The sequence below is a fragment of the Streptomyces eurythermus genome (assembly GCF_014649115.1).
In the GTDB taxonomy this organism is placed as follows: Bacteria; Actinomycetota; Actinomycetes; order Streptomycetales; family Streptomycetaceae; genus Streptomyces; species Streptomyces eurythermus.
Genome location: NZ_BMSK01000002.1, coordinates 361,905 through 477,247, shown reverse-complemented (window position 1 = coordinate 477,247; position 115,343 = coordinate 361,905). Strand labels below are relative to the sequence as shown.

Genomic DNA, 115,343 nt, shown 5'->3' with positions numbered 1-115,343 from the left:
CCCGATCACCGACACCCTGTACGTGATCGACTTCGAACGGTCGGAAGAAGGCCCCGCGGTACGGGACTTCGTCCGGCTCTCCGACGCCTGGCTCGGGCGCCCCGATCTCCAGGAAGCCGTGATGGACGGCTACGGCCGCGCCTTCACAGCAAAAGAAGAGGCCCGGCTCACGGTCCTGTCCGTCCTGGACGCCGTCTCCGGCATCTCCTACGGCACTTCCCACAACGATCCCGAGCTGGTGGAACGCGGCCGGCGGGCCCTGGCCCGGCTCCGCGCCGCCGGCACACCTGACCACCTCCGCAGATGAGGAGCAGCACGTTGACGTACATCGCCCGCGAACAGCGGGAAGAGCACTACAGCGACCGCAGAGGATTCCGGCAGGTCGGGGAGCGCGAGCGAGCGCTGCTCGCCGAGCACACTCCGGCTCCCGACGAGGGCGGCCGGGCGCTCGAGGTGGGATGCGGCACGGGCGAACTGACCGTCTACCTCGCTTCGCTGGGCTACCGGGTGGACGCCGTCGACTTCGCCGGCAGCGCGCTCGCCCGGGCCCGCGAGGAGCACGCCGGCGTCGAGGGTGTGCGGTGGCTGCGGCTGGACATCGAGCGCGACGACCCGGCCCCGCTGCACGACGCGCTGTATGACCTGGTCGTCATGCGGCTGGTGTACCCGTTCGTGAGGGACCGCAGTCGAGTTCTTCACGGGCTGGGTGAGCGGCTGCGGGAGGGTGGTGCTCTGGTCGTCATCACGCCGGTGGCGGCGAACACGCCCGCGCAGCGGCGCGGGATCGCTCTGGACGAGGACGAGATCGCCCTGCTCGGCGCCGGGTGGGAGATGGTGGAGCGGCTGGACGCGGACGGTCTGGCCTTCCTGGTCCTGCGCGGTCCCTGCCACACCGGCACCCGGGTCGTGGAGAAGGGGCCGACTACCGGTCACGCCCTGACCGGCGCCCTCGCCGTCGTGACCGACGACGCCGGGCGGGTCCTGCTCGGTCGGTCCCGGCGCGGCATGCTGGAGCTGCCCGGCGGGAAACCCAGCGGCCCGGAGGACTTCGCCGTCGCCGCGGTGCGCGAACTCGCCGAGGAGACGGGCCTGAACGCCGACCCGGCGGACGCGTACGTGGTGACGATGCTGGTAGACGACAGTCACGGCGTTCCCCGGCTCACGGCAGTCGTGCGGATCACCGCCTGGTCGGGGACGCTGTCCAACCCCGAGCCCGACAAGTTCGCCCGCTGGGAGTTCGTCGACCTGTACGCTCTGGCCTGCGCCGGCGCCGTGTTCGCCCCGGCCGCCCAGGCATTGGATGCCGTGTGGCCCGGTGTGATCCCTGGCCTGCCGCCCGTGGTCTCCTACCCCCTGGCCGTCGAGCAGCCGCCCGTGCCGGGTGAAGCGGCCGAGGCGGTCCGGCTGCGTCAGGCGATGGCGCAGATGGTGATCGACGGCGGCTGGGCACCGTCCGAGGCGGTCCGGAACGCGCTGCGGAGCGTGCCCCGCCACCGCTTCGCCCCGGAAGCAGCCCTGGCGACCGCGTACGACGGAGGCGACCGGGCCGTCATCACCCGGCGCGACGAGACCGGAGCGACGCTCAGCTCGGTGTCCGCGGCCTGGCTCCAGGCCGACATGCTCGAAAGCCTGTGCCTGAGGCCGGGCGCGATCGTGTTCGAGGCGGGCTCCGGCGGCTACAACGCCGAGCTGATCGCTCACGTCGCCGGGCCCGACGGGCGGGTGGTGACCGTCGACATCGACCCGTGGGTCGTACGCCGTACCCGCCGGTTCCTCACGGAGGCCGGCAGCGGACGCGTTATTGCCGTCGAGGCCGACGCGGCCTTCGGCGCTCCCGCCCATCTCGTTCCCCGCGGCGGCTTCGACGCCGACGTGATCACCTACAACTGCTGGGACATCTCCCCTGCCTGGCGTGAGCAGTTGGCCGAGGGCGGACGTCTCGTCCTGCCGCTCGAAATCGGAGGCTACACCCGGGCGATCACGTTCGAGCGGCGCGGCGAGGTGCTGCACACCCGCCGCTTCACCCACTGCGGCTTCGTCCGCGACCAGGGGCGGCAGGCCCGCGCCGTCCCGGTCGTCCCCCTTCTCGACGGCGGACTGACGCTCCACTTCCACGACAGCGCCCCCGCCGACACCAAGGGGCTGGAAGAGGCACTGCGCGGGCCTCGGCATGAGGTTGCCACCGGCATCACCATGGGGTCCGGTGTCTACTTCGGTTCCCTGCAACTGTACGCGGCCACCACTCTGCCGGGCTTCTGCCGCCTGCACGCCCACCAGGACGGCGGTGTCACCGCCATCGCGAAGGACCATGACGCGCCCGCGATCATCGGCGGGACCTCGCTCGCCTACCTGACCTACGTCCAGACCCGGCACGGCGAGCGTCCGGAGGACAAGGAGTGGGAGTGGGTCGTGCACGCCTTCGGCGAGCAGGGCCCGCGCCTTGCCGATCAGCTCGCGGCCACGGTACGGGCCTGGGACCGCCACATCCGCGCCGACGACAACGACCGGCACGCCGACCCCGTCCTGACCGTCTACCCGGCCGGCACGCCCGACCATCTGCTACCCGCCGGGGACCTCCTGGACAAGGAGCGTTCCCGGCTGGTGTTCCGGTGGCCGGGCCGGAACGGACGCCTTCCGGCCCCTGCGCGGCCTACCGACACGGTCGCCACGGCCACGGGAGAAGCATGATCGTCTGGTTGAACAGAGCGTTCGGCGGTGGTAAGACGACCCTCGCCGCCGGGCTGTGCCGCGCGCTGCCCGGCGTGGGCGCAGCGCGGCCGTTCGCGCCTACCGCCGCCCGACGCGCCCACGGCTGCCAGCAGGCCGCTGCCGACTGGATGCACGCCGCCGGCCACGTCGTAGACACCAGCGCCCTCACCTCCGAGCAGGCCCTCGAAGCGGTGCTCACGCATCTGCATCTCACGGCCGTCGTGCGGCCCCGACCACCGGAGGCACCACAGGCATGACCGTCACCGTCCAGGCCCTCTCGGACATCGTCCACGGCAGTCAGCGCCCCTCCACAATTTGTCCGGACCGAGCGCGCGGAGCTCGGTCGTGAGCACGACGGCCGGTCCTGCGGCCGATTCCCCGTCCACGGCTGTGTTCGTGCCGCCGCACGCCCGCGACGACCAAGTGCGGATGCGTCACGCCCACGCGGCCGCGGCCCGCATGCTCAAGGTGACACCGACCGGCCCGGACGTGTGGGGCTGGCAGGGCCGTACCCTGGGCCGCCGGGCCGGCCAGTGGTGGCTCCGCCTGGTCTGCGCGCCGCAGGACAGACTCAACCGCCGCCTGTGGGAGGGAACGGTCACGGCCCACCACGCACTGCCCCCGACCGTCCCACGGCCGCGGCTCCACAACGTACTCGAATGGTCCGCACACGGGCACGCCTACCGCGCGGAGCTGTCCGAGTACGTGCCGCTGCCCGCCCTCCAGAGCGGCGGACCGGTCCTCACCACGGACCCCGATCTGCCGTCCGTGTGGTGGGCCGGCCTCTGCCTGGCTCTGGAGGCGACATCGAGCGTCCGGACCGACCGGCAGGCCGTACGGCAGCAGTGGATCGACAGGAATCTCACCCGGTTCCTGGGTATCCCCGCTTTCCAGATCGAGTCCTGGACCACCGGGCATGGTGACCTGCACTGGGCGAACCTCATCGGGGCGCCGCTGGTCATCCTTGACTGGGAGGGATGGGGCCTGCTTCCCGTCGGGTTCGACGTCGGGCTCCTGTACGCCTACAGCCTCACCCGACCGGTCACAGCCGCCCGGGTCCGCCAGGAGTTCGCCCACGTCCTGGGCACGCCCGCCGGCCGGGCCGGGGAACTCGTCGCGCTCGCCCAGCTCCTCCAAGTCGCCGCCCGCGGCGGCCACCCGGACCTCGCTCCCCACCTCGCCCGCCACGCCGAGCACCTCACCGGCACCCCCGTCCCCGTACCGTGACCACCCCCCATGGAGATCACCATGCTGCCCAGCCTGCTTGCCGTCTTCGCTCACCCGGACGACGAGTGTCTCCTCGCCGGCGGTGTCCTCGCTCAGCATCATGCGGCCGGGGCCCGCACGGCGGTCGTCACCGCCACCTGGGCCTTGGACAGCCGCCGGGTTCCCGAACTTGCCGAGGCCCTTGCCGTATTGGGTGCCGGCAGCCCACGCCTGCTCGGCTACAACGACGCCCGCAACCCGGAGGCGGCGCCCGGCCGGCCTCGGCTTGTCGACGCTCCCCTCGACGAAGTCGTCGGCCGACTCGTCGCCCACATCCGGGACTTCCGCCCCGACATCGTCGTCGGTCACGATGCTCTCGGGCAATTGACCGGTCGCCCTGACCACCTGATACCCCGCCTCCTCGCACCAGCCTCACCGCCACACCAACAGGCCCCGGCGATCGGAGCAAGATGATGACGACTTCCGCACCCGACGAACGTCCCCGCGTGGCGATGACTGACGAGGCGTACGGGGCGCTGCGTGTCTCGGCCGCTCTGTGGGTCGGCGCGTCCGTGCTGATCACCAACCAGCGCGGGCAGGTGCTGCTCCAGCGTGTCGGCTACCGGCCCACCCGCCTGCTGCCCGGTGGCGCCGTCGAGGGCGAGTCCCCCGCGCGGGGCGCTGCCCGCGAGCTGGAGGAAGAGCTCGGCGTCAGGGCGAGCGTCACCCGCGCGCTGGCCGTCGACTGGGTCTCCCCCGCCGGCCGCACCATGCCCCCCATCATGAATTTTCCCGGCGAGCTGCTGCATGTCTTCGACGGCGGTGTGTGGGACGAGGATCGGATCGCGTCGATCCGGTGCGCGCCGGGCGAGATCGAGGCCGTCGAGTTCGCCGAACCCGCCGACCTGCCCACTCTGATGGCACCGGATGACGCCCGGCGTGCCCTTTCCGCTCTGCGGGCCCGGACCAACGGCACCGGCGCCGTCCTGCTGGAGGACGGCCGGCCTCTCGTGCCCACCCTTCTCGACCGGGTGAACGCCTTCACCCGGCATCGCGCCGCCCACCACTGGCCCTGGCAGAAGGGACCCGCCCCCGCCGGGATGCCCGTTCGGCAGTGCTGGGGCTGGCTCTTCGCACCCGACGGCCGCGTATTGACGCTTCTGGACCCTGCGAACGGTGCCGCCTGCCTGCCCGGCGGCACCCCCGAGCCCCAGGATCAAGGAGACCCGGCGGCCACCCTCACCCGCGAGGCCGCAGAAGAAGCCGCCGTCCGGATCAGCGTTCCTGTCCTCCTCGGCTACCTGCCGGACAAGCATCACAGCAGCGGCCCGTGTGTCCGCGTCCGCATGGCCGCCAGGCTGACCGACGTCGGGCCTTCCCGGCCGGACCCGGCCACCGGCCAGACCTACGTCCGGGCGCTGGCCACCCCGGAGCAGGTCATCGAGTTGTTCGACTGGGGGCTCCCGGCGGCCGACCAGCTCGCCGCCGCCCATCAGGCCCGAGCGCGGCTCGGGATCCCCCGTGCCGCGCGGCAGCCCCTCACCGAACTGCCAGAACTGCCGGACGCCACCGACCTCACCACCTTGTAGCCCGCCCGGCCCCTATGGAAGCGAGGACTCGCATGAGCAACACATCACCCACCCTGGGCACGCCATCCGTGGCCGCTCAACCCCTGCCGGCCACAAGAGCCGCATCGGATGCTCCAGCACCGGTCCGAACGGGACACTGCCAGTGCGGCCGGATCTCCTACCAGGTCACCGGCGTCCCAGATGATCCGCATTTGTGTTCGTGTGTCCATGAGACGAGGATTTCCGGCGGGCCCGCGGTGCTGTGGGTGGGCTTCCCCCTGGACTCCTTGATCTGGACCGGCCCCGGGGGTGAGCCGAAGTGGTACGCGACCTATCCGACCCTCCGACGAGGCTTCTGCCCGAACTGCGGAACACACCTCGTGTCCGTGGCCGATGGATCCAGCATGGTCATGGTGACCGGGTTCAGCCTCACCGACCAGAGCGGCATCGAGCCCCTCGGTCACTCCCACCGCGAGAACGCCGCACCCTGGATGCACATCACCCTCGCGCCCGGTCCGATCATCCTGATGTCCGACCCGCGCGTGGCGGCCATCCCCGTCGCCGACTGCGGCGAGCCGCTCATCGACGTCCGGGGAACTCTGCTGGTCGACGACCGCAGAGCCGACACGACCGGCTCGTACGCCCATCTGCGCCGCGGCGTCCTCGACCGGCTCGTCCACGCCCAGTCGCTCCTGCCCAACGGGCTGCGCCTGCTTCACGTCGAGGGCTACCGCCCGCCCGACCTGCAGCGGCGCTACTTCGAGGAGTACGCGAACGAGCTCCGCGCGGCCAACCCGGCCTGGTCCGACGACCAGGTCCACGAGGCCGCCAGCCGGTACGTTTCCCCGCCGGAGATCGCCCCGCACAGCGCCGGTGCCGCCGTCGACCTCACCCTCGTGGACGCCGACGGCACCGAGCTCGACATGGGCACGCGCGTGAACGCCAGCCCCGAAGAGAGCGACGGCGCCTGCTACACGGACGCCGACTCGATCAGCCACCAGGCCCGCACGAACCGATCCCTGCTGGTCTCCGCCCTGTCCGTCGCCGGGTTGATCAACTACCGCACGGAGTGGTGGCATTGGAGCTACGGCGACCGGTACTGGGCCCTGATGACCAACCAGCCGGCGGCCCTGTACGGACCCCGCCCCCTTCGCTGACCGGAGTTGCGACCGGGCCTGGCCGATCGCGACGGCGGCCTTGCGAGGCGTGCCTGCGAGCTGTCTGCCGGTCACCGCCCCGCTGGTGCGGGGCGGTGACCGGCCGGTGGCCGGGCCCGGCTGCGCCGGATGAACGTGATGCCGGCCGTAGTCGTCCAGGCGCGTATGGGTTATGGCTTGCAGGTACGGGGCGGCGCGTTTCGCCTTCAATAGGGGCATGGCAGTGGGCGTCTGTCAGGTCGGCTTCGGGCTGTTCCCGCTCAGGAACTCGCGGGCGCCGCGGAGCCGGGTGCGCAGCTTCGGCTGGGTGGTGTGGCTGTCGAGTCGTACGTCGAGGCCGCCGGGCAGACCCGTATCGCAGCGGCGTGCGGAGGGCAGCCGGGCGGGGTCGAGCCCGTCGCGGCGGGCGATGAGCTCGCCCAGCTCGTAGCGGCTGAGCGCGTCCGGTCCAGCGAGGTGGAACACGCCGACGGCGTCGGACCGGGTGATCTCCCACAGAGCGGCAGCCAGGTCTGTCACGTGGACGGGGCAACGGATGTCGTCGGTGAACAAGGCGCCCTGCCGGGTACCGTCGGCCAGCGCGTGCACCAGCCGCTCGTGCTCGGACCGGCCGTTGCCGATGATCAGGGAAGTACGGGCGACAGCCGCCGTGTCGGGGCACAGGAGGCGTACGGCGGTCTGGGCGGCTGCCTTCGCGGCCCCGTAGGGGGTGAGGGGGTCCGGAAGGCACGACTCGTCGTAGCGGTCTTGGCCCGTGCCGGAGAAGACGGCGTCGCTGGAGACGTGCACCAGGCGGATGCCGCGGTCGGCCGCAGCTCGGGCGAGGCGGATCCCGCCTTCGGCGGTGACTGCCCAGTCCGCTCCGCCGCTCGTCGCGTTGATCACCACGGCCGGAGCCACCGTGTCGAGGGCTTCCTCCAGGCGGGCGGGGTCGCGAAGGTCGAGGTGATGCCAGGTCGCCCCGTCGTGGTCGCCGGGGCGGGAATGGAACGTGGCGGCCGGGTGCAGGCCCGCGGACACCGCTTGGCGTACCAGCTCGGCGCCCAGGAAGCCATCCTGCGCCACGCCGGGGCCCAGGTCTCCACCAGGGACGGCTGCTTCACGGTGTCTCCGCCGAGCGCTCTTCGCCCGGTCGTCCATCTCGGGCTCGGCCGCCGCGTCCGTACGACGGCCGTGCTGGCCGCGGCGGTGCTGGCCCGCACCGGGGAAGTGTCCCGCCCCTATCCCGGCGGCGACGCGTTCTGCCCCCGCCTGATCGACCGGCACCTCGCGGCGATGCAGGCCGCCGGCGCCTACGTCATCGCAACCGACACCGGTATCCGCGCGCGGTGCGGGGCCCGCGGGGTGAAGGCGTTCACCGTGGATGTGAACACACCCTACGGGCCGAGCCTCGGGGCAACAGTGACAGCGATGCTGCTGGCCGCCCGCGCGCACGGCACCAGCCTGATCACCCACCCGTCGACCGAGCCGGAAGCACCGAAACCGCCCGCTTCCTGGCCACCCGGGGCGTCCTCGTCCACTTCGACCAGGAGGGCCTGCACGTGCGCGGCAGCGACTGGATCGCCGGCGGCACGTTCGCGGTGGCCGGGGACCGGATCGAGGCTGCCACCATGGTCATGGCCGCCGCCGCGACCGGCGGCAGCATCCACCTCGACAACATCACCACCAGCGACATCCCCGACGGTCTCACCCGCATCCTCGCTGCGGCCGGCATCACCTTGGCCGACGACCCGAGCGGTGGTGTCCGGACACCTCCACGGGCCGCTGCGGGCCGTCGAGGCGGCAACCGGCCCGCACCAGGGCCTGCCGACCGACACCGCGCCGCAACTGGCCGCGATGCTCACCCTCGCCGACGGCACCTCGGTGATCGGCGAACGCATCTACCCCCGCCGCGACACCCACGTTCAGGGCCTGCGCGCCTTCGGCGCCCACATCACCGCCAACGGCCCGACCCTCCACGTCCGCGGCCCGCCTGCGCGGCGCCACGGTGGAGGCCGCGGACATCCGTGCGGTGACCGCGCTGCTGATCGCCGCACTCGCCGCCCACGGCACCTCTACGATCCGGGGGATGTTCCATCTCCGGCGCGGCTACGCACGCCTGCTGCCCCATCTGGCCACGCTGGGAGCCGAGATCACCAGCACCCCGGGAGGCCCTTGATGCCCGGTCCCGTCCACCGCCGATGACACCACCCGCCCCCAGGACACCCTCGAGCAGGTCGTCGCCGACGGCGCCGCCCCGGGTGGCGTCATCGCCTACGGCACCACCGACGACAGCCCCCGGTTCCTCAGCGCCGGCGCAGTCGCTCTCGAGTGCGGCAACACCGCACCCGACCGGCACACGATGTACGACATCGCCTCGCTGACCAAGGTCGTGGCCACCTGGCCCCTGATCGGCCAGGCCCTGGGCGCCGGGCTGCTCGACCTCGACGCACCGATCCGCGACTTCCTGCCGCCGGTGAACAGCGAGACCCCCAGTGGCGAGGCGAGCGTGCGCCAGCTGATCGCCCACACCTCCGGCCTCCGCACCTCCACCCGCCTCGACCACTACCGCGGCTCCGACCCGCCGCTGCACGAACTCCTGTGCCGCGAAGCGCTGGAAGACACCCCCGGCCGGCACCGGTACATCAACCGCGGCTACATCCTATGTAGTGCGCGCCCCGGCCGAGCAGGTAGCTGGCGTGCTCGCGCTGGGTGTGCATTGCGTCGCTGGTCACGACTACGCCCGCCATATCGGCGAGGCTTTCCAGCAGAGGCTGGAAGCAGGTGATCTCGTTGGTCTTCTCGCCAAGTCGAGTTGGGCCAGGACCAAACCGGAGAGGTGGTCGCAGGCGGCGAGCAGATGGATCTTGCGGCCCGTGGCCCTGGCCGCTCCGCGCAGGGTTTTGCCGTCGACCGCCACTGCGTGCAGCTGACCGTCGGCCCCAGCGCGCCGGTCGGCCGGCCAGCGGCCCACCGCCCGGTCCAACGCGTCGCCGTCGACGCGGGCCAGCAGCCGCCGCACCGTCGCCTCCGCTGGCACGCACCGCTTTGGGGACAGCGGATCGGGCCGTACGCCAAGGCGCTCCAGGACGAACGGCGGGGCGTCGGTGATCCACTCACCCACCGCCAGCAGGGAGGTCGCTCCGGCCAGAACCGCGCACGCGGTCAGCGCAAGAACCGCGACCAGAGCGTGCCGTACGCCGCGCGGATCGCGAGGGTCTGGCACCTCGGCCAGTCGCTCCAGCAGGCCCGGGATCTCCTCAGGCACGGCCCCGGGATGCTCGCGGAGGTGGTCAAAGGCAGGCGGAATCGGCGATGACGCGTCGGCAGGCACGGTTCATTCGCCCGCGGTGTCCTCGGTCTCCCAGCGCAGCAGGTCGCCTGGCTGGCATTCGAGCACCTCGCAGAGGGCGGCGAGCGTGGTGAAGCGCACCGCCTTGGCGCGGCCGTTCTTGAGTACCGCCAGGTTGGCGGGCGTGATCCCTACGCGGTCCGCGAGATCGCCCACGGACATCTTCCGCCTGGCCAGCATCACGTCGATGGCGACGACGATCGGCATCAGATCACCTCGTCCAACTCGGCCTGCATCTGCGCCGCTTCGACGTCGCGCGCGACGGCCTGGGCGAGCAGCATCCGCAGCACAAGCACGATGAGCGCGACCCCCAGGATGGCCACGCCTACCCCGCCCATGATGAGGGTGACGCCCGGGTCGTCCCGCTGGCCGGGCGCATTGAGTGCCGTGACCGCGAACCACACGAGGGCAGCCGCGACGATCGCGCCGATCACGATATCCACGTATCGGAAGGCAGCGTGGGAGAACACGGTTCCGCGTCGCACCATCGACACCAGCCGCCATACGCAGACCACGGCGACCTGGACCGAGACCATGCCCAGGATCGTGATCACGCGCAGCGGGGTCAGCGGAAGCGACCCGTCCTCCGGATCACTCCCGGTGGCCAACGCCCACACCATCCCGGCTTGTACGAACACGGTGCCGGCGAGCATCACCACGAGCACGGCGCGCAGCGCACTCACTGCCAGCTTTCCCATGGCCCATCCTTCCATCGTTTTGCGATGGAAATCTATCGAGTTTCGATAGGTGAAGCAAGGGCTGGGAGGGAGGTGGGCGGCGGTCTCGCACCATGGCGGGGTACCGCCGCCCCCTCCCATGGCCTGGCGTGCACGCGAAAGTTCTTGCCCTTGTCGAAGTTGGCCTCGCTCAGCCACAAATCGGACGCCCTTCGACTACGCCGAAGCCTTGGACACCGGGCGCGTACAGTTCCAGCCAGATCTACAACCGGTCGCCGGTCTGGAAGGTCAAGGTCTGCTAGTGCATGGACTGGCAGGCTGTGCACCCTCACGGTAGGCAGGGCGGAACAGCCCATGCGGTGCTCAGTCGGCGCGCTGGTTCTGGGGATGCGGGACACGGCGCCGGGCCGCAGAATGGCAAGAGGGGTGGGAATTGGACAGTGCGCCTTGCGCGCTCGGCAACGGGGATCACAGACCGGCGAGGTGACTCGCTTATGGGCGGGATGGTACAGCAGGCAAGCGATCCCGGAAAATGGCTCTCGCCGCATTGGACGTCCGCCCCACTTCCGAACGGGAATCCCTCCCTGCAGTGGATGGTGACCCTGACGGGGGTCGTGGGGTTCGATACGCAGATCGAGGCGACCCAGGACCACGACTTCGATCGGGACACGTGGATTCTCGTTCCGGACCTCAAGGACGCCCTCGCTGTCGGGCCCACGCCCTTCAGCGGTGCCAAGAAATCAGGTGACCCGCCGGGCGCGCCGCCCTACGGCGGGCACATGACGTACGGTCAGGACCCTGCGGAGAAGCTGTTCCGCGCCCAGCAGTGGCCGGCGAGCGGGAACGTCTGCACCGTCGAGTACAAGAACTCCGCCCTCATGGGGTCGGGGTCGACCTGTGCGAAGTGAATTTCACGAACAGTCGCATATGGACATCGCTGTCGAATTTCGCGACGCAATCGGTTTTCCAGGGAATCACGATGAACACCGCGATCGCCGGAAAGGGCAGACTGATCCTCAGGCTTGGCTATCAGGTCACTTTGCTGGGGACCGTCGAATCAGCGGTGGTCGACACCATCAGTACGTAACGCCCCGACTCCTGCCCGGCCGGTCACGTCAGCACCGTCGCGGAGGAGGCCCCACGCCCGTCGGCGCGTTCATCCGGTGCCCGCGGTGCGGTACCTGTGGCAGGGCTGTGGCACGGGGAGGAGGGGCGACCGCCTCGGACGAGGAGGACGCCATGGCCGAGAAGCGTCTGGTCGTGTGCTGCGACGGGACGTGGGACAAGGCGGACCAGCGGTGCCCGACCAACGTCTCCAAGGTGGCGCTGGCTATCCGGCCCCGGGACTCGGCGGGCGGGGAGCAGCGGGTCTACTACCACGCCGGGGTCGGCACCCACTGGTGGGACAAGTGGCGCGGTGGGGCGTTCGGGGCGGGGCTGTCGCGGAACGTGATCGACGCATACCGGTTCCTCGTGGACGCCTACGAGCCGGGGGACGAGCTGTATCTGTTCGGGTTCAGCCGGGGTGCGTTCACCGCGCGGAGCGTGGCGGGGCTGATCCGCAACTGCGGGGTGCTGCGACGGGAGAACGCCGGCCGGCTCAAGGCGGCGTGGGACCTGTACCACGACCGCGTGGAGAAGCCCGACGGGGTCGCGTCCACGCTGTTCCGGCGGGCATACGCGCACGAGCCACGGATCAGGTTCATCGGGGTGTGGGACACGGTGGGATCCCTCGGTGTCCCCTGGCTGGGCGAGCGCCGGGGCCCGGTGCAGCGCCTGCTCAACAGGCCCTCCGGGTTCCACGACGTCAGGCTCAGCAGCCGCGTCGACGGCGCCTTCCAGGCGCTGGCCATCGACGAAGAACGCCCGCCCTACGAACCGACGCTGTGGGAGCAGCAGCCCTGGGCCGGTAAGCAGGAGCTGAGGCAGGTGTGGTTCAGCGGCTCGCACGGCGACGTCGGCGGCGGCTTCCCGAGCACGGCACTTTCCGACCTGGCCCTGCTGTGGATGGTCCGCGAGGCCCGACGGTACGGGCTGGAGTTCGACACCTCCGTGCTGGACGGCGCCGGTCCGCAGCAGACGGCCCCGGCCGAGAGCGCGGTCTTCCGGGTGTGCCCCGACCCCCTGGGTCACCTGGACAGGACGCGGACCCTCGCATACCTCCTGCTGCCGGCGTACCACCGGCCCATCGGCCACCGTGCCGGGCGCGGAGCCGAAGCCGTGGCGGATTCCGCGGTGTTCCGCTACTACATGAAGCGCGACTATGACCCTCGTGAGCTCGCCGGGTACCTCGCCGGTCCGAGGAAGGTGCACATCGAGCTGGTGCCGTGGAAGGCACCCGGAGACGGTCCGTAGGCCGGTGGCGGCGAGCGAGGCCCGCGTTCCGTTCGCGCACCGGTGGCGGTGGCCGTCCGGCCGGACAGCGGAGTTCCCCGGCTCCTGTCCAGCGGGTCCTGCGGCGAGTGACGGGCCGCGTCTACGTCCGTCCCGAGCACCGCAGGCGCGGACTGGCCCGGCGGCTCGTGCGGGAGGTGCTCGCCTTCGCCGCCTCGGACGGCGGCTACCGTGCCGTGTACCTGCACACCGATCCGGCGTCCCGGGCGCGGAGGCGTGCTGGCGGTCGCTGGGCACCGTCGTCCTCGACGGGAGACGGGCAGCGGATCGTGCACTCCGAGGTCCCGATGACCGTCCCGGCCGGGTCGGTGAGCCGGTGAACCGTCCCTCGGTACGAGGGCGGCGGCTGCTCGCGCCGCTCCTCGCCGTCCCGTTCCTGGCCAGCTGCTTCGCCGAGCGGCAGGACAGCGGCGACGCCGGTGCCGCCACCGGATCCCGGCTCCGCGTCGCCCTCGCCTTCCCGCCCGCCCGCCCGCCGAGAATTTCTACCCGCCGCCGTCGGCGACCTGCTCCACCCACGCCTTCGGCAGCAGGGGCGGGGTGCACCAGGCCACCATCCGGTCGTACGGGGCCTTGTCCCGTGAAGTCGGCCATGCCGTCGGCGATGTGGCAGTGGATGTTGTCGAGGCCGCGCTCTTGGTGGATGAGCTTCGCCCAGCGCACGAGGTAGGCGTCGCTGTCGAGGCTGGTCATGTGGCCGGTGAGGCCGATGAGCTCGGCGAGGAGGGCACTGGAGTAGCCGGATCCGGAGCTGAACTCGGCGACGTTCGTGCCGCGCTGGATGTCGAGGGTGGTGAGCTCGCGGTGGATGACCGCCGGGTTGGAGCGGTGCGGGGTGGCGCCGCGGCCGGCCAACATGCGGACACAGGACGGCGAAAACGACGACACGGTGTCGGCGGGACAGCACGACGGGAACATCGGGCCCGGCAGCGAGCCTGGCGCGACAGCGCGGTCCAACGCCGGGAGGGCGGGAAGCGGGCACCGTCACGGTGACCACTGGAAGGTTCTCCGGCCTGTCGGCGCCCGCCGGCGCGACCGCTCAGGAACAACCCGTCCGTGCCCCTCGCACGTCGCCCGCCCCTCCCCTGCCGCAAACCCACCGTGCGGCGAGGTCACGGACTCACCGCCCGCCGCGGCCTTGCGGACCGACAGTTGGCCGGAGTCGAAGCGGCGCCGGGCCGGCAGGGTCGGCTCGTGGCATCAGCACTGGTGCCTGCGGTGGCCCGAGTGCACCTGCTCCACCTGTTCCGGCAGCGCCGTCTGGCCATCGTTCTGGCTCGGTCGCTGACCGATGCAACGTGGGTCTGCCCGGATGGGAGCGAGGCGTGACCGGGCAGGGCTTCGGGCTGGAGGACCTGCCCGAGGGTGAGCAGGCCGGCTTCGGCTGCGCCTGCCCGGCCGGGCGAGCCGTGCGCGGCCTACGATCCGGCGACCACGACCTTGACCGAGCGGCACCGGGCGAAGGTCGCTGAGCTGACTGAAGACTCTCGGCGCGGCGGAGCTGCGGCAGTTGGGGGGCGGGGGTGAGAGAGCGGGCCTTCGAGCGGATGACCGTGGCCCACCACCGGCAGGGGCTTGCTGGATTGATCGATGGCCGCCGTGTCAGGGGGGCGCGGTCGCTGGTTGGTGGGCCCGGAGGTGTGGGAGCGATCCGGGCGGTGCACGAGCGGTGTCTGCGCCGGTCGCGCCTCGCGGGAGCGGTTGGTCCACCAGTACGTGCGGGAGGTGTTCCCGAACCGGGAGGTGCGGGTGTCGCACCGGACGACGTTGGCGCGGGTGTGGCGGGAGTGGTTCGGGCCGGGCGGGGCCCGGCAGCGGTAGGTGCGCTCGGCCGCCGGGGCAGGTGGTGGTGCTGGATTCGATGTTGTTGCCGGTGAAGGTCCTTGACGACGTCTTCGGCACTCCGGTCACCGTACACCTGACGATCGTGTTGGACGGTACACGCACTCGATCATTGCATTCCGGCTGACGCCGGTCGCGGAGTCGTCAATCGACGTGGCGATGCTGTCGAGGGGCGTACTCCCGCCGCTGCCGATGCGTCCGGGCTGGGGCGAGTCCATGGCCTGGCCCTACCTCGGTGTGCCGGCCGCGCTGGTCGCGGACCTGGCCGGTGGCCGGGCTGCCGTTCTTCGCCCCGGAGGCGCTCACCGTCGGCCACGGGGCGGCGCCCGTGGTGGCGAGTCGGTCGAGGACTTCGCTGGTGGTGGCGCTGGTGCGTGGTGCGTCGCCGTGGGTGAGGCAGGCGATCTCGGCGATCTCCGCATGTGGCACTGGCGTGCCGGTGTGCTCGGCGGTGCAGCACACGGTGCGTACGAGGGTTTCGGTGGGTTTGCCGTCGGCCGGGGCCTGCACGATCAGCAGGGGTATGACGGTGGAGGCGTTCGGGGTGACGCCGAGTTCCTCGCGGCTCTCGCGGACCAGGGCCTGCTCGGTGGTCTCGTCGGGTTCGGGTTTGCCGCCGGGCAGGTAGAACCGGCCGCGGCCGTGGGTGCGGGTGGCCAGGAGCCGGCCGCGTCCAGGTGGGTCCAGGCCACCTTCTCGATCACACCGGTCACGTCGGTCGTGGACGGTCAGGCGGTGGGGGCGCCGGCGACGCGGCGTTCGCCGCCGTTGCGCTCCTGCCAGAAGCGGTAGACCTCGACGGCGGCGTCACGCGCCTCGTAGCGCATGGGCAGCCGGCGCTCGTCCCAGTTCTTCGCGAACTCACCGTAGAAGGAGTTGAGCTCGAAGTACTTGCGGTCGTCGACGTAGTGGGGCTCGTAGGCGTCGCGGGTGGTGAGGAAGACGACCTCGTCCGGCGAGCAGTAGTACAGCGAGCCCAGGCACATCGGGCACGGGTGGGCCAGCACATAGATGGTGGTGCCGGTCAGGTGCTCGGTGCCCAGCTTCACGCATGCCTCGCGGATGGCGAGGATCTCCGCGTGCGCGGTGGGGTCGTTGGTCTGGGCGACCTTGTTGGCGCTCTCGGCGAGGATCTCGCCGTCCTTGACGATGACGGTCGCGAACGGTCGGCCGCCCTCGGCGACGTTCTGCCGGGCGATGTCGATGGTGCGCTGTACGAAGTCCATGAACGGGCCTTTCCGGTGTGCGGGGAGGGTGGCAGGGTTGGGGCGGGCGGGGCCGTGCGGCCCCGCCCGTGCCGGATCAGAAGGGCTTGGTCGGCAGGTACTTGCCGTCCAGGGTGATGACCGCGCGCTCGCCACCCTCGGGGTCGGCGACCTTCTTCACGTCCAGCTTGAAGTTGATCGCGGAGATGATGCCGTCGCCGAACTGCTCGTGGACGAGTGCCTTCAGGGTGGTGCCGTAGACCTGGAGCATCTCGTAGAAGCGGTAGATCGTCGGGTCGGTGGGGATGCCACCGGGGATCGAGCCGCGGGTCGGGATGGTCTGCAGCAGCATCACCGCGTCCTCGTCCAGGCCGAGCAGCTCGGCGACGGCCTTGGCGGACGCCTCCGGCAGGGCGTGCTGGCCGAGGAGGGCGGCGGTGGTGAAGGCGACCGACAGGCCGGAGGCGTCGGCGATCTGCTCCCAGGTGAGGTTCTTGCGGATCTTGGCCTCGACGGCGGCGTTGGCCAAGGCCTCGCGGGCGGTGGGGTCGAACTGGGCGTGCACCATGAGATGAGCTCCTTCTACGGTGGTGCCGGTGCTCAAGGGGAAGGGGTGAGACCGGCAGGTTCTTGGGTGAGGTGGTCCGCGGCGTATCGCGCCTGCGGGCCGGATCTTCATCGACGCCTCGGGGCAGGGCCCGCGACGGATCGGGCCGGGTCTCGCTCAGGCGGCGAGGGCGGCACCCGTGCCGGTGAGGTCGAGTGCTTCGACGCGCCCGGTGGGGATGTCGAAGACCCAGCCGTGCAACGTCACCTTCTTCTCCGCCAGCGCCCGGGCGACGGAGGGGTGAGTGGTCAGGTTCGTCAGCTGCGCGTACACGTTCTGGCGGACCAGGGCGCCGACCTTCTCGGGGCCTGCCGCCATGCCGGCGGTGCGGGCCACGGCGGCGTCCGCGTGCCGCAGCCACTCCGCGACCGTCGGCGCGCCGGTGAGGTCTTGGTCTTCGGCCAGGGCGGTCATGGCGCCGCAGGCGGAGTGACCGCAGATCACGATGTCGCTCACGCCGAGCACGCTGACGGCGTACTCGATGCTGGCCGTCACCCCGTTGGCGCCGGGGGTGTAGGCGGGGACGAGGTTGCCGGCGGTTCGGATGACGAAGAGCTCACCCGGCTCGCCCTGGGTGATCAGCTCCGGTACGACACGGGCGTCCGAGCAGCCGATGAACAGCGTGTGCGGCGTGTGGTTCGCGGCGAGGTGGGTGAAAAGGCCGGCCTTCGCCGGGAAGACCTCGCGCTGGAACCGCGCGACGCCCTCGGTGAGGTCCTGCATGGGTCACTCCCTTCGGTAGCCATCTGACCCCTGGGGGCCGACGAGATCCACCATGCACGACCTGCATCTATAGTGTCCAAGAGCTACTAGCCATGACTCCTATTGCCCTCATCTATAGCGTGGTCATCGCCGCCCTGGAACTGCGTCATCTGCGCTATCTGCTCGCCGTCGCCGAACACGGGAACTTCACCCGCGCCGCCGAAGAGCCGCACATCTCCCAGCCCACTCTCTCCCAACAGATCACACATGTGGAGCGCACCCTGGGCGTGCGGCTTCCCGACCGCACCGGCCGCGCCGTACGGCCTACCGACGCCGGCACCGCCTACGCCGAGTACGCCCGCCGAGCCCTGCGCGACCTCGCCGTCGCCGAACGCGCCGTCCACGACGTACAGGACCTCTCCCGCGGCCATCTCCGCCTCGCGGCCACCCCGACCTTCACCGCCTACCTCATCGGCCCGGTCATCTCCGAACTCCACGCCTGCCACCCGGGCATCACCCTGACCCTCACCGAAGCGACCCAGGACCGCATCGAAGCCGACCTGGCCGGCGACGAGGTCGACCTCGGCATCGCCTTCATCGCCGCCCGCCAGCCGGGTATCGCCGCCACTCCGCTGTTCACCGACTCCATCCAGCCCCTCAGCGAAATCGTCCAGCGCACATCCCTGGCCACCTCATCCACGACCACGTCACAGCCCGCGCCTACACCCCCGCCTGACCATCACGGCACCACGACGCCAACCCCGCCTGCATCAGATGCAAGCGGGACCGGCGGCTGCTTCAGGCTGTGGCTGTCAGCGGCGGTAGAGGCATGGTCGCTCGGCGGCGAAGTGCGGGCCCTCGCGAGGGAGGGAGTGGCTGGGGGTGGCCCGGGTTGCGCGGGGCTCGGGCTGGGCAGCCGGATGTACCGGCGGTCCGAGTGCTCGCCTCAGGCGAGGCCGACTCCGGCGACCATGTCCACTACAGGGGCCTCAACTTCTCCGCCCTCGCGCGACTCGCCGAATGGTGTCGCCCGACCGAGACCGGCGACACCCAGGAGACGGCGATCGACGGCCACCCGAGGATCATCTCCACCCTCGCCGCGGTGTGACACAGCCGGACCTCAACTCCCGCGGGACCGGAACCGACATCTGCTGCCGGAAGGCGCCGCCGGCGCCATCGCGTCCGTGAGCCACGAGGTGACACGACACTTCACGGGAACCCCGGACAGAGAAGCCGGCAACTGATCAAGCAGGCACGCGGGCTGCTCCGAGCCTCTGAGCCGAACCGCTGCCGGCCGGTCGACGACGTGGTTGCGGGCCCTGAGGCCATGTCCCCTGACCCAGTGCCAGCTGGCCGGCCGCGTGCAGGATCCGCATCCGGTCTGGGAGTGCCACACCTTTGGTATACCGTTTCTGCCGGTCCGCACCTGCTTCGATGTTGGTTGACTGAAGGGGAAATGCATATAAATCACGCCGGACTGAAGCGGCAATAACACTGACCACTGTTGTGTCGGTGAGTTTTGGTATACAAAACGAGGGCTGATTGCTCCTCCCCCGGCCACCGGAGATGTCATGTGTCTCGAGCCCGCCCCTCCCCCTCCGAGCCGGCTCACGCGGCGCGGGGTGCTCGCCGGCGCCGCCGCTCTCGCGGGAACCACGGCGGCCCTCTCCACGGCGGGACCTGCCGCAGCACGCCCGACCGACCAGGCGCACCAGGCGCACCAGGCGGCACCGTACGGCGACCTGTTGATCGAGGGCGGCACGCTGCTCGACCCGGTCACGGGCGAGGTGACCGAGGACGCGGTCGTCGTGATCCGCTCGGGCAAGGTGGACCGGGCGGGCCCGCGCCGGAGCGGAGCCGTCCCCGCGGGCCTGCCCCGCCTGGACGCCGGGGGACAGTGGGTGCTGCCCGGGCTGGTCGATGCGCACATCCACCTCGCTACCGTCGGCGAGGCGCGGGAGGCGGTGATCAAGGGAGCCACCAGCGCACGGAGCGGGTCCACGACCTTCTATCAGGACATCGCGGTCCGGGAACTCGCCCGCCGGCTGCCCGTCCAGGCGCCCCGGCTGAGAGCCGCCGGTGTGTTCGTCACGCCCGACATGGGTGACTCGGTGCTCGCCGATCCCGACCTGGCACCTCTCGCCGCTCTCAAGGATGGAGTGCGTTCCGCCGAGGCTCTCAGGCGTGTGGTCGACGTGAACGTGGCCCGGGGCGCCGATGTGATCAAGACGCGTGTGAACGAGCGCGCCGGCCTGCCCGACCAGGACCCGCTGTCCCAGGTGTACTCCTACGAGCAGCTGGCCGAGGTCGTGACGGCGGCCCGGCGCGGCGGCAAGGGCGTGCTCTGCCACAGCTACAGCGAACAGGGCTGCCACGACGCGGTCCGCGCCGGTATCCGGTCACTCGAACACGGTGTCTTCGTCGGTGAGCGCACGCTGCACGAGATGCAGAGCAGGGGAACGTACTTCACGCCCACCCTGGCCGCCATCGCGGGGCTTGCCGAGTCGTCCGACCCGGTGCTGGCCGAGCGGGGCCGCACCTATCTGCCCGTCCTCAAGGACGCCGTCCGGGCCGCTCACGAGGTGGGTGTGCCCCTGGTCGCGGGCACGGATTCGTCCGGCGGCGAGGTGACCCCCATCGGACACGAGGTCGAACTCATGCACGCCGCCGGGCTGTCACCGCTGGACGCCATCCGCACGGCCACCACCAACGCGGCGCGGCTGCTCGGACTCTCCGGCACCGTCGGCCGGCTGGCACCGGGGTGTGCGGGTGACGTCCTCGTCGTCGGCGCCGATCCGCTGAGCGATGTCTCGGCGCTGTCCCGGCCCGTGCGCGTCGTACGGGCCGGCCGGATCTGCTGAACGTCCTTGCCGCACGCGGGTGCCCGAGAGGGCCCTTACGTCTCTCACTTCCCCGAAGGAGTACCCCCATGACAGCCGTGTCCTCATCGCCGTCCCGGCGCGCCGTACTCGCCACCGCCGCCGCCGGCGCGGTGCTGTCCGCGGGTGCGGCGCCGGCCGCGGCCGACGCGCGGAAGCGTCCCCGCAAGGCGGTGGTCTTCCGGAACGTGCGGCCCTTCGGGGCCCGCGTGCCCGTGGACCTCACCGTCGTCGACGGCCGGATCAGCGACCGACCCGCCCCCGGGAACGTGGACGTGATCGACGGTGGCGGCCGCATCGCCTTGCCGTCCCTGGTCGACGCGCACATCCATCCCGACAAGACGTCGTGGGGCGGCTCCTGGGTGTCGCGGAAATCCGCGAACACCATCGCGGACTACGTCGCGCAGGACGTCGAGCTGTTCAACAGCCAGAGCCGGAGCGTGGGAGAGCGGGCGTACGGGCTCATGGCGCACGCCGTGACGCGGGGCACCCGCGCGATGCGGGCCCACGCCGACGTGGCTCCCGCCTACGGACTGGCCGGCGTGGAAGGCATCGCCGAGGCGCGCGCACGGCTCGAGCACGCGCTGGACGTACAGATCGTCGCCTTCCCGCAGCACGGTGTCATCCGTACCCCCGGAACCGCCGCCCTGCTCGAAGAGGCCGCTCGGAGCGGCGCCGTGGACCTCATCGGCGGTATCGACCCGATCAGTTTCGACCGAGCCCTGAAAGAACAGCTCGACCTCGTCTTCGGGTTGGCGGACCGTTACGGCGTCGGCGTCGACATCCATCTCCACGACACCGACGACAAGGGCGTGACGGTGCTGCGCGAAATCATCGACCGCACCCGGACCCTGTCCCTGCGGGGCAAGGTCACCGTCAGCCACGTCTTCTGCCTGCCCAGACTGCCCGACGCGGAACTCGGCACACTCGCCGAGCAATTGGGCGACCTCGACATCTCCCTGACCACGGTGGCGCCGAGCCGGGACCTCGTTCTGCCCATCGCCCGGCTGCGCGAGCACGGTGTCAGGGTGGGACTGGGCTCGGACGGAGTGCGCGATGCCTGGAGCCCCTTCGGCAACGCGGACATGATGCATCGCGCGCACATCCTCGGCTGGGTGACGGACATGCGTCTCGACGAGGAACTGTCCTCCTGCTACGAGACCGCCAGCCACGGGGGATCCGACGTCATGGGCCTGCCCCGGGCCGGCCTCACGCCCGGCAGCCCGGCCGACTTCGTCCTTGTGCGGGGCGAGTGCGTGCCGCAGGTCGTGGTCGACATGCCGCAGCGGGACATGGTGGTGCACGGCGGGACCGTCGTGGCCCGCAACGGTCAACTCGTCTGAGGGGGGGCGTACCGCCAGGGCGAGGGGGTGCCGTCAGGTTCGTGTGAGGAGTGCCGTCCGACCGTGTCCGACCGGGCCGGGCGGCGCCTTCGCATGCCTCGAACCGGACCGCTTCCAAGCTGGTGAAAGCCTGGTGAACGGGTCTGTCGGGTCCCTTGACTCCACCGATCGGCGAAACCTACTTTCTGCGAACCGGAAATGAGCTTCCGCCCTGGGGAACTTCCTGTTCCCCGACCACCGATCCCAGGAGCCCTCATGACTGCCCTGGACGACCAGTCGCCCGTGGAGACCCGCGCCGCCCTCAGCCCCGGCCTCTACACCTACGACCTCGCCCCGACGAAGCGCGAAGGGCGCCGCTGGGGCGCCTACAACGTCTTCACCCTCTGGGCCAACGACGTGCACAGCCTCGGCAACTATGCCTTCGCCATCGGACTCTTCGCCCTCGGCCTGAGCGTCTGGGGCATCCTGGCGGCCTTCGCCGTCGCCTCCGTCCTGCTCTTCCTCCTGCTGACCCTGTCCGGGTTCATGGGACACAAGACGGGCGTCCCCTTCCCGGTCATGAGCCGCATCGCGTTCGGCGTCAACGGCGCCAAGATCCCGGCCGGCGTCCGCGGCGCCGTGGCCATCGCGTGGTTCGGCATCCAGACCTACCTCGCCGCCGTGGTCCTGAGCACCCTCCTGGTGGCCATGTTCCCGGAGTTGAGCAGTCTGGACACCAACTCCGTGCTCGGCCAGTCGACGCTCGGCTGGATCACCTTCCTCACGCTGTGGGCCTTGCAGGTGCTCATCGTCAGCTACGGCATGCAGATGATCCGCCGTTACATGGCGTTCGCCGCGCCCACGACGCTCATCACCATGTGCGCCCTGGCCCTGTGGATGTTCGTCCGCGCCGACGGCTCGATCTCCTTGTCCGTCGGCGCACCGCTCACCGGCGGCGCGATGTGGCTGCAGATCCTGCAGGCCGCCGCCCTGTGGGTGGTGATCTACGGGACCTTCGTCCTGAACTTCTGCGACTTCACGCGGTCCGCCCGGAGCCGCACCTCCATCGTCCGCGGAAACGTCGTCGGCATCCCGGTGAACATGCTCTTCTTCGCCGGCATCGTGGCTGTCCTCAGCGGCGCCCAGTTCAAGCTGGACGGCCGCGTCATCACCAGCCCCACGGACATCGTCAGGACGATCCCGAACATGTTCCTGCTGGTGACGGCGTCCCTCGCGCTCATCGCCCTGACGGTGGCGGTGAACCTGCTGGCCAACTTCGTCGCACCCGTCTACGCGCTCGTCAACCTCTTCCCGCGTCGGCTGGACTTCCGGCGGGCCGCCCTCGTCAGCGCCGTCCTGGGCCTGGTGATCACGCCCTGGAACCTCTACAACAACCCGGTCGTGGTCAACTACTTCCTGGGCGGGCTCGGTGCCCTGCTCGGCCCGCTGTTCGGTGTGATCATGGCGGACTACTGGCTGCTGCGCAGGGCCCGCGTGAACGTGCCCGACCTGTACACCGAGGAGGTACAGGGCGAGTACCACTACCGCCACGGCTACAACCCGCGCGCCGTCGTCGCTTTCCTTCCCAGCGCCGCGACCGCCGTCGTCGTCGCCTTGGTGCCGGCGTTCCAGGACGTAGCCGGATTCTCCTGGTTCGTCGGAGCCGTCCTCGCCGCCGGGCTCTACACGGTCATCGCCGACCGCGCCGCCCCGACTCGTGACGTCGACGGCGAAGCCATCGCTGTCGACGCCGAATAGACCGGACACCAGACGGAAAGGGCACCCATGCGCATCCTCGTCGTCAACGTCAACACCACGCAGTCCATCACCGACTCCATCGGCGAACAGGCGGCCCGCGTGGCCTCCGCGGAGACCGAGATCGTCCCACTGACCCCCTCGTTCGGCGCGGAGTCCGTGGAGGGCAACTATGAGAGCTACCTGGCGGCGATCGCCGTGATGGAAGCCGTCCGCGCCCACCCCGAGCCCTTCGACGCGGTCATCCAGGCCGGATACGGCGAACACGGCCGCGAAGGACTGCAGGAACTGCTCGACGTCCCCGTCGTCGACATCACCGAGGCCGCCGCGAGCACGGCCCAGTTCCTCGGCCGGCGCTACTCCGTCGTCACGACCCTCGACCGCACCGTCCCCCTGATCGAGGAACGCCTCCACATCGCCGGGCTGAGCGCCCGCTGTGCCTCCGTGCGCGCGAGCGGACTGCCCGTGCTCGACCTGGAGCGCGACGACGAGACCACCGTCGACGCCATCGCCGAACAGGCCCTCCGCGCCGTCCGGGAGGACGGAGCCGAGGTGATCTGCCTCGGCTGCGGCGGCATGGCCGGCCTGGCGGAGGCCGTCGTCGAGCGCACCCGGGTGCCTGTCGTCGACGGGGTGACCGCAGCCGTGACGATCGCCGAGTCGCTGGTCCGCCTCGGCCTGTCCACATCGAAGGTGCGCACCTACGCGCCGCCGCGGCCCAAGCGGATCGTCAACTGGCCGCCGCCGGCGGGCTGACAGGCCGGGAGCCGTCCCCGGCCGGGGCGCCTCCCCGCCCGGGCGCCCCGTCGCCGCGTGTGCCGCCGAGGACACCGTTCGCTAAGGTCGCTGTGCCGCGGATCCCGTGGCACACGGTGCACCGCGTGGGACCCCCGGTGCACCGCGGGGTGCCTAGGAGAGAAGAAGGACGGGGATGACTGAGCAGGGCGACTTCGCACCCGAGTCGGAGCGGGTGACGCGGCAGTTGCGTGACGAGATCCTCGACGGGGTACGACGGCCCGGCAGCCGGCTGGTCGAACGGGAACTGGCCGAGGCGCTGGGCGTCAGCCGCCTCCCCGTACGGGAAGCCTTGAAGGCGCTCGTGGCCGAGGGCCTGGTGACGCCGCGGCCGCGGACTTGGGCGGTCGTGCGGGAGTTCACCCCGAGTGACGTGGCCGACCTCGACGAGGTGCGGTCGGCTCTGGAGAGCTTGTCGTTCCGGCTGGCCGCGCAGCGGCACACGCGCGCCGGTCTGGAGAAGTTGCGGGCCGACGTGGACGCGGAACTCGAAGCCGCTCGCGCCGGTGACGCGGTGCGCGCGCGGCGCGCGGCGGCGGACTTCCACCAGACGGTCACCTCACTGGCCGGCAACGAATTGCTGACCGAACTCGAACGTGTCCTGCGCAGCAGGTTGCGCTGGCTCCTCGGGCAGCACGACGACCTGCTCACCGTCGCGCGGGAACACGAGGCGCTCTATGACGCCATCGCGGAACGCGACGTGCCCCGGGTCGAGGCCCTGGTGGCGCAGCACCTGGCCAGCAGCCGCAAGGCGGCGATGGACCACTGGAAGCAGAACAGGACCTGATCGACCCCACCGCTTCCATCGCCCGCAGATCCCAGAGGGTCCGCCCGCACCGAAGTACTCCCCAACCGGTCTCAGCCACCAGGCCCTTCAGGCAGTCGTTGGCGCGGGCCACAGCCGTCCTCGCAGAGCCGGGTGCCGCAACCGCGGCCCCGTTCCAGCGACGGGTGGATCTGCGTCAGCAGGCCGTGCAGCCGGTTATTGCGAGCATGTTCATGCTCACCTCGCGGTGAGCCATCGCCTCGGCAAGAGCGCGGCCGGCCGCCTGCGCGGCCCTGGCCCCGAGATGGGGTTGCGTTTTCGCGTACGGCCGTGTGCTCTCAACGACATACTCATTGGGACGTTTGGAGCGTCGGCTTCCTGCTGGCATACGGCGCAGTGTGGCCGACTCACGAGAGATCGGTTCGCTCGTACGACCGGCGCCACTCCGATGAGCTTCCTCGCACCGGGCGGCCGGCGTCGGGGTCCTGGAGCCGCGTGTCGCGTGTCAGGTGATGTCTCAGCAGGCGTCCGAGCCGGCGCTCCACCGTGGTGTGGATGAGCTGGGACAGCCCCAGCATGCAGAGGACGGACACCGCCATCGCGGGCAGCGGCCCCAGCCCCGGAACGGCCCGCATCAGGCCTTTGGCCATGGGGATTCCGATGCTCTGGTGAACGAGGTAGAAGGGGTAGGTGAGTGCCCCCGCGGTGACCAGCCCGCGGCGGCGCAGCCTCGTCAGCGGTCCTCCGGCACCGGCCAGCGCCAACAGTCCGAGGCACGACGTGAGAACGGTCGCGCACACGGCCCAGGAGGGCCGGCTCTCGCCGGGCGGTACGGTGGCGTGGTCGGCCACCCGCAGTTCGAGCACGGTCAGTTGGTAGCACCAGGCGAGACCCAGCAACAGCCACAGCAGGAGGCTCTGTCCGAACCTGTGCATGAGGTACAGGACGATGCCGATGACGAAGAGGCCGGTGTATCGGGTCAGTACGAATTCGTCGAGGAAGGGCGACCGGAGTTCGCGGGCGATGACACCGGCCAGGAGCCAGGCTCCGCAGAAGGCCGTCATCCGCCGGTACGACAGCCCGAACACGAGCAGCACGCCCATCAGCAGGTAGAAACGGGCCTCCACCCACAGTGTCCAGGCGACTCCGTCGACCAGTTCCAGTCCCAGCGGGCCCGGAGCCATCGTCAGGTTGCCGAGGACGGTCCGGGGGTCGATGCGGGTGGCGGCCGGCCAGTTGGCCATTCGTGAGACGAGGACGAGCGCGACGACGAGGAGTACGGCGCACCAGTAGGCCGGGAAGAGCCGTGCGACGCGCGAGACGGTGAACTGTGCGGGAGTCCGCCCCCAGCAGCTCATGCAGATGACGAAGCCGCTGATGGCGAAGAAGAATTCGACGCCGAGCCAGCCGTAGCGGCTGATCTCGTGCAGGACCGGTGCGAGGTCCCGGAGTTGGGTCCTTCCCCAGAAGTGCGGGGTGGGTGTCCCGAGGAAGTGGTACGCGGCCACCATGAGCGCTGCCACCAGGCGGAGTCCGTCTATGGCGGCCAGGCGCGCCGGCCCGTGCCTCGGTCCGGGCGATGGTCTGTCGGACCGCATGTCGCGACCTGGGCCGGTTCAGACGGTGGGCAGGGGCGAGCGGCTGACGCGTATCTTCGACTGGCCGTGCGGGCGCTTCTCCCAGTCCTCCATGAACCGTGCGTGCAGTCCGTGCCGCCGCGCCAGGTCCAGGAGGGTCTCGGTGCGGTAGTAGAAGTCCTCGCGCAGCACCTGATGTTCGGGGCCCTCGGTGCGGTCGAAGGTGAAGTCGAAGAACCCGGTGTCGGTGAGCACGCGCCCGACGTGTGCCAGGCACTGGTCGATGACCTCCAGCGGCGAGTGGGAGAAGACGCTGTGCGCGTGGACGACGTCGAAGTGGTCGTCGGGCAGGAAGTCCAGGGTGAGGTCGCCGGTGATGGTCAGGTGCGGCAGCTTGTCCTGGAGGCGGCGCTCGACGAGGGTCTTCTTTGCGGCCATCAGGATGTCGGGCGAGATGTCGATGCCGTAGTAGTTGCCCGTGTCGAGGTGGCTGATGAAGCGCCAGCCGCCGCGCAGGTTGCCGCAGCCGATGTCGAGCATGCGGTGTTCGGGACGCAGCCCGTGTTCCATGAGGTAGTCGAACTGCATCTGCCCGAGCGCCAGCCAGCGGTCGTGGGTCTGGCTGCCGACCGCGGCTTCCGGGTTGCGGCGGGTGTCCGAGGCCATCACGGCGCGGTAGTAGCCGACGTGGTCGGGGTGCTTCAGGCGCAGCCACGCGTCCCGGCCGGCTCGGCGCAGGTAGGGGATGACGCGGCCGGGATGGCGCAGGGCGTAACCGCTCTTGTGGGTGAGGGTGGCGCGGTTGTTGCGCAGCTTCTTCGGCGACTTGGCGTCGGCGGGCATGGCTAAGCGACCTCCGTGCGAAAGGGATTGTCCGTGAAGGAAAGGAAGGAGGGGAGGGAGGGGAACGGGGTGAAGGTGATGTGTGCCGGTGCGGTCGCCGCGGTCAGACGCGACGGCGCAGGAGCAGCACGGTGACGACCGTGAGCAGTACGGCGAGGGAGCCGAGGACGGCGGTGTCGGTCCACTGGAAGGTCCAGTAGTCACCGGCCGGGTTGGCTTCGTAGAAGCGGGCGACGTACCCGTGCGCCGCCATGCACTGCTTGAGTTCGGCGCCCGAGGGGAAGGGGCAGGTCAGTACGTCGTCGTGGCGGCCGGTGGCGGTGATCAGGCCGTAGTGGCCGGTCGACCACTTCTCGCCCATCGGTGGTTTCGGGGTGATTCCGGCGCTGACGTAGGTGTGCGGGGGGACGAGCAGCCGGGCCCGGTGCGTCCACTCCAGCAGGAGCGTCACCGCGCCGGTCACCAGCAGGGTGAGGACCATCGCCGCCAGCACCCGGCGGGCCAGCAGGCCCAGCAGGGTGCCGGCCGCCAGGCCGAACAGGGCGGCCGCCACCACGCGGGGGCCCGAGCCGCTCAGGGCCGTGTTGTCGTACCAGAACAGGCCGTAGCTGCGGTCGGCGGCCGGTCGCCACCACCAGGCGAACACGCCCGCGAGCAGGCCGGAGAAGGCGATCGTGGTCATCGCGGCCAGGGCGAACCGGGAGGCGAACCACTGGCCGCGGCTCACGCCCTGGGAGAGGATCATGCGGTGGGTGCCCAGTTCCCGGTCGCGGCCCAGGAGCGGGGCGCCCCAGAAGACGCCGATGAGGACGGGCAGGGCGATGTTCAGCGCCCCGAGGTACTTCAGGGGCTCGACGTCCAGCAGCAGGGGCAGCCCGGTGTCGGACCGTGTGCAGTACAGCGGCCCGGGTTCGCAGTGGTCGAACAGCCCGCTGTGGAGGGCCTCGAGCATGCCCGAGCGGTAGTACGCGGCGACGGCGGCGGCGACGACCAGGGCGGCCGCGCCGATACCGGCCGGCACGCGCTGCTGGCGCCAGGCGAGCCAGAGGGATCCCTTCACGCCGCCGTCTCCGTCCGCTCGGCGGGGGCAGGGTGCCCCGGCTCGCCGGCCTGGAGGTAGCCGAGCAGGATGTCCTGGAGTCCGGGCCGTTGCACATGCCAGTCGCCGCGTAGTGGTCCCCGTTGCCGTATCAGGGCGGTCAGCTGTCTGCCGCCGGTGCGGCTGCGCACCACGGTGTGCGCTCCGGCCAGGATGTCGGCCTGGCCGGCGGGTCCGGTCAGCACCGCGTGGCTCGCGCGCAGTTCCTCGACGTCCTCGCTCAGCTCGACGCGGCCGTCCCGCAGTACGAGTACCCAGTCGCAGGTCTCCTCCAGTTCGGGCAGGACGTGCGAGGACAGCATGATGCTCATGCCGCGCTCTATGACCTCGGTCATCAGCTGCGCCATGATCTCGCCTCGCGCCACGGGGTCCAAGTCGGCCAACGGCTCGTCAAGGAGCAGGAGTTCGGGTCGTTTGCCCAGTGCCAGGGCGAGCGCGACGCGAGTGCGCCGCCCCGGGGACAGCTCGCCGACGCGAGCGTGGAGCGGGATATCGCCCTCCCGAACGATCCGCTCCGCAGACGGCCGGTCCCAGGTGGAGTTCAGCTTCTCGCCCAGCAGCAGGGTGTCCGCCACGGTGGACCGCGGGTAGAGCGGCTTGTCCTGGGTGAGCAGGGCGACGCGGGCGCGGGCCTGTGCCGTGCCGGGTACGGCGCCCAGCACGCGCAGCTGCCCGGAGGTGGGCCGGAGCAGTCCGCCGGCCAGGTGCAGCAGTGTGCTCTTGCCGGCGCCGTTGCGTCCGACGAGCGCGGTGATGCGGCCGCCGGGCACGGTGAACTCACAGTCCCGCAAGGCCCAGTTGCCCCGCCTTCGGTACCGGAACGCCAGTCCTGTGGCGCACAGCGCGGTCGACGCGTCAGGCCCGGTCATGCGTCCTCCTTCTTCCCTTCCCGGTCACCCGGGGTTGTGCTGTCGTGCTCGGTGTCGTAGGCGTCCAGGGCGGCTGTGACGAGGGCGAGGACATCGGCCCGCTCCAGCCCCGCGGCTCGCGCGCGGGCCACCCAGTCGGTGGCTTCCCGGCGCAGCGGGGAGTCGTTCTCCGCGCCGGGCCGGGCGAGTGAGCGCGTCACGAAGGTTCCGAGACCACGGCGGAGTGCGACCAGACCGGCCCGCTCCATGTCGCGGTAGGCCCGCAGCACGGTGTTGGGGTTGATCCCGGTCGCCGCCACCACCTCCTTGGCCGTGGGCAGCTTGTCCCCGACCCGCAAGGTGCCCATCCGGAGCGCCCGTTCGGTCTGCTCGAGGATCTGCACGTAGGCCGGTACGCCGCTGCCACGGTCGATCCGGTAGTCGATCACGTCGTGTTCCTCGGCTCCACCATGCTTGTATTAATGAATTAGTGGAAGCATGGTGGATGCCTGGCGGGGATGTCAAACGCGGACGGGACGGGGATGGCGCTCGCGCGACGTACATGCCGGCACGAGCCTTGCCGGGCGCGTTTCCGCGCCCCTACGAACGGTGCGGCCTGTCGAAGACCGGGTGGTCTTGGCCTCCACCACCAGGCGGACCGGGCAGGTGAGGGCGTGGCGTGGTTCTGGCTGCCCAGTCAGGTCAGCCGCATGTCCTCCTCGTACCGCAGGTCATGCTTCGGGCGTGCTGCAGGGTGCCGTCACCGCTGCGGAAGGAGACATAGACGCGGCCGTCGGCACCCAGCGCGGCGGCCGGGTTTCCCACTGACGGCGACGCCCTGGCCGCGCTGACGCACGGAGGGAGCGGCGAGCGGCCGCCGGCCGGTGTGGTCGCCGGGTTCGGCGAGAGCCGGCTGCTGAAGACGGTGCCGGCCGTCACCGGGATCGACGGCCTGGAGGGCGCCGAGCTGGAGCGGGCGCTGGTGGAGTACGGCAGAGCCTCACCCCGCATCTGCTCGGTGTGGCATCGGGTCTGATGTCCGGGTGGGCTGCGAGCACGGGCGAGGACGTCCGGGCGACCGGGGACCTTGCCCGCCCCGTCCTGCGGGCACTGCTGTCGTTCACGGGACGCGACGACCCGGAGGGGGTGCGGGCCCTGCTCGCGCACCTGCGCGCTGACGCCCTCGCCCATTCCTGAACCTCCCGGCCGGCCGTGCCCTGGTCTTGGGCCACGACGGACCCGGAGGGCATCCGCCCGGCATCGTCACCACAGCCAGGCGGCTGAGCGGGCCTCGCTGACCACGATCGTGCGGCGGACGTGCGGGGTGGGAGCGGCGGGCAGGCGCTGCCGCTCGATCCGGGACAGGGTCAGGGCGGCCCCCCTTCAACACGAACAGCCACCACCGCCCCCGGCCGCCACTAGGGTCTGTTGCGAAAGTAGATCAAGATCTCCGGTGATCACTGGTCGTGGGGCGAGATGATCCGGCACGCGACGCATGAAACACCGATCTTCGCCCCGAGCACATGCCTTCAGCCTGCCGCGTGATCAGCAGTCGCCAGCGCCTGCCCTGCCGGGTCAGGCGCTGGCGACTGGCTGGGTCCCACTGGCGAACCTGTAGGTCCGCAGGCGGGGAGCCCCTCCTGGTTATGCCACCTGCCGACTCATTAGCAGTCGAGGACGAAGTCGTCGTAGGACCGCTTCACGTCGATCGCATAGTCCGGACCGAGGTAGGGGTTGACCTGGTAGTAGGACACGTCAAGGTGGCGGATCCCGCAGTTGACGATACCGATGGGGCCGATGGGCAGCTCCGCGTGGCGGGACGTCTGGGTCCAGGATCCGTATTCACTTACTGACGGGCCGCCCGTGGAGTCGTTGGCGCCCATGTTGACGGTGGCGCTTACCTTGGCGGGGTATCCCTCGGTGGCGTTGTACCAGGCACCGCTCGACCAGTAGGTGTTCCTGTCGGTCTCGATGTACATGGCGGACCGCCCTTCGTTGTCGGCCACCTGTACGCAGACACGGAAGTCGGTGAAGTTGTAGCCGCCCTGGCCGTAGACCGATTCCCAGCCAGTGCAGTATGTGCCGGGTTGGGGGTGGCCGTTGGGGTCGGCGGACGCAGTGCCGGAGGGCGCGAGAACGGACAACGCCAGGGCGACGGCTGCGGCGGATGCCCGCGTCATGTGCCTGATCATCTTCATCATCATTCTTTCGTGGGCTGGTGCCGCAGCAGTACGCAGCGGCGCAAGATCAAACGACGAAAGGCTCCGCCAGGCACTGCTCCTCGATGCGGCTTCACTCCTGCGGTGGCCGATCGTCACGCAGCCCTCCCCCCAGGGGGACCCACCGGGCCGTCCCGATCCTGAACGGCGCCTCCGGCCGGCGTCTCCAGGGCTTGTTGCGAAGGGGCCGGTCATAGCCATTCGTTGATGGCTGCGACCAGTACGGTCGCGTGATACCGGACGGCAAGTTTGTCGTACCTCGTGGCAACGGCCCGGTGGCGCTTGAGACGGTTGATCCCGCACTCGACCGCGTGCCGCTGCTTATAGTCGGCCTTGTCGAACTTCGGCGGCCGACCGCCACGCGATCCGCGCCCCAGCCGGTTGCGGACCCGGTCCGCCGGCACCGGAATCGTGGCCTTGATCCCGCGTCTACGCAGGTAAGAGCGGTTTCGGCGGGAGTCGTACGCCTTGTCGGCCCGAACTCGGTCCGGGCGCTTGCGCGGCCTGCCGAGCCCGATCCGGGGCACCCGGATCGCTTCCAGGACCGGCTCGAACTGCGGCGAATCACCCCACTGCCCGGCTGTGATCAGCACCGACAAGGGTTTCTGCCCCTGCTCGACCGCCAAGTGGATTTTACTGGTCAGTCCGCCCCGGGAGCGTCCGAGGCCGTGGTCGGGCGGCTCGACGAAGATCCCGCCGGGCGGTTCCTTCTGGAGATCCCCCTTTTCGCCGCCCCGCCGGCGTGCTGATGGGCCCGGCAGACGGTGGAGTCGACGTTCACGTCCCAGGTGATCAGGCCCTTCGCGTCCGCCTGCGCCTGGAGCTGCGTGAGGATCCTGGCCCAGGTCCCGTCCCGCTGCCAGCGCCGGAACAGGTCATAGACCCGGTCCCACGGCCCATAACGCTCGGGCACATCGCGCCAGGGAGCACCGGTCCGAGTCCGCCACCGTATGCCGTCTATCAGCTGGCGCCGCGTCCACACCTGCGGCCGGCCCGGCTTGATGCCCCGCGGCAGCAGCGACTCAAGCTGGGCCCACTGGCCGTTCGTCAGATCCCCACGTCCCACAGGACGTGATCATCAACGAGCAAGATCCATTTTCGCAACAGGCCCTAGGGGCTTCGTGCTTCCCGGAGGAGTTCGCCGTGCCCACGTACGAAGCCCTGCCCCGCTTCACCACCGACCTGAATCGCTTCACCCCCGAACAGCGCCGCGCCTACCGCCAGGCCGTCAACGCGTTCGTCGACGACCTGAGCGCCGGCCACACGTTCCGCCCGGGGTTACGGATCAAGGGTGTGCGCCGCATGCCCGGGGTCTACGAGCTGACCTGGAGCGGTGGCGGGCGGGCCACCTGGTGCTACGGACCGGAGAAGGTGCACGGCGTACAGCACATCGTCTGGCGGCGCATCGGAGGCCACGACATCCTCACCCAGCCCTGAGCAAGGCGCTGCGAGGCGCTGGTCCCCGATGCCGTGGACCGCGTCGCCGGGCTCAAGCGCTGCGCGGCCGACGGCCCGCCGTCTTCTCCGCCCCGGTCTGGTTGGCCGGCTGCTTCTTCCCGGCCGTCTTCTTCTTCGGCTGCGGCAGCTCGTGCACGTCGGCCGGACCGGCTGCCGCACCGGCGTCGCTGCGAGATGCCTTCGCCTTGGACACCGACTCCTGCAGGTGGCCATCAGATCCAGCACCTGGGCGGGCTGCTCCGGCTCGGGGGCCACAGGAAGCGGCTTCTCCTCCCGCTTCGCCTCGATGATCTGCGCTATCGCCTCGGTGTAGCGGTCGGTGAACTTTGGGCCCTCCAGCCGGTCGACGGTCATGGTGTCCATGAGGGCGAGCGCGACGGCGATCTCGTCCGCGGCTCAAGGCTGCGGGCCCGCGCGGTGAGGGCCAGTCACACGGCGGGCCCCCACAAGACGTAGATCAAGACGTAGGTGACGGCGTTGTTGACGCTGTCCCAGGATGCTGACGACGAGCAGCAGGACGGTCGGGTCGCCGCGGCGGTTGACCCTGACGCAAGGGCAGGCTCTCAGCATGGTCGGCATGACCACCCAAGCCGCCGCGGCCGGGGGCCGCCGGAGCGCGCCAAGGGACGAGCACCGGCGTTCCGCGCCAGGGCGGGGTGCGGACGGAGGAAGGCGAGAGGACGATGCGGCACTTCACGATCCACCACGACGGCGTCAGGATTCCGGTGTCCCGCGGTGGCCGGGGACGACCGCTGGTCCTGTGTCCCGGGCTGAACTCGACGGTGGCCGACCTGCGCGGGCTGACCCGGCTCCTTCGGCGCGACCACGACGTGGTGATCTTCGACCTCAGGGGCCATGGCCTCGCCTCGGCAGCCGACCGGTACTCTTTCGACGCGTTTCTGGGCGATCTCGTCGCCGTACTGGCGAAGCTCGACCTGCCCACGCCACCGGTGCTGGTGGGCTACTCGCTGGGCGCGGACCTGGCGGTGCACTACGCCGCCGAGTTTCCTGACGCCGTCGCCAAGCTCGTGCTCATCGACGGGGCGAATCCGCTGCCCGAACACTTCATCACCGAGGCCGACTTGCCGGAGCTCCGCGCGATGGCGGACGCCCTGGCGACGCGGCACGAGGCCGGGCCGGCCAGGGGCAGCGCGCATCAGGTGTCGCTCACCGCGCAGCACATCCTCGACCTGAACCTGGAAATCGATGTGGTGCGCTCCGCGCTCCTCGACCGGTACCGGAAGATCGACCATCCCGTCCGCCTGATCATGTCGGCCTCCATCGCCGGAGACAGCACCGAAGGACGTGCGCCGCGGCACAACCGGCTCTGGCGTGCCGGCATCGAGCGACTCCTCCGCGAGCGGCCGCACGTCTCGGCGTACTGGCTCGACGCCGACCACAGGCTGGTCTTCACCCACGCCCGTCGGATCGCGGAGATCATCCGGACCACACACCGCCCGGCCGTCGAGCCCGTTTCTGCGACGCTTCCGGGAGAATGATCCGATGCTGACCATCGGCGAGCTGGCGTCGTACGCCGGAGTGACGGTGCGCACGGTCAGGCACTATCACGCCAAGGGACTGCTGCCGGAGCCGGAGCGGGACCACTCCGGCTATCGCAGGTACGACGGTGGTGCCGTGGTCGAGCTGATAAGGATCCGGACTCTCGCCGAGGCCGGGGTCCCGCTGGCTCGCGTGCGGGAGCTGCTGCACGCCGACGGGGAGGAATTCGCCGCGGCGGTCGCGGACATCGACAAGCGGCTGCGGGCGGAGATCAGGGAGCGCCAGCGGCACCGGGAGCGGATCGCCCGCCTTTCCTCCGGGGACAGCCTGGCGCTGCCCCCGGAGGTCGTCGAGTATCTCGACCAGCTGCGGGCGCTCGGCGTCGACGAACGGATCGTCCAGGTCGAACGCGACGGCTGGATCCCGCTGGTCGCGCACTCACCCGAGCAAGTCCCGGAGTGGACGGCACGCAAGCGACGACAGATCGCCGACCCGCAGCTCATCGGGTTCTACCGCACCCTGGACCAGGCACTCGACCACGGCGACGACGACCCACGGCTGGTCGAACTGGCCGACGAACTGGCCGCCTACCTCACGCGAACAGCCGATGAGCAGGGAGAGGACTACGTCGATGACACCGACATCGAGCCGACCCTCGTCAAGCTGATGGACACCCTGGCGTTCGACACGGTGCCGCCGGCCCGTCGGCTGATCGAGTTACTCGAAGAGCGGGGCTGGGTCGGCTGGACCAGACTGGAGCGTGTGAACCCCACAGCGGGTGCGGCCGGAACTCGGCAGGAAGCCGCGGTGCGGCGTTCCCGGCGCGAGCGGTGACGGCGGGCGGATCCTGGCGGGCGAACGGGCAGCGGCAGCGCATGGACATCGGTGAGGACCAGATTCCGGCGCCCGCGCACCGACAGCTTCCTCGTCCTCGCCGGCCACCCCGCACAGGACCGACCGCCCCACCGGACGGGTCCATGACGACCCGGCCGGGCATGCCTTGGGCCTGCCCGGCGGTCGGGCGTACTCGTCTGAGTGCCGGGAGCCGCCGGGGGCGTCGGCGGGGAAGCGCCGCAGGACGGTGCGCTGCGGCTGGCCGGGCATCTGGAGCGGCCTCCAGGCGGTCAGGTGAGCCGGGCCGGGGTGTCTCGATGGAACAGGCCCTCGCTTGCCGCACCAGCGTCTGGAACCGGGTCTGAGCTTGTGCTTTGACTACCGTCGGCTGCTGCTCCGACTAGCTTCACAAGGGGCGCCAGGAACTGTGGCAGGTCGTTCTCGGAGTTGAGCACCGCGTCGTCCTGCCAGGTGTGCTCGGTTCCGGAGTCGATGAAGAGCAGCGAAGCGGCACCCGACTCCCAGAGGAACACCGTCCCCATGCGCTCGTCTGATTCCAGTGTGAGACTCACTGCTGTGGCCTTCGGCCGCCCTAGGGACGGGGTTCCTGGGACGGGCCGCTTCACCGCAGAGCTGATCCCACGAGAGCGCAGCTCCTGTTCATGTGCGGCATGCCAGTCCTTGAGCCACTGAGCGATTTCTGACATTGCGCCCCCTGTGGGCCTCGAACGGCCGTCGAACTTGATCGTATGCCCGGCAATCACCGGACACAGGAACGGCCTTCGTCTGATCATGTGCTCCGACCAAGGTGCACGTGACCGGGACGAAGGCCGTGAGGGTGAGTCTGCTGCCTGATGTTGTCCGAAGGGAGGGGTTCGCGGAAGCGTCACGCTTCCAGGGCGAGTCCTACGAGTGTCTGACCGCTCGGCGCGATGCGCTGTTCGAGTTGGGGGACGCGGTGCTGTGTGCGGATGGTGCGGTGAAGTCACCGGTGGACTTGACTCTGTTACCCGAGCATCGTCGTGGGCACGGAGCGATGTACGGCGGCCTGAACCACGGTCGGATCGACACCACCCGGCTGCGGACGGTGCTAAGGATTGTCGTTTGGATCACCGGGCGGACCAGAGGAAGATGCCAGCGATGTGGAGTCCGGCCAGGCCGCTCGACGGTGTTGCGCTGCTTGTAGGCCTGGCGATCGAAGGCCGGCGGTCTACCGCTCTGACGCCGCGTCGGAGCCGGTGCCCCCGCTGGTCCACCAGGATGGGGATCACCGCGCGGATGCCGCGCTTGCGCAGGTGGGCGCGGATCGCGCGAGACGAGTAGGCCTTGTCCGCAAGGACTACGTCCGGCCTGGTGCGCGGCCGGCCACGCCGACGGGGAACGCGCGGGAGCGAGCCATGACGTCCGTGCAGGCGGGCGCGTCACCGGCCTGTCCCGTGGTGAGGACGAAGACCAGGGGTCGGCAGCGGACGTCGGCTGCGAGGTGGATCTTCGTGGTCAGTCCGCCGCGGGAGCGGCCGCTGGCGTGGTCGGCCGGTTCGCCGGCCGACCACGCCCCTTTTTGCGGGCCCCGGCCGCGTGCTGGTGAGCCCGCACGATCGTGGAGTCCACCGACACGGCCCAGGCCAGGTCCTCTTCGGCGTCGGCCTGAGCCATCAGCGCGGTGAACACCCGCTCCCAAGTGCCGTCGACGGCGGTGCGGGCCTTCGCCCCGCAGGAGATGGAACGCATCGTCGGCAAGGCCGCCGGCTGACGACCCGCGCCGCGCGCCCCGCCCCACCGGCCCTCCAGGCGGCCCGTGCACGGGCGGGGCCGTCCGGCGCACTCGGTGGGGGCCCGGCCCGGGCGAAAGGCCGGCACAGCGGCTTCGGGCCGGCCCGGCCCCGCTTCGGCGGAAGCGATCGCCCGGCCCCGCGCGCCTGCGCCGCGACGGCCGGTCCGCGGACCTTTGCCCCCATGGCCCGCTCACCGCCCGGGTCATTTCGCTAGCAACGTGACAACCCGCACAAAACCGCCAGTTGCCCTGCCGCACGACTTCGGCCGACTGTCGCTCAGCGAGTGGCGGCGCGATGGCCGGCTGTGCCCATGGTGACGATCTCCATACAGGCGAACCTGACAGACGCGAAGTCCTGGACCGCCCTCGCCCAGGCGGTGCGAGGCGGCAGGCGTCGACGGACTGCTCGCTCCTCGCCCTCGCGGAGGCCACATCCGTCACGGAACGCATCGGGCTCGGGTCCTGCGTGTCCCACGCCGGCTTCCGGAGGCCCCTGCTGCTCGCCAGCGACGTCGCCGCCCTCGCCGTCCTGTCGGACGGACGGTCCCGTCTGGCGCTGGGAGCCGGCCACACCCCGGCCGAGTGGGACATGCTCGGGTCGAGCCGCCCGGACGTGGCCGGGCGCGTACAGCGCTTCACGGCGGTGGCGGAGGCGTGCCGTGCGCTGCTGGCGGGGGACGAGGTGACCGTCGACGGTCCGTACGTGTACGCACGGGCAGCGCGGCTGGACTCTCCCCGGCCCGTGCAGTCCCGGGTGCCTTTCACCTTCGGGGGCGGCAGCTCCGCGCTGTTGCGGTGGGCCGGCCGGCACGCCGGCGTCGTCGCCCTGAGCGGCCTCGGCCGGACGCTCCCGGACGGGCACAGCCACGAGACGCGGCGGCGGGGCGACGACCTCGACCGGCAGGTGGAGCTGATCGAGCAGGGCGCCGTCGACCGGGAGGCCGCGCCACCGCGTGAGGCACTGGTCCAGGCGGTGGAGATCACCGACGACGCACAGGCGGCCGCGCGCCGCCTCGCCGGGCGATTCGGCAGCACCGAACGTGAGGTGCTGTCCTCGCCGTACGTCTGGGTCGGTACCGAGGGCGAGATCCTGGCGGCGATGGCGGACCACGAGCGACGCTGGGGCATCACCCGGCACGTGGTGCGCGAGCCCGACCCGGACGCCACCGAGAGTCTGGTCACTGGCCTCCACCGCGGAGGCGGAACGGTTCAGCAGTCCGCGCACTGATCACCCTGAGAGCGAGCCTCCTTCAGCACGGCCGGACGACCCTCCCGCCGGACGATCGCCGTACCGGCCCCTGTCCGCAGGTGCCCGGGCGGAAACCGGTGGCAGCACAACGGACTCCGCTCCGTGGTGCGAGCGCGGGCGCGCGGACCCGGTCGCACCGGCGGGCCGGCCCGGGGACCGATCGCGTCCGCCGGCGCCGACCGGCGCCGGACAGCGGAACTGCGTCACCCGGGCCGGTGGGAATAGCCTGGAGGCGAGCGGCACCGGGACGGAACGGCCCTCCCGATGCCTCCCCTCCACGGGGGACGTAGGGAGGCCAAGAGCCATGCCCTGGAATCTGAACGGCACGTATCTGGAGAGCTGCAACTGCGACGTGGTGTGCCCCTGCACCACCTCGGGCCTCACCGCACCGGCCGACCACGAGCGCTGCCAGGTGACCTTCGCGTTCCACGTGGACTGCGGAACCGTGGACGGCACGGACGTCTCCGGTCGCAACGTCGCCGTCTTCATCGACGCGCCCCGGGTGATGGCCGAGGGCGGGTGGCAGGTGGCGCTGTACCTCGACGCTGCGGCCGACGACGGCCAGGCGGAGGCGCTGGGCAAGGTCTTCTCCGGCCGGGCCGGCGGGCCGATGGCGGCGCTCACCCCGCTCATCGGCGAGGTCCTCGGCGTGGAGCGCGTTCCCATCGACTACCGCGACGACGGCCGCCGCCACTCCGCACGGGTGGGCGGCACCATGGACATCGAGATCGAGGATCAGGTCGCCCCGCAGTTCGGGGAGGACGGTCCGGTCATGGGACTGACCGGCATGTTCCACCCCGTGAACAGCACGCTGACCATCGCCCGGTCGACCCGGGCGAGGGGCGAGGGCGTGTACGGCCGGTCCTGGGACTTCTCCGGCGGCAACGGACACTCGGCGCCCTTCACGTGGTCCGCGTGACCGGCTCACCGACCACCGTCCGCCGCGGGGCTGGCCCCGCCGCAGTGCTGCTGGCCGCGGCGGCCGCCGCCTGGGCCTGGGTGGTGACCCGCTGGGGCGGCATGCAGGCGATGCCGGGGACCATGGGCCTGGGCCTGCCCGCTTTCCTCGCCGTGTGGACACTGATGACGGCCGCGATGATGCTGCCCGCCACGGCGCCCGTCGCCGCGCTGTACGCACGCACCATCACCGCGCACCGGGCGTCGCGCATGGCCGTTTTCACGGCCGCCTACCTGCTTGTCTGGGCTGCGGCCGGGCTGCCGGCGTACGGGCTGGCGGCCGGCCTGGGCGGGGCGGCGGACCTCCCCGCGGCCGCGGGGACCGCGGTGGCCGCTGCCGTGTTCGCGATCGGTGGCGCCTACCAGCTCATGCCCTTCAAGGACCGCTGCCTGGCGAGGTGCCGCTCGCCGGTCGGGCTGATGCTGCGTTACGCCTCGTACCCGGGACCCTCGCGCGATCTGCGTGCCGGAGCCCACCACGGAGCCTTCTGCCTGGGCTGCTGCTGGTCGCTGATGGTGCTGCTGGTGGCGTTCGGTGTGATGAACCTGTGGGCCATGGTGGTTCTGACCGCCGTGATCACCGCCGAGAAGCTCGCTCCGTCCGGCCGCCTGGTGGCCCGTGCCGTGGGATCCGCCTCGATCGCCCTGGCCGTCGCCGTCTTCTGGGTCCCGGCGCTGGCCGCGGGCCTCACCGGCGGCGGTACGGGCGGGATGTGAGGACAGGATCGGAATCCTCGGGCACGCCACGGCACGCCGAGACCGTCCGCCGCGTCGGGGAGGCGAGGCGGTGGGCTTCGACCCGGCTCGTTCACGGCTTGCGGGACCGCGTCGGCCGGCCGGGCGAAGAACTCCGAGCACCTGAGGTTCCCGTCCCACTGGCGACCTCGCGTGATCGTCTGTCGCGTATCCCTCCACGGGAGCGGCCATGCCGTCACCGTGAGTGGTCGCCGGGAGCCTCGAGGCCACCGGCACGAGCGTCTCACAGTGCCCGGACGAGGGCGGCGGCCATCTCGGCGCGAGCACGGCGGGAGACGTCCGCGTCGGGCGCCACGTGGTCGAAGACGTGGAAGGTTCCCGGAACGTGGTGCAGCTCGACCGGCACACCCGCGTCAAGCAGTCTCAGGGCGTACTGGTTGCCCTCGTCGCGCAGCGGGTCGTGTTCCGCGGTGACGATGTAGGCGGCCGGCAGGCCGGACAAGTCCTCGGCACGGGCGGGCGCGGCGTAGGCCAGCTCGGTGGCCGTCCCGGCGCGCGCCGGGATGTAGTGCGGCCACATCTGGGCGACGGCGGCCGAATCGAAGGCGGGCACGTCGGTGAAGGTGGCCGCGGAACGGGTGCGCATCCGGTCGTCCAGCGCCGGGCAGATGAGGAGCTGGAACGCGATGGACGGCCCGCCGCGGTCGCGGGACAGCAGCGTCACGGCGGCGGCGAGCCCGCCGCCTGCGCTGCCGCCGACGACGGCGAGGCGGTCAGGGTCGACGCCCAGCTCGGTGGCGTTCTTCACCGTCCAGCACAGGGCTTCGTAGCAGTCCTCCAGGCCAGCGGGGAACGGGTGCTCGGGGGCCAGCCGGTAGTCCACGGAGATCACCACGAAGCCGGTGCGCCGGGCCAGGTCGAGGGCGCGCCGGTGTTCGCTGTCGACGCTGCCCATGACGAACGCGCCGCCGTGGAAGTCCAGCAGGACGGGCGCGGGGGCGGGCGCATCCGCCGGGCGGTACAGGCGTACGCGCGGACCACTGGTTTCCAGGTCGGTGATCTGCACCGCGTCGTCGGCCGGAAGAGCCGCGACGGCGGCCCGCGCGGCGGCGAGTGCGGTCTCGCGTACGGCGACCGGGTCGGTGAGGTCGGTGCGCGGCAACGACGCGGCGACTGCGGCGAGTTCGGGGTCGAGCAGCATGGTTCGTCTCCAAGTCTGAACAGGGTGGACGGATGTTCCCGGCGGGTTTCAGCGTTCGTGGACTAGGAAGCCGGTGATGACGGCCAGGGCCAGGACGGCCGTGGTGGTGACGGCGGTGGCGTGGACGTAGTCGGGGAACGAGGCCGCGGGTGAACCGGGCGCGGCGCCCAGGGCGTGGGCGAACAGCCCGCCGATCAACGCGACGCCCGCGGCGTTGGCGACCTGGGTGGCGGTCAGCAGCACGCCGCCGGCAGCTCCCGCGTCGGCCGGGTCCACCCCGGCCAGGACCTTGCCGATCAGCGGCGCGGCGACCAGTCCCTGTCCGGCTCCCGACAGGGGCAGCGCCGGCAGCAGCCAGCCAGCCTGGCCGGCCTCGGGGGCTGCCAGCACGACCGCCAGGACGCCGGCGAGGCCGATCGCCATGAGAATCGTTCCGCAGACCAGTGAGCCCCGCCGCCGGCCCGTGAGGCTGGTCACCGCGAAGGCGATGCCCAGCGGGGTGAAGACGAGGCCGCTGCCCAGCGGATCCTGGCCGATTCCGGACTGCAGGTGGTAGGCGAGCAGCAGGAAGAACCCGGCATTGCCCGCGTAGAAGGCCAGCACGGTCAGCAGCCCGCGGACCATCCGCCGCTGGGCCAGAAGCCGCATCGGCACCAGCGGATCGACCTGCCGCCGCTCGACCAGCGCGAACAGCGCCAGCGCGGCGACCGCCGCGGCAAGGCCGCCCGCGACGGTCCGCAGGCCCTGACCCTGGACGGGCGACAGCAGCAGGGCGACGAGCGCGAGCGCCAGCAGCCCGGCTCCGGGCAGGTCGAGCCGAGCCCGCGTTCCCCGGCTCTCGGGCACCGTGCGGGCCGCGATCGCGAGTGCCACCGCACCGATCGGGACGTTCACCAGGAACGCCGAACGCCAGCCCAGATCGAACGGGTTCCATGCCAGCAGCGCGCCGCCGGCGACCTGCCCGGTGATGGACGCCAGCCCGACGGTAGCCCCATAGCAGCCGAGCGCGGTCGCCCGGGCCGGGCCGGTGAAGCCGTGCTGGATGATCGACAGCACCTGCGGCAGCATCACCGCCGCACTCAGCCCCTACAGGACCCGCGCGCCGATCAGCGCCGCTGCGGACGGCGCTGCGGCGCACACCAGCGAGGCGAGCACGAACAACCCGACGCCCACCAGGAACATCCGGCGGCGACCGTACAGGTCACCGAGCCGACCGCCGGTCACCAGGCCCACCGCGTACGCCAGGGTGTACCCGGCGGACACGAACTGCACCTCGCCGAACGAGGCGTTCAGGCCGCGCTGGATCGACGGCACGGCGACGGTGACGATGCTGGCGTCCAACAAACCCATGAACGTGGCCGGCAGCACCGCGACGAGGACGACCCGGCCTCGCGTCCCGAAGCCACCGGCGGTGCGGGGAGGTTGCGTGATCACTGCGGTCATGTGCCTATTCGGCCACCGGTGCCGGCCTCACGTCCAAGTCAGGACCTTCCCCTGTGATAATCAGCAATGATCACAGCGCTCAGGGGGGCGGGCATGGAACTGCGGCATCTGCGCTATTTCGTCGCGGTCGCCGAAGAGCTGCATTCGGCCGCGCGGCACAGCGGCTGCACATTGCCCAGCCCGGGCTCAGCCAGCAGATCAAGGCACTCGAACGGGAGCTGGCCGTCGAGCTGTTCACGCGCAACCGGCGCGGTGTGACGCTGACCGACGCCGGAACGGCGCTGCTGCCCGCCGCGAAGGACATCCTCGCCCGCGCCGCCGCCGCCATGGAACTGGCCCGCCACCACGGCACAGGGCAGGCCGGACGCCTGACCCTCAGTCTCACCCGGTCCGCGCCGCGCGGCGTCGTCACCGAACTCGTGGACTCGTTCCGCGCCGCCAACCCGGCCGTGAAGGTATGGGTGACCAGCGGGTTCACCGCACGCGACGAACAGCGGCTGCGGGAGCGCGCGATCGACGCGGCGTTCCTGCGGATGCTGAACGACCCGCGCGACGACCTGGCCGGCCGCACGGTCGGCGACGAGGCCATCATGGCGGTCGTCCCCAGTACCGACCGGCTGGCCCGCAAGCGCCGCCTGAGCCGCGCCGACGTGACCGGCCGCCCGCTGGTGTGGTGGCCGCGTGAGCACGGCCCGCGCATGTGGGACCGGATGCTCGACCAGGTGTTCGGCGAAGGCGTTCGCCCGTCCGTCGCTCACTGGGAGCCCGAGGAGGAGCACATGCTCCACGCCGTCGCCCAAGGACACGGCATCACCTTCATCACCGAGGGCAAAGCCGCGACGCTGCACGTCGCCGGAGTCGCGATCAGACGCTTTGCCGATCCCGTGCCGACGGTGCCGATCACCCTGGCCTGGTCCCGCGACAACCCCAATCCGGCACTGCGCCGCTTCCTGGAACACACCTCCGGCCACTGACCTTGGCCGCGTGCTGGCGAGGGCCGGCGGCGCGCTGAACTGTCGGGACGGGCACCCGCTGCTCGCCGCCACCGGAAGTTCACCCACGGTCGGTGGCCCGGTCCGACAGATCCCGGCGCCGGGCGGCCATCTCCCGTGACCAGCCGAACAGCCGGTGCCGCCGGGCCGAACCGTGCAGACGCCGCCAAGTGCGCCCTCGCCGCAGCCCTCCCCGACGCATGGGTCCAGACCAGCGTCGGAACCACCTACAACACACTCAGCGCACCACGGGCGGGTGACGCTTGATCCCGGCTCAACCGGTGCAACACACCGGTGCGCCGATGGCGGTTTGTCACCCGATGGGCGGCGGGGGCGCGGTGGGTGTCAGGTGCCGGGTGAGAGCGTCGCCGGTTTCGGGCGTGAGGGTTGCGCACGGGTTGAGGCCGAGGCAGTCGGCGAGGTCGCGGGTGCGGAGGCGGGCGGTGGCTTCCAGGAGGGTTGCGTAGGTGTCGGTGGCAGTGCGGGCGCGTGCCCGGCCCACGAGGGTGAGCAGGACGGCGATGAGGGCGGCGGGCCACCACCAGGCGGCGAGCGGGAGATGGAGCAGGGCCCAGGCGGTCAGGGCGTTGGCTCGGAGGAGGGCCTGGCGGGCGGCGGTGATCTCGGCTCGGGTTTCCTCGGGCAGGATCAGCCACAGGTGCGGCCAGAGGGTGGCAAGGCCGAGATGGTGGTCGCGCTCCAGACGGACGGCTACGGCGTTGAGCCGGTCCCCGCTCCAGGTGGGGCGGCACGGTTCCTCGGAGGCGATGCGGGTCATGGCGCGTTCCGCGGCGTGCCGGGCGGCGGGGTCGGCGCGTTGGCCGCGGAGCAGGGCGCGCGCAGCTTCGTCGCGGTGCTGGTGCCAGGTACAGGCGGCCCGGGCCCAGCGGTCGCGCCGCCGTGTGGTCATCCGGGCGGCGAACTGGCGCAGTGGGGGAGGCCAGGCGGGCCAGTCGGCGGCCAGGCAGAGCCATTCGGCCAGGGAGCCGAGAGCCTGGGCGGCCAGGCCTACGGCGGCTGCGGCGGCCAGTATCGCCACCAGCAGCACTACGTGGCCGCCGGCGGTCTTTGTGACAGGGTCGCTGGCCCAGGTGCCGATCTGCTGGGTGAGGCGGGTCAGACCGAAGGGGCGGCGGTGGCCGAGGGTGTGGGCGGTGGCTGCGACGGCGAGGTAGAGGGCGCTGGGCAGAACCAGTAGGGACACCCACCGTTCGGCGAGTTTCTTGCCCAGCTCCGACAGGAGACCGCCCATCAGTAGAGCCTCTCCCGGCGCAGGAGGGTGCTGCTGATCGCACAGTGCGGGACCGGAACGGCGGGCTGGGGCCACCAGTAGCGTGCACACCGGCCTGCCGGGCACACGTACACCGGTTCGGCGCGTCCGGCACTGATCCCGGCCGGACGCAGACCGCGGAGTGGAGCGCGGGTGGTCGGCGTAGCCGTGCAGACCCTGCGGGTCGCCGCCGGCCTGCAGGACAGCGTGCAGTACTGCGAGCGTGCCCGCTACGTCCCCGCCGTCCCGTGCGGCGGCCAGTACCCGCTCCACCGGACTCTCGTCCCCGCCCGGCCCGCTCCGCAGATCGCGTGCACCCGAGCTGGCGTGCCCGGTCCGGTATGTCCCGCCCGCCAGGCGGTGAAGACCGGTTCGATCAAGGCCCAGCGGGCGTCGGACACATCACTGCGGTTACGGACGACGAGCACTCATGCACCGCGCAACGACTGCCAACGCCACCAGTCACAAAACCATCCCAGAACACCAACTACCTAGGTCAGATGCCCTCTAGAAGCCGCCCACCGAGTCAATCATTGATGACTATAATGTCGATGGACGTCGGCAGCTCATTGGGCCAGTCGATAAAGATACGCACCAGAACACTGTTTTGCCGGGGCGCGACATTCAAGATGCTAATTTTTGCGGCGCCCAAGAACTTCGGGCCGCCGCCTGGCGGCACCTCCGCGATTGATGCAACCGCTCGCGAATTTGCACCTACGGGCGCCAGCGGACCACCCAGTAGGTCGAGGTCAGCAAATCCTTTGATTGGACCCAGCGGTTGCCGTACCGCATACGAACTCGAGCCGATCGCCGTTATCTGGGCCTCTTCCATCGAGTATGTGAGGGTCGGTATTTCGTCAGGGACTTCATGCATGGTCGCCCCTCAATGCCAGGGTGGACGCGAATTGGGAACGCCTCGAACTATCCCTTTTCTAGCGTGCTCCCCCATCCGGGTGATCGCAAACCCCCCTTCATCCACAGTTACACCGAACGCATGCCGCTACGGTCGACGCGGACGAGGCTGTGATCCGCTATTGCCCCTCGGCTCGGCGGTCGGCGAGTGCGGTACGGACGTCGCGGCGAGCGGCACGGATCAGGGCCTCGTCGGTGAGCGGGTCCTGGTTCTTGCGGTACCGGTCGATGCCGTAGCCCTGGGGGTAGGCGATGCCGTCGGAATTGGCTGTCGGGTCGCCGGCGAGTTTGCGGGCGATCGTGAGCCAGTCCACGTCGGCGAGTCGTAGGTCGATGGCGTCCGAGCGGCGGCGCGCGATGGCCGCACACGCGGCTTTGTCGAGGCGTCCCACGCCGAGGGGCCTCCACAGCTCGGGTGCGCACCCGCGCCCGAGTCCATGATTGCACCGTCGGCAGGAAGCGGCGCTCCGCCACTTCACCTGTTCCGCAGACAGCGACTCTGCGGCCTACTACCATTTCGACTGGAAGTCCGGGCGGATCCAGCGACCTGCCTGACTCGCCACGGTGCACGGACGAGCGACCACTTTCGCAACACACACAGAGCCGGAAAAGTCTGAAGGTCCTGAGTTTCTACCACTGGTACGGAACTCAGTTCAGCCACGAGTTGTGGCCGAGCTGAGTAGGTGTGCCCGCATTCAGTTCGGCCTGTACAGAAAGGGACCGAACGGTGGACTCGTCCGCGGTTCTTTGGATTCTCGCTTGGTCAGGCGTGATCTCTGTTTTGAACTTCGTCCTGACTGGAATCCTAGGGCAGCTCATCCCCTTGGTCAGAGCATGGTGCAAGCTGCTCAGCACTTTTCGCGACGACAGCGAGCAGAACCAGACGGCGGACGGCGCGGCTCCGCCCGCACAGAAGAGTACAGGTGCGCAGACCGCCGCCCCGGTGCAGTCCGAAGCTGCCGGAACAGCGGTCGGCGCGGAGCGGCTTGGCGAGGCGGATTCCGCCGCGCCAGCGCCGCCGTCATCAGTGACATCTGCTCGCCTTCACCTGGCCTCTTGGGCGGGATGAACTCCGGCGGCGCATCCGGCGCATTGCGGAGGGCCCGCAGCCACCAGGCGAACTGGTAGTTACGGCAGGTGCGGTAGCGCACGGGGTTCCGGCGCGGCTCTGTCGGCCGATGTTGCGCTCGTCGGTGATGGGGCAAGCATTGTCCAGGTGAACGAAGAGGGCGGGTCCTTCCCACTCTTTGCCCGGTGCTCCATCAAAGGCCGGGTGGGCGTTCTGGCTCCAGTTCCAGGGGTTGGGCAGAGCGCACAGGTATCAGGCCAGCGGCGGGTTTTCTTGCGGGAGTTCGAGGGCCTGCTGCCGACAACGGACGTCCACCCGGGGGCGGCCGGGCTGGCCGAAGCTGCGCAGGCAGTGCCGGTCGAGAGCGACATGCCGACGGTCAAGTCCATGACACAGAAGGTTTCGGCGACCAGCCTGATCCATAGGGCTCGCGTCCACGCCGAGCGGCCTCTCGGGCGCGAGCACCGGGGACCTCGCGCTGCAGCGGGTACAGGTGCACGGCCGCTTCTCAGCCGCGGCGGAATTGGCGTTCGAGCATGTGGTCGATTTAGGCTGGGGCGATTCGTGCCGTCACGGCGGCAGCCCGTCGACGGAGAGGAAAGCCGATGATGCAGCAGGCATCGGCCACCGACCCAGCTCCCGGGCGCCGCCCCGAGCTGGTCCCCGACCCGGATGCGGAGGCGGCCCGTATCGCGGCGGTGCGCCGCTACGACATCCTCGACACTCCCCCCGACGGAGCGTTCGACCGCGTGGCGGCGATGGCCGCCCGGCTCTTCGACGTGCCGGTGGCGACCGTCACCATTGTGGATACCGATCGCATCTGGTTCAAGGCCGCCCACGGCCTGGAGGGTGTCGCGGAGATCGGTCGTGATCCGGGCCTGTGCGGGTCGGCGATCCTGCGCGATGACACGATGGTCATCCCCGACACCCTCAAGGACCCCATCGCGGCGGACAATCCGCTGGTCGCTGGAGAGATGGGGGTGCGCTTCTACGCCGCCGCACCGATCATCACTCCGGATGGGCACCGGCTGGGCACGGTCAACGTCCTCGACACCCGGCCGCGCTCGATCACCGAGGAGGACACCGCCACTCTTGCCGATCTCGCCGCGATCGTGCTGGACGAAATGGAGCTGCGGCTGTCGGCGCTGCGCGCCCTGCGCGACGAGCAGGCCCGCCGGGAGGCGGAGAAGCGGCATGCCGAGGCGGAACGGGCGCGGGCCGAGGCGGAACGCGCGGCGCGGGAGAAGGCGGAGCAGGACAGGGCCGCCATCGCCGCGTTCGCCTCCACCCTCCAGCGCACCCTGCTGCCCCCGGCCCTTCCCGTGGTGCCGGGCCTGGAACTGGCCTGCCACTACCGCACCGCTTCGGTCCACGACGTGGGCGGCGACTTCTACGACGTCTTCCCCCTCGACGGTGACCGGTGGGCGTTCTTCCTCGGTGACGTGTGCGGCAAAGGGCCCGAGGCGGCGACCGTCACCGCCCTGGCCCGCCACACCTTGCGCGCCGCGGCCCAGATCAACGCCGATCCCGTCACGGTGCTGAGCGCCCTCAACACCGTACTGCTCACCGACGTCACCGCCGGCCGCCGCTTTTGCACCGTCCTCTTCGGCCTTCTGGAGCCCCGGGAGGCCGGCGGCTTCACCGTCACCGTCGCCACCGGCGGTCATCCGCCGGCGTACCACCTGCGCCCCGACGACAGCGGCGCCGTCTGGGTGCGGACCGTACGCCCCCAGGGCGGGATGCTCGTCGGCGCCTTTCCCCAAGCCCCCTTCGCCCAGACCACGTTCTCGCTGACGCCCGGGGAGAGCCTGTTCCTCTACACCGACGGGCTGATCGAATCCCGTAACACCGAAGGCGCCATGCTCGGTGACGACGGTCTGACCGGCTTCCTCCACCAGCGCACCGGGCCCGTCACCGCCACCTCCCTGGTCGAGGACAGCATCACCCTGCTGGCCTCGCTGCCCGACGGGGCCGGTGACGACGTGGCTCTGCTGGCCCTGTCCGTCCCCCACCCTCACACCACACCCGACGGTGGTGTCGCCGCCACCGCCCACACCGCCGCCGCACCCGAACACTTCGGCCAGGAGTGATGACCGACGTGACCGACACACTGCAGCTGACCGTCCAGCAACCCCGCCCCGGCCTCGCGATCGCCACAGTCGCCGGGGACGTGGACGCGCGCACCGCGGACAATCTTCGCCGTGAAGCCTCGGGAATCATCCAGCAAGGGTGCCCGCGCCTGGTTCTGGACCTGTCACAGGTCGGCTTCTGCGACTCCGCCGGTCTGAGCGCGCTCATCGGCCTCTGGCACACCGCGCAGGCGGTAGGCGGTGCACTCGGACTCGTCAACGTCCCCGACCGCCTGATGCGGATGCTCGTCCTCACCGGTGTCGACGCCGTCCTGCCGGTCCATGCCACCCCCGCCGAAGCAGTCACCTCCATGACCGCCGGCCTGTTCACCAGCACAGGCGAGCACGGCTCAATCACCCGCGCTTCCGCCGGCGGCGGGAGCGGTGAGCCGACCGGGGTGCAGCGCACGGCCCGCGACAGCGCTCACAGCCCCTCCGCCGAACCGAGCTGATCCCTTCCCCGGGTGCCGCGGCGAGGGTGAGATGCCTGCGCAACCTCGCCAGGCAAGACGCCTTCTGGCGGCGCTGTGGTTCGCGGCGCGGGTTACCGTCCGCCCTCCGTCCGCTACGTCCAAGCCGCACGCGAGCACGGCATCATCGACGCCCTCGCCGAGGCCGGCATCAGATGCTGGGCTCACAAGGGCTACCAGGGAGCAGGCGGCACAGTCCGCCTTCCTTACCGCGGCCGATGGGACAGCCTCTCCATCGGCCAGCAGGCCGTCAACCGGTCCCGCGCAAAGATCCGCGCACTGGTCGAACAAGTCATCGCGACCCTCAAGTCCTGGCGGCTCCTCCGCAAACTATGCTGCTCTACGACCCGGCTCACGAGGCTCGTCCAAGCCGTCCTGGTCCTTCAACTCGCCGCCACGGGCTGAGATCAACCCGCAGCATTCACCAGGCCCGTCGATTCGGCCTCCGTCGTCCCGGCTCGCAGACGAACGTCGAGGGTGCGGCCCTCATCGCGCAACACCAGGTCGAGGTCCCTCGAACTGCCGTCCGAGGCTGTGCACTTCGCCACGGCGCACCGACTCGATCCTGACCCCAGACCACCGGGCACGGCTCGTGTCAGTCAGCGCATCCCGATCGATGCGCCATCCGCCCATACCGCCCTCGACCACCGCCAGAAACGTCATAACCAGGATCTACCAGACACCCGTGACACAGCGCCGATCGGCTGTCACCTGAAGTTGGAATGGACCCACTTGCGGAATGCGGTGGGCGCGTCCTGTCACCATCGGCACTCGGTGGCCGGCCACACAGCATCCGTCACCAAGTCGGCATACGGGCAGCATGCTGCGTCGGTGACGGCGCGTAGTAGAGAAGGACTGGCAGTCCTTGCCGCAGGCCGACTGCGTGATCCTCAGCCGGTTCTTCCCTATGGCGGCCGGACCGCTGCGGGACAGGCTTCCACCAGAACGCCGGAAGACAGGTGCCGGCCGAGCGGGAGAAGAGCGAATGGCTGACGACGACACCGACGGGCGCACCTGTCTCGTGCTCCGGAACGACGAGGAGCAGTACTCGATCTGGCTCGCGGACCGGGAGATCCCGCCGGGGTGGCACCAGGAGAGCACCGAGGGAACCCGGCAAGCGTGCCTGAACCACATCGACTCGATCTGGACGGACATGCGTCCGCTCAGCCTGCGTCGGCGCATGGAGCGGGAGAGCCGGCCCGCATGAGCACCGGGACCGGCCGCGCCGCCGCTGCCCGAGCAGAGCGCGCACGATCGGTTCACGGAGCGGGCGAACGACGCGGAGGAGGACCGTCGCGCGATCGCCGAGCATGTCGCGCAACCATCCGACAAAGAGGAGGAGTCCATGTTCTCTCAGGTGCGTGAGAGATGAGCACACCCCTGACCGGTCCCGCTTCGGCAAGCCCCACCGACCAGCGGCAGTCCCTGCTCGAGAGCCTGCCGCGCGCGGGCGGCCGCAGCGCCCAGACCTCCGACACGATCCCCCGGGTGCCGCGGGACCGGCCGCTGCCGCTGTCGTCCGCCCAGCAACGGATCTGGCTGGCGGAGAGCCTGCGTCCGGGCACCACCGAGTACGTGACACCGGTCGGGTGGGAGCTGCGCGGACCGCTGGACGTGGCGGCGCTGCGTGCCGCGCTGGCGCAGGTCGTGGCCCGGCACGAAGTGCTGCGCACCCGCTATGTGGCGGTCGGCGACGAGGTGCGACAACTCGTGCTCCCCTCAGATGAGTTGGACTTCGAGACGGTGGACCTCGGCGAGCTTCCCGCCGACGCCCGGGCAACCCGGCTGGACGAACTCGTGAAGCACCTGGCCCGCACGCCGTTCGACCTCGGCAGCCGGGGCCCGCTGCGAGTCCGGCTGGTCCGGTTCACCGCGGAGCACCACGCGCTGGTCCTGATGGTGCACCACATCGCCTTCGACGGCAGGTCCATCGGCGTCATGGCCTCCGAACTCGGCGCGCTGTACTCGGCGTTCGCCGAGGAACGGGCCGATCCGCTGCCGGACCTCCCGATTCAGTACGCGGACTTCGCCGCATGGCAGCGCGAGACGCACTCCGGTCCCGCGCTCTCCGGTCACCTTCGGTACTGGCGGGAAACGTTGGCCGGATCGACCGCGTTGGAGCTGGCCACCGACCGGCCCCGGCCGGCGGCCTTCGACCCGGCCGGCGCCAGCCTGCCGTTCACCGTGCCGGCCGAGATCGCCGAGCCGCTGATCGCCTGGGGACGGTCCCGGGGCGCGACACCGTTCATGGTGCTGCTGGCCGCGTTCCAGCTGCTGCTGTCCCAGCACGCCGGCCGCACCGACATCACCGTAGGCACCCAGGTCACCGGCCGCGACCAGGCCGAAGTGCGGGACCTGTTGGGCTTGTTCGCCAACATCCTGGTGCTGCGCACCGACCTGTCCGGCGAGCCGACCTTCGAGGAGGCCGTCGACCGGGTCCGGGAGACGACACTGGGGGCATACGCGCACCAGGACGTGCCGTTCGAGCGGCTGGTGGACGAGCTGACACCCGCACGCGACCTGTCCCGCCACCCGCTGTGCCAGACCATGTTCTCGCTGCACGACCCGGACAGCGCCGCGGAGTTCAGCGGGGCCGGAGTGCGGGCCACTGCGCTGACCACGCCCTGGCACAGCGCCAAGTTCGACCTGGTGCTGCGGCTCACCCAGCAGTCCGACGGTTCGCTGTCGGGTGTGATCGAGTATGCCACGGCGCTCTTCGAGCGGGAGAGCATGGCGGTGCTGGCCGAGCACTTCACCACGCTGCTGGGCGCGGTCGGCCGCGACACGAAGGCCGTCGTGACGGGGACTTCGCTGCTCTCGCAGCGCGAACGCGGCCTGCTGGAGGGATGGAACGAGACCTCGGTGGTGTACCCGCAGGGAGAGGTGCTGCACGCTCTGGTCGCGCGGCAGGCCGCCCGCACGCCGGCGACCGTGGCCGTACGCTTCGAGGAACAGCACCTCCAGTACCACGAGTTGGACGATCGTGCCGAGCAGCTGGCGCGACGGTTGCGGGCCGCCGGGGTCGGCCCGGAGACCGTGGTGGCCGTCTGCCTGCACCGCGGCCTGGAGCTGCCGGTGGCGCTGCTGGCCGTCCTCAAGGCGGGCGGCGCCTACCTGCCGCTGGATCCCGACTACCCCGCCCAACGCCTGGGCTACATGCTGGACGACTCCGCGGTCCCCGTGGTGCTGAGCACCGCCGAGCTCGCCGCGACCCTGCCGCCGCACCGGGCCCAGGTCCTGCTGGTCGACGAGGAGACCGCCACCGCCGAGGCCCCCGCCCAGGCCGGGGCGACGCCCCGGGTGGATCCGCTGCACCCGGCCTACGTCATCTACACCTCGGGCTCGACCGGCCGGCCCAAGGCCGTGGTCACCACCCACGAGGGCATCGTGAACCGGCTGCGCTGGATGCAGGACACCTACGGGCTCACCGGCACCGACCACGTCCTGCACAAGACGCCGTTCAGCTTCGACGTCTCCGTCTGGGAGCTGTTCTGGCCGCTGACGACCGGCGCGACCCTGGTCGTCGCCCGGCCCGACGGCCATCGCGACCCCGAGTACCTCGCCCGGACCATCAGCCGTCACGAGATCACCGCCCTGCACTTCGTCCCCTCCGTGCTCCGGGAGTTCCTGACCGCGCTGCCCCCCGGCACCCCGCTGGAGCCCTTGCGCCTGGTGCTGTGCAGCGGCGAGGCGCTGCCCGACGACCTCGCCACCGCCTTCCACCGGCACCCCGCCACCGGCCGCGTCCAGCTGCACAACCTCTACGGCCCGACCGAGGCATCCATCGACGTCACGGCCACCGCGTGCCCGCCCGGCGAGCCCGTCACCATCGGCACCCCGATCGCCAACACCCGGGTGCACGTGCTGGACCGCGACTTCGCACCGCAACCGCTGAACGTCCCGGGCCAGCTCGCCCTGGCCGGCGTCCAACTGGCCCGCGGCTACCTGGGCCGCCCCGCGCTGACCGCCGAGCGCTTCGTTCCCGACCCCGACCCCCGCCACCCCGGCCGACGGCTCTACCTCACCGGGGACCTGGCCCGGCGCAACCCCGACGGCACCATCACCTACCTGGGCCGCAGCGACCACCAGGTCCAGCTGCACGGGCACCGGATCGAACTCGGCGAGCTCGAGACCGCGTTGCGGGGGCACCCACTGGTCGCCGACGCCGCGGCCTCCGTCCAGGGCGATCCGGGCCAGGAGCGGCTCACCGCCCACCTCGTGCCCGCCGACCCCGACGCCGCTCCGGACCCCGCCGACCTGCGAGCCTGGATGCGCCGTCTCCTGCCCGACCACATGGTCCCCAGTGCCTGGGCCACCCTTGCCCGGCTCCCGCTGACCCCGAACGGCAAGCTCGACCGGCGGCTGCTGCCACTGATCGAGCCGGAGGGCAGGGCGCTGGAGTTCGTCGAGCCCCGCGGCGAAGGGGAGCGGACGGTGGCGAGCGCTTGGCGTGAGGTCCTCGGAGTGGAGCGGGTCGGCGCGCACGACAACTTCTTCGACCTCGGCGGCCACTCCCTGCTGGCCAGCCGGATCGCCCTGCGGCTGCGCGGGACGACCGGCCGGGAGGTGCCGGTACGGGCGCTCTTCGACCACTCGACGGTGGCCGAACTGGCCGCCGCGCTGCCCGGCTACCCCGAGCTGTCCGCCGCGGTCACGCTCCCCCTGCCGGGCACCCGCCGACTGCGCCGGTAGGACATTCGATGGGCGGTGCGCTGGAGGGCGGCCGCGCGCAACCGCCGGCCGGTTCGGTCCGTGCGGCCCTCCTCCACGCGAGACGCCCACAGCGCCACCGGCTTCGTCGACGCCGCCACCACGCGGCCCGGGCTGCCCGTGGTCCCCCTCTCCCTGCCCCGTTCCGCGGGGAATCCATCTCCTCCCTCGGCCGAGGCCAGGGATCTCCATGGAGGTAACCGATGACCGCGCATCCATCCGGCCCGTCCGCCCCCGCGGATCACGAACGGGAGCCCACCGCGCAGTCCGCGCTCCCGTTCGTCCTGGCGGCGGACGCGCCGGGCACACCGGTGGCCGACGTCCTGCCCGCCCGTCCGCTGATCCGCCGAAGGCTCCTGGAGCACGGCGCGGTCCTGCTGCGCGGATTCGAGGTGGGCGGGGTGGACGGGTTCACGGACGTGGTCCGGGCGGTGTCCGGGGAACCGCTGGCCTATGCCGAACGCTCCTCGCCCCGCAGCACGATCAAGGGGCAGGTGTACACCTCCACGGACTATCCACCCGCCGAGGAGATCTTCCTGCACAACGAGAACTCCTACCAGGCCGACTGGCCGCTCACGCTGTTCTTCTCCTGCGTGCGCCCGCCGGACACCCTCGGCGCGACACCGCTCGCCGACACCCGCCGCATCCACCGGTCGATCGACCCCGCGGTCCGCGAGGAATTCGCCGCCCGCGGCTGGATGGTCGTGCGCAACTTCACCGACGGCTTCGGGGTGCCCTGGCAGCAGGCGTTCAACACCGATGACCGTGCCGAGGTGGAGCGGTACTGCGCCCGCAACGGGATCGAGCCGCAGTGGACCGGCAAGAACGGCCTGCGCACTCTCGCCCGGCGCCGGGCGGTGCACCGGCACCCGGTCACCGGCGAGACGGTCTGGTTCAACCACCTCGCCTTCTTCCACGTGAGCACGCTGGCCGCCGACGTGTGTGCCGGGCTGCGGGAGATGTACGACGAGGAGGATCTGCCGACCAACACCTACTACGGCGACGGCGCGTCCGTCCCCGACGAGGTCATCGCGCACCTGCGCGCGTGCTACCGCGCCGAGCAGCGCCGTTTCGACTGGCAGCTCGGAGACGTGCTGGTGGTGGACAACATGTTGGCGGCCCACGGCCGTGAGCCGTTCACCGGTCCACGCAAGATCGCGGTGGCCATGGCCGAGCCCTGGTCGGCTGTGACCGGGGGCGGCCACCGCTCCGACACGCTCGGGGAGGCATCCGATGGCAATCGATGAGGCGGGATACGCCCTGTCCTTCGCCCAGGAGGAGCTCTGGTTCGTCGACCAGCTCCGTTCCGGCGCCTCGATCGAGTACCTGTCGAACCAGACGCTGCGGCTGCGCGGCCCGCTGGACTCCCCCGCGCTGTCGGCGGCGCTCTCGGAGATCTCCGCGCGGCACGAGATTCTGCGCACCCGCTACGGCACCGTGGACGGCGTCGGGGTGCAGATCGTCGACGAACCCGCGCCGGTGGAGCCACGCCCGGTCGACCTGCGCGAGCTGCCGGCCGCCCAGCGGGACGCGCGCCTGCTCGAGCTGGGCCACGCCGAACTCACGACCCCGATCGACCTGCGCACACAGGCGCCCTGGCGGCTGACGCTGGTGCAGCTCGGGCCGGACGACGCGGCCCTGCTGGTCACCGTCCACCACATCGCCTTCGACGGCTGGTCCTGGTCCGTGCTCGCTCGCGAACTGCAGGAGCTGTACCAGGCGTTCTGCTCGGACCGGCCGTCCCGGCTGGAGCCGCCGACGCTGCAGTATGCGGACTTCGCCCAGTGGGAGCGCGACCGCTGGGAGGCGGCCGGCGAGGTGATCGAACGCCAGCGCTCCTACTGGCGCGCGCGGCTGGCCGGACTGGAACCACTGGAACTCGCCACCGACCACCGACGGCCGGACCAGTGGGTGTCGACCGGGGCCGACCTGACCTTCACCGTGCCGGGCGAGCTGGCCCTGCGCCTGGCCGAGCTCGGCCGGCGTCGCGGCGCGACGCCCTTCATGGTCTACCTGGCCGCCTTCCAGGTGCTGCTGGCCCGCCACTCAGGGCAGCAGGACGTGGCGGTCGGGGTGTCGGTGTCCCGTCGCGAGCCTGCCGCTCTCGAACAATCGATCGGCATGTTCCTCAACACCGTGGTGCTGCGCGCCGACCTGTCCGGCGGCCCGTCCTTCGCCGCTCTGCTGGCGCAGGTCCGCGAGACGGTCCTGGGCGCCCACGAGCACCTGGACGTGCCGTTCGAGCGGGTGGTCGCCGACCTCGCGCCGGAGCGGGACCTCTCCCGCAACCCGGTGTTCCAGGTGGGCTTCGCCCTGCACACCGTCGCGCCGCACCCGTTCCAGCTGACGGGGCTCGAGGTCACCGCGGACGAAACGGCGTCGCCCAGTTCCGCCTTCGACCTCTCCCTGCACCTCACCGAGCGCCCCGACGGCTCGGTGGACGGTCGGCTGATCTACCCGACTTCCCTGTTCACCCTCCCCCGGATCGCGCGGATGGCCGAGCACCTGCTGCGGCTGCTGGGCGACATCGCCGACCGGCCGGACACCCCCGTACACCGGCTGGAACTCCTCACCGGGGCCGAACTGGAGCAGTTCGAAAGGTGGAACCGCACCGACGCCGCGTCGCCGGAACTCTCGCTCCCCGAGCTGTTCCGCGCCCAGGCCCGGGCGACTCCGGACGCGGTGGCGGTGGTGGCCGGGGACCAGGAGATCGGCTACGCCGAACTCGCGGACCGAGTACGGCGCCTGGCGCTCCACCTGCGCACCCGGGGGGTCACCCGTGAGACGCCGGTCGGGGTGGCGCTGCACCGCGGCACGGACCTGGTCACGGCGCTGCTCGCGGTGCTGACGGCGGGCGGCGTGTACGTCCCGCTGGCGCCCGAGTATCCCGTCGACCGGCTGGCGTACATGGTCGCCGACGCCGGCGTCGAGGTGGTGCTGGCCGAGGAGTCGCTGCGGGAGCGGCTGCCGGCCGGCCTGCGGGTGGTGACGCCGGACGACGCCTGGCGGACGAGCGACGCCCCGGTCCTCGACGCCGAACTGCCCTCCGTCCAGGACACCGACGGGGCCTACGTGATGTACACCTCCGGCTCGACGGGCCGGCCCAAGGGGGTGCTGATCCCGCACACCGCGATCCGCAACCGGGTGCTCTGGTCGGTCGAGCGGTACGGGCTCGGCGCCGGCGACCGACTGTTGCAGAAGACCACCATCGGCTTCGACGCGGCGATGTGGGAGTTCCTCTCGCCGCTGGTCTGCGGCGCCACCGTGGTGATGGCCCCCCTGGAGGCACACCGGGACCCGATCGTGATGATCCGGGCGGTAGCCGAACACGGCGTCACCATCCTGCAGTTGGTGCCCTCGGTGCTGCGGCTGCTGCTGGCCGAGCCCGAACTGGCCGGCTGCGCCTCGCTGCGGCTGGTGTGCTCGGCCGGCGAGCCGCTGCCGGTCGAGCTGTGCGAGCGGCTGCGCGCGGTGGTCGACGTCGAGGTGTTCAACACCTACGGCCCCACCGAGTGCGCCATCGACTCCACCGCCTGGCGCTACGAGGGCGGCGAGGGCGAGGGCATCGTGCCGATCGGCCACCCGCTGACCGGTGTGCGGACCTATGTGGTGGACCGCGATGACGCCTTGGTTCCGGTCGGCGCCCCCGGCGAGCTGTGCGTGGGCGGGATCGGCCTGGCGCGCGGATACCTGGGCCAGGGCGCGCAGACCGCCGAGCGGTTCGCCCCCAACCCGTTCGCGGCCGGACCCGGCGAACGTTGGTACCGCACCGGCGACCTGGTACGCCGCCGCGAGGACGGCGCGCTGGAGTTCGTCGCCCGCATCGACGAGCAGGTCAAGGTGCGCGGGGTGCGGATCGAACCGGGTGAGATCGAGGCCGTGCTGACCGCGCACCCCTCGGTCACCGCCGCTGCGGTGACCACCCGCCGCTCGACGGCAGGTGACCTCGAACTGCTCGCCTACGTCGTACTCGCGGACGGCGAGCCGGCCGCAACGGACGAGATCCGCGCCCACCTCGCGGGCCGGCTGCCGGAGGCGATGGTGCCCTCGGCCGTGCTGCTCCTGGACACCATGCCGCTGACCCCCACCGGCAAGGTGGACCGGCAACGGCTGCCCTCACCCAAGGAGCGGGACCGACCGGCGGACGGGCAGTCGATCGCCCCGCGCACCCCGACGGAGGCCGCAGTCGCCGCGTTGATGGCCGAGGTCCTCGAAGTGCGGCAAGTCGCCGCCGAGGACGACTTCTTCGCACTCGGCGGCCACTCCCTGGCGGCCATCCGGCTGGTCCTGCGGCTGCGCCGGGAATTCGGCGTCAGGCTGACGGTCGGCGAGCTGTTCAACGCCCGCACCGTCGCCGCGCTGGCCGCCCGGATCGACGCCGCCCGCTCCGAGGGTGACGGGCCGGGCGTGCGGCCGGTGCCGCGCACCGGAGAGCTGCCGCTCTCCTTCGGCCAGCAGCGCATGTGGTTCCTCGACCAACTGGAGCCGGCGAGCGACGAGTACCTCGTCCCGGTGGCGCTGCGCCTGCGCGGCCCCTTGGACACCGAGGCGCTGCGGCTGGCGGTGGACGCCGGCGTTGCCCGGCACGAGGTGCTGCGGACCCGCTACCTCGCCGACGACGGCAACCCGTTGCAGGTGATCGACCCTGCGGGACCGGTCCCCTTCGAGCTGGTCGACCTCAGCGGTACGCCCCAGCCCGAGGAGCGGGCGCTGCGACTGCTGGCCGACGCCGCGGGCCGGGCCTTCGACCTGGCGGCCGAATGGCCGCTGCGGGTCACGGTGGTCCGAACCGCGCCCGAGGAGCACCTGATGGTGCTGACCCTGCACCACATCGCCATCGACGCCTGGTCCACGGGCCTCTACCTGCGTGACCTGGACCAGGCCTACCGCGCGCTCGCCGCCGGCGAGCCGTCACCGCTGTGCCCGCAAGCCGTCCAGTACGCGGACTTCGCCGCCTGGCAGCGGGGCCGGCAGTCCGCCGGCGAGACGGCCGGGCAGCTCGACTACTGGCGTGAACGGCTGGCCGGACTGGAGCCGCTGGAGCTGCCGACCGACCGGCTGCGCTCCGCCGTCCGCGACGCACGCGGCGACCTGTTCGACGTCGAACTGCCGCAGGCGCTGGGCCAGGAGGTCGCGGAGCTGGCACGCCGGCGCGGTGTGACACCGTTCGTGCTGATGCTGGCCGCGTTCCAGATGCTGCTCGGCCGCTACACCGGTCTCGACGACGTCGCGGTCGGCACCCCGGTGGCTGGGCGGACCAGGCCGGAGACCGAGGAACTCGTCGGCTTCTTCACCAACAGCCTGGTGATCCGCACCGATCTGGCGGGCGACCCGGTGTTCGGGGAGTTCCTCGAGCAGGTGCACCGGGTGTCCGCGGAGGCGTTCAGCCACCAGGACGTGCCGTTCGAGCACCTGGTCGACGCGCTGAAGCCGGACCGCGACCTCTCACGCAACCCGCTGTTCCAGGTCATGTTCGAGTTCGAGCACCAGGAGATCGACCTGACCGCGCTCGGCGGGGCCGCCGTGGAGAGCATCGACATCGGCCCGGCCGTGGCCAAGTTCGACCTGACGGTGAGCGTCACCCAGCAGGGCGACGGGCGGCTGCGCTGCTCGTTCGAGTACGCCACGGCGCTGTTCGACCGGGCCACCGTCGAGCGGCTGGCCGGACACTACCTGACCCTGCTGCGCAGCATCGTGGATGCTCCGGACGCACGGCTGAGCGCCCTCGCGATGCTCACCGCCCCCGAGCGGCACGACCTGCTCACCGTCTGGCCCGACCCGGACGGGGACCGGCTGGCCGCGCTCGACCCCGCCGAACAGCACGGGCTGTGCGTACCCCAGCTGTTCGAGCACCAGGTCCGGCAGACGCCGGACGCGATCGCGGTGGTCTTCGGGGACCAGCGGATCAGCTACGCGGAGTTGAACGCGCGGGCCAACCGGTTCGCCCGCCGGTTGCGCGCGCTGGGGGTCGGACCGGAGACGGTCGTCGGCTCGTGCCTGGAGCGCAGCCCCGAGGCGGTCGTGGTGCTGCTGGCGGTGCTCAAGGCGGGCGGGGTCTACGTCCCCTTCGACCCGAGGCATCCGGCGCAGCGCCTGGAGTTCATGCTCGCCGACGCCGGCGCCGAGGTCGTGGTCACCTCCACCGAGTTCGCCGACCGGCTCGGCGGCGGCGGTGGGCGGCGGCTGCTACTGCTGGACGAGGAGGAGGCCGCGGGGCGGGACTCTTCGGCCGACCTGCCCGCGCAGGCCGGTCCCGGCAACCTCGCCTACATCATCTACACCTCGGGCTCCACCGGCCGTCCCAAGGGGGTGATGATCGAGCACCGGTCCTACGCCCAGCACTGCCGGGTGATCGCGGACGCCTACGGCATCACGCCGGGCGAGCGGGTGGTCCTGCTGTCCGCCCTCACCTTCGACGTCGCCATGGACCAGATCGCGGCCACCCTGGTGGCCGGCGCGACCGTCGTGGTCGGCGACCCGGTCTTCTGGACCCCCGCCGAACTGCCGGCGCGACTGGCCGAGCACGAGGTGACGATCGTCGAGATCACCCCCGCCTATTACCGGGCGATGCTGGAGTCACCCGAACTCGGCCGGTTGACCTCGCTGAAGCTGATGAACGTCGGCAGCGACGTGGTCACCGTGGCCGACGCCGAGCGCTGGGCGGACAGCGGCCTGCCCGGGCGGTTCCTGTGCAACTACGGGCCGACCGAGGCAACCGTCACCTGCCTGCTGCACCCGGTGGGCGACACCCCGCCGCCCGGGCAGCAGTCCGCCACCCTGCCGATCGGGCGGCCGGTCGCCGGCACCCGGGCCCACGTCCTGGACGCCGACCTGCGGCCGGTGCCGATCGGGATCGCCGGCGAACTCTGCCTGGGCGGGGTGCGGCTGGCCCGTGGCTACCACCGTCGGGCCGCCCTGACCGCCGATCGCTTCGTACCGGATCCGCTGGCCGTCGAACCGGGGCAGCGGCTCTACCGCACCGGTGACCTGGTCCGCCGACGGCCGGACGGCGTCATCGAGTTCCTCGGGCGGATCGACCGTCAGGTCAAGGTGCGCGGGCTGCGGATCGAGCTCGGTGAGATCGAGGCGGCGCTGGCCGCACACCCGGCGGTGCAGGAGACGGTCGTCATCGCCACCGAACCCCTGCCCGGGGACCGCCGGCTGGCTGCCTACCTGGTGGCCCGGCCCGGCGACACCGTGCCGGACGTCGGCGAACTCCGTGCCCATCTCCGGACGTTGCTGCCGGAGTACATGATCCCGTCGCTGTGGGTGGCGCTGGCGGACCTGCCGCTGACGCCGAGCGGCAAGGTCGACCGCAAGGCACTGCCGGATCCGGTGTCGGCCGGCGCGGACGGCGGGCGGGAGTACCGGGCGCCCGGCGACCCCGTCGAGGAGGCGCTGGCCGACATCTGGAGCGAGCTGCTCGGCGTGGAGCGGATCGGCGTGCTGGACGACTTCTTCGCCCTCGGCGGCAACTCGCTGCTGGCCACCCGGGTCCTGGCGGGGATCCGGACGGCGTTCGGGGTCGTGCTCCCGCTGCGCCTCCTGTTCGAGGCCACCACGGTGGCCGCCCTCGCACAGGCGGTGTCCAAGGCCGTCGAGGACGACATCGCCGAGCTGACCGACGACGAGGTCGCCGGCCTGCTCTCCAAGGAGGGTGCGCGATGAGCGGGACCGCCGGCCCCCCACCGGACAGCGATGAGCCCCGCTCGTCACTGACGACGAGCGGGGCAGGGCACGATGGTTCAGTCGGCCACCACCACGGGCTCCGGCGCGTGCAGCTCGGCCAGGCTCGGCGCCTTGCGGATCGCGGGGCTGACGCTCGCGGCGACCGCGAGAAAGAGCATCCAGCAGGACAGCACCGCTACCGTGGCACCGGCACCGATCCAGCGCAGCAGCAGACCGCCGGCCAGCGAGCCGAGCGGGATGGCTCCGAAGGCGATCATATGTGCCGCGCCCTGCACCCGGCCCATGATGCGGTCCGGCGTCACTCCGAGCTGGTAGGCCACCACCACCACGTTCCACACCGGGCCGACGAAGCACATCAGCGCGTACACCGCCCCGATCAGATAGGGGTCGTGCACCACCAGCAGCACCGGGACCACCAGCGCCCACGCCCAGTTCGCCCCGATCACCACGGTCTTCATCGACAGCCGGCGCTCCAGCGCGGGCGCGGCCAGCGAACCGAGCACCCCGCCGACCGCGGCCACGCCGAACATCACACCGACCGCGCCCGACGAGCCGCCGTCGGCGCGGGCGATCACGATGACGGCCAGGAACAGCGCCTGGAACAGCAGGTTGCTGCCCGCGACCAGCAGGGTGGTCACGCGCAGGAAGGGCTGGCGCCACAGCCAGGAGATCCCGGCGGAGAGCTCGGTGATCAGCCGTCCCGGCCGGTCGGCCGGCTCGGCCCGGAAGTCCTTCCTGATCATCAGCAGCGTGGTCAGCGACACCGCGTAGCTGACCGCGTCGAAGAGGAACGGGATCGCCCTGCCGAGCCCGAACAGCAGACCGCCGAGCGGCTGGCCGAACACTACGGCGCCCCGGGTGCGCGCCTCGTTGCGGGAGAGCGCGAGCGCGTACTGGGAGGGGTCCACCAAGGTGGTCACGGCCGCCGACTCGGCGATCCGGAAGCACACCGTGAGCGTGCCCTCGACGAACCCGACGGCCAGCACGTGCGCCAGCACCAGCCGGTCGGCGGCCAGGGCCAGGGCCAGGCTGCCGATGGCAAGGCAGCGCAGGACGTCGCACCAGATCATCACCCGTCGCCGGTTCCAGCGGTCGACCACCGCGCCGGCCGGGAGCTGGAACAGCAACTGCGGCAGGAGCGCGACGAACCCGGTGATTCCGGCGCTCGCGGGCGAGCCGGTGAGGTAGAGGACCAGCAGCGGATAGGCCACCGTCGTGGCGTTCGAACCGAGTTCGGACACCACCGTGCCCTGCCAGAGCAGCAGGAAGTCCCGGTTGCGCCGCAGTGGTTGCACCTTTTTTGTCATGCGCCGATGCTGCGCGGGCGCGAACGGCCGGAAGAGAGAAGGACCGGCAGTCACGCGCGCAGTCACCGCCGCACCAAGTGTGCCGTAGTGACTCTGCCGTCGCCGACCGCCGACCCGGCAGGCTGAGGCCCAGCCCACCCGGGATTCCAGGTTGACCACCGCAAACACAGGAAGGCCCAGATGAGCACGAGCTCCACTGCCCGCGCCGAGTTGCTGCAGCGGCGCCTGCGCGGCCTGACGAAGGCGAAGCACAGCGACGAGCTCGCCCCGGTGAGCCGAGACGGCGAGCTGCCGCCGTCGTTCGCGCAGCGCCGCCTGTGGGTGCTGGACCAGATCCAGCCGGGCGGCACCGAATACCTGATGGCGTTGCAGCTCAGGCTGCCCGGCTCACTGGCCGAGGAGGCGCTGCGGCGTGCGCTGGACGAGATCGTCGCCAGGCACGAGGTGCTGCGCACCCGGTACGTGACGGTGGACGACGAGCCGCTACAGGTGATCGACGCGCCCGGCGCCGTGGCCTTCACCCGGGTCGACCTGGCCGGCGGCGACCGGGAGGCCGCCGAGCAGCGGTTCGCCGAGCTGGTGGCCGAGGCCGGCGAGCGACCGTTCGACCTGGCCGGCGAGCACCCGGTACGGGCGCTGCTGGTCCGCCTGGCCGACGACGAGTACGCCCTGCTGCTGACCCTGCACCACATCGCCTCCGACGGTTGGTCGGAGTCGGTCCTGCTGTCCGAACTGGACCGGCTGTACTCGGCTTTCGCGGCCGGTCTGCCCTCTCCGCTGCCCCCGCTGCGGGTGCAGTACGCGGACTTCGCCGCCTGGCAGCGCGAACGGCTCTCCGGCCCCCGACTCGACAGGCAACTCGCCTACTGGCGATCGAAGTTGTCCGGCCTGGAGCCGCTCCGCCTGCCGACCGACCGGCCGCGCGGGCCGGTGCGCGACGCCGCCGGCGCGGAGGTCTCCTTCGAGCTGCCGGCGACGCTCGCCACGGCCCTGGTCCGGCTGGGCCGGAAGCACGGCGCGACGCCCTTCATGGTCACACTGGCCGCCTTCCAGCTGCTGCTCGGCCGGTATTGCCGGCAGAGCGACGTGGCGGTCGGCACCCCGGTGGCCGGGCGCGACCACCCCGACACGCACGAGTTGATCGGCCTGTTCGTCAACACAGTCGTCCAGCGCACCGATCTGTCCGGCGACCCGTCCTTCGTGGAGCTGCTCACCCGGGTGCGCGAAGACGTACTGAGCGGCTTCGAGCACCAGGACACCCCGTTCGAGCTGCTGGTCCAGGAGTTCGCGCCGGAACGGGACGCCTCCCGCACCCCGCTGGTGCAGGTGACCTTCCAACTGGACGACGCCGAGGCGGCCGGGACCCCCGCCGGTCTGGGCGGCGAGCAGCGGCCGGTCGACTGGGGAACCGCGAAGTTCGACCTCAGTCTCGCTCTGGTCCAGCGGCCGGACGGCTCGATGGCGGGCCATCTGGAGTACGCCTCCGCGCTGTTCGACCCGGCGACGATCCAGCGGATGGCCGGCCACTACCTGCGGCTGCTGGAGGGCGCCGTGGCCGCACCGGAGCACGCGGTGAGCCGCTTGGAACTGCTGACCGTTCCCGAGCGCGAGCAACTGCTCACCGACTGGGCCGGTACCGGCTCCACCGAGCCGGTCCGGCAGAGCATCCCCGAGGTGTTCCGGAGCTGGGCCGAGCGCACCCCCGACGCGGTCGCGGTGAGCTGCGACGGCGCCGACCTGACCTACGCCGAGCTCGACGCCAGGAGCGACCGGCTGGCCCACCGGCTGCGCTCGCTGGGCGTGCGGACGGACCATCTGGTCGGCGTCCGCCTGGAGCGCGGCCTCGACCTGGTGGTGGCCCTGCTCGGCGTGCTCAAGTCCGGGGCCGGCTACCTGCCGCTCGACCCGGGACAGCCGGCCGAGCGGCTGGCCTACATCCTGGCCGACTCCGAGGTGTCCGTCGTGGTCGGCCGGGAGCCGGCCGGCGACGCGGTCGCCACGGTGTCGCCCGACGCCCCGGCGGACGACTGGCCGGACACCCCACCCGCCCCAGCCGCGGGTGGGGACAACGTGGCCTACGTCATCTACACCTCGGGCTCCACCGGCAGGCCGAAGGGCGTGCCGGTGACCCACGCCAACGTACTGCGGTTGCTACGCTCCTGCGAGGCCGACTTCGGCTTCGGCCCCACCGACGTGTGGACGCTCTTCCACTCCTACGCGTTCGACTTCTCGGTCTGGGAGCTGTGGGGGGCGTTGCTGCACGGCGGCCGGGCCGTCGTGGTGCCGTTCGCCGTCTCTCGCTCCCCGCAGGACTTCCTCGAGCTGCTGGTCTCCGAACGCGTCACCGTCCTCAACCAGACGCCCTCGGCCTTCCGGCTGCTGGGCGAGGCGGTGGCCGAGGCCGGGTTGCGGCCGGACGCCCTGGCGCTTCGGACCGTGGTCTTCGGCGGCGAGGCCCTCGACGTGGCCGAGTTGGAGCCATGGTTCGCCCGGTTCGGCGACAGCGGCCCGGTCCTGGTGAACATGTACGGGATCACCGAGACCACCGTGCACGTGACGTACCGCCCGCTGCGTGCGGCCGAGGCGGCCGGGACGCGCCCGAGCCCGATCGGCCGGCCGCTGCGCGATCTGCGCGTCTACCTGCTGGACGACGACCTCAACCTGGTGCCGGCCGGCGTGCCCGGCCAGGTCTTCGTCTCCGGCCCCGGGCTGGCCCGCGGCTACCTCGGCCGCCCGGCGCTGACCGCGGAGCGATTCGGCCCGGACCCGTACGCGACGCGACCGGGGGCGCGCATGTACCGCACCGGCGACGTGGCGCGCTTCGGGCCGGGCGGCGACCTCGAATTCCTCGGCCGGGCCGACGACCAGGTCAAGATCCGCGGGCACCGGATCGAGCCGGGCGAGATCGAGGCGGCCCTCGGCCGGCTCCCGGACGTCGACAAGAGCGTGGTGCTCGCCCACCAGAGCAGCGGGCAACGCGAGGCGCGGCTGGTCGCCTACCTCACGGCCCGGGCCGGCCGCCGGATCGACGTGACCCGGCTGCGCGAGGACCTCGGCCGGGTCCTGCCGGGCTATATGGTCCCCGCGGTCTTCGTCCCGCTGGACACGCTGCCGGTGACGGCCAACGGGAAGATCGACCGCCGGGCGTTGCCCGATCCGGACGCGCACCGGGCTCGGGCCGACGGGGAGTACGTCGCGCCCCGGACCCCGGTCGAGCGGACCGTCGCGCAGATCTGGGCCGAGGTGCTCGGGCTCGAACGGGTCGGCGCGCAGGACAACTTCTTCGCCCTGGGCGGCGACTCGATCCGCGCCATCCGCGTGGTCGGAGCACTGCGCCGACGCGGGGTCGAACTGACCGTGCAGAACCTGCTGGTGCACCAGAACGTGGCCGCCCTCGCCCGGTTCGCGCAGTCGGCGAGCGCGCAGGCGGCGGCAGCGGACGCCGTCGGCGTGGAGGAGCAGCGAGTCGAGCCGTTCGCCCTGTTGACACCGCAGGACCGGGCGAAGCTGCCGGCCGGCCTGGTGGATGCCTACCCGATGTCCATGGTGCAGGCGGCCATGGCCTACCAGATGGTCTCGGACCAGGACAACAGCCCGTACCACAACATCACGCTGTTCCCGTTCCTCGACGACGCGCCGTTCTCGCTGCCCGCGATGCGCGAGGCGGCGCGGTTGCTGGCCGGCCGGCACGAGATCCTGCGCACCAGCTTCGATCTCACCGGCTTCTCCGAGCCGCTCCAGCTGGTGCACGCCGAGGGCACCATCGAGGTCGGTTACGACGACCTGCGCACGCTCGGCGCCGAGGAGGCCGAGCAGGCGCTGCGCCGGTTCACCGCGGACACCCGGCGCAACCCCTTCGACCTCGGCCGGGCGCCGATGCTCAGGTTCCACGTGCACCAGACGGCCGAGGACCGCTGGACCTTCTCCTTCATCGAGTGCCACGCCATCCTCGACGGCTGGAGCCACCACTCGCTGCTCGACGAGCTGATGACGGACTACCGGGCGCTGCGGGACGGCCGCGAGGCGGCCGCTCCCGGCACGCACACCGTGCGCTTCGCCGACCACATCGCCCTGGAGAAGCGCTCGCTGGAGTCCGCCGAGGACCGCGCGTTCTGGGGCGAGCAGGTCTCCCGATTCGACCGGGTCGAGCTGCCGGCCGCCTGGGCCGCCGCGCCCGACGCCGGGGAGTCGCCGTACCGGACAACGGTGCAGTTCGAGGATCTGGAGCCCGGCCTGCGCCGATTGGCGGCCGCCGCCGGGGCCCCGCTCAAGAGCGTGCTGTTCGCCGCGCACCTGAAGGTGCTCAGCGTGATCAGCGGCAGCGACCGCTTCCACACCGGCCTGGTCTGCAACGGGCGGCTGGAGACCGACGGCGGCGACCTGGTCCGCGGCATGCACCTGAACACCCTGCCGCTGGGGGTCGAGCTGACCGGGGCGAACTGGACCGAGCTGGTCGGCCAGGTCTTCGCCGCCGAGGTGGCGGCCTGGCCGCACCGCCGGTTCCCGCTGCCGGAGATGCAGCGCGAGTGGGGCGGCGGCACGCCGCTGGTCGACATCGCCTTCACCTACCTGGACTTCCACGTCCTGGACACCCGGCCGATCGAGTCCGCGAAGGTCGTCGACGTCAGCCCGAACGAGTTCGGGCTGGACGTGTGGACCTTCCCCGGCGTGCTGTACGTCTCCGGCCGACCCGAGCGGATCAGCCGCGCCAACGGGCGACGGCTGGCCGGGCTGTACCGCACGGTCCTGGAGCGCATGGCCGCCGACCCGGCCGGCGACTGCCGCCACAGCCCCGTGGACGAGCGCGAGAGGTCCCTGCTGCTCTCCTTCGCCGCCGGCCCCGACACCGCCTACCCCGAGCTGTGCCTGCACGAGCTGTTCGAGCAGCAGGTCTCCCGCACCCCGTCGGCGACCGCCCTGCGGTGCGCCGACGGCACGACCGTCGACTACGCCGAACTCAACGCCAGGGCCAACCGCCTGGCCAGACACCTGCGTTCGCTCGGCATCGGCCAGGAGTCCCGGGTCGGCGTGCTGCTGCGCCGGGGACCGGAGCTGGTGGTCGCGCTGCTCGCCGTGCTCAAGGCCGGCGCCGCCTACCTCCCGCTCGATCCGGCCCACCCGGCGCAGCGGCAGGCCACCCTGGTCGCCGACACCGACGCCCGGGTGGTCGTCACCCAGAGCGAGCTGACCGGCCTGCTCGCCGACTGCCCGGCCGAGCGGTGCCTGGTCGACGCCGACACGGCGATCGCCGACCAGTCGCCGGAGAACCTCGGGCGGACCGCCACACCGGACGCGCTCGCCTACGTCATCTACACCTCGGGCTCGACCGGCACGCCGAAGGGCGTGATGATCGAGCACCGCAACGTGGTCAACTACGTCTGCTGGTGCCTGGGCGGCTACACCCCGCTGGGCGGGACGGGCGCACCGCTGTACTCCTCGATGGCCTTCGACCTGCCGGTCACCTCGCTGTTCCCCGCCCTGCTGTCCGGCCAGCCGGTCACGCTCGTCGAGGACGACGGGACGCCCGGGATCGACGCCCTGGTCGCGGCGCTGGAGCAGGGCGGGTTCGGCATCCTCAAGCTGACCCCCTCCCACCTCGCCCTGCTCAACCAGTCGCTGTCACCCCAGGGCCTGCGCACCGCGGCGGGCCGGCTGATCGCCGGCGGCGAGGAGCTGACCCGGGAGAAGGTCTCCCGCTGGGCCGAGTTCGCGCCGGACACCGTGGTGGACAATGAGTACGGTCCGACCGAGACCACGGTCGGCTGCTCCCACCTCGAAGGCACCGCGGCCGACCTAGAAGCGGGTGTGCTGCCGATCGGCCGACCGTTCTCCAACACCACGATGCGGGTGCTCGACCGGTCGATGGAGCTGGTACCGGTCGGCGTGGTGGGCGAGTTGTACATCGGTGGCGCGCAACTGGCCCGCGGCTACGTGGAGCGGCCGGGCCTGACCGCCGAGCGCTTCGTGCCCGATCCCTACGCCGCAGTGCCCGGCGGGCGGCTCTACCGGACCGGGGACCTGGCCCGCCACCGTGCGGACGGAGTGCTGGAGTTCGCCGGCCGCGTCGACCACCAGGTGAAGATCCGCGGCTTCCGCATCGAGCCGGGCGAGGTCGAGGCCGCGCTGCGCCGGGAGGTCGCACTGCGTGAGGTGGCCGTGCGCGTGCACACGACGCCGAGCCACGAGCGGGAGCTGGCCGCCTACCTGGTGCCGGCTGACGGGACCGGGCTCGACCCGGTCGCGCTGCGCGACCGGCTGGCCCGGACCCTGCCGGCCCACCTCATACCGTCCAGGTACCTGGTGCTCGACAACCTGCCGATGACCCCGAGCGGCAAGGTGGACCTGGGCGCGCTGCCGCGGATCGACGAGGCTGCGACCGCCCGGCCCTACCGGGCGCCGCGCACGGCCGTGGAGAACATCCTGGCCAGGGCCTGGGCCGAGGCCCTGGGAGTGGCCGAGGTCGGGATCGACGACAGCTTCGCCGAACTCGGCGGGCATTCCATGACCGTGATGCGGGTGATCGTCAAACTCCGTGCCGAGCACGGCTACCAGCTGTCCTTCCAGGACTTCTACCGGCACCGGACGGTGGCCGAACTGGCCGTCGCGGTGACGGACACGAAGGCCGACACCCCGTCCGGCTCACAGGCCGCGGACTCGATCGTGTGGCTGCGCCGGGCAGGCACCAAGCCGCCGCTGTTCTGCATCCACCCGGGCAGTGCGCACTGGTTCGCCGAACTCGCCGAGCACCTCCCGGCCGACCAGCCGGTGGCCGCGTTCGAGTGGCCCGGGCTGACCCGGCCGTGCCCCGCCCCGGAGAGCGTCGAGCAGATCGCCGAGCTCAACCTGGCCGAACTGCGGCGGATCGCCCCGACCGGGCCGTACCGGCTGCTCGGCTGGTGCGGCGGAAGCCAGATCACCACTGAGATGGTCAGGCGGCTCCAGGCAGCCGGCGAGGACGTCACCTTCATGCTGCTGGATCCCGCTCTGGACACCTACGAGCGGGAGTACATGCACGACTTCGTGCGCAGGTGCCAGTACGCCGAGGCGGTGCTCGCCGAGCTCGCCGAGGCGAGCGGGGAGCGGATCGGCGACCTCCAGCAGGAGGCGGTGGCCGTCCTCACCAAGATCATCGATGAGGGTGAGGTGGACCCGCCGGTACCCGGGGACCAGTTCTGGCCCTCCCGGGTCCGGGTCTGGCGGCAACTGCTGCAGACCCGGCTCGACTACCGCCACACGCCCGTCCCCGCCCGGCTGCACCTGCTGGCCGGCGACGAACTGGCCGCCGGCGAGCACGAGGTCGCGGTCGGGGTGAGCTTCACGGACTTCACCGCCCGGTGGGCCGAACTGGCCACCGGAGGGCTCGAGGTCCACCGGGTGGGCGGCAATCACCTCGGTGTCCTGCGCGCACCCCACGTCGCGGAAGTGGCCGAGCTGCTGACCAGCCTGTTCGAGAACGACACCATGGCGACCAAGAGGGATGTGAAGTGATGCCGACCGTACTCACGGCCGACTCGCAGCAGGGCGTGGTGGTGCTGGACCCGGGCGTCGTACCGGCCCTGGAGGCGGCCGCCGCGGCTCTGCTGCCAGTGGCCGACGGACGCGTCGACGACGTTCGGTGGCTGCGCGAGGCCGGCCGACGGTGGCACGAACTGCCGCTGGCACTGCGCGAGTCCCTCTCGGCCTTCCGGCGCGACTCCGGACCCACCGGAGCGCTGCTCGTCCGCGGCCTGCCGGTGGACCAGGAGCTGCTGCCCGACACGCCGATGGTCAGCGGCTCCGTCCAGCGGGAGGCGACCATCCCGGCCGGCATGCTGATGCTCATCGCCAGCGCGCTGGGCGACCCCATCGCGTTTCGCCCGGAGAAGTCCGGCGCGATGGTGCAGGACGTCGTGCCGGTGCCGGGGAACGAGGAGTTCCAGGGCAACGAAGGCTCGGTGCTGCTGGAGTTCCACACCGAGAACGCCTTCCACCCGTACCGGCCGGACTACGTGCTGCTGCTGTGCCTGCGGGCCGACCACGAACTGGTGGCCGGGCTGCGTACCGTGTGCATCCGCCAGGTCCACCGGCTGCTCGGTGACGACCATCACGAGGCGCTGTTCAGACCCGAGTTCGTCACCAGCCCACCACCGTCCTTCGCGGCGGGGACGACCCAGCCGCAGCCGCACGCGGTGCTCAGCGGCGCGCCGGACGACCCGGACATGGTGGTCGACTTCGCGGCGACCGAGCCGCTGACCGAACGGGCCGCAGCCGCCCTGCGCGCCTTGCAGTCCCTGTTCGGCCGCCACGCGCTCACCCACCACCTCGTCCCCGGCGATCTGGCCATCGTCGACAACTCGGTGACCGCGCACGGCCGGACCGGCTTCATCCCGCGCTACGACGGGCGGGACCGCTGGCTGCAGCGCTCGTTCGCGGCACGCGACCTGCGCCGCTCGCTCTCCCACCGGCCGGGCGACGGCCATGTACTGCGCGGGTAGCGGTCGGCAACCCGCAGGCGATCGTGTACGAGGTCCCGCAGGCGCCGTGGCGTCCGGAGCCGGCCGTGACGAAGCGTTCGCGCAGGCCGACTTCCAGAAGGCCGGCCCCTGACCGGACGTGCACGCGTCAGCTCCGGGTCAGGTGGAGGTTCGCCCTGCTCGCCGGGCGGACCTCCACCTTTCGGCCCCGCCCTCGGGACGCCCCAACGGACGGTCCTCGCCGCAGTCGCTGTTCACCGGCGGTGGCCTCAGGCGGGCCGGGCTCCGTCCGGTCCGTGCGCCGGAGCCGTCGGCGCGGGACGTGCTGGTAGCCGTCGGCGACACCGTGAGGGCGCGATCGAAACCTGTCCGCCCGCCCTTCCGGGCAGTGGCGAGCGGCTGGTGGTGGCAGTTGGCCGTGACGGCGTTCGTGGTGCGCCGGTTCGTGGGCCGTGGCCTCCTGGCCGGCCTGAGCACGGCCCCGGACGGGACACTGCACCGCCTCGGCCACGTCGATCAGGTCTGCCGGCGCGAGGACCTGGCGGAGCTGGTCGCCGCCGACACCCCGCTCGGACAGGAGCAGGTCACCGCCCGGCTCGGGGTGCGCAGGGTCGAGTCCGACTGGATGGTGCGGCTCGGCTGGGTCCGCTCCCCGCAGTCGATCGAGGTCCGCTTCGGCACCAGCCGGGCCGGAACCGTCGACCTCGCCCGCTACCGGTCCGCCGACGGCGACGCGATCCCCGCCGCACACCCCGAGGCCGACTGGGAGCAGCTGCGCGATGGAGAAAGGCCGGCGCACCCCGCTCGCGGCGCCGGCGAAGCAGGCTACCCCTGCCTGCCCCCGTTTGCGCTCTTGCGATGCGACGCGGATCCCTCACGGCGGTCACCGCTGCCGACGCACTGATGGAGATCACCGGTCGGGGTCTGGTCTGCATCGCCCTGACCGACTTCGTCCCCGCAGCAGTAGGCGCTTTCACCCTGACCCGCTTCGCGGAGATGCGCCCTGGACCCGCCCCGGCCTGCGCCGACGGCACCGGCCGGACCTAACCAGCGTGTCGCCGGTGGGATAAGCGGGCTGGTCGGGGGTAGAACGGCTGATGGCTCGTGCGGTGTGCGAGCCGGAGCATGCCCGGTATGAGGGCTGTTCCCGGGTATGACACGAAGGACAACCAGTATGGCCAGCGGCACCGTGAAGTGGTTCAACGCCGAAAAGGGCTTCGGCTTCATCGAGCAGGACGGCGGGGGCCCGGACGTCTTCGCGCACTACTCCGAGATCAACGGCAGCGGCTACCGCGAGCTGACCGAAGGCGAGCACGTCACCTTCGACATCGGCCAGGGGCAGAAGGGCCCGCAGGCGCAGAACATCACCCGCGGCTGAGCGGGCGGGGGAACACACGAGGTGAGGCGGCTGTCCGGTCCGGCAGCCGCCTCACTCATGTCCGCAGGCGGACACACTGCGCCACGGCCACAAGAGCCCCACCAGCCTCAAAATCGTGCTTCCGCCGACTGCACCGTCCAAAGAGCGCGCACCACCGCACCACTCCCCCGACCACGCGTCACGCACCATGCACCACGCACCACGCACCACGCCTGAGCAGTAGGTCACCAACGCCCCAGGGCGACGGTCCGTGTCCGGTGGTACGCCCGCTCGTAGCGGGCCCGGCGCTCGGGCGGGAGGCCGGGCTCAGCCAGCGCGGCGGGCAGGGCGACGGCGCGGACGGGCCCGGTGAGGTCGATGAACGTGGGAATGAAGCCCAGGCGCCGGATCCGCCAGGAGCCGTCGGTCCGGACGAACCGAAACCAGGACAGCAGGCCCTCCTCGGTGGTCCCTCGTGGAACACGGTGCCGCGCAAGGAGATTGCCGTGGCCGTAGACCACCCAGGTGCCGTTGATCCGTTCGAACGGCTGGACCGCGTGGGCGTGGTGGCCGAGAATCACATCGACCGACGAACCGGCCGCCAGTTCCCCAGCCCAGGCAAGCTGGCGCGGGCTCGGTTCATGCACGTGCTCCCGCCCCCAGTGCATGCTGAGAACCACCACTTCGGCACCCGCGCGGCGAGCCCGGCGGCCTCGTCGAAGACGCGTTCACCGACCACGTTGGCCAGCCACGGCTTGTCCGCCGGCCGGAGTCTGCCGCCGAAGCCGTAGCTGTAGGACAGGTGCGCGACCGGGACGCCTTTGACCTCGATGATGTTCGGCCGGTCCGCCTCCGCCCGGTTCCGTGCCGAGCCGGTGTGCCGCAGGCCGGCCGCGTCCAGGGCGTCCAGGGTCCGGCGCACACCTGCCTCGCCCTGGTCGAGCACGTGGTTGGACGCTGTCGAGCAGCTGTGGAAGCCCACGTCCGACAAGGCTGTGGCGATCTGCGGCGGGGCGGCGAAACGCGGGAAGCCCGTGAACGGTCCCCTGGCCGGCGCCAGGGGTGTCTCGAGATGGCAGATCGCCAGATCGGCCCGGGAGACTGTCGACCTCAGCCCGGCCAGCATCGGCCCGAAGTCGAGCCCCTGGCCACCGGCCGCCCTGGCATCCCGGGCGGCCTGCTCGATCAGCGGAGGATGGATCAGGACATCGCCACCGGCGATCACGGTGAAGGACAAGCCCCTGCCCAACCGTACGAGCGATTCGAGGCGCTGTACGCCGTCGTGGGCGCACCTGAGGACCTTACGCGAGCCAGGCCGCGCCCGTCCCGGCGTGCTGCGCCGGGCCTTCGCGGAGCACGGTGGCCTTGAACGGGCACTTCACCACCGCGCAGCCCTCCGAGCTCGCGGCGGCCGGACAGCTCCTGGACAACGGACGGCACTGGGGCTCCTTCGCGGGTCGGACCTTGAGGTATGCGACGACGCCCACGGTGCGCAGCGCGGTGACGAAGTACAGGCGTGGATCTCCGCCTCGCTGGTGACGTTCTCCAGCTGCTTGGCGGCGGAGCCGGAGAACGCGAACCGGGCGGGGCGCGGGCCGTGCTGCGGGGTCATCAGGCGACGGCCGGGCGCTGGCGGGCGAGGCGGGCGAGGTGCTGCTCGCGCAGTTCCTCCCACGGAGTGCACTCCTCGACCGACGGCAGGCCGCAGGCGGCGATGTCCTCCAGGACGTCGGCGAACTGGTCGGCGGTGGCCCGGGTGTGGGCGGCGTACGCGCGTACGGCGTCGGCGGCCGCGGAGTCCAGTTGCTGCCGGGCGGTGTCGGCGGGGACCGGCTGTTCGCTCATCGAGGGCTCCCGAGGGCGCGGAACGGGCGGGTTCCACCACGGTATCGCGAGGCCGTGGCGGGCCGGGATCACTCCGACGGAACCTGCGGGCGCGGCCCCAGCCCCCAGGTGCACCCAGGTGCGGCAGCGCTCCGCGTCGACGGAGGCCCCCGACTACAACCCCCTCTGCGACTGCCCCGCCGTCCCACGCGCGTTCTGGATGAGCTGTGCGGCCTGCGCCGTCTGCCGGCCGGCTCGGCGCCTCGGCCGGGACCCAGCGGGCACCGGAAGCTGGGTCTGCCGGGCCCGGCGTTTCCCCTGGGCCGTCGGCCAGCAGCTCCTCGAAGGGCTGGCCGACGGAGCCGGCGGCGCGGGGTCCGGCGGACGAGGTGGTGGAGCGGTGGGACGGGAGGCGAAACGCTCCGGGCGGGGTCCGGTAGCGGCATGGGCGGGATTCCTTTGCCTCCCCGACGGCACCTGATCGAACGGGTGCCGTGCGTGCGGCTGCGGGTCACGCGTCCGGTTCGGCTCCGGTCATCAGGGCGAGCAGGCTGTAAGGGGCGTGGTCGTCGATCATGGTGGTGTAGAAGCCGTCGTCGTCCGCTTCCACCTCGGCGGCGCGGGAGAACGTCACCTGTTCGTGCGAAGCGAGCGCGGCTTCGGTGTCGCCGGGGTGCGTGGCGAGGGCCCGGCCGAGTCCGGCGCCGTCCGGCATGGCCGGGTTGGCGCCCTTGCCGTTCGGTGCCCGCGGGCGGGCGGCGTCCCCGAGCAGCGTCACCCCGGCCACGCGACGCCTCATCGCCTACCGTGCACGCGCTCGCTGGGGCCGGCCGGGCCGGCTTTTACGCATGCAACGGTCCCGAAGGACAGCCGAACCTCCGAAACCGACAATATCCGCATTTGTTCTACTTCGCTCTTCCTGGTGTGTCAGCTCATCCCGAATAGCCAGGTCGTGGATGCACGGAGCCACTTTGAGTCACCTGGCTCATTCGCGTTAGCCCAGCTCAGGAGAATGCTCGATACACTGATTCCGGCGAGGCATACCAGCCTCAGAAAAGCAGGGGCATCGCGAACACCATGAACGCAAACATGTCCGAGCGGAATGGAAACATCAGCCGACTCACCACAGCCGACCCGACCGTCCGTGCCGCAGACCGCACCCATTTCCCCCCTTCCATCCCCGAGAGGAAGAGGACACGCAAGGCAACCAGGACACAACAGGAACCCAGGCCGTCCGGGCCCTCCGTACCCGACCAGAACCAGGCCGCCGCACCGGACGCCACCTTCACGACCGCGCCCGTCCCCCTCTCACGCGGCGCAGCAGTCCGGATACGACCTCGCGGGGCCCGGCAAGCCCGGCCGGCCGGGGCGCGCTCCGAGACCGTGACGAAAGACGACCCCTGCGGAGGGTGGGCGGTGTGCCGGCGGCGCAGGGCTGAGGCGACCGCTCTCAGGCAGGCAGCGAGGTCACTGGCTGAATACCAGGCGCTGGTGAGGAGAGGCGCTCGGCTATCAGGCGAGACGGCGTAATGGCCGGCAGCCGCAGGGGCCGCTGGGGCCTCCTTGTCGCGATGCGGTTCGGCGTCGGCAATGGCCGGTATTGGCTGTGCTCGGGTGCGGACGTTGACACATTAATCGTTTTCGGCAATTCCGATTTGGCCAATCGGTGTTTGCGAGCCGTGTTGCCGCCGCTCCGGGCGGCAGTAGACGGCCTTTCGGCCATTTCAGCTCATGAGCTGATCGAGCGGCTCGTCGCCCAGGGCCGCGTTCGGATCACCCACGCTGATGATGACGAGGTCGCGGAGTCGCGGCGCGTCGTCGACCACGCGAAACGGCACGGCCTGAAACCAGCGGGCAAGCGCATTGAGAAAGTTGCGTACGGCGGGTCGGGGCTGGAGCTCGTCATAGGGGGTTGTTCCGGTCTCCGCGGGTCGGCCGGAAGCAGAACCGGGCGGCCCGGGTGTTCCGCGAGCCCGGGCTCCGCGCACATCAGGCCGTTCCTGCCCTCCGCGCCCGCCGGTCCCTCCGGCCGGGGCAGCCGCGCCCCTCCTGAACGCGGGACCGGACGAGCGGGCACGGCCAGCTCACTGGCCGGTATCGAAATCGCCGTGTCATGGCGTGTTCAGTGCGTCACCTGATCGGCACTGTTTCAGCACCTGCCCCGCCCTACGACCGACCGCCCGTCAAGTGACCGTCGAAAGGCAAGAACCCCCGGCATGGCGTACACAGCTCAAGAGCAACAAACCGCGTCCCTGACAGATCTGTCGTTCGAGGCTTTCGGTGTGATGACGGCTCGGCGCGGGGCCGAGCAGGTGCCTCTCGGTCCCCCACGGCACCGGGCCGTGCTGGGACTGCTGCTCATCCGGCTGGGCCAAGTGGTGCCCGCCGATCAGCTCATCGACGAATTATGGGGCGACAGCCTCCCCAGACGCCCGCAGGCCACCCTGCAGACGTACCTGTCCCACCTGCGGCGGGTGCTGACGGGGCGGCACGGGCCGATCGCCCCGCTGCGCTACCAGGCCCCCGGGTACGTCCTGACGGTGGAGCCGGGCACGTTCGACCTGTCCCGGTTCGAGAGCCTCGTCTCCCAGGGGCAGCGCCATGTGGCCGACGGCCGGCTCCAGGACGCCCGCGACGCGTTCGACAACGCGCTGCGGTTATGGCGGGCGGACCCCTTCCTGGACCTCGCGGCCTACACCCCGCTCGCGGAGGAGGCCGCCCGCCTGAGCCTCCTGCGGACCACCGCCGTCGCGGCCCAAGCCGACACGCTCCTCACGCTCGGCGAGGCCTGCGACGCCGTCGCGCTGCTGCGCCGCGAGGTGTCCCTCCAGCCCATCGACGAACGCCTGGTCGGCAGCCTCATGACGGGCCTGTACCGCCTGGGCCGGCAGGCCGAGGCGCTCCAGCTGTACGACCGGACGCGCGCCTACCTCTCCGAGGAGCTCGGCGTCGCCCCGGCCCGCGAGCTCCAGCGCGTCCACCTCGCCCTGCTGCGCCACGAACTCGACGACCAGACGTCCGCCCCGGCCGCCGTCGAGGTACGCGTCCGGCCCGGCACCGTGGCCGAACGGGAGGCGGAGGGGCCCGCGCCGGCAGACGGTCCGGAGGCCGTCCCCGAGGCCGGACAGCGGGGTACGGCACCGGCGGCCTGGTTCCCCTGCCGCGGCGACGCCCTTGACGCTCTGCGGTCGTCCATCACCGGCGCCCTGCGCGGCAGCGGGCACACCACCGCCGTCGTCGGCGAGGCGGGCGTCGGCAAGACCGAACTGGTGGCACGTGCCACGGATCAGACGCAGCCGCCGCAACCGCAGGCGGAGGTCATCCGCGTCAACTGCCGTAGCGACGAGGGGATGCCCGTCGGCTGGGTGTGGCAGCAGGTGCTGCGCCGGCTCGACATCCTGTTCGGGGCGTCCTTCGACGACCTGCGCAAGCAGCGCGCCGAACGGCATCCGGTGACAACGCTGTCGGAACCCCCCTCGGACCAGATGGACTTCCTCGCCCAGGACGCCCTGTGCGAAGTGATCCTCCAGTACGCCGACGGCAGGCCCCTCCTGCTCGTCCTCGAAGACGTGCACCGGGCGGACCGCCTCACGCTCGACGTGCTGGGGCTGTTCTGCAGCCGCACGCAGGGGCGGCCCGTCAGCGTGGTGATCACGGTCCGCGAACCCGGTCTCGGGGCCGGGCCCGAGACCGACGGCCCGCTCGTCGACCTCCTGGCCGACTCCCGCACCAAGGTCGTGCACCTGGACAACCTCACCGAGGACTACGTCCGGGCCGCGGTCACTGCCCAGGCGGGGCCCGGCGTCGAAGCGTCCGTCGTACGGGCGCTGTACGAGCGCAGCGCCGGCAACCCCTATCTCCTCGACCAGTTGATCGCCGACGCCGGCGGGGCGCGGCGCCTGCACGATCCCCGTGCGGCCGACGTCGTCCGCGCCGGGATCCCGACGGGCGTCCGCAGCATGCTGCGCCGGCAGTTCGCCGGGCTGCCCCCGCGCGTCCTGCACCTCCTCCAGTGCTGCGCCGTGCTCGGCGGCGAGGCGACGCTGGCCTCGCTGACCGCCATGCTGGACGACGAAGGCGCCGGCCACGACGTCCTGGAAGAGGCCCTGGCGACCGGGCTCATGCACAGCGACCGCGACGACCCACACCGGCTCGTCTTCCGCTACGGCCTCATCCGCGACGTCCTCCTGGCGGAGCTGCGCCGCCAGGAGCGGGCGGCCCTGCACGCGCGCGCCGTCGGCGTGCTCGGTGCCCGCCACGGCGACTCCCCCGAGGCGAGCGAGCAGATCGCCGAGCACGCCTGGCAGGCCGTGCTGGCCCTGCCGGCCGAGGACGTGCTGCCGCACCTCAGACGCGCCGGCGAACAGGCCGTCGTCGAGGGCGACTACCGGCGCGCGCAGACCTGGTTCGAGCACGCGCACACCTTGCTCTGCGCCCTGCCCCGGGACGGTGGCGCGACATCGAAGCAGACGCTGGACCTGCGCAGCAAGCTCCTCTACACGGCGAGCATCACCCGCGGCTACACCAACCGGCAGGTGAAGGCCGAGGCCGGGCGCATCCGGAAGCTGTACGACGCCACGGCGGGCCGGACCATCGAGCAGGGTGCCTTGCTGCTGTGGCAGTTCGTGGCCGAACTGGTCACCGGCCGGCACGCCGAGTGCACCCGGCACGCGGAGCAGCTGCGCGCTCTCACCGAGCGGTCCGACGCCCCGGAGGTCCGGTTCTACGAGCGGATCGCCCGCGGTCTGCTCCAGTTGCCCAGCGATGCCGCCGACGCGCTCACCGCCCTGACCGAGGCGGTGCGGATCGCCGAGAAGCTGACCCCCGCACAGCGGGAGCGCATGACCCGCCGCGCCCAGCAGGATCCGCGGTTCATGGCCGCGAACCATCGCGTCCTCACCCTGAGGCTGCTCGGCGCCACCGACGAGGCGCGGGCGCTGTGCGAGGAGCTGCTGGTAGCCACCGGCCTGGACGGCACGCCGGTCGACCAGGCGAGCGCGTACTACTTCCACTCCCTGACAGCGGCCCTGGGCGAGGACCCCGACGGGGCGGCGGCCTCCAGCGGCCGGGGCCTGGACATCGCCCGCGCCCACGGGCTGAGCCACTGGACCGCCATGCTCCAGGTGTGCCGGAGCTGGGCACTCCAGCAGAGCGGCGAGGCCGCCGCACTCGACAGCCTGGAATCGGCCGTCGCCGAGCTGCGCGAGCGGCGGCTGCTCATCCGGCTGCCGCTCCACCTGGGCCTGCTGGCCCACGCCCAGCACAGCAGCGGGGCGGCCGAAGACGCCAGGCGGACGCTGCGGTCGTCGACCGCGGAGGCCAGATCCCGCGGGGAGTTGGCCTATGTGAGCCGCACTCTGCCGTTCACCCGGCTGTGTCCCCTGACGTCCGCTTCGTAGCGGCCGGGTCGTCGGTTCCTTCGCCTCTCAGCCGGGCGCGGGCCTGGCCGGCCTCGGGGGGCCGAGTCCGTCGAGGGTCCGCGCCGCCTCCCGCCACAGGGGCAGGGCGGCGGGGCGGTCTCCCCGGGCCTCGTGGGTGTCTCCCATGTGATGGACCCAGCGGGTACTGCGCGCTCCTCCGGGGCAGCAGCGGCAGGACCGGGAAGGGTGTGCCCGGCGCCGGCATCAGTCGGCGCCCTCGCGCAGGGCGGCCAGGTGTTCGCTGTCGACGGCGGAGAACAGGTGGTGCACCCGGGTTACCGGGGGACTCCCCGCGCTGCTTCTCCGCGCCAGAGTCGGGCTTCAGCGGTTTCCGCAAGGAGCCGATGTGGCGGTGGATGACGTTCACGGTGCTGTTCGGCGGGTCGCCGTGCCGCAGGACGTCGACGATCTGGCTCAGGCCGACGGTCTGTCCGGCGTGCAACGGCAACGCCGGCAAGGCGCGCTGCTTCGGTGGTCCGAGGGCGACTCGGCGCTTGACCACCGCACTTCGACCGGCCCCAGGACCATGATGGTCCTGGTGTTCGTGATCTTCCTTGCCGTACGGCCCGTCAACGAGGGTGGCTGGTCCGGGACGGGTGGTCGTAGCGCCGTTCGTTGTAACTGAGCATGTCGATGAGGCCCCGGGCGGTGAGCCGCTGCCGGTTCCGGGCCAGATCGCGCGCCCGGGGAATCGGCACCCCTGCGGGGTCGGCCCAGGTGAGCCGGCCACGGTCGTCGATGCGGGCCCGGCAGCGGTTCGCGTTGTCCTGGTGCAGGCAGAACGGGATGTCGAGGTGTCCGAGGGCGAACGCGCGGACGAGCGCCTTTCCGACATCGCTGCCCAGGGTCAGCGTGTGCGTGATGATCGCCTGGGCCTCCTCGTAGATCCCGGAGTCCGGAATTCCGGCCGGTTCGGCCACCGCCTCCCGCTCGGCCGCCCTCGCGGCGCGTTCCAGGGCGTCGACGTTCTCCGTGATCGACGGGATTCTGCTGGCCTCCACCGCGGTCTTGACGATCAGCCGCTCGGTCCCGGATCTGGCGGCGAGCCTCGCACTCTCCTCGAGGAGCCCGTACGCCCCCTGCCGGGTGCGGGGATAAACGCCCATGTAGGTGTACAGGACGGCGTGCCAATCGGTGTCTCCGAGCCATTCCTTCGCCAGGCCGCGCAGGGCGTGGATCGCCTCGATGTCCTGTTGCTGATTCGTCTGCTGGGCGTAGCTGACGGAAATGTCCCGCAATCCGTGTTCGCGGAAGAACAAGCCTTCCAGAATGCTCAGGGAGATCAGCAGGCTCGGCGGGCACAACTGTCCGAGCATGCAGCCGCCGAAACTCTCCAGATGCACCGGTTCACTGATTCCCGCGAGCATCTCGCAGCATTCCGCCCAGGCGTCGACGGCTTGCGCCAGAGGGACGCGGCTATAAGGCAGGCAGTAGGAGACGGGGCCGCCTTCGGTGGCGTCGATGCCGGCCGCCACCAGTCCCTCGAACAAGGCGCCGGGCAACGCCGAGCCGTGCCTCACCTGCACCGGGAAGTCGTCGCCCGCGATTCCGGCGAGCAGCTCGCGGGTCACCGCCGCGCCGTGCGCCACCAGCGGGAACCCGTTGAGGTCCGCGCCCTTCTCCAGGGCGAGAAGGGCGGAGGCGTGATCGTTCACCCGCGTGTAGCTGTCGACGGTGATGGTGCCCACCGTGGCCGCGTCGACGGTCCTGACCGCGTCGAGTCCCGCGCGCATCTGCTCGACCGTGCCGAACCCCATGCGCGGCTGGACGACCAGTTTCCCCTCGCTCGACGCCCGCCGGACGAACCGGGTGAAGCGTCCGGGGCCGGTAGGAGGTGCCATCAGGTGCTCCGGATTTCCGTAGGGGCGACGCGTTGCGGCGCGGGCGTGCCCAGTCCGAGGCAGTCGAGGAACCGGCCGAGATCGGCGTCCGCCTCGAACACCGCGTCAAGTCCGTTCGCGACCAGTTCCGCCCGGGATCCCGCCTGCCGGGAACCGTGGACGCCGAGCTTTCCGCCGATGACGACTTTCATGGAGGCGAGCACCGAATGCCCGCGAATCTTTCTGATCAGCCGTAGGCCGTCGATATGGCCGTGCCCGTTGACCGTGCTGATGACCAAGGCGTCCGGCCGGATTCTGAGGCATTCGGACATGACCAGTTCGTCCGGAGTGCACGCGCCGAGGTTGATCACGTTCCCGCCGTTCTCCTCGAGCAGCAACTGGAGGAAAACGAGGTTCCACATGTGGGAATCCGACGACACACTGGTCACGACGAATGTCCTGCCGTTTCCACGGCAAACAGAATTCACGGGCGGTTCGTCTCGGCCGCTGCCAGGAACGCGTCGTTGTCCTCCGCGGTGCCTGTCGTCACGCGCACGCCGTCACCCGGGTAGGGCCGTACGTCGACTCCCGCCGACGCGCACGCGGCGGCGAACTCCTGGGCGCGGGCGCCGAGCGGCAGCCAGAGGAAGTTCGCCTCCGAGGGCGGCACGTCGAATCCCAGGGCGAGCAGCGCGGCGCGGACGCGGTCCCGTTCGGCGACCGTTTCCCGGACGCGGCCGAGGAGTTCCTTCTCCGCCGCCAGCGACGCGACGGCGGCGGCCTGGGCGACGTCGCTGACGCTCAACGGCATGACCATGCGGTGGACGCGGGAGATCAGGCCGGGTTCCGCGAGCAGGTAGCCGACGCGCAGGCCGGCGAGGCCGTGCGCCTTGGAGAAGGTGCGGGCGACGATCAGGTTCGGCCGCGAGGTGAGGAGGCGGGCGCCGAGGCCGGGGTCGCGCGCGTATTCGCAGTACGCCTCGTCGAGCAGGACCAGGCATGTGCGCGGCACGGCGTCGAGGAACCGCAGGAGGTCGGTCTCGCCCGACGCGGTGCCGGTGGGGTTGTTGGGGTTGCAGAGCAGCACCAGGCGGGTGTGCTCGTCGACCGCCGCGGCCAGGGCGTCGAGGTCGTGCCCGTCCTCGGCCAGCGGGACCCGTACCGTGCGGAATCCGGCGAGGTCCGCGAGCACCTCGTAGCCGTCGAAGGACGGCCACGAGTAGGCGACGGCTGCTCCCGGTGCGGCGGTCACCGTGAGCAGTGCCTGGAGGAGCGTGATCGATCCGGCGCCCACCGCGACGCGGTCCGGGGAGAGGCCGTAGTGCCGGGCGAGTGCGGCGCGCAGCGCTCCGCAGGCCGGGTCCGGGTACCGGTTGGCCTCGGCGGCGGCGCGGGTGATCGCGTCCAGCACGGGCGCGGGGGGCGGGAACGGGGTTTCGTTGCGGGCGAGTTGGTGGGCGGGGGCGGGGCCGCCGGGGCGGTCGAGGTCGATGCCGTCCCCGCCGCCGAGCAACCGGGCGAGCCCCGCGTGCTCGTGGTCCTCGGCTCGGTCCGCCGCCTGGGATCCGGATGCTCCCGGGGAGCCCGGCAGGCCGGCGGTGCGCTTCTCCAGGAACTCGGCGATGTCCGCCAGCGTCCTGAGACCGAACAGGTCCTCGTCGGCGATGGTGACGCCGAGGCGCTGGCTGAGCGCCAGGGAGAGTTCGAAGGTGGCGAGGGAGTCCAGGCCGGCGTCCTCGCGGCTCGCGTCCGGGGACACCTGGCCGGCCTCCACCTCCAACTCCTCGATCATGATCGTCTTCAGCAGTTCGTACACGGGTCCTCCGGTCCGTTTGCCGGGCCGCTACGCGTCGGCCGGCTTCCTTCGGGGCGTCTTCCAGCGGTCGGGCACCGCGTTGGTCCGGTGCTCCCAGACGACGTTGTCGTCCCACCACTCCTCGATCCGCCGCAGCTCCGCCCAGGGGTCCGGCTCGGTGAGCCGGAAGACCATCTCGGCGATGGGCCGGCCGAGTCCGGGGGAACTGCCGTAGCGGCGTCCGACGTCGCCGCAGGGCCGGTAGCTCACCGTCCCCGGCAGCGGGCACGTGTCGGGCAGCGCGCGCAGGACTCCTTTGGCCGGCGGGAACCAGACGAAGCCGAGCCGTTCGCCGGTCGGCCGGATCTCGACCTGGTCACCGCGTCCGGCCTGGCCGAGCAGGCTCGCGCCGTGGAAGTTCACGCCGAGCACGGCTTCGTGGACGTCGCTGACGAGGGCCGCGCCCGCCCGGCAGGCGATCTCGCAGACGACCACGCGGTCGTCGGCGGTGTGGAACAGTTCGAGGTGGAAGGCGCACAGGCCGGGTACGGCGGGAAGCGCGGCCACGACCTGCCGCGCGGTGCTGCGCAGCCGCTCGGACAGGGGGTGGTCGTCGGGCATCATCCCCGTCATGGTCGGGGCGTCGTAGGCGACCGAGAACCAGTCGGAGTACAGGTTGCGGGAGGGCACCGCGAGCACCACCTCGCCGTCCTTCATGAGGCCGTTGACGTGGTAGAAGTCGCCCTCGATCCAGGCTTCGGCCAGCCGGGGGGCCGCGGTGGCGCGCTCCGGGAGGGCGCGCAGGTCCTCCTCGTCCATCAGGACCACCGTGCCGTTCGAGGCGCCGGAGTCGAGTTCCTTGACGACGACCGGGAAGCCGACCTCCCACGCGAACTCGGCGAGGTCGTCGTTGGTCCGGAACCTGCGCATGGGGGCGACGTCGATGCCCGCCGCCGCCAGGGTCGACTTCATGACGTGCTTGTCCCGGTACGCCGTGGCCGAGGCGAGGCTCTGGCCGGGCAGGCCGAGTTCGGCCCGTATGCGCGCCGCGCGCAGCACCTCGCGCTCGCCGAGCGACAGGATCCGGCGTACGCCGAACCGCCGGGCGAGGGCCAGGAGTGCGTCGTCCGACAGCTCCCGGAGGTCGGGCACCACCTCCAAGTGGAGGAAGCGCCGTGCGTACGCGGAGATGTCGGCGGAGGGGATGTCCGCTCTCGTGGTCACCACGACCAGCTCCCGCGCCGCGTCGGGGAACCACTCGTGCAGGCGCGAGACGATCTCCTTGGTGTTCAGCAGCAGAAACGGCCCCTGTTCGGCCTTCATGTGCGTCCTTCGATCAGTCGTCGTTTCACGGTCTTCCAGGCCGGCCGGGGAAGCCGGCCGCGCACGCGTCAGTCGTCCGTGCCGAAGTAGCGGTCCCCGAAGTCCCCGATGCCGGGCAGCATCCACGCGTCCTCGGTCAGCCGCTCCTCGATGGCGGAGGTCACGATCCGCACCCGCGGGTACTGCTCGCAGACGGTGGTGATGCCCTCGGGGACGGTGATGAAGTTGACGAAGACGATGTTCTCCTCGGGCACGCCGAGGTCCGTCAGCACTCGCAGCGCCGCCAGCGCGGTCCCGCCGCTCGCCATGACCGGGTCGAGGAGCAGGACGTGCCGCCGGGCGATGTCGGCGGGCAGGGAGGTGTAGTAGAGGCGGGCCTCTTTGGTCGTCTCGTCCCGCTGGATGAGGATCTTCCCGATCCTGATCCCCGGGCAGACGTCCCGCAGTTCGCCCTCCATGCTCTCCCCGGCGCGCACCACGGTGACCCCGCACAGCCCGGAGGCGAAGCGCAGCCCCTGGTAGGCGGCGCCGGTCGGGGTGCGGACCTCGTGCGGCTCGAAGGGCAGCAGGTCCATGCCCGCCTCGATCAGCAGGCGGATGATCCGGCGCGAGTAGCGGACGAAGTCCTCGCGGCGGGCGTCCCGGTCGCGGATCACGGTGTGCAGGGCGCGCAGCTGGTCGGTCTGGGGCAGCAGACGGACATTGGTGCCGAGGTATGTGTCGGTCGAGGGGGCGGTAGGCGCGGTCATGGGGCAGCTCTCCTCAGGCCCTCGGAACGAATGTCACGGGAAGCGAGTCGAACCCCCACAGCAGGTTCGAGCGCAGGCGGCGAACCTGGCCGGCGAGTTCGGCGACCTCGACCCGCGCCAGGAGTTCCTCGAACATCACCGTGAGTTCGAGCTTGGCGAGCGAGGAGCCGATGCAGTAGTGGTTGCCCTGGATGAAGCCCAGGTGGCGGTTGGGTTCGCGCCCGATGTCGAAGCGGTCGGGGTCGTCGAAGACCTTCTCGTCGCGGTTGGCCGAGGGCAGCCAGGCGACGACGTGGTCCCCGGCGCTGATCAGCTCCCCGCCGAACTCGACGTCCTCGGTCGCGGTGCGCAGCGCGTGCATGACAGGCGAGGTGTAGCGCACGATCTCCTGGATCGCCGAGGGCATGAGGGCGGGCTCGTCGCGCAGCCGGCGCCACTGATCCGGGTTGTCGATGAGGGCGAGCAGCCCGCCGACGGTGGCGTGCCGGGTCGTCTCGTTGCCGCCGGAGACCAGGGCGTCGCAGTTGTAGAGGATCTCCTGGTCGGTCAGCGGGGCGCCGTCGATCTCGCCGCACACCAGGGCGCTCATGAGGTCGTCCTGCGGCTCCCGCCTGCGCTGTGCGGCGAGGTCCTGGAAGTGGAGCAGGATCTCGGTGTGGGCCCGGATCTTGCGCGCCTCCTCCGCCTCGTCGAGGGCGGTGGAGCTCCAGGCGAAGCGGGTGCGCTCGACCATGAAGTCCCAGTCGGCGGGTGCGACGCCGAGCATGTCGCAGATGACCGAGACCGGCAGTTTCTGGGCGACGCGCGTGAACTCGCACTCCCCCGCGGCCAGCGCCTCGTCGATGGCTTCGGCGGCCGTCTTGCGCATGGTGGCCTCCAGCCGGCTCACCATGCGCGGGGTGAACGCCGAGCTGACGACCTTGCGGATCTTGTCGTGCCGGGGCGGGTCGGTGATGTTGAGCATCTTGCCGGCCGCGGCGGCGAGGACCTTCGGGTCGGAGTCGAGGCGCATCCCGTTCCGGGAGCTGAACACGCGGGGGTCGGTCAGCATGTCGGTGCACAGGCCGTGGATCATCACCGCCCAGAAGTACTCCCCGTTGGCCCGCTCGTTGCGGTGGACGGGGTGTTCGGCGCGCAGCCGCGACCAGACCGGTGCGGGGTCGGAGTCCCGGTACAGGAGCGGGTCGGACAGGTCAACTCTCATCGGCTCTCCCGGTGTCGATCGTGGTGGCGGGACGGAGGACCTCGCCCAGGGCGTGCAGGACGTCGTCCGGGTGTTCTCCCAGGTAGAAGTGGCCGCCGGGGAAGGTGCGGAGCGTGAAACGGCCCCGGGTCGCGCCGGCCCAGGCGCCCGCGTCGCCGACGCCGACCGCCTCGTCCTGGCGGCCCACGAACGCGGTGACGTCGGTCCGCAGGAGCGGGCCGCCGGCGCGCGGGACGTAGGACTGGACGATGCGGTAGTCGTCGCGGACCGCCGGCAGAAAGGCCGACCGCATGTCCGGGTCGTCCAGCAGGCCCGCGTTGCCTGAGCCCAGCTCCTTCAGGAGGGCCACGAGCCGGTCGTCGTCCAGGAGGTGGGCACCTTCCTGTCCGGCGAAGGGGCGCACCCGCTGGGGGGCGCCGCACCCCGAGACCACGAGGTGGAGTACGGCGCCGTCCCGGCCGCCGGCCGTGAGGCGGCGCAGGACCTCGTAGCCGACGACGGCGCCCATGCTGTGCCCGAAGAAGACGGTGGGCCGGTCGAGGAGTCCGTGCAACTCCTCGGTGACCTGGTCGGCGAGGGTGTGCAGGTCGGGCGGGAACCCCTCCCGGATCCGGTTCTCGCGGCCCGGATACTGGACGGCCCACACCTCGGCCCCGGCGAGGTCACGGCCGCCCCAGTCCCGGAAGTAGCTGGCCGCGCCCCCGGCGTGCGGGAAGCACACGAGCCGGGCCGGGGCCGCGGGCTGCGGCGGGCCGAAGGTGCGCAGCCAGGGGCTGTCCGGGCGCGTGGCGGCGGCCTGTCGCGGTGCCACCGCCGGTCAGCTCCGTCCGGCGCGGGCCGCCGCGCCGTCGCCGGTCGCCCGGGTGACGGCTTCGGCGAGCCCGGCGATGGTCGGGGACTCGAACAGCACGCGGGCCGTCATGGCGACGTCGAACCGGGCGCGGATGCGGGCGATGAGACTCGCGGCGAGCAGGGAGTGGCCGCCCACCTGGAAGAAGTCGGCGTCGACGCTGATGCCGCGGCGGCCGAGGATGTCCTCCCAGATGTCGGCCAGGACCGCTTCCTCGGGGGTGCGCGGCGCGATGTGGACGGCTTCGCCGTCGTCGTCGGGTTCGAGGGCGAGCAGGGCGGCCCGGTCGATCTTCCCGTTGGGGGTCAGGGGGAAGGCGTCCAGGACGTGTACGGCCGTCGGGATCATGTACCAGGGCAGCCGGCCGCGCAGGTGGGCGATCAGTTCGGCGGCCGGCGGCGCGGCCCGCCCGCCCGCGGTCACGAAGCACACGAGGGCACTGTCGGGGCCGTCGCCGGTCACCAGGGCGACGCACGCCCGGACGTCCTCGTGCTCGGTGAGCACGGCCTCGATCTCGCCGAGTTCGATGCGGTAACCGCGCAGTTTCACCTGGTGGTCCCGGCGGCCGAGGAACTCCAGGCAGCCGTCGGCGTCCGCGCGCACCAGGTCCCCGGTGCGGTAGAGCCGGCTGCCGGGCACGCCGGAGAAGGGGTCGGGCAGGAACCGCTCGGCGGTGGTCTGCGGCGCGTTCAGGTAGCCGACGGCCACGCCCGCCCCGCCGATGAACAGCTCGCCCGGTTCTCCCGCCGGGACCGGCCGCAGGGCGTCGTCGAGGACGTACGTGCGGACGTTGTCGATGGGGCGGCCGATCGGGACGGAGCCGTACTCGCCGATCTCCCATTCGGCGCCCGGCTCGTGGACCGTCGTGGTGATGGTGCCCTCGGTGGGGCCGTAGACGTTGAACCAGCGGATGTCCTCGCCGACCCGTTTCTTCCAGGTCAGCAGGGCCTGACGGGTCGCCTTCTCGCCGGCCACGATCATCGTGCGCAGCGCGGACTCCGTGGCCAGCCGCAGCAGGCAGTCCTCCTCCGCGACCCAGCTGTGCCAGAAGGCCGTGGGCACGCTCAGGAAGGTCGTGCCGGTGTCGATGACCTGCTGGGTCAGGGCCCGGAACGTCTGGCGCAGGGGGTCGCTGCCGAGGACGAGGGCCGCGCCGTGCAGGAGCGGCGGGAAGATCTCCTCGGCAGCGGCGTCGAAGCTCAGCGGCCTGCACTGCAGGACGCGGTCGCCGGGGGCGAAGGCGAAGTACCGGTTCACGGCGGAGCTGTGGTTCGCCAGGGAGCGGTGCGTCACCAGGACGCCCTTGGGGCGGCCCGTGGAGCCGGAGGTGTGGATGACGTAGGCGGTGTCCGACGGCAGCGGGACGGGGCTGTCCGGCGCGGGCGCGGCGGACAGCGCGTCGATGTCCTGCCGGTGCTGGTCGAGGCAGAGGATCTCGCCGTCGTGGTCAGGGAAGAGCGGCCTCAGCGCCTCTTGGGTCAGCAGCAGGCGTGCTCCCGTGTCGGACAGGACGTACCGCAGCCGTTCGACCGGGTACTCGGGGTCGAGGGGCACGTAGGCGGCGCCGGTCTTCAGGACGCCGAGCAGGGCCGTGATCATCTGCGGCGACCGCTCGACGCACAGGCCCACGAACGCGCCGGGCCCAACGCCGCGCAGCCGCAGGTATGCGGCCAACCTGCTGGAATCGTCGTCGAGTCGGCGGTACGAGATCTCATGGTCCCGCCAGATCAGGGCCGGCGCCCCGGGGGTGCGCGCGACCTGGGCGGCGAACAGGTCGTGCAGGCAGGCGCCCGCGTCCTTCCCGGTGTCCGGGAGTCCGGCGGGCCGGATGTCCGGCCAGTGGGCGCCGATGTACTCCAGGCACTCCCGGCGGCCGGCCGCCCGGTGCGCGACGCGCCAGCCCGGTGGTACGTCGGGGCCGTCGGCCCACAGAGCGTGCCGGTTCTCGCTGTTCACCAGGACCAGAGAGGCACCGTTGTCGTCATGAATCGGGTTGACCACGGATCGCAGTCCCCTTCGGATGCTGAATGTGCGGCGTTCGCACTGGCGTTGTGGCGGGGGAAGCCCCAGGGTGGTGCCCGCACAGCATGTCGCCGCGTCCCTGCAAGGACCTCGCCGCCTCGCTTGCCCCGCCCGCGGCGCCGGCCGGTCAGTGCACGGCAAGCCGTCGGCAAGGCCCCAGCTCCAGGCTGGGCCGCGTAGGGACCACCGCGGCCGGCCTCCGCGAGCGGTCCCCCTGCGGATCACGCCGCACCTTGACGGAAAGGCGACCGTACATGCAAGCAACTGGACGGCTGTCCGTGTCGGTCCTGGGCGCCGGACTCATCGGTATGGACCTGGCGACCAAGATCATGCGCTCGGACTGTCTCGACCTGCGGCTCGTCGCGGGGCGGCACGACGCCGCCGAGCTGCGGCGGGCTGCCCGGCGCGGGCTGCCGGTGGCGACCGGGGGCATCCAGTCCCTCGTCGACGCCGAGGAGGACTTCGACGTGGTGTTCGACGCCACCAACGCGTCGTTCCACGCCGAGCACGCGGAGAAACTCGCGGCGTCCGGGGCGATGATCGTCGACCTGACGCCCAGCAGAGTGGGGCAGATGATCGTCCCGGGCGTCAACCGGGAGGACATCGGCTCCCACCGCGACATCAGCATGGTGACCTGCGGCGGGCAGGCGTGCGTACCGATCCTGCACGCCATCGCGAGAGCGCACGAGATCGACTGCGTCGAGGTCGTGACCACGGCCGCCACCCTGAGCGTGGGCCGCGCCTCACGCCTGAACCTCGACGAGTACGTGCAGACCACGCAGGACGCGATCCGCTGGTTCACCGGCGTCGAGGACGTGAAGGCGCTCGTCAACATCAGCCCGGCCCGGCCCGCGGCCACCTTCCGGGTCGCCATGTACCTGCGGGGCCGGGACCTCACCACCGACTCGGTGCGCGCGCTGGTGACGAGAGCCGCTGACGAAATCCGCACGTACGTCAAGGGGTTCGGCGTCAGCGTGTGCACCGTCAACGACTCCACGGCCTTCGTCTCCGTGGAGGTCACCTCGTCCGGTGAGCGGCTGCCGCACTACGCCGGGAATCTCGACATCATCAATTCCGCCGCGATCCAGGCCGCCGAGTGTTACGCGGCGGGCCGGCTCGCACTGGCAGGCAGGGAGACGGCATGAGCCAGGAAGCGGCCCGGGACGCCGCCGCGGGCAGGCCGGTCCAGATCCACGACCCGACGCTGCGCGACGGCCAGCACGCCGTGCGGCACAGCCTCGGCGCGGAGCAGCTCCGCGCCTATCTCAAGGCCGCGGACGCCGCGGCCGTCCCGGTCGTCGAGGTCGGCCACGGCAACGGACTGGCCGCCTCGTCCCTCCAGGTCGGCCGGGCCCGGCTGAGCGACGACGAGATGATGTCGATCGCCCGGGAGACCCTGACGACCAGCAAGCTCGGGGTTCTCATGTTCCCGGGCTGGGCCACCACCCAGGACATCAAGAACGCCCTCGCGTACGAGGTCGACCTGGTGCGCATCGCGACGCACTGCACCGAGGCCAGCGTCGCCGAGCGCCACCTCGGCTTCCTGCGCGACGAGGGCGTGGAGGCGCACGGCATCCTGCTCATGACGCACATGGCGAGCCCCGACCAGCTCGCCGAGGAGTGCGCGCGCCTGGTCGGGTACGGCGCCACCGGTGTGGGCATCCTCGACTCCTCGGGGCACTTCCTGCCCTCGGACGTCACAGCGCGCATCGGGGCCATCCGCGCCGCCGTCGACGTGCCGGTGATGTTCCACGGGCACAACAACCTCGGCATGGCCGTGGCGAACTCGGTCGCGGCGGCCCAGGCGGGGGCCGGCATCCTCGACGCGTGTGCGCGGGGCTTCGGCGCCGGCGCCGGCAACACCCAGCTGGAGGTCCTGGTGCCGGTGCTGGAACGGCTGGGGTTCCGGACGGGCATCGACCTGTACCGGCTCCTGGACGCGGCGGACATCGCCGGGCGGGAGCTGATGCCGGCGCCGCCCACCATCGACTCCGTCTCCATCGTCAGCGGGCTGGCCGGGGTGTTCTCCGGATTCAAGAAACCGGTGCTCGACATCGCGGCGCGGGAAGGGGTCGATCCGCGCGACGTCTTCTTCGAACTCGGCAGGCGTCAGGTGGTCGCGGGCCAGGAGGACCTGATCGTGGAGGTGGCGCTGGCCCTGCGCGCCGCCCGGGACGGGGGAAGCCCGGCGGGCAGTGGGACCGGCTCATGCTGACCGTGAACGAGAACTCCCGGTACTTCGTGCCGGCCCCCGCGGTGGGAAGCATCCTCGGGGGCGCCGAGCTGGCCGCGCTGGGCGAGGTCGTCCGGTCCGGCGAGAGCCTCTCGCAAGGGCGGTGGCGGGAGGCGTTCGAGCAGGCGATGCGCGAGCACGTCGGCAGCCGGTACGCGATGACCGTCACCAGCGGAACCGTCGCCGTCGCGCTCGCCGTGCACCTGCTGGACCTCGCCCCCGGTGACGAGGTCATCGTGACCCCGCAGACCTTCAAGGCCACCGCCGACCCCCTGCTGGCCCACGACGTGACGGTCCGTTTCTGCGACGTGGAGCCGGACACCCTGAACGTGGACGTCGACTCGTTCGAGTCGCTGATCACTCCGCGGACCCGGGCCCTGATCCTGGTCCACTACGGCGGCCGGCCGGCCCGCATGGACGAGATCATGCGGGTGGCCCGTCGGCACGGCGTCCGGGTGATCGAGGACTGCGCGCACGCGCTGGGCGCCCTCTACCGCGGCCGGCGGCCGGGCGTGCTCGGCGACATCGGGTGCTTCAGCTTCCACTCCAGCAAGAACATCACGACCCTCGGCGAGGGCGGCATGCTCACCTTCGACGATCCCGAGTGGGCCGAGCGCCTCGACCGCATCCGCTCCAACGCCGCCGACGGGGTCCTCATCCCGTCGCCGCTGTCGGCCGGGCCGTACGAGCACTCGGAGCCCTGGATGATGTGGGCGGGGGACTCGTACGAGAAGGAGTGCCTGCGCATCCGGCACCCCGGGAGCAACGCCACGCTCAGCGAGGCCGGGGCGGCTGTGGGGCTCGTCCAGCTCGAGCGTCTCGGGGAGCTGGCCGGGCGGCGGCGATGGATCGCCGGGCGCCTCGCCCGGACGCTGGCGGAGTTGCCGCAGGTGCGGCTGGCCGACGTGCCCGAGGACGTCCTCCACCCCTACCACCTGTTCACCTTCTTCGTCCGGCCGGGACAGGGCGTGAGCCGCGACGAGGTCATCCACGCCCTGGAGGACGCCGGGGTCCAGGTGCAGGTGCGTTACTTCCCCCTGCATCTGCGCCCCGAGTGGCGGGGCCGGGGCCACCGGCTCGGCGAGTGTCCGGTCACCGAGCGGCTCTGGTTCCACGAGCAGGTCAATCTGCCCTGCTACCCGTCGATGACCGACGGCCAGGTGGAGCACCTGGTGCTGGCCCTGAAGTCCGCGCTCACCGGACGGCGGGACACCGGCGAGCGCGGCACGTCGAGTTACGAGGAGGCCCGGGCATGACGGAATCCTATGACGTGGTGGTCGTGGGAGGCGGGCCCGTGGGCCTGGCCACCGCCTGGCAGGTCGCCGAGCGCGGCCACCGGGTACTGGTCCTGGAGCGGCACACGTTCTTCAACGAGAACGGGGGCACCAGCGGCGCCGAGCGGCACTGGCGGCTCCAGTACACGCAGGAGGACCTGTTCCGCCTGACGCTGGAGACCCTTCCGCTGTGGCGCGCGCTGGAGAGCCGCTGCGAGCGCCGCCTCATCCACGAGATCGGCAGCCTCTGGTTCGGGGACACCGACGTCGTCACCAACGAGGGCCAGATCTCGGGGACCGCCGCGATGATGGACAAGCTCTCGGTGCGCTACGAGTGGCTCAAGTCCGCCGACATCGAGCGGCGGTTCGGGTTCCGCGGCCTGCCCCGGCACTACGAGGGGTTTCTCCAGCCGGACGGCGGGACGATCGACGTCAGGGGAACGCTGGCGGCGCTGTTCACCCTCGCCCAGGCGGCCGGCTGCACCCTGCGCGCCGGGGAGACGGTGACGGAACTCGTGCCGGACGCGGACGGGGTGAGCGTCACCACCGACCGGGGCACCTTCCGGGCCGGCAAGGTGGTGCTGGCCTGCGGCCCCTACACCAACGACCTGCTGGAACCGCTGGGCGCGCGCCTCGCGTACTCGGTGTACGAGATGGCCATCGCGGCCTACCGGCAGGCCACGCCGGTGACGCAGGCGCCGTTCTGGTTCGCCTTCCAGCAGCCGACGCCGGAGGACACCAACCTGTTCTACGGGTTCGGCCACAACCCGTGGGCGCCCGGGGAGTTCGTGCGCTGCGGGCCGGACTTCGAGGTGGACCCGCTCGACCACCCCTCGGCGGCCACCGGCGTCGCCGACCGGCGCCAGACGGACCGGCTCTCGGGCTGGCTGCGGGACCATCTGCCCACGGTCGACCCCGACCCGGTGCGGACCTCGACCTGCCTGGCCGTGCTGCCCACGGACCCCGAACGGCAGTTCTTCCTCGGTACCGCCCGGGACCTGATGACGCACGGGGAGAAGCTCGTCGTCTACGGGGCGGGCTGGGCGTTCAAGTTCGTCCCGCTGTTCGGCCGGATCTGCGCCGACCTGGCCGTGGAGGACTCCACCGCGTACGACATCTCGCGGCTCGCCCCGCAGTCGGCTCTCTGACGTGGCCGCGAGAAAGGAAGGTGACAGAGCGTGAGTTCATTCCGTCCCGAGGATCCCGGCCTCCCAAGGATTCCGCCGGATCGCGCGCGGGAGTACCGCGACCGCGGGTGGTGGCGTCCCGAGCGGGTCGACCGGCTGGTGCTGCGGCACGTGGCCGAGGATCCCGAGAAGGAGGCCGTCCGCGGCCCCGGCGGCCGGCTGACCCGGCGTGAGCTGGCGGACGCGGTCGCCGGCGCCGCCGCCCGGCTGGCCGGCCTCGGGATCGCGCGCGGGGACCGTGTCCTGGTCCAGCTCCCCAACGACCTGGAGCTGGTCGTCCTGCCGCTGGCACTGATGCGGCTGGGCGCCCACCCGGTGATGGCGGTGCCCACGCTGCGCCGCCGCGAGCTGCTGGCGGTCGTGGCGGCCACCCGGCCCACGGCCGTGGCCGTACCACGCCGCTGGCAGCGCTTCGACCATGTCGCGCTGGCGAGGGAACTGCGGGAGAGCTGCCCGAGCATCCGGCACATCCTGGTCGCCGACCGCGCGGCGGACGCCGTTCCCGAAGGCACCGAGGACCTGGTCGAGCTGTGCCGACCGGACCCCGGGGCGAGGCCCCTGCCCGATCTGGGGCCGCCGCTGGCCGATGAGCCCGCCGTCTTCCTGCTGTCCAGCGGGACCACCGGCCCGCCGAAGGCGATCGCGCGCGCCCACGAGGGCTACGGCTACATGATCCGCACGGCCGCCCGGTGGGCCGGGCTGTCGCCGGACACGGTGTACCTCGCCGTCATGTCGGGGGCGCACGGGTTCGTCCTCAACTGCCCCGGCATGTTCGGCGCCCTGGCCTTCGGCGGCCGGGTCGTCCTGGGCTCGCCGGGAGATCCAGGGGCGGCGCTCGACCTCATCGACCGGGAGGGGGTGACGCACACGACGCTGGTGCCCGCGCTGGTCACCCAGTGGCTGGGCGAGGCCGGGCGGCGGGGGCGCGGGCCGACGTCACTGCGCGTGCTCCAGGCCGGCGGCGCCCGTCTGGAGCCCGCCCCGGCGGCCGAGGCGCACAAGCTGCTCGGCTGTACGGTGCAGCAGTGCTACGGCATGAGCGAGGGGCTGCTGACCTACACCGCGCTGGACGACCCCGGTGACGTCATCGCCCACACCCAGGGGCGGCCCGCCTCACCCGGCGACGAGATCCGCATCGTGGCCGAGGACGGCACCGAAGTGGCACCCGGCGAGATGGGAGAAGTGCTGACCAGGGGCCCGTACACGGTCGCCGGGTACTACGCGGCGCCGGACGCCGACGCGCGCGCCTTCACCGACGACGGCTTCTACCGCACCGGCGACCTGGCACGCCTCCACCCGTCGGGCGGGCTGGTGGTGGAGGGCCGGATCGGCGACGTCATCAACCGCGGCGGGGAGAAGATCTCCGCCGGGGAGATCGAATCGCTGCTCGCCGAGCACCCCTTGCTGCGGGCGGTCGCGGCGGTCGCGATGCCGCACCCGGTGTGGGGGCAGACGGTCTGCGTCTTCGCCGTCCCCTCCGACCCGGAGCAGCAGCCGACGCTGCTCGGCCTGCGCCGCTTCCTCACCGAGCGCGGCATCGCCACGTACAAACTGCCCGAGGACATAAGGGTGGTCGACGCCCTGCCGATGATCGGCGTCGGCAAGATCAACCGGGTCGCGCTCCGTGCGGCGGCAGCGGACCGGCAGGCCCGAGAGGAACGGGAACCCACCCCATGACCGAGGCGTTCGACCACGACATCCCGTCGTTCCCCATGGCCCGCGAGTGCCCCATGCACCCGCCCGCCGAGTATCGCAAGCTGCGCGGGCAGGAGCCGGTCAGCCGGGTCCGCATGCCCGACGGTCAGGTGGCCTGGCTGGTCCTCAAGCACGATCTGGCCCGCAAGCTGCTCGCCGACCCGCGGGTCAGCGCCGACCGCCTGCACCCGGCGTTCCCGGGCCGGCTGACCGCCGAGCAGCGCGCGGCGACCGAGCGCGTCCGCCGGCTCACCACCCGGCGGTCCATGATCCACCTGGACGGGGACGAGCACGGGGCTCACCGCAGGATCCTGACCGGCGAGTTCTCGCTGCGCCGGATCGCCGCGCTGCGCCCGCGTGTCCAGGAGATCGTCGACCGGAGCATCGACGAGATGCTGGCCGCGCCGCAGCCGGCCGACCTCGTCGAGCACGTGTCGCAGGCGGTGCCGTCGCTGGTGATCTGCGAGCTGCTGGGTGTGCCCCACGAGCAGCGCCGCGACTTCCACGAGTGGGCGGGCATGCTGGTCAGCCGGTCCGTCTCGATACGGGAGCGCGCCGCGGCCTCCGACGCGCTCAACGACTTCCTGGAGGACCTCGTCACCGAGAAGGAGCGGGGTGAGCCCACCGACGACCTGATCGGCCGGCTCATCGCGCGCAACCGGCAGACGCCGGTGATGACGCACGACGAGATCGTGGGCACCGCCGTCATGCTGCTGGTCGCCGGGCACCAGACCACCGCGAACATGATCTCGCTGGGCGTGGTGGCGCTGCTGGAGAACCCGGAGCACAAGGCACGGATCGCGGCCGACCCCTCGCTGCTGCCCCCGGCGATCGAGGAGATGCTGCGCTACTTCAGCGTCGTGGAGAACGCGCCCGCCCGGATCGCCACCGAGGACATCGCGATCGGCGGCGTGACCATCCGCAAGAACGAGGGCATCGTCGTGTCCGGGCTGGCCGCCGACTGGGACGACGAGGTCTTCGAGCACCCGGACCGGCTCGACTTCGAACGCGGCGCGCGCCACCACGTCGCCTTCGGGTACGGAGTCCACCAGTGCCTCGGGCAGAACCTGGCCCGGGTGGAGCTGGAGATCGTGTTCGAGACGCTGCTGCGCCGGGTTCCGGGCCTGTCGCTGGCCGTGCCTGCCGAGGAGCTGCCGTACAAGGACGACGCCGGGATCTACGGCATCTACCGGGTGCCGGTGAACTGCTGAGGAGAGGGGCACGCCCGTGCACATCACCGCGGACAGGGGGCGGTGCGTCGGCGCCGCCCAGTGCGTCCTGGTGGCGCCCGCCGTCTTCGACCAGGACGAGGAGGGGCTGGTCGCGCCCGTGACGGTGGATCCGGCCGGGGCGGATCGGCCGGCCGTCCGTCAGGCGGTCCACCTGTGCCCGTCGTCGGCCATCCGGATCGACGAGGAGTGACCGGCGGAAGCCGCCGTCCGAGACGACTCGGGCGGCGGCTTCCGTCCTGTCCGGCCGTCGGTGTCAGGCCGGGGTTCGCCGGTCACTCGAAGAAGGCCATGGCGACCCACCGCCGCACCAGGCCCCGCCCCGCGCTGACCGGCGCCATCCGGTGCCAGGACGAGGGCGATGCCGAGTAGAGCCAGGCGGTGCCTCCCGTCGGAAGCATGGTCGAGGCGGGGCCGGCCGACCTGTCCGGGCCGGACCAGTACTCCTGTTCTCCGCCGCCGTCGGCCGGCCAGTGCTCGTTGGTGTGCAGTACGAAGGCGAGTCTCTTGTGCTGTTTGCCGACGCTGAGGTCCTCGAAGTCGCCGTCGTGGTGGTGGTAGATCTCGGCCCGGCGGTGGAGCCCGGTGGTGTCCACCCCGGTCTCGCGGCGGAGCCAGTCGGTGAACTCGTCGGACAGCAGGTCGGTGACCAGTTCGCGCCAGGGCGCCGCCAGAGGGATCTCATCGGGGGTGAGGCCGGTCTTGTTGTCGGAGACCGGCAGGACGGACGAGCGGTAGCGGCGCCGTGCCTCACCGGTGGAGGTGTCGATCCGCTGGAACAGGCCCTCGTCCGGCGCGGTGGCGCCGAGGTCGGCCAGGTGGCGCGCGGAGAGCAGACCGGCGCCGCGGAAGTGCCGGAAGGGGTGGTCCCACGTTTCGAGCCGGACGTCCAGGTTGATCAAGACTCGTACCTCTCGGCGGCCGGCGTGTGCACCGGTTCGGGTATCAGGGCTGCCCCGCCAGTGTCACCGTCCCGCTTGCCGTGTGATGGCGCGCCGGTTTGCGAAGACCTTGCCGATCCCCGGCAGCGGCCGGGCAGCGAACCGACGAGGGGTCGGCAGGGGCCCGCGGACAGGCTGTGGCCAGGTCAGGCCCGGGCCGTCCCGGGCCCACGCATCGACCCCAAGGAGACACCGTGGTGCTGACGCTCGACTCGGCGCTGGAGGAACGTACCCAGCCGTTCCAGCTCTTCCGCGGCCGTGACCTGCTCGACGACGGGCAACTGGACGAGCTGCTCGCGACCGTGCCGACCGCCGACGTCGCGAAGATCGCGGTCGAGGACCCGAAGCACGAGAAGCAGTACCGGATGAACCTCGTGGACCTCATCGTCCTCGAAGAGGAAGCCCCGGTCTTCCCCCGCCTGCCCGGGGTCTGGCGCGACCTCGTGGAGGAGCTGCGCGGCGCCGAGTTCACCGCCTGGCTGGAGAAGTCGACCGGGATCGAACTGGCCGGCCTGCAGCGCAGCATCGGCCTCTACACCCACCGCAACGGCGACTACCTGTCGGTACACAAGGACAAGCCGACCAAGGCGATCACCGTGATCCTCTACCTGAACCGTGACTGGCCCGTCGAGGCGGGCGGGCAGTTCCAGATCTTCGCGTCCCCCAAGGAGGGTCCGACGGAGGAGATCAGCCCGGTCGGCGGCCAGCTGCTCGCCTTCCCGCCCACCGACAAGTCGTGGCACGCGGTCTCGAAGATCGAGCACCCGGAGGGGACCGAGCGCATCACGGTCCAGATCGAGTACTGGCTGACCACCGGGCTCGCCGGCTCCGCGTACCGGCCGCAGAACTGACCGTCCCGCGCCCGGCACCGAAAGGACCCCCCATGGGAAAGATTGTGGACGAACCCCGGAAGATCCTCGTGATCTGGCCGCCGCAGGTGCTCAGCTACTTCAACGCGGGGCACCACCTCGCGCTCTACCAGGTCACCGGTCACCTGCGCGCCGTCTACCCGGGCGCCCAGGTCACCGCGATCGACGCCAGTGTCGAGCGGCTGACGTGGAAGGACCTGGGCAGCAGGCTCTTCCAGGAGCGGTACGACGTGATCGCCGTGATGAACGAGTTCGACGGCATCGACGGGCTGCGCCGGCTCGTCTCCTACGCACGGGCGCTGAACCCGGACGCCCCGATCGTCACGTTCGGCAGGCTGTCCGGGGTCAACCCCCGCTTCTTCGAGCGCTTCGACATCGACGCGATCGTGGAGAACGGCGACTTCGAGTCCGGCGTCGTCGCCGCGATCGATGCCTTCCGGGGCCGGGCGGCCGACGCGGCGGGGGTGCACCTGCGCCGCGACGGCTCCTGGGCCGCTCCCAAGCGCCGCGGCGACCTGCTCCCGGCCGAGGACTGGTACCTGCCGACGCCCGACGAGATCCCGTACGGGCACTACGACGCCCTCTACTTCGACGACGCCAACAAGTTCTGCGGCATCCCGCGCCGCCGCGAACTGGTCGTACCGGCGGCTCGCGGGTGCCCGGTCGGCTGCTCCTACTGCGAGGTGCCACTGATCTACACGCGGAAGGAACGGCGGCTCACGGTCGAGCGGACGGTCCGGTACATCGAGGAGTCGTTCGCCGCGGCGCCGTTCGAGTACGTGGCGTTCTACGCGCCGACGTTCACGCTGGACAAGAAGTGGACGGAGGAGCTCTGCCGGGAGCTGACCGGGCGCGGTTCCCCGTACCCGTGGAAGTGCGCGACGACGGTCCACCACCTCGGCGAGGGGATGATCCGGTCGATGGGGGCGGCCGGCTGCGTCCGGATCAGCGTCGGTCTGGAGACGCTCGACCCGCAGGAGGGCGCGTTGCTGCCCCGGGCGAAGCAGAAGTCCGCGACGGACCTCGACCGGCTCTCGGCCTGGTGCGAGGAGTCGGGCATCGAGCTGAACTGCTTCGTCATCGTCGGGCTGCCCGGCACCACGATCGAGGGGGCCGAGCGGACCATCGAGGCCGTCCAGCAGCGCGGGGGCCGGGCCCGGCCGACCGTGTACGCCCCCTGGGAGCTCGCCGACCCGGACCTCCCCGACCACGAGATGGCCGCGTTCAACCGGCAGTTGTTCGTGCCGGGCACCCACGCGCTGACCGACGACGAGCTGGCCCGCGGCTATGACATCATCTTCGGCAGCCAGCCGGACGTCACGCAGGTGTTCGAGAACATCCCCGCCCGCGCCGCCGGCCCGGCCCTGCGCCCGGCATGAGGGACGAAACGCTCGTGCCGGCGCGGGAAGGGGCGGGCTCCCCCTTCCTGGGGGAAAGCGCCGGCCGGTTCCGCAACCGGCGGGTCCGGGTCCCCGACGAGATCAACCTGAAGAACTGCGGGCTGCTGGACAGCCGGGCGGCGGCGGTGCACCGGGCCACGCTGGCGGAGTTCGACCCGGACGACGTGCTGACCTACCCCATCCTCCAGCCGGTCTACGGCATGCTCGCCGACCGGTTCGGGGTGGACACCGACTCCCTCGTCCTGACCGCGGGCAGCGATCCCGGGCTGAACCTGCTGACCCGCGCGTTCCCGGAGGTGTCGCGGATCGTCCTGCACCAGCCGAACTTCGACGGATGGGCGAAGTTCGCGGCGATCTCGGGCTGTGTCCTGGACCCCGTGGCCCCGGACCCGGAGACCGGGCTGTTCGACCTCCGTGACCTGGCGCGGCGGCTGCGCGCGGGTGCGCCGGCGTTCGTCGTCGTCACCACCCCGCACAGCTTCACCGGGCAGGTGCACGGAAGGGAGGAGCTGGCCGAGCTGGCGGACGCGGTGGCGGAGCACGGCAGTCTGCTGGTCGTGGACACCGCCTACCTGGCGTTCACCGAGGGCGGCGAGGAGCTGGTGCGCGGGCTCGCCGGTCTGCGGCACGTCGTCCGCGTCAACACGTTCTCCAAGTCCTACGGGCTGTCGGGCGCCCGGATCGCGGTGACGGTCGCGCACCCGGCGACCGCCCGCCACCTGTTCGACCTGGACCCGGAGGGCTCGGTCTCCGCTCCGGCGGTCGCGCTGCTGCGGCGCTCACTGGAGGAGCAGGCCGTCTTCACCGCGATCTGGGCCGACGTGCGGCGGCTGCGGAAGCGGTTCGCGGCCGAGGTCGAGCGCGCGGTGCCCGGCTGGCACGCCCGGCCGAGCGGCGGGAACTTCGTCACCTGGGACGTCCCCGATCCGGCGGACGCCGGGGCCGCGAGCCGGCACCTCCTGGGGCGGGGGATCGTCGTACGGGACCTGTCCGGCGCGCCGGGGCTGCCGGCCGCCGTCCGTATCGCGGTCGCGAACGAGGCCGTCGTCCGTCGGGTCGTCGCCGCCCTGGGCGACCGGTACCGCGAAGGGGTGACATGAACACCCGAAGGATCATGGTTCCGGGCCTGCCCAACGTGCGCGATCTGGGCGGGCTGCGCGGTCCCGGCGGGGGGTACCTGCGGCGGGGGCTCCTCGTCCGGGGGCCGGCGCCGTCTCCGCAGACGGCGCCGGCGCTCGGCGGCCTGGGCATCCGTACCGTCGTCGACCTGCGTCTGGAGGAGGAACGCCGGCAGTACCGGGGGCCCGAGTACACGGGCGCGACCGTGCTGTCCCGGCCCGTGGCCGGCGACATGAGCCGTATCCGGGGCAATGCGCGTCCCCGGCCCAGCGACTACCTCGCGAACTACCGTGACATGCTGACGAGGGCGGCGCCGGTCGCGGCGGAGATCGTGGACCTGCTCGCCGAAGGTGCGGAGGTCCCCGTCTACATCTGCTGCGCGATGGGCAAGGACCGCACCGGCGTCGTCAGCGCCCTGGTCCTGCGGGCGCTCGGGGTGCGGACGGCGGACGTCGCCCGGGACTACGCCCTGACCGCCCGCGCCTACCGCGCCCTGCGCAGCGCCGACGCCCGCCCGAACTGGACCCGCGAGGACACCCTCGCGCAGTTGCGGCTGCGGACCTCCACGCCGGCGGCGACGATGCGCTCCCTGATCGCCGGGATCGAGGCCGAACACGGCAGCGTCGCCCGGATGCTCACCCTCCACGGCCTCCGGGAGGAGACCCGGCTGCGCACGGTCGTCGGCGCGTTCACCCATCCCGCTCACCTGTGAGGAAGAAGACGTGTCCCTAGTCGACATCGAGACCATCAGCCGGGCCGAGCTGGAACAGGACCCGTTCGGCCACGTGGTGATCCCTCGCTCGTTCGTCACGGACGCCGTCGCCGAGAAGCTGCGCGGCGAGTTCAGCGACGACGGCTTCGAGGAGTCCGAGCGCACCGACCTGAACCGGTCCGACAAGCAGTACCGGATGTTCAACCGCAACCTCGTCACCGCCGGCGCGGTCGACGAGGACCAGGTGCGCACGCTCCCCGCGAACTGGCAGCAGTTCGTCGCGGACGTCGTCTCCCGGCCCTACCGAGAGGCGCTGTCCGCGCTCACCGGCGTGGACCTGGAGCGGTGTCTGGTCGAGGCCCGTATGACCCGCTACGCGCGGGGCTGCTGGATCGAGCCGCACACCGACCGCCCGGACAAGGCGGTGACCCACCTTTTCTACTTCAACGACGGGTGGGACCCGGAGTGGAGAGGTGACCTGCGGCTGCTGCGCAGCGCGGACATGGCCGACTGCGCGAAGCGGGTGGCGCCGACCACCGGGACGTCCGTCGTGCTCGTCCGCTCGGACCGGTCCTGGCACGGCGTGCCGCCGGTCGCCGACACCTGCCCCGTGGACCGGCGGGCACTGCTCGTGCACTTCGTCCGCCCGTGATCCCGTTCCTAACCGGCCGGGGGCGGAAGACGCCCGGGAAGCGCACCTATCTCGTGGCGCTGACCGTCGACTGCGTGGGCAACGGCCTGTGGGCGCCGGTCGCGCTGATCTTCTTCACCCGGGGTCAGCACCTCCCCCTGGCGCATGTCGGTGCCGCGCTGACGGTCGGCGGGCTCCTCGGCCTGCTCGCGGGGCCGGTGAACGGCCTGCTGGTGGACCGGTGGGGTCCGGCGAACGGGGCAGCCCTGAGCTACGCCGTGCGCACCGGGGTGTTCGCGCTGTTCCCCTTCGTCTCCGCCACGTGGCAGGTCGGCGCGCTCGCCGTCGTCGCGGCTGCCGCGGACCGGCTGTTCTGGACGGCCAGCACCCCTCTGCTGGCCCGGCTGGTCCCGGCCGGGGAGCTGATGGGCGTGCTGAGCACGGCGAGCGTGCTGAAGGTCGGCGGGTGGGCGGCGGGCGGTGCGATCGGCGCGACCGCCGGGGGCCTGCTGATCGACAGCGGTACGGGACTGCACCTGGTCGCGTACGCCAACGGCCTCACCTACGCGGCGGCCATGGGCCTGGTGCTCACGGTGCGTCGGCACCTCCTGCCCTCCCCCGCGGCCGAGCCCGCGGCCGACGGGCGGGCGTGGCGGTGGCGCGACCTGCGCGACGCCCCCGGCTTCCTGCGGCTGTGCCTGCTGACGCTGTTGCTGGCGTTCGTCTCCGACTGTCTGACGACGATGCTCCCGGTGGTCGCCGTCGTGGTGCTGAGGCAGCCGTCGTGGGTGCCGGGGGTGGTGATCGGCGTCGCCTGCGGGGCGATGGCCGTGGCCCGGCGGCCTGCGGTCGCCTACGCGCGGCGGGTCTCCGCCCCGCGGGCGCTGCGCCTGGCGGCCGGCTTCTTCACCCTGTCGGTCCTCGTCATGGCGCCGTCCGGCTGGGCGGGTCCGGTCACCACCGCGGTCGTCCTGGGCGCGGCACTGATCGGCACGCTCGGCGACGCGCTGTTCGCCCCGGTCGTCACGACGACGGCGAACGCCGCCGCGCCGCCCGGTCTGGAGGGCCGCTACAACGCGACTTTCCAGACGTCCTTCGGGATCGCGGGCGCCGTCGCCCCGGCGGCCGGAACGGCGCTGCTGGCCCACGGGAACACCGTGCTGTGGCTCGGCCTGGCCGCCGTCTGCGCGGGGACGGCCCTGTCGGTCGGGTTCCTCACGCGGCCCACCCGGCCGGTGGCGGCGCCCGCGGCCGCGCCGCTGCGGCGGATCGTCGTCGGCGGGATCACCGGCGCGGGCAAGACGACGCTGGCCGCCGCCCTGGCCGGGGCGCTGGACATCAGGCACATCGAGATGGACGCGCTCTACCACGGTCCCGGCTGGACCCACCGGGCGGAGTTCGCGGACGACGTGGAGCGCGCCACGCGGGCACCGGCGTGGATCTGCGACGCCCAGTACCACTGGGTCGTCGGCGACCTGCTCGGCGAGCGCGCCGACACGTTCGTCTGGCTCGACCTGCCCCGCCGGACCGTCATGCGCCGCGTGCTGCGGCGCTCGGTGGTCCGGGCCGCCACGGGCCGGGAGCTGTGGCACGGCAACCGGGAGACCTGGCGGTCGATGCTGCGCAACCCGCGCCACCCGCTGCGCTGGGCCTGGTCCCAGCACGCCACCCGGCGGGCCGAGACGGCCGCTTTCCTCGGCCTGCACCCCGGCCTCACCGTCGTCCACCTGACCGGTGCGAGGCAGGCACGGCAGTGGCTGCGCTCGATTCCGCACCGGACCCTTTCGCCCGACCCCTCACCACTCAGCTCAGGAGGCACCCCCATGCAGGACCGTTGGCGAGAACCCGCTCCCCCTGGTGAGCCGCTGCTGGAGATCCACGGCGGGAACCGGCTCTCCGGGGCCGTCCGCACCTCCGGGTTCAAGCACTCCTTGGTCACCACCGTGGCCGCCGCGGCCACCGCGAGCGCGCCCGTGCGCATCGAGAACTGCCCGGACATCGTCGAGACCGCGGTGCTGGGCGAGATCTTCCGCGCCGCGGGCGCGCACGCGCACTACGACGGGGCGGCCGAGACGTTCACCGTCGACGCGTCCGCCTGGGACCGCGCGGAGCTGCCGGCCGATCTCGTCGGCCGCATCCACGGTTCGCTCTACCTGCTGCCCGCCCTCGTCTCCCGCAACGGCGTGGCCCGGCTGTCCGCGAGCGGCGGCTGCCCGATCGGCGAAGGCCCGCGCGGGAGGCCCGTCGAGCACCTGCTGGACGTGATGGGGCGGTTCGGCGTCACCACCCGGCTCACGGCGGACGGCTCCGTGGACCTCACGGCGCAGCGGCTCACGCCCTGCACCATCGACATGCTCGACTACACGCGCAACAAGGCGCTCATGAGCGGGCCCTGCTACAGCGGGGCGGTCAAGACCGCGCTGCTGATGGGCGCGGTCACGCACGGGACGACCACGCTGAAGCACCCGTACCTCAAGCCCGACGTGACCGACATGGTCACCGTGCTGCGCGACCTGGGCGCCGACATCGAGTTCGCCGGGCCCGAGACGTGGGTGATCCACGGGCGTGGTCCGGAGTCGCTGGACCGGCCCGCCGACGTGACCCTGATCCCCGACCTGATCGAGGTGGTCACCTGGATCTGCGCCGGTGTCCTGCTGGCGGACGAGCCGCTGCGGATCACCGGGCCGGGCATCGACCGCGCGGTCCACGCGCTCGCGCCCGAGTTCGACCTGCTGGACCGCATGGGGGTGCGGGTCGACGTCGGCGTCGACGAGGTGACCGCGCACCCGCTGACGAAGCCGTTGCGGCCCGTGGAGTTCACCGCCATGTCACGCGGCGTGTTCAGCGACAGCCAGCCCTTCCTGGCCCTGCTGGGGGCGTACGCCGAAGGCCCCACGTACATCAGGGAGGCCGTCTGGGAGCACCGTTTCGGCTTCGCCCCGGAGCTGGGGGCGCTCGGCGTGCGGACGGCGGTCGACGACACGGTCCTGCGCGTCGACGGCCCCTGCCCGCCGTACCGGCCCGGCACCGACCTCCACGCCACCGATCTGCGCGCCGCCGCGGTCCTGCTGCTCGCCGCGCTCGCGGTACCGGGCCGGACCACGCTGCGCAACCACCACCACCTGGCCCGCGGTTACCGCGACCTGGTCGAGGACCTGGTGAAGCTGGGCGCCGACATCCGGCACACGACGGCGCCCGACGTCCGGCCGAAGCCCACGGCGGGGGCCGGTGTGGACCCGGCCTGACGTCCTGAGCCGCGACCGCGGCGGGGCCCTGCCGGAGTGAGGAGGCTCTGGGCGCGCTCGCCACCACCGCCCGTCCGGGCGGGCGCGTCCCAGCCTCATGAGTCCAGGAACCGCTTCCCCACGTACTCGCCGGGCCCGGGGTCGGGGGACGTACGCGAGCACCGGCGCACGGTGTTCCGTGTACGGGTGCGGGTCGTCCCTCGTCGTGGCCTGGTCGGCGGCTCCGTTGTCGTACGTGCTGCCCAACGACGCCGAGCCGCGCCGCACGGCCGCCGCCGCGGAGGTGCTGCCGGCCGGGCAGCGAACAGGGCGCCTGACTCCTCCAGCGCGAGCCGGAAGAAGACGCCGCGAACATGGCCGGCATCGGCCTCGCCACACCGGAGCACTCACGTGGCCGGCAGAGAGCGGGCCCGACTTCCCGGGCGGGATACCAGACGCTGACCATCAGCTCACGGAAGTGCCCAGGGTCCCGCGATGTCGTCCGGCCGTGACCGGTCGACAAGGTGCAGTTGCACCGTGCCCACCGGGTACGGACCGGTCGGCACGGGCAGCCTGAGTCGTGTCATGGCCGACTTGGCGGCGGCCGGATCGGCGATGGCGGCGAGCGGCCGCCGGGGCATCGGCCCGTGGGTATACATTCCCGGGAATGAGCGGTGAGCCGTTCCATCCGCTGCGAGGCCGCCCGGACCGGGCCGATCCGGCTCCGGGTCGCCAGGCGGGTTGATCCGCGTGGGATATCAGGTGATCTGGCCCTCCGACGTCAGTGAGCGTTTTCAGCGCTGACGCTCCAGGGTGAGGTTGGCTGCGGCGATTGACGACAGGCGGTTCGGACTGCAGCGTGCCCTGCGGAAGATCCGCCAGGACTTCAACCGTGCGACACCCCGTTCGACCGGTGCTCGTGCCGCTGACAGCGCTCGGTTCGTCGTGCGCTGAGTCGGTGCGAGTTCTCGGTGGGGCGGGCGTCCGGACGGGTGTGGTCACCCAGGGCCCGGCGCCGATGTAGGCGCGGTCGGCGAGGACGGGGACGCCCTGGCGTTCGCAGATTCGGATGATCTTGTGAGTGCGGGCCGCCGTGAGGTCGTGCGTGCGGCCGGGAAGCGCGGGTGAGATCCACAGCAGTCTGCCCGTGGGATCGGTCATGACCTGCACGTTCACGCCGTGGCGGCGGTGCTTGTGGGTGTAGTCGGCCCGGCTGTCGCCGATCCGGTCGCACTCGGCAAGCGTTCCGTCGAGCAGGACGTGCTTGGGACCGGCCTCCCGCAGCACCCGCAACAGGCCGGGCGCACGTTTGGACAGGTGGTGGATGACGGCGGCGGTGTAGGCATGACGGTGCCGACCGAGATCCCGAAGCCGGCCGCGATCTGCGCCAGGGCGTCGTGCCGGCGCAGGTACACCAGGCCGACCAGGGCACGTTGGTGCGGCGGGAGCTTGCAGCGGCGGTAACCCTCGCGGGTGACGATGAGCATGGTGACCCACTCGACCAGGGCGTGAGGCAGGTCGAGTGCGGCAGGATAGACAATCAACGAAGCTCCCGCGCCGGCGGGTTGAGACGTAGAACACCTCCTCCAACGGCACGGGAGCCTTGTGCGTTGCGGGGCCCGGCCCCGTCACCCGATTAGTGGCCACGCTGAAAGAGCTCACTGGCCCTGGACCGGCTCCACGCTCTCCCGAATCCCGGCCAGCGCCTTTCCCGTGCATGCGAACAGCAACAGTCCGACCGGTGCTGTGGAACCCGGCGCACACCCGAAGCGACAGACGGGCACTCGTCCTGCCCAACATCAGACACGGAACGCGTGACGGTCTGCCGACTCTGTCGGTAGACCGTCACGAAAGATCGAGGTTAGGCCCATCTGACATGACAGGGCATCACCGGGCGGTTCCGCCCAACCTGCGAACTTGCAACGTTACTGGGCTTGGAGGGCTGCGCGGTTTCTGGCCTGTTGGTCTCGCGAGCGCGATATCTTGCGTCTGTAGGGATCCAGGGGTCGGTTTTGCTGCTGTCAGGGTTTAATGATGGCGGCGGGCAGTGTGTCGGTGAGGATCGCTTCCTTCGGCAGGGTCAGACCGAACCGCTGTTCCAGGATCTCCATGGGGCGCCGCTTGTCGACTTCCAGTGCGGCGACCAGCTCGGCGTTGTCCCCAAGGACATTGACGACTCCTGCCCAGTCGTCGTTGTTGAGATCACACATCACTTCGTACACACCGTCATGGTTGTAACGGAAATATGGGGGAGGGACGTTCGGGTGCTCGGCCATGAAGTAGAGCTCGTATGTATGCGCACCGCCGTGAGAGATCTCAGGAGTGTTGAATTGGCTAAGAGTTTCCTGCCAGGGGCCGTAGCCGATGCAGAAAAAAAGGTCACTGACTGATCCATAGCGGACGCCTACGGTCGCGTTCACGGGCTTGCTACGGTCGATCTGGAATAGGTCGGCTTCGAATGCATCATGTGTGCGCAGGCCGATGAAGCGGGGCTCGGTGTCAGGAACGAGGCGGCGTACGAGGTCTTCGGGGGCGATACCACGCGCGAAGATAGCGCAGTAGCCGCCGGGGAGCGGAACCGGGTCTTCGAGCCACTGAAGGCCGTCGGTCATGAAGCAGTATCTCCTGCCGGGAAAGGAGTGGGGGCGGCGTCACTTTAGTCGAAGCGCACCGCCCCCGCACGTTGTTCAGGTCACTTGACCGTGCACTTCACAGTCGTTGAGGTTGCGCTGCAGCCGGAAAATTCGGGGGCGTAGTACCAGTAGGCATCCTCTTCGAGCAGCCGGTTCGGCTGCGTGAACTGCGTCGGGAATGGCTGCATGGACTGCGTGTTCATCCAGTTCGACATGGTGGAGCGTCCGCAGACTTCTTTCCACGTCGGCGCAGCTTGGCGCATGTCGTCATAGAAGTGCCACACATCGGTTTGGGTGCGCTGTGAGTATGTCTGCACACACTGATTACCCGAAGAGACAGGGTTGAGTCCGTCGGGGGCCGGCATGCCGCCGCTGTTGTAGGTGGCGGCATAGGCGAACTCGTCACACGACAGAGGATCATTCCCGCTGGGCGTGTTCCCCGGGAGCGTGGTCGTGTCGGGGTTGCCTGACTTTGCGGCCCAACCTGACGGACAGATCACGGCACGGTTCTGGGTCGGTGTACGCCCGGTGCTGGAGCCGCTGGCCGGCAAGTACAGCAGCGGCTTGCCAGCTGTCTGGCTTCCGGGGTGATTGGGTAACTTGGTCTGGGTCAGCCAGGCGTGTGCGACGGAAGCCGGGAACTTTTTGAAGTTCATGACCCAGGTCGGCTTGTAGGCGGAGAACACACACCCCGGCGTAGCCGTGGCGACGGCATCACAGCGGATGTCGAGATCAGGGAACGAGTTGCCGATGTCCCCGTCGGGGAAAGCGTCCGGCAGCTGGTTGGGGACGGTGTTGTTCCACTTCCAGATGAGCTGCACAGGGACGATGCCGCTGGCCTGTACACCGCTGACGGTGTGCGTGAACGTCGCGGTTGCCTCGTGGTAGTCGACGCCAGTCGTCGACCAGGTGGGAGGCGCCGACCACGTGGGGGCGCTGGTGGCGCACTGAGGGGCGCAGTTGAACTTGGGTCGCAAGGTGAGCGGTCCCCACTCCGAAGCCTCGCCGACCGCGTCGCGGAAGGACAGAGGCTTCAAGCTCCACTGCTGGGTGAATGTATCCGATTTGACGTCTGTCTTGATCTCGATCTGCGAAGCGAAAATAGCGCGACCGACCGGCCATATTTCTCCGTTGGGAAGTTTGGAATAGATCGTGTTGGTGATTTCGTTCGCCTTTTTCACGCAGCCTTCGGTGCGCTTGATGTAGTCTTGGCCGACCGCGGCGCCGTCGCACCAGGAGACGAGGCTGGAGTCACCGGCGGTGCGCAGCCCCTTTGCCACCTGCGAACGCTCGTCAGGCGTCATGTCGGCAGGTCTGCCAAGCGTGGCACAGTAGATCCTCGCGCCTGTCTCCTTGCAGCCCTTGCCGAGCGGTGCTGGCAACTCGTCCCGGGTCAGCGAGCTGGGGGTGCCAGGGGGCGAATTCACATGGTCGTTGGTGACCTGCGGCTTCTGGTACTGGTCCAGGTCGACGGCCGGCGCGTCCTTGTTGGGCTCAGGCAAGGTGATGTCGACGGCGTGGTTCCGGATCGTGAACTTCGCCCACGGGGACCAGTCAGTCTCGTACAGGCTGCCATCGTAGGCGGAAGTACGGAAGGCATACGTCCAGCCGGGCTTGAGGTAGCCGTAATCGATGGTGACAGAGGCTTTCTCACCGGACTTGACGTAGCCGGAGACGGGCATGCCGTACTGGTTCTCATAGGTATCGACGTGTGCCTTCGGCGAACCGTCCGTGTTCACCGTCCACACATCGAACGTCAGATCACTCTGGTCGCCATCCGGGTCGGTCACCGTGTTGCGCAGGGTCACGGTGGTGCGATCCACCTGCCATGTATCCCCCACCTTTGTCCATGCCGGACCGGCCTCCGGGGTTTTGCCCGAGACGGGCCGCCCACCGGCAGCCGCGAGGGCGTCGCCGTGGAGTTCGGGTCCTGCGGCCGGCGTCGCCGACGGCGGCAAATGCAGTCTGCTGGCCGTATTTGGCTCGATTGGGGCCGTCTCGGCAGAGGCCGGCATGATGCTGGTCAGCGTCAGCAGCATCGCACCTAAACCCGCACGTAACCACCAGCGTTTATATCGATGCACGTAGATTCGAATCCTTCCCGTGAGGGTGCTCATGCAGTGTGCTTTTCGCACAAGCACAAGATCCTACGAGGGAAGATCATGGGGTTGGAAGACTATTTACAGTCACCTCAGTGGGCGGTTCGTGTGACGATGCCCGTTTCAAGCTGAGGTGAGAGCTTGCCGCGTGGACAGAGCAAGCCGCAGCGCTCACACCAGGCCACTTGTCGTCTCCAGTCGCTGCGTTTGCGGCCAAGGACAGGAGCGTGCCGTTCACCACCAGCACCGCACCGAGCGCAGCCAGAAGAACACCACGCAGCCGGCCCACCGCCATCCGCCATCCGCCGGGAAGGCCTGACAACCGTTCCGGGCTCTAGTCGCGCCTCGCCTGCCGTAAGCCGCATTCGCCCGTCCGATACGGTCGGAGGTCCGTAGTCCGCCTGCAGTGGTCGTGAGCCGAGTACGACCCGGAAGCTTTTTGTCCGCGTCTCGGCTGCCCCGGCCATCGCCGGATGCAGGGTGGTTCCATGCCGGGCTTACGAATTGGTCAACGCCGGTGTGCGGTTGCCGCTCGGTGGGGTGGTTTGGGGGGAAGCGCGGGTACGTCGTGGGGTTTCCGGGTCATTGGCTGTGCGCGTCGGTTCGTTCGGGCCACCGGGCACCGTCCGCCTCAGCACTGGCCGGACGGGCGGTGTCCGGATGACCTCGCCAGTCACCCAGTTGTCTGGGTGACTGGTTAGACGCCACCGCGTACGCCCGCTGGGCCGGGAAGGCGCTGCCCACAGCCCAGCAGTGGGAAAAGGCTGCTCGGGGCCCGAGGGGCGGGCCTATCCCTGGGGCAACGGCTGCGAAATGCAACGTTGCGGAAACTGGGATCGATACGACCATGCCAGTTTTCCGTTACCAGTCCGGTATCAGCCCGTTCGGCGCGTGCGTATGTGTGGCAACGTGTGGGAATGGTGCTCCACGGAGGAGTCGCCCGGCAGTGGCCGGTATCATTTGAAAGGAAGCGCCTTCACGTCACCCTTCGAACGAGCGGTGCCATCCCCCCTGAATGCGGCGGATGCCGCAATGCGGGATAATGACGCGAAATTCCGTTGTGCAGCCGCAGGGTGAAGCGCGTGGTGTCCCAACAGAGAGGCCGATTTCCGGTAGAGATTTTTGCTCATCGGTTGCGGATAGCGGGACGGCTCCGCGAGCAATCCACCATCGCGGCGTCGGCGTACCGTATGGTCCAGGCCGCACGGCCACAGTGAGCATTTTCAGCGTTGACGCTCCAGGGTGAGGACGGCTGCGGCGATGGCCGTCATGCGGTTGGGGCTGCAGCGGGCTTTGCGGAAGATGCGCCAGGACTTGAGTCGCGCGACGCTTCGTTCGACCGGTGCTCGCGCCGCTGACAAGGCCCGGTTGATTGTCTGCTGGGTCGTGGTGAGGTCCCGGTTCGGGAGCCGTCTGATCGGTGTGGTTACCCAGGGGCCGGCCCCGATGTAGGCACGGTCGGCGAGGACGGGGACGCCCTGACGTTCGCAGATCCGGATGATGCGATGGGCGCGGGCGGCGGTCAGGTCGTGCGTGCGGCCGGGCAGGGCGGGTGAGATCCACAGCAGGTTGCCCGCGGGATCGGCTACGACCTGCATGTTCATTCCGTGACGGCGGTGCTTCTGGGAGAAGCCCGCCCGGCTGTCGCCGGCACGGTCGCACTCGGCGAGCGTCCCGTCGAGCAGGACGTAATCCGGATCGGCCTCGCGCAGGACCCGCAGGAGGCCCGGCGCCCGGCCGGACAGGTGCTGGACGACGGCTTGGACGTAAGCGTGGGCGGTGCCGACGGATATGCCGAAGCCGGCGGCGATCTGCGCGAGCGTGTCGTGCCGGCGAAGGTAGACCAGGCCTACCAGGGCACGCTGGTGGGGCGGCAGCTTGCAGCGGCGGTCACCCTCGCGGGTGACGATGAGCATGGATACCCACTCGACCAGAGCATGAGGCAGGTCGAGTGCGGCAGGATGGTGAACCAGCAGGGCTCCTGTGCCAGTGGGTTGAGACTTCGAACACCTCCCCCAACGGCGCGGGAGCCCTGTGCGTTGCGGTCCTCATCCTGGCTCGGCCTGGGTCACTCGATCAGTGGCCACTCTGAAAGAGCTCAGTAGTCGTCCGGTCTCGCCGGGCTTGACCGGTGGCTCACCTTCCCGTTCCCTTCGTGCGGCCAGTCGGGCGGCGAGCAAGCTGAGGTGGTGCCGCTCCGGGAGGCTGGTGGTGCGGCGGGCGGCGGTGCGGTAGTCGGCGACGGCGGCCTCCCTCTCCCCGGCGAGTTCGTGCAGATGGGCGCGGACGGCGTACAGCCGGTGGTGGCCGGCGAGCGCGGGGTGCGGGTCGGCGAGCAGAGCGAGGCCGGCGGCGGGGCCGTCCACCATGGCGACGGCGACCGCCCGGTTCAGGGTGATGAACGGGTTGTCCGAGATGCGGGCGAGCACCCCGTACAGAGCGAGGATCTGTGGCCAGTCCGTCTCGGCGGCGGTGCGTGCCTCGTCGTGGACGGCCGCGATCGCCGCTTGCACCTGGTACGGGCCGACCGGGCCGCGTGGCAGGGCGGCGGTGATCAGTGCGACGCCTTCGGCGATCGCGGCTGCGTCCCAACGGCTGCGGTCCTGCTCGGCGAGTGGGACGAGTTCGCCGTCCGCGCCGGTACGGGCGGGCCCGCGCGCCTCGGTGAGCAGCATCAGCGCGAGCAGGCCGGCCACCTCGGTGTTGTCCGGCAGCAGCGTGTGGACGGCCCGTGCCAGGCGGATCGCCTCCCGGGTGAGTTCAACGCGTCGCAGCTCGGGGCCGGTGCTGGTGGCATAGCCCTCGTTGAAGATCAGGTAGAGGACGTGCAGCACCGCGTCCAGCCGGGCCGGCCACTCGTCGTCGTCCGGTGTCCGGAACGGCACACCGGAGTCCTTGATCCGCCGTTTGGCCCGGCTGATCCGCTGGCCCATGGTCGCCTCGGGGACGAGGAAGGCGCGGGCGATCTCGCCCGTGGTCAGCCCACCTACCGAACGAAGAGTGAGCGCAATCGCGGAGGCCGGCGGCAGCACCGGGTGGCAGCACAGGAACAGCAGCGTGAGGGTGTCGTCGTGCGCGCTCTCGTCTCCGGTGTCGGCCCCCGGTGCCGACCGCCGGTCGGCCGGGATCTGCCCGGCCACCAACTCCTCGCGCCGACGGCGGGCCTGCGCACTGCGGACCTGCTCGGTCATCCGGCGGCCGGCGACCTGAACCAGCCAGCCGCGCGGATTGCGCGGCACACCCTCGGCTGACCATTGGGTGGCGGCGTGCAGCAGGGCTTCCTGGACGGCGTCCTCGGCATCGGCGAAGTCCCCCCAGCGGCGGGTGAGCACGCCGACGACCTGCGGCACGAGCGTGCGCAGCAGGTCGTCGACGGCTGGTGTGAAAGTCGTCACCGGGCGGCTCAGAGTTCGGCGGGCGGGGCCGCCATGACCTGGCGCACCTCGATCGGCATGTCGAGCGGCCGACCGCCCGGGCCGGGAGCGGCGGAGACGGCTGCGGCGATCTCGATCGCCCGCTGCTCGCCGGCGCAGTCCACGATCCACCAGCCGGCCACCCACTCCTTGGACTCCGGGAACGGCCCCTCGGTGACGACCGGCGTGCCGCCGCTGTGGGAGCGCACGATCCGGGCGGTCTCGGGCATGGCCAGGCCTTGGGCGTCGACCAGTTCACCGGCGGCGGCCAGGCCGGCATTGGTCCGCTTCATGAACCGGATGTGTGCCTGGATCTCCGCGGGCTTCCACTCGTCGAGCTTGGGGAAGTCGGCGCTGTCCTCGCTGAACTGCATCAGCAGCATGTACTTCATGATCCGCTCCTCGTTCTCGTACCCGCCCCAGGGCGGGGCTGTCATGGGTAGGTAGAAGCACGCCCGGCGTTTTCGACATACTTCCCGACGGGAATCCAAGGAGGAACTCACCGGTCACCCCAGAGGGAGACGAGCCGTCGGCGGCCGAAACGCCGCCGCGGAGGTGGGCGGGTGCTGCTGCGCTCGAGGCGGGCCACGGACATGACCGGCTCGTTTCCCCGAGATGCGGGAGGCGGCCCTCGCGCAGCTGCCCGAGGACGTCCGCCTGGACGGCGAGCTCGTGGTGCGGGAAGTCCGGCCGGCTCGCGTTCGAG

The 115,343-nt window shown here is 71.2% G+C and carries 92 protein-coding genes and 11 pseudogenes (1 of these 103 only partly in view); 58 read left to right on the top strand and 45 right to left on the bottom strand.

Going from position 1 to position 115,343, the window contains the following annotated elements:
• The 7 genes and pseudogenes from IE251_RS04840 to IE251_RS42275 form a co-directional block, all read left to right on the top strand.
• Positions 1–307, top strand: the final stretch of a protein-coding gene (locus tag IE251_RS04840) for a phosphotransferase (RefSeq protein ID WP_229896594.1). The gene continues 1,088 nt to the left of window position 1, outside the view; 307 of the gene's 1,395 nt are visible here — the last part of the coding sequence; the start codon falls outside the window, past its left edge; it ends in the stop codon at positions 305–307.
• Positions 308–318: 11 nt separating this feature from the next.
• Positions 319–2,688, top strand: a complete 2,370-nt coding sequence (fxlM, locus tag IE251_RS04835; RefSeq protein ID WP_234470180.1) for a methyltransferase, FxLD system — start codon at positions 319–321, stop codon at positions 2,686–2,688.
• 8 nt (positions 2,689–2,696) lie between these two features.
• Entirely contained in the window at positions 2,697–2,966 is a 270-nt protein-coding gene (locus IE251_RS04830) for a hypothetical protein (protein WP_229896593.1), read from the top strand.
• 172 nt (positions 2,967–3,138) lie between these two features.
• Entirely contained in the window at positions 3,139–3,936 is a 798-nt protein-coding gene (locus tag IE251_RS04825) for a hypothetical protein (protein WP_229896592.1), read from the top strand.
• A gap of 9 nt (positions 3,937–3,945) precedes the next feature.
• Positions 3,946–4,320: pseudogene (locus IE251_RS04820) on the top strand (PIG-L deacetylase family protein); the annotation flags it as partial.
• 107 nt (positions 4,321–4,427) lie between these two features.
• A complete protein-coding gene (locus IE251_RS04815; protein WP_229896617.1) occupies positions 4,428–5,504 on the top strand; it encodes an NUDIX hydrolase in 1,077 nt (358 codons plus the stop codon).
• A 14-nt stretch (positions 5,505–5,518) separates the two neighbouring features.
• Positions 5,519–6,640 (top strand): M15 family metallopeptidase, encoded by a 1,122-nt coding sequence (locus IE251_RS42275; protein WP_434095170.1) that lies wholly within the window; start codon positions 5,519–5,521, stop codon positions 6,638–6,640.
• A 234-nt stretch (positions 6,641–6,874) separates the two neighbouring features.
• Here IE251_RS42275 and IE251_RS04805 read toward each other — a convergent pair whose 3' ends face one another.
• On the bottom strand, positions 6,875–7,705 hold the full coding sequence (locus IE251_RS04805; RefSeq protein ID WP_229896591.1) for an SDR family oxidoreductase: 831 nt from the start codon (positions 7,703–7,705) through the stop codon (positions 6,875–6,877).
• Between the two features lie 263 nt (positions 7,706–7,968).
• On the opposite strand from IE251_RS04805, the gene IE251_RS42030 reads away from it, so the two are divergent.
• The 3 genes and pseudogenes from IE251_RS42030 to IE251_RS04790 all read left to right on the top strand — a co-directional run bounded on the left by IE251_RS42030 (position 7,969) and on the right by IE251_RS04790 (position 9,407).
• Positions 7,969–8,655, top strand: a complete 687-nt coding sequence (locus tag IE251_RS42030) for a carboxyvinyltransferase (RefSeq protein WP_189751626.1) — start codon at positions 7,969–7,971, stop codon at positions 8,653–8,655.
• Positions 8,610–8,798: pseudogene (locus IE251_RS04795) on the top strand (carboxyvinyltransferase); the annotation flags it as partial. The gene IE251_RS42030 and the pseudogene IE251_RS04795, both read left to right, overlap by 46 nt.
• A gap of 90 nt (positions 8,799–8,888) precedes the next feature.
• Positions 8,889–9,407, top strand: a complete 519-nt coding sequence (locus IE251_RS04790; protein WP_229896615.1) for a serine hydrolase — start codon at positions 8,889–8,891, stop codon at positions 9,405–9,407.
• Here the strand turns inward: IE251_RS04790 and IE251_RS04785 are convergent.
• The 3 genes from IE251_RS04785 to IE251_RS04775 all read right to left on the bottom strand — a co-directional run bounded on the left by IE251_RS04785 (position 9,357) and on the right by IE251_RS04775 (position 10,669).
• The gene (locus IE251_RS04785) at positions 9,357–9,887 is read right to left on the bottom strand and encodes a transposase family protein (protein ID WP_229896589.1); all 531 of its coding nucleotides are present in this window, start codon (positions 9,885–9,887) and stop codon (positions 9,357–9,359) included. The two genes, IE251_RS04790 and IE251_RS04785, sit on opposite strands and share 51 nt — an antisense overlap.
• Before the next feature lie 69 nt (positions 9,888–9,956).
• Positions 9,957–10,178 carry a helix-turn-helix domain-containing protein gene (locus IE251_RS04780; RefSeq protein WP_189751624.1) on the bottom strand — a complete coding sequence of 74 codons (222 nt, stop codon included), beginning with the start codon at positions 10,176–10,178 and terminating at the stop codon, positions 9,957–9,959.
• Positions 10,178–10,669: a DUF2975 domain-containing protein gene (locus tag IE251_RS04775; RefSeq protein ID WP_189751623.1), complete on the bottom strand. Its 492-nt coding sequence runs from the start codon at positions 10,667–10,669 to the stop codon at positions 10,178–10,180. The genes IE251_RS04780 and IE251_RS04775 overlap by 1 nt, the downstream gene beginning before the upstream one ends.
• A gap of 572 nt (positions 10,670–11,241) precedes the next feature.
• On the opposite strand from IE251_RS04775, the gene IE251_RS04770 reads away from it, so the two are divergent.
• The 3 genes and pseudogenes from IE251_RS04770 to IE251_RS04760 all read left to right on the top strand — a co-directional run.
• Positions 11,242–11,556: a hypothetical protein gene (locus tag IE251_RS04770; RefSeq protein WP_189751622.1), complete on the top strand. Its 315-nt coding sequence runs from the start codon at positions 11,242–11,244 to the stop codon at positions 11,554–11,556.
• Positions 11,557–11,887: 331 nt separating this feature from the next.
• A complete protein-coding gene (locus IE251_RS04765) occupies positions 11,888–13,003 on the top strand; it encodes a T6SS phospholipase effector Tle1-like catalytic domain-containing protein (protein WP_189751621.1) in 1,116 nt (371 codons plus the stop codon).
• A 116-nt stretch (positions 13,004–13,119) separates the two neighbouring features.
• Positions 13,120–13,362, top strand: a pseudogene (locus tag IE251_RS04760) (GNAT family N-acetyltransferase); the annotation flags it as partial.
• A gap of 307 nt (positions 13,363–13,669) precedes the next feature.
• Here the strand turns inward: IE251_RS04760 and IE251_RS42025 are convergent.
• The 5 genes and pseudogenes from IE251_RS42025 to IE251_RS04735 form a co-directional block, all read right to left on the bottom strand.
• A pseudogene (locus IE251_RS42025) lies at positions 13,670–13,900 on the bottom strand (protein-L-isoaspartate O-methyltransferase family protein); the annotation flags it as partial.
• Between the two features lie 1,128 nt (positions 13,901–15,028).
• Positions 15,029–15,508, bottom strand: coding sequence for an NUDIX hydrolase (locus IE251_RS04750; RefSeq protein WP_229896614.1), 480 nt, complete (start codon positions 15,506–15,508; stop codon positions 15,029–15,031).
• Between the two features lie 104 nt (positions 15,509–15,612).
• The gene (locus IE251_RS04745) at positions 15,613–16,110 is read right to left on the bottom strand and encodes a nucleoside deaminase (protein WP_189751620.1); all 498 of its coding nucleotides are present in this window, start codon (positions 16,108–16,110) and stop codon (positions 15,613–15,615) included.
• 76 nt (positions 16,111–16,186) lie between these two features.
• Positions 16,187–16,657 (bottom strand): cyanase, encoded by a 471-nt coding sequence (gene cynS / locus IE251_RS04740; protein WP_189751619.1) that lies wholly within the window; start codon positions 16,655–16,657, stop codon positions 16,187–16,189.
• Positions 16,658–16,813: 156 nt separating this feature from the next.
• Positions 16,814–17,419 carry a carbonic anhydrase gene (locus tag IE251_RS04735; protein ID WP_189751618.1) on the bottom strand — a complete coding sequence of 202 codons (606 nt, stop codon included), beginning with the start codon at positions 17,417–17,419 and terminating at the stop codon, positions 16,814–16,816.
• 92 nt (positions 17,420–17,511) lie between these two features.
• On the opposite strand from IE251_RS04735, the pseudogene IE251_RS40715 reads away from it, so the two are divergent.
• From IE251_RS40715 to IE251_RS04705, 7 genes and pseudogenes are all read left to right on the top strand, one after another.
• A pseudogene (locus tag IE251_RS40715) lies at positions 17,512–18,048 on the top strand (LysR family transcriptional regulator); the annotation flags it as partial.
• A 287-nt stretch (positions 18,049–18,335) separates the two neighbouring features.
• Complete coding sequence (locus tag IE251_RS40710; protein WP_229896623.1) at positions 18,336–18,506, top strand: hypothetical protein; 171 nt, start codon at positions 18,336–18,338, stop codon at positions 18,504–18,506.
• 463 nt (positions 18,507–18,969) lie between these two features.
• On the top strand, positions 18,970–20,259 hold the full coding sequence (locus tag IE251_RS04725) for an amidohydrolase family protein (RefSeq protein ID WP_189751617.1): 1,290 nt from the start codon (positions 18,970–18,972) through the stop codon (positions 20,257–20,259).
• Positions 20,260–20,327: 68 nt separating this feature from the next.
• Entirely contained in the window at positions 20,328–21,620 is a 1,293-nt protein-coding gene (locus IE251_RS04720) for an amidohydrolase family protein (RefSeq protein WP_189751616.1), read from the top strand.
• 255 nt (positions 21,621–21,875) lie between these two features.
• Positions 21,876–23,357 carry an NCS1 family nucleobase:cation symporter-1 gene (locus tag IE251_RS04715; protein WP_189751615.1) on the top strand — a complete coding sequence of 494 codons (1,482 nt, stop codon included), beginning with the start codon at positions 21,876–21,878 and terminating at the stop codon, positions 23,355–23,357.
• 27 nt (positions 23,358–23,384) lie between these two features.
• On the top strand, positions 23,385–24,110 hold the full coding sequence (locus tag IE251_RS04710; RefSeq protein WP_189751614.1) for an aspartate/glutamate racemase family protein: 726 nt from the start codon (positions 23,385–23,387) through the stop codon (positions 24,108–24,110).
• A 175-nt stretch (positions 24,111–24,285) separates the two neighbouring features.
• On the top strand, positions 24,286–24,936 hold the full coding sequence (locus tag IE251_RS04705; protein WP_189751613.1) for a GntR family transcriptional regulator: 651 nt from the start codon (positions 24,286–24,288) through the stop codon (positions 24,934–24,936).
• A 386-nt stretch (positions 24,937–25,322) separates the two neighbouring features.
• Here the strand turns inward: IE251_RS04705 and IE251_RS04700 are convergent, their stop codons facing one another.
• The 5 genes from IE251_RS04700 to IE251_RS04680 all read right to left on the bottom strand — a co-directional run bounded on the left by IE251_RS04700 (position 25,323) and on the right by IE251_RS04680 (position 29,731).
• Positions 25,323–26,513 carry an acyltransferase family protein gene (locus IE251_RS04700; RefSeq protein ID WP_189751612.1) on the bottom strand — a complete coding sequence of 397 codons (1,191 nt, stop codon included), beginning with the start codon at positions 26,511–26,513 and terminating at the stop codon, positions 25,323–25,325.
• Positions 26,514–26,531: 18 nt separating this feature from the next.
• On the bottom strand, positions 26,532–27,335 hold the full coding sequence (locus IE251_RS04695) for a class I SAM-dependent methyltransferase (protein WP_189751611.1): 804 nt from the start codon (positions 27,333–27,335) through the stop codon (positions 26,532–26,534).
• A 103-nt stretch (positions 27,336–27,438) separates the two neighbouring features.
• Positions 27,439–28,395 (bottom strand): ABC-2 membrane transporter-related protein, encoded by a 957-nt coding sequence (locus tag IE251_RS04690; RefSeq protein ID WP_189751610.1) that lies wholly within the window; start codon positions 28,393–28,395, stop codon positions 27,439–27,441.
• Positions 28,392–29,303: an ATP-binding cassette domain-containing protein gene (locus IE251_RS04685; RefSeq protein ID WP_189751609.1), complete on the bottom strand. Its 912-nt coding sequence runs from the start codon at positions 29,301–29,303 to the stop codon at positions 28,392–28,394. The genes IE251_RS04690 and IE251_RS04685 overlap by 4 nt, the downstream gene beginning before the upstream one ends.
• Complete coding sequence (locus tag IE251_RS04680) at positions 29,300–29,731, bottom strand: GntR family transcriptional regulator (RefSeq protein ID WP_189751608.1); 432 nt, start codon at positions 29,729–29,731, stop codon at positions 29,300–29,302. The genes IE251_RS04685 and IE251_RS04680 overlap by 4 nt, the downstream gene beginning before the upstream one ends.
• Before the next feature lie 437 nt (positions 29,732–30,168).
• Here IE251_RS04680 and IE251_RS04675 point away from each other — a divergent pair, with 437 nt between their 5' ends.
• Together IE251_RS04675 and IE251_RS04670 are read left to right on the top strand one after the other, a co-directional pair.
• Positions 30,169–30,318 carry a hypothetical protein gene (locus IE251_RS04675; protein ID WP_189751607.1) on the top strand — a complete coding sequence of 50 codons (150 nt, stop codon included), beginning with the start codon at positions 30,169–30,171 and terminating at the stop codon, positions 30,316–30,318.
• Positions 30,318–30,479: a hypothetical protein gene (locus IE251_RS04670; protein ID WP_189751606.1), complete on the top strand. Its 162-nt coding sequence runs from the start codon at positions 30,318–30,320 to the stop codon at positions 30,477–30,479. The genes IE251_RS04675 and IE251_RS04670 overlap by 1 nt, the downstream gene beginning before the upstream one ends.
• A gap of 467 nt (positions 30,480–30,946) precedes the next feature.
• Here the strand turns inward: IE251_RS04670 and IE251_RS04665 are convergent, their stop codons facing one another.
• Positions 30,947–31,462 (bottom strand): hypothetical protein, encoded by a 516-nt coding sequence (locus IE251_RS04665; protein ID WP_189751605.1) that lies wholly within the window; start codon positions 31,460–31,462, stop codon positions 30,947–30,949.
• A gap of 230 nt (positions 31,463–31,692) precedes the next feature.
• A protein-coding gene (locus IE251_RS04660) for an IS5 family transposase (protein ID WP_373301966.1) occupies positions 31,693–32,567 on the bottom strand; the annotation gives its coding sequence in 2 pieces (ribosomal slippage) (positions 31,693–32,186 and positions 32,186–32,567; 876 coding nt in all).
• 77 nt (positions 32,568–32,644) lie between these two features.
• Here IE251_RS04660 and IE251_RS04655 point away from each other — a divergent pair.
• On the top strand, positions 32,645–32,938 hold the full coding sequence (locus IE251_RS04655) for a hypothetical protein (protein WP_189751603.1): 294 nt from the start codon (positions 32,645–32,647) through the stop codon (positions 32,936–32,938).
• A 52-nt stretch (positions 32,939–32,990) separates the two neighbouring features.
• Here IE251_RS04655 and IE251_RS40705 read toward each other — a convergent pair whose 3' ends face one another.
• Entirely contained in the window at positions 32,991–33,152 is a 162-nt protein-coding gene (locus tag IE251_RS40705) for a hypothetical protein (RefSeq protein WP_229896587.1), read from the bottom strand.
• A gap of 490 nt (positions 33,153–33,642) precedes the next feature.
• Here IE251_RS40705 and IE251_RS04645 point away from each other — a divergent pair, with 490 nt between their 5' ends.
• Complete coding sequence (locus IE251_RS04645; RefSeq protein ID WP_189751602.1) at positions 33,643–34,458, top strand: alpha/beta fold hydrolase; 816 nt, start codon at positions 33,643–33,645, stop codon at positions 34,456–34,458.
• Between the two features lie 4 nt (positions 34,459–34,462).
• The gene (locus IE251_RS04640; RefSeq protein WP_189751601.1) at positions 34,463–35,293 is read left to right on the top strand and encodes a MerR family transcriptional regulator; all 831 of its coding nucleotides are present in this window, start codon (positions 34,463–34,465) and stop codon (positions 35,291–35,293) included.
• 290 nt (positions 35,294–35,583) lie between these two features.
• Here the strand turns inward: IE251_RS04640 and IE251_RS04635 are convergent, their stop codons facing one another.
• Complete coding sequence (locus IE251_RS04635; protein ID WP_506005322.1) at positions 35,584–36,000, bottom strand: immunity protein TriTu family protein; 417 nt, start codon at positions 35,998–36,000, stop codon at positions 35,584–35,586.
• 131 nt (positions 36,001–36,131) lie between these two features.
• On the opposite strand from IE251_RS04635, the pseudogene IE251_RS04630 reads away from it, so the two are divergent.
• Positions 36,132–36,386 (top strand): annotated as a pseudogene (locus IE251_RS04630) (transposase); the annotation flags it as partial.
• Positions 36,387–36,451: 65 nt separating this feature from the next.
• On the opposite strand, the pseudogene IE251_RS42020 reads toward IE251_RS04630, so the two are convergent.
• A pseudogene (locus IE251_RS42020) lies at positions 36,452–36,997 on the bottom strand (IS5 family transposase); the annotation flags it as partial.
• A 536-nt stretch (positions 36,998–37,533) separates the two neighbouring features.
• Between IE251_RS42020 and IE251_RS04620 the strand changes: the two are divergent.
• The 3 genes from IE251_RS04620 (at position 37,534) to IE251_RS04610 (ending at position 39,990) form a co-directional block, all read left to right on the top strand.
• A complete protein-coding gene (locus tag IE251_RS04620; protein WP_229896585.1) occupies positions 37,534–38,295 on the top strand; it encodes an LLM class flavin-dependent oxidoreductase in 762 nt (253 codons plus the stop codon).
• A gap of 325 nt (positions 38,296–38,620) precedes the next feature.
• The gene (locus IE251_RS04615; RefSeq protein WP_189751599.1) at positions 38,621–39,235 is read left to right on the top strand and encodes a DUF1326 domain-containing protein; all 615 of its coding nucleotides are present in this window, start codon (positions 38,621–38,623) and stop codon (positions 39,233–39,235) included.
• Positions 39,232–39,990, top strand: coding sequence for a DUF2182 domain-containing protein (locus IE251_RS04610; RefSeq protein ID WP_189751598.1), 759 nt, complete (start codon positions 39,232–39,234; stop codon positions 39,988–39,990). The genes IE251_RS04615 and IE251_RS04610 overlap by 4 nt, the downstream gene beginning before the upstream one ends.
• A 262-nt stretch (positions 39,991–40,252) precedes the next feature.
• Here IE251_RS04610 and IE251_RS04605 read toward each other — a convergent pair whose 3' ends face one another.
• Positions 40,253–41,170, bottom strand: a complete 918-nt coding sequence (locus IE251_RS04605) for an alpha/beta hydrolase (protein ID WP_189751597.1) — start codon at positions 41,168–41,170, stop codon at positions 40,253–40,255.
• Between the two features lie 48 nt (positions 41,171–41,218).
• Positions 41,219–42,613: pseudogene (locus IE251_RS04600) on the bottom strand (MFS transporter).
• 53 nt (positions 42,614–42,666) lie between these two features.
• Between IE251_RS04600 and IE251_RS04585 the strand changes: the two are divergent.
• Positions 42,667–43,587, top strand: a complete 921-nt coding sequence (locus IE251_RS04585; protein WP_200692110.1) for a LysR family transcriptional regulator — start codon at positions 42,667–42,669, stop codon at positions 43,585–43,587.
• 331 nt (positions 43,588–43,918) lie between these two features.
• Here the strand turns inward: IE251_RS04585 and IE251_RS04580 are convergent, their stop codons facing one another.
• The 3 genes from IE251_RS04580 to IE251_RS04570 form a co-directional block, all read right to left on the bottom strand.
• Entirely contained in the window at positions 43,919–44,857 is a 939-nt protein-coding gene (locus tag IE251_RS04580) for a hypothetical protein (RefSeq protein WP_189751594.1), read from the bottom strand.
• A gap of 544 nt (positions 44,858–45,401) precedes the next feature.
• Complete coding sequence (locus tag IE251_RS04575; RefSeq protein ID WP_189751593.1) at positions 45,402–45,749, bottom strand: hypothetical protein; 348 nt, start codon at positions 45,747–45,749, stop codon at positions 45,402–45,404.
• Positions 45,750–45,906: 157 nt separating this feature from the next.
• Positions 45,907–46,179 (bottom strand): hypothetical protein, encoded by a 273-nt coding sequence (locus IE251_RS04570; RefSeq protein WP_189751592.1) that lies wholly within the window; start codon positions 46,177–46,179, stop codon positions 45,907–45,909.
• A 1,282-nt stretch (positions 46,180–47,461) separates the two neighbouring features.
• Here IE251_RS04570 and IE251_RS04565 point away from each other — a divergent pair.
• From IE251_RS04565 to IE251_RS04535, 7 genes and pseudogenes are all read left to right on the top strand, one after another.
• On the top strand, positions 47,462–48,946 hold the full coding sequence (locus IE251_RS04565) for a PP2C family protein-serine/threonine phosphatase (protein ID WP_189751591.1): 1,485 nt from the start codon (positions 47,462–47,464) through the stop codon (positions 48,944–48,946).
• An 8-nt stretch (positions 48,947–48,954) separates the two neighbouring features.
• Complete coding sequence (locus IE251_RS04560; protein ID WP_189751590.1) at positions 48,955–49,437, top strand: STAS domain-containing protein; 483 nt, start codon at positions 48,955–48,957, stop codon at positions 49,435–49,437.
• A gap of 114 nt (positions 49,438–49,551) precedes the next feature.
• Positions 49,552–49,860 (top strand): annotated as a pseudogene (locus tag IE251_RS04555) (transposase family protein); the annotation flags it as partial.
• 580 nt (positions 49,861–50,440) lie between these two features.
• Positions 50,441–50,662 (top strand): MbtH family protein, encoded by a 222-nt coding sequence (locus IE251_RS04550; protein WP_189751589.1) that lies wholly within the window; start codon positions 50,441–50,443, stop codon positions 50,660–50,662.
• Between the two features lie 161 nt (positions 50,663–50,823).
• A complete protein-coding gene (locus tag IE251_RS04545; protein WP_189751588.1) occupies positions 50,824–54,147 on the top strand; it encodes a non-ribosomal peptide synthetase in 3,324 nt (1,107 codons plus the stop codon).
• Positions 54,148–54,368: 221 nt separating this feature from the next.
• Positions 54,369–55,412: a TauD/TfdA family dioxygenase gene (locus IE251_RS04540; RefSeq protein WP_189751587.1), complete on the top strand. Its 1,044-nt coding sequence runs from the start codon at positions 54,369–54,371 to the stop codon at positions 55,410–55,412.
• A complete protein-coding gene (locus tag IE251_RS04535) occupies positions 55,399–61,833 on the top strand; it encodes a non-ribosomal peptide synthetase (protein ID WP_189751586.1) in 6,435 nt (2,144 codons plus the stop codon). Before IE251_RS04540 ends, IE251_RS04535 begins: the two co-directional genes overlap by 14 nt.
• A gap of 77 nt (positions 61,834–61,910) precedes the next feature.
• Here the strand turns inward: IE251_RS04535 and IE251_RS04530 are convergent, their stop codons facing one another.
• On the bottom strand, positions 61,911–63,161 hold the full coding sequence (locus IE251_RS04530) for an MFS transporter (RefSeq protein ID WP_189751585.1): 1,251 nt from the start codon (positions 63,159–63,161) through the stop codon (positions 61,911–61,913).
• Positions 63,162–63,341: 180 nt separating this feature from the next.
• Between IE251_RS04530 and IE251_RS04525 the strand changes: the two genes are divergently transcribed.
• The 5 genes from IE251_RS04525 to IE251_RS04505 all read left to right on the top strand — a co-directional run bounded on the left by IE251_RS04525 (position 63,342) and on the right by IE251_RS04505 (position 72,992).
• Positions 63,342–70,649: a non-ribosomal peptide synthetase gene (locus IE251_RS04525; RefSeq protein WP_189751584.1), complete on the top strand. Its 7,308-nt coding sequence runs from the start codon at positions 63,342–63,344 to the stop codon at positions 70,647–70,649.
• Positions 70,649–71,635, top strand: coding sequence for a TauD/TfdA family dioxygenase (locus tag IE251_RS04520; protein ID WP_189751583.1), 987 nt, complete (start codon positions 70,649–70,651; stop codon positions 71,633–71,635). Before IE251_RS04525 ends, IE251_RS04520 begins: the two co-directional genes overlap by 1 nt.
• 397 nt (positions 71,636–72,032) lie before the next feature.
• Complete coding sequence (locus tag IE251_RS40690; RefSeq protein ID WP_229896584.1) at positions 72,033–72,518, top strand: hypothetical protein; 486 nt, start codon at positions 72,033–72,035, stop codon at positions 72,516–72,518.
• A complete protein-coding gene (locus IE251_RS04510) occupies positions 72,518–72,661 on the top strand; it encodes a hypothetical protein (protein ID WP_189751754.1) in 144 nt (47 codons plus the stop codon). Before IE251_RS40690 ends, IE251_RS04510 begins: the two co-directional genes overlap by 1 nt.
• Before the next feature lie 127 nt (positions 72,662–72,788).
• The gene (locus IE251_RS04505; protein ID WP_189751582.1) at positions 72,789–72,992 is read left to right on the top strand and encodes a cold-shock protein; all 204 of its coding nucleotides are present in this window, start codon (positions 72,789–72,791) and stop codon (positions 72,990–72,992) included.
• Positions 72,993–73,216: 224 nt separating this feature from the next.
• On the opposite strand, the gene IE251_RS41645 is transcribed toward IE251_RS04505, so the two are convergent.
• The 4 genes from IE251_RS41645 to IE251_RS04485 form a co-directional block, all read right to left on the bottom strand.
• Positions 73,217–73,639 (bottom strand): CapA family protein, encoded by a 423-nt coding sequence (locus tag IE251_RS41645; protein ID WP_267924990.1) that lies wholly within the window; start codon positions 73,637–73,639, stop codon positions 73,217–73,219.
• The gene (locus IE251_RS41640; protein ID WP_189751580.1) at positions 73,549–74,208 is read right to left on the bottom strand and encodes a CapA family protein; all 660 of its coding nucleotides are present in this window, start codon (positions 74,206–74,208) and stop codon (positions 73,549–73,551) included. Before IE251_RS41640 ends, IE251_RS41645 begins: the two co-directional genes overlap by 91 nt.
• Before the next feature lie 374 nt (positions 74,209–74,582).
• Positions 74,583–74,816 (bottom strand): hypothetical protein, encoded by a 234-nt coding sequence (locus IE251_RS04490; RefSeq protein ID WP_189751579.1) that lies wholly within the window; start codon positions 74,814–74,816, stop codon positions 74,583–74,585.
• Positions 74,817–75,306: 490 nt separating this feature from the next.
• Positions 75,307–75,594 carry a hypothetical protein gene (locus IE251_RS04485; protein WP_229896583.1) on the bottom strand — a complete coding sequence of 96 codons (288 nt, stop codon included), beginning with the start codon at positions 75,592–75,594 and terminating at the stop codon, positions 75,307–75,309.
• 1,486 nt (positions 75,595–77,080) lie between these two features.
• On the opposite strand from IE251_RS04485, the gene IE251_RS04480 reads away from it, so the two are divergent.
• The gene (locus IE251_RS04480; protein WP_200692112.1) at positions 77,081–80,194 is read left to right on the top strand and encodes an ATP-binding protein; all 3,114 of its coding nucleotides are present in this window, start codon (positions 77,081–77,083) and stop codon (positions 80,192–80,194) included.
• A 590-nt stretch (positions 80,195–80,784) separates the two neighbouring features.
• Here the strand turns inward: IE251_RS04480 and IE251_RS04475 are convergent.
• The 8 genes from IE251_RS04475 to IE251_RS04440 form a co-directional block, all read right to left on the bottom strand.
• Positions 80,785–82,056, bottom strand: coding sequence for a methylaspartate mutase (locus IE251_RS04475; protein WP_189751577.1), 1,272 nt, complete (start codon positions 82,054–82,056; stop codon positions 80,785–80,787).
• Positions 82,056–82,484 (bottom strand): cobalamin B12-binding domain-containing protein, encoded by a 429-nt coding sequence (locus IE251_RS04470; RefSeq protein WP_229896582.1) that lies wholly within the window; start codon positions 82,482–82,484, stop codon positions 82,056–82,058. Before IE251_RS04470 ends, IE251_RS04475 begins: the two co-directional genes overlap by 1 nt.
• 35 nt (positions 82,485–82,519) lie before the next feature.
• The gene (locus tag IE251_RS04465; protein WP_189751576.1) at positions 82,520–83,851 is read right to left on the bottom strand and encodes a histidinol-phosphate transaminase; all 1,332 of its coding nucleotides are present in this window, start codon (positions 83,849–83,851) and stop codon (positions 82,520–82,522) included.
• 27 nt (positions 83,852–83,878) lie between these two features.
• On the bottom strand, positions 83,879–85,153 hold the full coding sequence (locus IE251_RS04460) for an ATP-grasp domain-containing protein (RefSeq protein WP_189751575.1): 1,275 nt from the start codon (positions 85,151–85,153) through the stop codon (positions 83,879–83,881).
• Positions 85,154–85,221: 68 nt separating this feature from the next.
• On the bottom strand, positions 85,222–85,902 hold the full coding sequence (gene upp, locus IE251_RS04455) for a uracil phosphoribosyltransferase (RefSeq protein ID WP_189751574.1): 681 nt from the start codon (positions 85,900–85,902) through the stop codon (positions 85,222–85,224).
• Positions 85,903–85,915: 13 nt separating this feature from the next.
• Entirely contained in the window at positions 85,916–87,106 is a 1,191-nt protein-coding gene (locus IE251_RS04450) for a cytochrome P450 (protein ID WP_189751573.1), read from the bottom strand.
• Positions 87,096–87,917 (bottom strand): thioesterase II family protein, encoded by an 822-nt coding sequence (locus IE251_RS04445; RefSeq protein ID WP_200692113.1) that lies wholly within the window; start codon positions 87,915–87,917, stop codon positions 87,096–87,098. Before IE251_RS04445 ends, IE251_RS04450 begins: the two co-directional genes overlap by 11 nt.
• A gap of 6 nt (positions 87,918–87,923) precedes the next feature.
• On the bottom strand, positions 87,924–89,957 hold the full coding sequence (locus IE251_RS04440) for an amino acid adenylation domain-containing protein (protein WP_189751572.1): 2,034 nt from the start codon (positions 89,955–89,957) through the stop codon (positions 87,924–87,926).
• Positions 89,958–90,232: 275 nt separating this feature from the next.
• Here IE251_RS04440 and IE251_RS04435 point away from each other — a divergent pair, with 275 nt between their 5' ends.
• From IE251_RS04435 to IE251_RS04405, 7 genes are read left to right on the top strand one after another with little or no spacing between them, the layout of a single operon-like run.
• Positions 90,233–91,123 (top strand): acetaldehyde dehydrogenase (acetylating), encoded by an 891-nt coding sequence (locus IE251_RS04435; RefSeq protein ID WP_189751571.1) that lies wholly within the window; start codon positions 90,233–90,235, stop codon positions 91,121–91,123.
• Positions 91,120–92,193 carry a 4-hydroxy-2-oxovalerate aldolase gene (gene dmpG, locus IE251_RS04430; RefSeq protein WP_189751570.1) on the top strand — a complete coding sequence of 358 codons (1,074 nt, stop codon included), beginning with the start codon at positions 91,120–91,122 and terminating at the stop codon, positions 92,191–92,193. Before IE251_RS04435 ends, dmpG begins: the two co-directional genes overlap by 4 nt.
• Positions 92,187–93,467 (top strand): DegT/DnrJ/EryC1/StrS aminotransferase family protein, encoded by a 1,281-nt coding sequence (locus tag IE251_RS04425; protein ID WP_189751569.1) that lies wholly within the window; start codon positions 92,187–92,189, stop codon positions 93,465–93,467. Before dmpG ends, IE251_RS04425 begins: the two co-directional genes overlap by 7 nt.
• Positions 93,464–94,633 (top strand): FAD-dependent oxidoreductase, encoded by a 1,170-nt coding sequence (locus tag IE251_RS04420; RefSeq protein ID WP_189751568.1) that lies wholly within the window; start codon positions 93,464–93,466, stop codon positions 94,631–94,633. The genes IE251_RS04425 and IE251_RS04420 overlap by 4 nt, the downstream gene beginning before the upstream one ends.
• Before the next feature lie 30 nt (positions 94,634–94,663).
• A complete protein-coding gene (locus tag IE251_RS04415) occupies positions 94,664–96,349 on the top strand; it encodes an AMP-binding protein (protein WP_189751567.1) in 1,686 nt (561 codons plus the stop codon).
• On the top strand, positions 96,346–97,578 hold the full coding sequence (locus IE251_RS04410; protein WP_189751566.1) for a cytochrome P450: 1,233 nt from the start codon (positions 96,346–96,348) through the stop codon (positions 97,576–97,578). The genes IE251_RS04415 and IE251_RS04410 overlap by 4 nt, the downstream gene beginning before the upstream one ends.
• A 16-nt stretch (positions 97,579–97,594) precedes the next feature.
• On the top strand, positions 97,595–97,789 hold the full coding sequence (locus IE251_RS04405; RefSeq protein WP_189751565.1) for a ferredoxin: 195 nt from the start codon (positions 97,595–97,597) through the stop codon (positions 97,787–97,789).
• An 82-nt stretch (positions 97,790–97,871) separates the two neighbouring features.
• Here IE251_RS04405 and IE251_RS04400 read toward each other — a convergent pair whose 3' ends face one another.
• Entirely contained in the window at positions 97,872–98,498 is a 627-nt protein-coding gene (locus IE251_RS04400) for a 2OG-Fe(II) oxygenase (protein WP_189751564.1), read from the bottom strand.
• 233 nt (positions 98,499–98,731) lie between these two features.
• Between IE251_RS04400 and IE251_RS04395 the strand changes: the two genes are divergently transcribed.
• The 6 genes from IE251_RS04395 to IE251_RS04370 are packed head-to-tail and all read left to right on the top strand — an operon-like array spanning position 98,732 to position 106,513.
• Positions 98,732–99,388 (top strand): 2OG-Fe(II) oxygenase, encoded by a 657-nt coding sequence (locus tag IE251_RS04395; protein WP_189751563.1) that lies wholly within the window; start codon positions 98,732–98,734, stop codon positions 99,386–99,388.
• 32 nt (positions 99,389–99,420) lie between these two features.
• A complete protein-coding gene (locus IE251_RS04390; protein ID WP_189751562.1) occupies positions 99,421–100,785 on the top strand; it encodes a B12-binding domain-containing radical SAM protein in 1,365 nt (454 codons plus the stop codon).
• The gene (locus tag IE251_RS04385; RefSeq protein WP_189751561.1) at positions 100,782–101,906 is read left to right on the top strand and encodes an aminotransferase class I/II-fold pyridoxal phosphate-dependent enzyme; all 1,125 of its coding nucleotides are present in this window, start codon (positions 100,782–100,784) and stop codon (positions 101,904–101,906) included. The genes IE251_RS04390 and IE251_RS04385 overlap by 4 nt, the downstream gene beginning before the upstream one ends.
• Positions 101,903–102,637 (top strand): tyrosine-protein phosphatase, encoded by a 735-nt coding sequence (locus tag IE251_RS04380; protein WP_189751560.1) that lies wholly within the window; start codon positions 101,903–101,905, stop codon positions 102,635–102,637. The genes IE251_RS04385 and IE251_RS04380 overlap by 4 nt, the downstream gene beginning before the upstream one ends.
• Positions 102,638–102,647: 10 nt before the next feature.
• The gene (locus IE251_RS04375) at positions 102,648–103,289 is read left to right on the top strand and encodes a prolyl hydroxylase family protein (RefSeq protein WP_189751559.1); all 642 of its coding nucleotides are present in this window, start codon (positions 102,648–102,650) and stop codon (positions 103,287–103,289) included.
• Positions 103,286–106,513, top strand: coding sequence for a carboxyvinyltransferase (locus IE251_RS04370; RefSeq protein ID WP_189751558.1), 3,228 nt, complete (start codon positions 103,286–103,288; stop codon positions 106,511–106,513). Before IE251_RS04375 ends, IE251_RS04370 begins: the two co-directional genes overlap by 4 nt.
• A 449-nt stretch (positions 106,514–106,962) precedes the next feature.
• Here the strand turns inward: IE251_RS04370 and IE251_RS04365 are convergent, their stop codons facing one another.
• The 4 genes and pseudogenes from IE251_RS04365 to IE251_RS40680 form a co-directional block, all read right to left on the bottom strand.
• Positions 106,963–107,133, bottom strand: coding sequence for a hypothetical protein (locus IE251_RS04365; protein ID WP_373301965.1), 171 nt, complete (start codon positions 107,131–107,133; stop codon positions 106,963–106,965).
• A 153-nt stretch (positions 107,134–107,286) separates the two neighbouring features.
• Positions 107,287–108,036, bottom strand: a pseudogene (locus IE251_RS04360) (transposase).
• A gap of 477 nt (positions 108,037–108,513) precedes the next feature.
• Positions 108,514–109,104 (bottom strand): hypothetical protein, encoded by a 591-nt coding sequence (locus IE251_RS04355; protein ID WP_189751557.1) that lies wholly within the window; start codon positions 109,102–109,104, stop codon positions 108,514–108,516.
• 80 nt (positions 109,105–109,184) lie between these two features.
• Positions 109,185–111,242, bottom strand: a complete 2,058-nt coding sequence (locus IE251_RS40680; RefSeq protein ID WP_229896581.1) for a hypothetical protein — start codon at positions 111,240–111,242, stop codon at positions 109,185–109,187.
• A gap of 667 nt (positions 111,243–111,909) precedes the next feature.
• Here IE251_RS40680 and IE251_RS42380 point away from each other — a divergent pair.
• Positions 111,910–111,957: pseudogene (locus tag IE251_RS42380) on the top strand (hypothetical protein); the annotation flags it as partial.
• Between the two features lie 80 nt (positions 111,958–112,037).
• Positions 112,038–112,301: an SUMF1/EgtB/PvdO family nonheme iron enzyme gene (locus IE251_RS42375; protein WP_491590676.1), complete on the top strand. Its 264-nt coding sequence runs from the start codon at positions 112,038–112,040 to the stop codon at positions 112,299–112,301.
• Between the two features lie 146 nt (positions 112,302–112,447).
• On the opposite strand, the gene IE251_RS04340 is transcribed toward IE251_RS42375, so the two are convergent.
• The 3 genes from IE251_RS04340 to IE251_RS04330 form a co-directional block, all read right to left on the bottom strand.
• Entirely contained in the window at positions 112,448–113,197 is a 750-nt protein-coding gene (locus tag IE251_RS04340; RefSeq protein ID WP_189751732.1) for a transposase family protein, read from the bottom strand.
• A 75-nt stretch (positions 113,198–113,272) separates the two neighbouring features.
• On the bottom strand, positions 113,273–114,619 hold the full coding sequence (locus IE251_RS04335) for an RNA polymerase sigma factor (RefSeq protein ID WP_189751556.1): 1,347 nt from the start codon (positions 114,617–114,619) through the stop codon (positions 113,273–113,275).
• 8 nt (positions 114,620–114,627) lie between these two features.
• A complete protein-coding gene (locus IE251_RS04330; protein WP_229896580.1) occupies positions 114,628–115,074 on the bottom strand; it encodes a YciI family protein in 447 nt (148 codons plus the stop codon).
• Between the last annotated feature and the right edge of the window lie 269 nt (positions 115,075–115,343).

Bases quoted from the DNA above. Each gene is read 5' to 3' on its own strand.
- IE251_RS04725 (WP_189751617.1), top strand. From the start codon at position 18,970: ATGTGTCTCGAGCCCGCCCCTCCCCCTCCGAGCCGGCTCACGCGGCGC.
- IE251_RS04450 (WP_189751573.1), bottom strand. From the start codon at position 87,106: ATGAGAGTTGACCTGTCCGACCCGCTCCTGTACCGGGACTCCGACCCC.
- IE251_RS04745 (WP_189751620.1), bottom strand. From the start codon at position 16,110: ATGGACTTCGTACAGCGCACCATCGACATCGCCCGGCAGAACGTCGCC.
- IE251_RS04705 (WP_189751613.1), top strand. From the start codon at position 24,286: ATGACTGAGCAGGGCGACTTCGCACCCGAGTCGGAGCGGGTGACGCGG.
- IE251_RS04530 (WP_189751585.1), bottom strand. From the start codon at position 63,161: ATGACAAAAAAGGTGCAACCACTGCGGCGCAACCGGGACTTCCTGCTG.
- IE251_RS04460 (WP_189751575.1), bottom strand. From the start codon at position 85,153: ATGAAGGCCGAACAGGGGCCGTTTCTGCTGCTGAACACCAAGGAGATC.
- IE251_RS04565 (WP_189751591.1), top strand. From the start codon at position 47,462: ATGATGCAGCAGGCATCGGCCACCGACCCAGCTCCCGGGCGCCGCCCC.
- IE251_RS04355 (WP_189751557.1), bottom strand. From the start codon at position 109,104: ATGACCGACGGCCTTCAGTGGCTCGAAGACCCGGTTCCGCTCCCCGGC.
- IE251_RS04605 (WP_189751597.1), bottom strand. From the start codon at position 41,170: ATGCTGCTCGACCCCGAACTCGCCGCAGTCGCCGCGTCGTTGCCGCGC.
- IE251_RS04435 (WP_189751571.1), top strand. From the start codon at position 90,233: ATGCAAGCAACTGGACGGCTGTCCGTGTCGGTCCTGGGCGCCGGACTC.
- IE251_RS04615 (WP_189751599.1), top strand. From the start codon at position 38,621: ATGCCCTGGAATCTGAACGGCACGTATCTGGAGAGCTGCAACTGCGAC.
- IE251_RS04695 (WP_189751611.1), bottom strand. From the start codon at position 27,335: ATGCCCGCCGACGCCAAGTCGCCGAAGAAGCTGCGCAACAACCGCGCC.
- IE251_RS04525 (WP_189751584.1), top strand. From the start codon at position 63,342: ATGAGCACGAGCTCCACTGCCCGCGCCGAGTTGCTGCAGCGGCGCCTG.
- IE251_RS04535 (WP_189751586.1), top strand. From the start codon at position 55,399: ATGGCAATCGATGAGGCGGGATACGCCCTGTCCTTCGCCCAGGAGGAG.
- IE251_RS04545 (WP_189751588.1), top strand. From the start codon at position 50,824: ATGAGCACACCCCTGACCGGTCCCGCTTCGGCAAGCCCCACCGACCAG.
- IE251_RS04410 (WP_189751566.1), top strand. From the start codon at position 96,346: ATGACCGAGGCGTTCGACCACGACATCCCGTCGTTCCCCATGGCCCGC.
- IE251_RS04670 (WP_189751606.1), top strand. From the start codon at position 30,318: ATGTCCGGGTGGGCTGCGAGCACGGGCGAGGACGTCCGGGCGACCGGG.
- IE251_RS04700 (WP_189751612.1), bottom strand. From the start codon at position 26,513: ATGCGGTCCGACAGACCATCGCCCGGACCGAGGCACGGGCCGGCGCGC.
- IE251_RS42275 (WP_434095170.1), top strand. From the start codon at position 5,519: ATGGAAGCGAGGACTCGCATGAGCAACACATCACCCACCCTGGGCACG.
- IE251_RS04635 (WP_506005322.1), bottom strand. From the start codon at position 36,000: ATGTCAGAAATCGCTCAGTGGCTCAAGGACTGGCATGCCGCACATGAA.
- IE251_RS04580 (WP_189751594.1), bottom strand. From the start codon at position 44,857: ATGGGCGGTCTCCTGTCGGAGCTGGGCAAGAAACTCGCCGAACGGTGG.
- IE251_RS04575 (WP_189751593.1), bottom strand. From the start codon at position 45,749: ATGCATGAAGTCCCTGACGAAATACCGACCCTCACATACTCGATGGAA.
- IE251_RS42375 (WP_491590676.1), top strand. From the start codon at position 112,038: ATGCAACGTTGCGGAAACTGGGATCGATACGACCATGCCAGTTTTCCG.
- IE251_RS04380 (WP_189751560.1), top strand. From the start codon at position 101,903: ATGAACACCCGAAGGATCATGGTTCCGGGCCTGCCCAACGTGCGCGAT.
- IE251_RS04640 (WP_189751601.1), top strand. From the start codon at position 34,463: ATGCTGACCATCGGCGAGCTGGCGTCGTACGCCGGAGTGACGGTGCGC.
- IE251_RS04715 (WP_189751615.1), top strand. From the start codon at position 21,876: ATGACTGCCCTGGACGACCAGTCGCCCGTGGAGACCCGCGCCGCCCTC.
- IE251_RS04330 (WP_229896580.1), bottom strand. From the start codon at position 115,074: ATGACAGCCCCGCCCTGGGGCGGGTACGAGAACGAGGAGCGGATCATG.
- IE251_RS04480 (WP_200692112.1), top strand. From the start codon at position 77,081: ATGACGGCTCGGCGCGGGGCCGAGCAGGTGCCTCTCGGTCCCCCACGG.
- IE251_RS04475 (WP_189751577.1), bottom strand. From the start codon at position 82,056: ATGGCACCTCCTACCGGCCCCGGACGCTTCACCCGGTTCGTCCGGCGG.
- IE251_RS40680 (WP_229896581.1), bottom strand. From the start codon at position 111,242: ATGAGCACCCTCACGGGAAGGATTCGAATCTACGTGCATCGATATAAA.
- IE251_RS04550 (WP_189751589.1), top strand. From the start codon at position 50,441: ATGGCTGACGACGACACCGACGGGCGCACCTGTCTCGTGCTCCGGAAC.
- IE251_RS04540 (WP_189751587.1), top strand. From the start codon at position 54,369: ATGACCGCGCATCCATCCGGCCCGTCCGCCCCCGCGGATCACGAACGG.
- IE251_RS04365 (WP_373301965.1), bottom strand. From the start codon at position 107,133: ATGCCCCGGCGGCCGCTCGCCGCCATCGCCGATCCGGCCGCCGCCAAG.
- IE251_RS04720 (WP_189751616.1), top strand. From the start codon at position 20,328: ATGACAGCCGTGTCCTCATCGCCGTCCCGGCGCGCCGTACTCGCCACC.
- IE251_RS04685 (WP_189751609.1), bottom strand. From the start codon at position 29,303: ATGACCGGGCCTGACGCGTCGACCGCGCTGTGCGCCACAGGACTGGCG.
- IE251_RS04485 (WP_229896583.1), bottom strand. From the start codon at position 75,594: ATGAGGCGTCGCGTGGCCGGGGTGACGCTGCTCGGGGACGCCGCCCGC.
- IE251_RS04385 (WP_189751561.1), top strand. From the start codon at position 100,782: ATGAGGGACGAAACGCTCGTGCCGGCGCGGGAAGGGGCGGGCTCCCCC.
- IE251_RS04520 (WP_189751583.1), top strand. From the start codon at position 70,649: ATGCCGACCGTACTCACGGCCGACTCGCAGCAGGGCGTGGTGGTGCTG.
- IE251_RS04710 (WP_189751614.1), top strand. From the start codon at position 23,385: ATGCGCATCCTCGTCGTCAACGTCAACACCACGCAGTCCATCACCGAC.
- IE251_RS04425 (WP_189751569.1), top strand. From the start codon at position 92,187: ATGCTGACCGTGAACGAGAACTCCCGGTACTTCGTGCCGGCCCCCGCG.
- IE251_RS04390 (WP_189751562.1), top strand. From the start codon at position 99,421: ATGGGAAAGATTGTGGACGAACCCCGGAAGATCCTCGTGATCTGGCCG.
- IE251_RS04825 (WP_229896592.1), top strand. From the start codon at position 3,139: ATGCGTCACGCCCACGCGGCCGCGGCCCGCATGCTCAAGGTGACACCG.
- IE251_RS04770 (WP_189751622.1), top strand. From the start codon at position 11,242: ATGGTGACCCTGACGGGGGTCGTGGGGTTCGATACGCAGATCGAGGCG.
- IE251_RS04780 (WP_189751624.1), bottom strand. From the start codon at position 10,178: ATGCCGATCGTCGTCGCCATCGACGTGATGCTGGCCAGGCGGAAGATG.
- IE251_RS04765 (WP_189751621.1), top strand. From the start codon at position 11,888: ATGGCCGAGAAGCGTCTGGTCGTGTGCTGCGACGGGACGTGGGACAAG.
- dmpG (WP_189751570.1), top strand. From the start codon at position 91,120: ATGAGCCAGGAAGCGGCCCGGGACGCCGCCGCGGGCAGGCCGGTCCAG.
- IE251_RS04490 (WP_189751579.1), bottom strand. From the start codon at position 74,816: ATGAGCGAACAGCCGGTCCCCGCCGACACCGCCCGGCAGCAACTGGAC.
- IE251_RS04735 (WP_189751618.1), bottom strand. From the start codon at position 17,419: ATGCAGGACCTCACCGAGGGCGTCGCGCGGTTCCAGCGCGAGGTCTTC.
- IE251_RS04510 (WP_189751754.1), top strand. From the start codon at position 72,518: ATGGAGATCACCGGTCGGGGTCTGGTCTGCATCGCCCTGACCGACTTC.
- cynS (WP_189751619.1), bottom strand. From the start codon at position 16,657: ATGGTGCACGCCCAGTTCGACCCCACCGCCCGCGAGGCCTTGGCCAAC.
- upp (WP_189751574.1), bottom strand. From the start codon at position 85,902: ATGACCGCGCCTACCGCCCCCTCGACCGACACATACCTCGGCACCAAT.
- IE251_RS04815 (WP_229896617.1), top strand. From the start codon at position 4,428: ATGACTGACGAGGCGTACGGGGCGCTGCGTGTCTCGGCCGCTCTGTGG.
- IE251_RS04665 (WP_189751605.1), bottom strand. From the start codon at position 31,462: ATGACGCGGGCATCCGCCGCAGCCGTCGCCCTGGCGTTGTCCGTTCTC.
- IE251_RS41645 (WP_267924990.1), bottom strand. From the start codon at position 73,639: ATGCACTGGGGGCGGGAGCACGTGCATGAACCGAGCCCGCGCCAGCTT.
- IE251_RS04420 (WP_189751568.1), top strand. From the start codon at position 93,464: ATGACGGAATCCTATGACGTGGTGGTCGTGGGAGGCGGGCCCGTGGGC.
- IE251_RS04775 (WP_189751623.1), bottom strand. From the start codon at position 10,669: ATGGGAAAGCTGGCAGTGAGTGCGCTGCGCGCCGTGCTCGTGGTGATG.
- IE251_RS04505 (WP_189751582.1), top strand. From the start codon at position 72,789: ATGGCCAGCGGCACCGTGAAGTGGTTCAACGCCGAAAAGGGCTTCGGC.
- IE251_RS04645 (WP_189751602.1), top strand. From the start codon at position 33,643: ATGCGGCACTTCACGATCCACCACGACGGCGTCAGGATTCCGGTGTCC.